Here is a 115343-nt window from a genome sequence, read left to right as displayed (position 1 = left end):
GGCGTTGGGTCAGTACGCAACGGCGGTGGGTTCGGCGGCATTCGCGGCGGCGCAGGGTGCGACAGCACTGGGTAGCGGTGCGATTGCGTTGGGCGTGAATGCCACGGCGACGGGTACCAACAGTGTTGCGGATGGCATCAACAGTTCGGCGTACGGTGCGAGCGCGCAGGCGCATGGCCCGGGCAGCGTCGCGGTCGGTAGCGTGGCGGTCGACGAGAACGGCAATCCGCTGATCACCAGTGGCGGCGTGCCGGTGGAAACCGGTGCGACGAGTGCGGGCGTTGGCGGTACGGCGGTCGGTGCGAGTGCGCAGGCGGAAGGTTTCGCGGCATCGTCGTTCGGTGTGGGTGCGAACGCAGCGGGTAGCCAGTCGTTGGCGCTCGGCGCGGTCGCCAACGCGACAGGCAGCCTGTCGACGGCGGTCGGCACGCAGAGTACCGCGGCTGGTGCGAGCAGCGTCGCGGTGGGCGAAAGTGCGCAGGCAACGGGCGCGGAAAGCATCGCGATCGGTGGGTCGTCCTTAGGGCTCTTCCCGGCCATGGCCAGCGGAGCCGGTGCGGTGGCACTGGGCGCGGGTTCGTGGGCTACGGGTGAGTACGCTTCGGCGGTCGGCTGGAACAGTACCGCTCGCGGCGCCTCCAGCGTGGCCTTCGGCGAAACGGCGTCGGCAAGCGATCTCGGTGCCAGTGCTATCGGCGCGCAGTCGAGCGCGGGCGGTGTGCAGTCGACGGCGGTCGGTGCGGGTGCGGCGACGGACGGCGATTTCGCGTCCGCCATCGGCAGCGGCAGTTATGCGGCTACCGCGAATGCAACCGCAGTCGGCGGCCTCGCCGTGGCATCGGGCGCGAACAGCACGTCCCTCGGATACCAGGCGGCGGCGAATGCAGCCAATTCGGTGGCGTTGGGTGCCAACTCGGTGACCACGCGAGCCAATACGGTGTCGGTCGGCGACGTCGGCAAGGAACGCCAGGTGACCAATGTCGCCGCCGGTACCACGGGTACCGACGCGGTCAACGTCGATCAGCTGAACAACCTTGCGGACCATGTCGGCGCCGCCAGCCGCTACGTTGCCGCTACCGGCGACGGTAACGACGATGCGGAGGTCAAGGGCAAGTATGCGACGGCGGTCGGCTCATCGGCCTTCGGTCTCGGGGATGGCACGACGGCCCTGGGTAGCGGTGCGACGGCGACGGCGAAGAATGCGACCGCCAGCGGTTTCAACGCGACGGCATTGGGAGCGAGTTCGACCGCTACCGGTGCGAAAGCGCAGGCGACGAAGGAATACGGTACGGCAAACGGTGCCGAAAGCCTGGCCAGCGGCGAGCAGTCGACCGCGGTCGGTGCGGTAAGCGTGGCGAGTGGCGATGGTGCGCTGGCGACGGGTGCATTGAGCGAAGCGTCGGGTGTCGAAGCGACGGCGAGCGGCTACTACGCCACTGCATCGGGAGAGGGCGCGACGGCTACCGGTGCGGAGAGCGTGGCCAGCGGAAAAGAATCGGTTGCCAACGGTCTTCTGGCTACCGCTTCCGCGAATCATGCCGTGGCGATCGGCGGCCTTTCAACGGCGTCGGCGGCAAACAGCACCGCGATCGGTTACGGCGCGACCGCGAATGCAGCCAACTCCGTCGCGATCGGCGCCAACTCGACCGTCAATCGCGCGAACACGGTCTCCGTGGGCAGCACCGGCAACGAGCGGCAGATTGCGAACGTGGCGGCCGGTACGCGTGCGACCGATGCCGTGAACGTGAAACAGCTGGGCGATGCGGTATCCGCCATGGATGCCGTTGCCGCCGGTGCGGCGAGCTATGGCGACGCGGTGGCCCAGGCTCTGGGCGGCGGCGCGACCATGGGAGCGACGGGTTTCATCGGACCGGTTTATCGGGCCCAGGGATCGTCGTATCACAGCATTGGCGACGCACTGGGTGCGCTGGACGGCGCGTTGACCAGCCTGAACGGTCGTGTGAATACGCTCGAGAACAGTCGCACTGGGGGTGGTGGAAGTGTCATTCCGCATGTGGAGCCGGCGGTCACTCCGCCTGTTGTAACGCCTGCAGCCGTGACGCCTGCGGCGATCGTCGAAGGCACCGGCAACGGCATCGCGATCGGTACCGGTAGCCATGCCAAGGATCCGGGCGATCTGGCTATCGGCAACAACGCCACGATCGGTGCGGATAACAGTACCGCCATAGGCACGAATGCGACCGTCACAGCTACTGCGACGAACGCGGTCGCTCTCGGTGCGGGCTCGGTCGCGGATCAGGCAAACACAGTGTCCGTGGGCACGTCCACGGCGCAGCGTCGTGTGGTCAATGTTGCGGCGGGCACGGCACCTACCGATGCCGCCAACGTGGGGCAGGTCGATCAGGCGCTGACGACGGCGAAGCAGTACGCGGACAACGGCGATGTGCAGACGCTCAATAGTGCCAAGGCGTATACCGATCAGAAGGTCGGCTCGATGGTCAGCGGTTCGTCGTTCGACCAGTTCAAGCGCGATACGGATAACCGGTTCACGCGTCTGGACGACAAGCTGAACAAGGTGGGGGCGATGGGTGCGGCGATGTCGCAGATGGCATTCAGTACCCAGGGCATTAATACGGATAACCGTATCGGCGTGGGCGTGGGCGGTTATCGGGGCCAGGCGGCGTTGTCCGTTGGGTACTCGCGTTCCCTCGCTCCCAACGCCAACGTCACCTTCGGTGCCGCCGTCAGTGGAAGTGAGAGTTCCGGTGGCGTGGGTGTAGGTATCGGCTGGTAAACGGGCCGGAATTCCCCTGGGGAATTTCGGGAAATCACGCAGGGCCGGCGCTGTGCGCCGGCCCTCGTTGTTTGAGTTGCGTCGCATTACCCGGAACAGTGGTCGCCGAGCGTGCCCGGTATGTGATAACAATGTGGGCCCGTACGTACAGGATTGTGCGGACGCAACCCCAACGATCGCACTGGATCTGGAGAACGCATGTCGGCGACGACCGCGCATAAGGACATGCTGACTGGCGAACCGGGCGAGGTCGAGATCTGCGCCTATCTGGTAGCGCGTGGGCGTCTTAAAGACAGCGACCTGACGCGTGCGCGCCGTCTGCACGAGGAAACGCCCGAAGGCACGTTGACCGCGCTGATGGCGCGGTTGGGTCTGGTGTCGGAGCGGGACCTGGCGGATGCCTGGTCCGAGCTGCTGGCGTTGCCGCTGCTGGCGGCGAAGGACGCGCCGGAGTTGCCGCCGGCGGACGTGGAGCTGTCGGTGCGGTTTCTGAAGCAGTACCACGTGGTCCCGGTGCGCGACGGCGAGGACGGGCTGGCCCTGCTGGTGGCCGATCCGGCCGACCCGTACCCGTTGCAGGCCGCGCGGCTGGCCTGGGGCCGCGAGGTGGGTCTGCGGGTGGGTCTGCGCTCGGAGATCGACGACCTGATCGAGCGCTATTACGGGCAGGGCCGGTCGGCGATGGGCAGCATCGTGGAGAGTCTGGACGGTAGCCAGGCGGTCGAGGACGATGTCGAGCACCTGCGCGACCTGGCCTCCGAGGCGCCGGTGATCCGGCTGGTCAACCTGATTTTGCAACGGGCGGTCGAGCAGCGCGCCTCGGACGTGCACATCGAGCCGTTCGAGAACCGGCTGAAGGTGCGCTACCGGATCGACGGGGTGCTGCACGAGGTGGAAGCGCCGCCGTCCAGTTCGACCGCGGCGGTGATTTCGCGGGTGAAGATCATGGCCCGGCTCAACATCGCCGAGCGGCGGCTGCCGCAGGACGGACGGATCCAGTTGCGGGTGCAGGGCAAGGAGCTGGACCTGCGCGTGTCGACGGTGCCGACCAGCTTCGGCGAGTCGGTGGTGATGCGTATCCTGGACCGCGAGTCGATCGTGTTCGACTTCGCCTCGCTGGGCTTTACCGAGCATTTCCAGTCGCGCTTCGTCGAGGTGCTGGACCGCCCGCACGGGATTCTGTTGGTGACCGGGCCGACCGGCTCGGGCAAGACGACGACGCTGTATACGGCGCTCTCGCAGATCAACACGCCGGACGTGAAGATCATCACGGTCGAGGACCCGGTGGAGTACCAGATCGAAGGGATCAACCAGATCCAGGTCAAGCCGCAGATCGGGCTGGACTTCGCCGGGGCGCTGCGCTCGATCGTGCGCCAGGACCCGGACGTGATCATGATCGGCGAGATGCGCGATCTGGAGACCTGCCGGATCGCGATCCAGTCGGCGCTGACCGGGCATCTGGTGCTCTCGACGTTGCATACGAACAGCGCCTCGGGCGGGATCACCCGGTTGCTGGACATGGGCGTGGAGGATTACCTCTTGGGCTCGACGGTGAACGGGATCCTGGCCCAGCGGCTGGTCCGCCGGCTGGACCCGGACACGGCGACGGCGTACGAGGCGTTGCCCGAGGTGATCGCGCAGTTCGAGCTGCACAAGTACACCGACGAGCGGCCGATCCGCTTGTGGAAGCCGGGGACCAGCGCGACCAACCCGAGCGGGTACCGCGGGCGGCGGGCGATCATGGAGTTTCTGGTGATGAGCGACCCTTTACGCCGGCTGGTGATGCAGCGGGCGGACGCGGGGGAGATCGAGCGTCAGGCGCGGGCCGAAGGGATGCGCACGATGTACGAGGACGGGCTGGCCAAGGCGGTCGCGGGGATCACCACGATCGAGGAGGTGCTGCGTGTTACGCAGGAGTCCTGACGGGAGGCCCTCGCCATGAGCCAGTTCCGCTACCGGGCGATCAGCGCGAGCGGCGAGGCGCTGAGCGGGCAGATGGACGCGCCCTCGCTGGCCGAGGTGATCGCGCGCTTGCAGGAGCAGGGGCATACGCCGCTCGACGCGGCGCCGGCCGAGGGCGACGGCAGCGCGAGCGGGCTGGCCGGGCTGTTCCGCAAGGGGCCGTTCACCGGCGACCAGCTGGCCCAGTTCACCCACCAGTTGGCGACCCTGCTCGGGGCCGGGCAGCCGCTGGACCGGGCGCTGGGGATCCTGCTCGACCTGCCCGAAGGCGAGCGGGCCAAACACCTGGTGGAGCGGATCCGCGACCGGGTCCGTGGCGGCACGACGCTGTCGCAGGCGCTGGACGAAGAGCACGGGGTGTTCCCGCGGCTGTACGTCAGCCTGGTCCGCGCCGGCGAAGCGGGCGGCTCGCTGGACGAGACCTTACGCCGGCTGGCCGAGTACCTGGAGCGTTCGCAGGCGCTGCGCGGGAGCATCGTCAACGCGCTGATCTACCCGGCCTTCCTGATGGTCGGGGTGCTCGGCTCGCTGGTGTTGCTGCTGGCCTACGTGGTCCCGCAGTTCGTGCCGATCTTCGCCGACATGCAGGTGCCGGTGCCGTGGATCACCTCGGCGGTGCTCGCCCTGGGCACGGCGATCTCGGACGGGTGGTGGGCGATGCTCGCGGCGATCGTCGGCACGGCGGTGTTCGTGCGCCTGCGCCTGCGCGACCCGGACGCGAAGCGGGCCTTCCACGCGCGGCTGCTGACGATGCGGGTGGCCGGACCGCTGCTGCTGAAGGTGGAGACCGCGCGGATCGCGCGGACCATCGGCACCCTATTGAAGAACGGCGTGCCGCTGCTCTCGGCGCTGACCATCGCCCGCCAGGTCACCGGCAACCGCGCGCTGGACGCGGCGCTGGCCCAGGCGGCCGAGCAGGTCAAGGGCGGGGCCGGGCTGGGCGTGGCCCTGGCCCAGGCCGAGCGCTTCCCGCGGCTGGCCCTGCAGATGGTCCAGGTCGGCGAGGAAGCCGGCGCGCTGGACAGCATGCTGCTGAAGGTGGCCGACACCTTCGACGTGGAGGCCAAGCGGGCGATCGACCGGCTGCTGGCCGCGCTGGTGCCGGCGCTGACCATCGTGATGACGGTGATGGTCGCGATCATCATGGCCGCGATCCTGCTGCCGTTGCTGAGCCTGACCAGCAACATCAATTAATCGCATCCTAAGGAGACCCCATGCGCGCGCAACCGACTTACCGTACCCGACTGGCCCGCGGCTTCACGCTGCTGGAAATGCTCGCCGTGATCGTGCTGATCGGGATCATCGGGGCGATCGTGGTGACCCAGGTGGGCAAGAACGTGGACAAGGGCAAGTACGGGGCGGGCAAGGCGCAGCTGACCACGCTGGGGCAGAAGATCGAGAACTACGCGCTGGACAACGGCACGCCGCCGGCGGCGCTGGACGACCTGATGGTCAAGCCGGCCGACGCGGGGAGCTGGCAGGGCCCGTACGCGAAGCCGTCGGACCTGAAGGACCCGTGGGGTCATCCGTTCGGGTACCGCTACCCGGGCGAGCACGGCAGCTTCGACCTGGTGTTTTACGGGCAGGACGGCAAGGCGGGCGGCGAGGGCTACTCGGCCGACGTCGGCAACTGGCAGTAACGGCACCGGCATGCGCGCGCGCGGCTTCACCCTGTTCGAGATGCTGGCGGTGATCCTGTTGATCGGGATCGCGGCGGCGGCGGTGTCGATCCCGGTGACCCAGGGGCTGGCCAGCGCGCGGGTGAGTGCGGCCAGCGGGGAGCTGGCCGCGGCGCTGCGCTGGACGCGGGCGCAGGCGATCGTGCGCGGGGAAAGTCTGGCGCTGGAAGTGGACACGGCCGGGGCGACCTACCGGGCCCCGGGCAAGCCGGCGGTGCGGCTGCCCAAGGGCATGACGCTGGCGTTGACCAGCGCGCAGGAAGACCGGGTGAATGCGACGACCGGACGGATCCGCTTCTTCCCCGACGGCAGCTCGACCGGCGGGCGGGTGACGCTGGGACGGGGCACCCGCGAATGGCACGTCAATGTCGGCTGGTTGACCGGGGCGGTGAGCGTGGTTGTCACGCAATGAATGTCCCGCGTTTCCGCGCAGCGCGCGGCTTCAGTCTGCTGGAAGTGATTGCCGCCATCGCGATTCTGGCGATTGCGTTCGCGGCATTGATGCAGGTCGCCGGGAGCTCGATGAGTCTCACGGCGCGCGCTGGCGAACGTACGCAGGCCGCGTTGCGCGCGCGTTCGATGCTCGACAGTGCCTTCGTGATGGAGCCCTTGCGGGAGGGCTCAAGCGAAGGACGTTTCGACGATACGTATCGGTGGCGTATGACGGTAACGCCCTGGCAGGCCGCTGCTTCCGGCAATGGCGTGCCGCAGGACGCGTCCCGTCGTTTGTATCGACTCGATCTCGATGTGCTCTGGGGTGGCGACAACAACGAGCGCAGTGCGCGCTTCAGCACGCTGCGCATGGGTGCGCCGCCGCCCGGAGGCCTGCCATGAAGCGTGTCCAGGGCTTTAGCCTGATGGAAGTGCTGGCGGCGCTCGCCTTGCTCACGATCGTACTGCTGGGCGTTTATTCCGGCGTGCGTACCGCGTCGCGCATCGTTCGCAGCGGCGATGCCGCGATCGAACGTATGGATGCGATCCGGTCGACGCAGGGATTCCTGCGCGCGGAACTGGCCCAGGCACTGAACGTCGGTTTCGATCGCAACGACGACGGCGACCCCATCGTTTTCAACGGCGATGCGAAGACACTTCGTTTCGTGGCGCCGCTGCCGGGCTATCTCGGCAAGCTGGGTCCGCAATTGCAGACCATCAGCCTCGTGGACGATGGCCATCGGACCCTTCGACTGGAAGCCAGTTTCGCGTTGTTGCCGCCCGATGGCGGCGAACCGAAAACGGTCGGCGAGCCCGAAGTCCTTCTGCGCGGCATTCGCCGTGGCGGGTTCGAGTATCGCGGTCTGGACGACCAGAACCAGCCGGGCGACTGGCAGGAAACATGGCCGGACGGTCGCCGGACGCCCTCGCTCGTACGGGTGTCCCTCGTACTCGACGGCGGTACGGCGTGGCCGACGATGGACGCCCCTTTGCGCATCGACCCTTCGGCGACCGGCGGTCCGAATTCATTGTCGCGCGGTCTGCGCGGTCAGGTGATCCGGTGATCCGCTCCTATCGCTCATCGCGCGGGGTCGCCTTGTTGATCGTGCTGTGGGGCTGCACGCTGCTTGCCATCATGCTCGGCGGATTCGCGATGCTGGCACGTACGGAAGGATTGCAGGCGCGTTACCAGTTTGCCCAGACGCAGGCGCACTACGCGGCGGAAGCGGGCATCGTGCGGGCAGTGCAGGCGCTGCAGGACCCGGACGCCAACGCACGCTGGATCGCCGACGGTCGCTCGTACACTTTTCCTTTCGACAACGCGACCGTGCACGTCAGCGTGACCGACGAGGACGGCAAGGTCGATCTGAATGCAGCGTCGGATCAGGTGCTGGTGGCGCTCTTCGTTGCCGCGGGCGTCGAAGAAGATCGCGCAAAGCGGTTGTCGGCCGCCGTGCAGGACTGGCGCAATCCGACCGAGGGATCGCTGCCCAATGGTGCGAAGAAGCCCCAGTACGAAGCGGCCGGATTGGACTACGGCCCGCGCAACGGTCCTTTCGCTACGGTAGAGGAAGTGCGGATGGTGCTTGGCATGGACCCGAAGACCTTCGCGACGATCGCCCCGGCGATCACGATCTGGTCGGGGCGCGAACGCCCCAATACCGCGCATGCTCCGCCACTCGCCCTGGCCGCCGTGCCGGGCCTCGGCCCCGATCAGGCCAGCGCGATCCTCGCGCAACGCAACGACACCACGGGCAGCGCGCTTGCCGGCGGCAACGGCGTCACCCATACGATTCGTGCGGAGGCCATTCTTACCGACCAGACGAGGTCTATCCTTACAGCGACGATCCGTCTGCGTGGGATAAGATCGGGAACTCAGCCCTACGCCGTATTGCGATGGCGCGAAGGAGACGGTGAATGACCGCAATGCAGGACGCCATCGGAGTTCCCCTGGAGCGATTGCGCCGCGTCTGGCGCACATCGCCTCTGCCGCCGTTTTTTGCATGGTGGGGCGGTGAACTGCACAAGCTCCTGCCTTCCCGCATACGGTCGTTGCTGGACGGAGGCGCCCACTGGTTCCTGCTGGAACGCGACGATCACGGCTGGTCGTTGCGGCGTGCCGGCGAAACGGATGCCCTGGTTCGTGTCGCCGACGACGATGCCGATGCGTTGCAGACGCGTGCGCTGATCGATGCGATGGCCGGTGTCGATCCCGCGGATCGGTATGTCGCACTGTGTCTGCCCGTCTCCGACGTGTTGCGTCGCCGTCTCGTGCTGCCATTGGCGGCGCGCGACAATCTGCGTCAGGTCGTCGGCTACGACGTCGACCGCCAGACGCCGTTCCGCTCCGACGACGTGCATTTCGGAGTTCGCGAACTTACCGGCCCGGCGCCCGAGGGGCGCTTCGTTGCGGAACTGGCCGCCGTGCCGCGCGCCCGGCTCGATCCGTTGCTGGACCGTCTTCAGGCACTGGGCATTCCGCTGGATCGTGTCGACGTCGTCGATGGCGCGGTGCGGGCGGGTGTCGATCTTCTTCCTCCGGGGCGGGCGACGCGGCGGCTCAATGCACGCGGACGAACGAATATCGCGTTGGCCGCCGCTTGTGTCCTGCTGGTCTTCGCATGCATGGCCGGGTGGCTGCACAACCGCGAATCGGCACTGGACGCCATGCGGGACCAGGTGGAATCCATGCGCGGCGACGCGCAGCGTGTCGCCGCCTTACGCCAGCGTCTTACCGACAGCGCCGGCGCATCGGGCTTTCTTACCCAGCGCAAGGCGGAAGTGCCCGCCGTGCTGCCGGTACTCAACGAACTTACCCATCGTCTGCCCGACGACACCTGGCTTGAACGCTTCACTCTCAACGCGAGCGGACAGATCGGTTTTCAGGGGCAGAGTCCGCAGGCCGCGCGACTCATCGATACCCTGAAGGGTGCCACCTATCTTGGCGAGCCGAGTTTCCAGGGCACGATTCAGACCGATCCGACGTCGGGCAAAGAGCGCTTCTATATGCAGGCACGCGCCCATGTGGTCAAGCCGGAGGTCGCCCGTGCGAATGAAGCCCGCTGAGTCGCGCGCCGCCGCCGTACTCCTGCTGATCGCCGTGATCGTCATCGCTTACTTCGTGCTGGTGCACTGGTGGTTTGTGTCGCCGCAACTGGCTATCGCCAACGAAATGGCCGACCTGCGCGACACGCAGCGCAGATATGCCACGGCGATCGCGGAACGTCCCGCGCTTCAGAAACGGCTTGCCGGACTTGCCCAGGGGCAGACCCAGAGCAGCGCTTTCCTGCCCGAGGACGATACCAACGCGGCGGCGGCTGGCCTGATGCAGCGCATCGTCGATGTCGCGGCCGCGCATCACGACGACGGCGCATGCGATGTCGTGCAGAAGCAGCCGGTGCCCAGTCAGGAAAAAGCGTCCGATCCCTACCGGAAGGTCACGGTCAATATCAGCCTGCGTTGCCACATGCAGCCGTTGGCGGCCGTGCTGCACGATATCGAGGAAGACTCGCCCTACCTGTTCATTGAAGACTTCAGCGTTTATCGCAATCCGGTGGCGGCGCGTTCCGGCGCGCCGGTGCCCATGGAAGTGCAGTTCACCGTATCGGGTTACATCCGTCAGGCGAACGCGCCCGCGCCGAAGGGGGCTTCGTGAACGCCGCCGCCCAACGTCGCCTGACGCCCGTACTGGCCCTGGTCGGTGCCGTTCTGGCCGTCGTTCTTGTCGTTTTTCTCGGCGGCCTGGGGCGCGGCGTGCACTGGGACGAGCCCCTGGCGGCATCCCCACCTCCGCCCGCACGCCCCGCGCCGATGCCGACGCCGGTTCCGCTGGCGACCTTCGCCGAAGTCTGGCAACGGCCGCTGTTCAATAACGATCGCAAGCCCGTACAGATTGCCGATGGCGACAGCGAGGCGAGCAACATCGGCGACCTCGAACTGACGGGCATCATCATGACGTCCGGTCTGCGAATGGCGCTGCTGCGCGATAAAGGCAAGGACGTTACGGTGCGCGTGCGCGAAGGTGGCGTACTGGAAGGGCACTGGACACTGGTGACGCTCGCGCCACGCAGCGCCACGTTCGATAACGGCGGCGAGCATCGCGAACTGACGTTGAAGGTGAGTGCGCCGGAGCCGCTGAAGGATGCGCCGCGCCGGGCCGATGCTCCTCCTGGCATTCCTCCGGGCATCCCGCCACCGCAACCGCCGGGTGGGACGCCTCCGCGCGTACAGCGTCCGGTTTCCAGTTCGTCGATGACGGGTCCGAACTTGCCCCGTCCGCGTCAGGACGATGCCGCGTTGCAGGATCAACGCGTCGAAGCATTGAAGGCCGCTGTGCAGAAGCGCAGGGCCGAGCAACAGCAACAGGCTGAATCCGCCAAGGAAGGAGTACGGTGAATCATGAATACGGGAATCCGGTTGGGAGGCGCGGCGCTTGCCGCGCTGTTGTCCGGCTGCGCGTCGCTGTCGTCAAGACATGACGACCTGGCCCTTCAGCGCGAGGCGCTGAAGGGCCTCGAAAAGCCTGTTCCGCAAGCGTTGGCGACGGCAATCGGAGCCGAGGTCGCGGCGATTCCGTCCAGCGATATAGCGAAAGGCAGCGGTCAGTTCATTCGTCCGATGGGGTTGGCGAAACCCAGGGTGCTTCCCGTCGGCAAGGACACCTTCACGTTCAATTTCGAAGATCAGCCCATCGAGGCGGTGGTCAAGGTCGTTCTCGGCGATATGCTCCACGAGAACTACAGCATCACGCCGGGAGTCGCCGGCAATATTTCGTTCTCGACGTCGAAGCCGGTCCGTCGGGATCAGGCGTTGCTCATTCTAGAAACGCTGCTTTCGTGGACACAGAATGCGCTGGTGCGCGATGGCGATCGCTATGTGGTGATGCCGTCGCGGGACGCGGTCGCAGGGAATATCGCACCGAGCCTCGGGGCATCGACGCCGCGGGATGGCCTGCAGGCACGCCTGTTTCCATTGCAATTCATCTCGGCTGTCGAGATGCAGAAGCTCATAAAACCTTTTGCACGTCAGGACTCGGTGCTGCTCGCCGATCCTGCGCGCAATGTGCTGGTGATGGCCGGTTCGTCGAGCGAACTGGATAACTACCAGCGAACGATCGACACGTTCGACGTCGACTGGCTTCGCGGCATGTCGGTAGGTGTATTCAATCTCGAACGCGCGAACGTCAAAGAATTGATGCCATCGCTCGACGGCCTGTTCGGTGCGAAGAGCGGCACGCCCGTTGCGGGTCTCATGCGTTTTATTCCGATCGAGCGGACGAATGCCCTGGTGGTGATCAGTCCGCAGGTCGCCTACCTCGATGAGGTGAAGACATGGATCAATCGTATCGACCGGGGCGGTGGCAACGAGCCTCGCTTGTTTGTGTACGATGTGCGCAATCTGCCGGCGGCTGATCTGGCTGAGTATCTGTCCGGCCTTTACGGTGGGCAAACCTCGCGGCGCAAAAACGATGCCGGTCGCGTATCGCCCGGGCTTACGTCCGGCACGCAGGGGTTTTCCGATACTGGCAATGGTGGGGCTACGTCGTTCGACAGCGACAGCGACAGCGACAGCGATGGCCGGAAGGCGTATGGCGACAGCAACTCCGATTTCTTTTCATCACCCAATGCTCCGTCGACACCGGGAGCCAGTGCGGCAACCGCCGCCAGCGATCAGGGTGTCCGGATTTCGGCGGTGGAGGCTAATAATCAGCTCGTCGTCCGTGCCCGTCCCGCGCAGTGGGCCGAAATGGAGGAAGTCATCAAGCGGCTCGACGCCATTCCGCTACAGGTCCAGATCGAAACGCGCATTCTCGAAGTCGAGCTGAGAAACGAATTCAGCTTTGGCGTGCAGTGGTATCTGGAAGGCCTGATCGGTGGCGGGCAGCCGGGCAACAAGCAGCAGTGGCAGCTGGGTCGCAACAGCAGCCGGCCTCGTGCGAACGACACGTTCTACTACTCGTTCATCAACAGCGAAGTTCAGGCGACGGTTCGCGCACTGGAGATGAATCGGAATACCAAAACGCTTTCGTCGCCATCTCTGGTCGTGGTGAACAACCAGAAGGCGCGTATCCAGGTGGGCGATCAGATCCCCATTGTGCAGACCTACGTCAACACCAATGCCAACACCAACAACCCCATCGGCCAGGTCGAGTACAAGGACACCGGGGTCATCCTGCAGGTGAGGCCGCGGGTCAATCCGGGTGGCCTCGTCTACCTGCAGATATCGCAGGAAGTCAGCGACGCACGGCAGCCCGACGGTAGCGGTAATGTCACCATCGGCAAACGCCAGCTGGAGACCCAGGTCGCGGTGCAAAGCGGTCAGACCGTTCTGCTTGGCGGCCTTATCCAGCAGAAGGACGAGCGGTCGAAGTCCGGCGTGCCTTATCTGAGCCGTATTCCGGTCCTGGGCAATCTTTTCGGCGGCACGTCCCGCAACAATGGCCGGACCGAACTCATCGTGCTGATCACGCCCAAGGTCATCGCCAATGGCGACGACGCAAAACGGGTTGCCGACGAGTTCCGGGAGCGATTCCGCTCGCTCGAACCGGCGAAAGCGGCGGATGGCGGAATCGAGACGGCGAACGAAGCCTGACGCGCCGCTCGCCCACGTGGACCGGCTTCCGTACCATAGCCGGTCCATGACCGTTTCCTATCCCATCACGCCGCTGCTTCCGGAGATCGCCGGTTCGTTGGCAAATCATCCGCGCCTGGTTCTCGAAGCGCCTCCCGGCGCGGGCAAGACGACGCAGGTGCCGCTGGCATTGCTGGACGCGTCGTGGCTGGGCGAGGGCAAGATCGTCGTGCTCGAACCACGCCGCATCGCCGCTCGCGCCGCCGCCGAATTCATGGCCCGGCAGCTTGGCGAGGAAGTCGGCCATACGGTCGGCTATCGCATCCGCTTCGAGTCCCGCATCGGGCCACGTACGCGTATCGAAGTCGTTACCGAAGGCATCCTCGGCCGGATGATTCAGGACGATCCGTCGCTGGAGGGCATCGGCGCGATCCTGTTCGACGAATTCCACGAACGCCATCTCGCGGGCGATCTCGGTGCGGCGCTCGCGCTGGACGTCCAGGCGAACCTCCGGCCCGATCTGCGGTTAGTCGTCATGTCGGCCACGCTCGACGGCGAACGTATCGCGCAATGGCTCGACGCGCCGCGGATAAGCAGCCCCGGTCGTAGCTATCCGGTACGCATCGACCATCCGCCGGCACGTACGCAGGAGACAATGGAGCAACATCTCGCGCGCACGGTGAATCAGGCGTTGCGCGAGACCGATGGCGACGTACTCGCGTTCCTTCCCGGTCGACGCGAAATCGAACGCACCCGTGCGATCGTCGAACGTCAACACGAAGGCGTGGAAGTCGTTGCGCTGCACGGCGAACTATCGCTGGCGGAACAACACCTCGCGCTGGCGCCGCCCGATCCGGGTGTGCGTCGCGTCGTGCTCGCGACCAATGTCGCCGAATCCAGCGTGACATTGCCGGGTATACGTGCCGTTATCGACAGCGGTCAGGCCCGCGAACCGAGATTCGATCCGCAGTCGGGTTTTACGCGGCTGGAAACCATCGCGATTTCCCAGGCATCCGCCGATCAGCGCGCCGGGCGTGCGGGGCGCGTCGCCGAGGGCGTCGCTTATCGCCTGTGGCCGCAGAGTCGGCGTCTCGACGCGCAGCGCACGGCGGAAATCGCGCAGGCCGAGCTTTCCGGACTTGTCCTCGAACTTGCCGCCTGGGGTAGCGAAGACATTCCGTGGCTCGATGCCCCACCCACGGGCGCCATAGGACAGGCGCGCGATCTGCTGCGCCGGCTGGGGGCACTGGATGACACATCGCGCATCACGGCGCTGGGCCGAAAGATGCTGGCACTGGGCGCCACGCCCCGGCTCGCTGCGGCGGCATTGCGCGCACCACCCGAACTTCACCCGTTGGTGGCGGATCTTCTCGCGTTGATGGAGGCGCGTTCGCCCTTGCGTGGCGAGCTGGGGCGCACCGACGACTTCCGTGCGCGCGTCGCTGCGCTGCACCTGTGGCGCGACGGCGGCGCACGTGGTGCGCGGGCAGGCTCGGCGGATATCGCTGCGCTGGCCGCTATCGAAAAGGCCGCCGCGGGGTGGCGTCGTCGACTGGGTGTGCGCACCGGCGCCAGCGGCGTGCCGCACGCGCACGCTGTCGGCGATCTGCTTGCCCATGCTTTTCCGGATCGCATAGCGCGTCGCGACGAAGGAAATGCCATGCGCTATCAGTTGGCGAATGGTCGTGGCGCGCGGCTGCACGAGAACAGCGCACTGCATGGCGAGCCATGGCTGGTCGTGCTGGATCTGAAGCTGGATGCGCGCGATAGCCCGATCTTCGCGGGGGCACCATTCGATCCTCGGATGCTGGAGATCGACTACCCCTCACGTTTCGTCACGGAGCGCGTGCTGCGTTGGGACGACGCACGCGACATCGCGGAGGCGTTCGAAGAGCGGCGTTTCGATGCCTTGGTACTCGAACGCAAAAGTGTTCCGATCACCGGCGCCGACGCGTTGCCGGCCCTGCTCGCGGCGATTCGTGCAGGCGGCATCGAGGCATTGCCCTGGAGCGAAACCGCGCGACGATTGCGCGCACGCATGGGTGCGCTGCGTATCTGGCGACCGGAGCTGGGGCTTCCCGATGTGTCGGACGACGCCCTGCTGGCGTCGCTCGATCGCTGGCTTGCACCTTATCTGGAAGGCAAGCGTCGGCTGAGCGCGTTGCAGGCGGCGGATCTGTCGCAGGCCATCGCGGCGTTGCTGGATTACGACCAGCGCCGCGCTCTGGACGCCGACGCGCCGGACGAACTACGCGTACCCAGCGGTATGACCCGGCGACTGGAATACGGAACACTGCCGGACGACCCGGGGGGCTCGCCGGTGTTGTCCGTGAAGCTGCAGGAACTGTTCGGGCTGGCGGATACGCCGCGAGTCGGTGCGGGACGCGTCCCCGTGACGTTGCATCTGTTGTCCCCGGCAGGTCGCCCCATCCAGGTGACGCAGGACCTGCACGGTTTCTGGGAACGTACGTACCCGGAAGTGAAGAAGGAGCTGAAAGGTCGCTACCCGAAACATCCCTGGCCCGACGATCCGTGGACGGCGACGGCCACACATCGGGCCAAACCCCGCGGTACCTGATCCGTTCGCTTTGCCGGGATTCATTGCAGGAGCGCGCTCCTGCAAGTGCTGAATCAGCCTAGCGGGCGTACGCGGAAGTTGCGGCCTTTGATCTTGCCCGCGCGCAGCCGTTCCAGAGCCTTGTTCGCCAGGTCGCGACTGATAGCGACATAAGCGCGCGTCGCAAAGACGTCGATTTTGCCGATGTCCTTCGCAGCGAGGCCCGCATCGCCTGTGAGTGCGCCGAGAATGTCGCCAGGGCGGAGCTTGTCCTTGCGGCCAGCGTCGATCACCACGGTTTTCATCGGCGCGAGATTCAGTACCTTGCGCGCGTCGACGACGGGTTTCGCCGGATAGCGCTTGATCCGGGCTCCAAGCCGTTCCTCGATGGCCGCGATCTTCGGCAGATCGCGCGATCCGGCGAGCGTAATCGCCAGTCCGCTGTTACCCGCACGGCCCGTGCGTCCGATGCGGTGCGTATGCGTATCCGCATCGTGCGCGACGTCGTAACTGACCACCAGCGGCAACGCCGCGATATCCAGGCCGCGCGCGGCGACGTCGGTGGCGATGAGGATCGAACAGCTACGATTGGCGAACCGCACGAGCACCTCGTCGCGATCGCGTTGTTCAAGGTCGCCGTGCAACGCCAGTGCGGAAAACCCACGCCGGTCCAGCTCGGCGGCAAGCGCCTCGGTGTCTTTGCGCATATTGCAGAACACCAGCGCGGCTTCGGGCCGTTCGTGCGTAATGATCTGCGACAGGGTAACGACTTTCTGCGAGGGTTCGACCTCGACGACGCGCTGTTCGATGGTCGCTTCGCTATGCGGCGTATCGACGGTCACCGTGACCGGGTCGCGCTGAACGCGACCGCTGACCGCGCGGATCTCGTCGGGATAGGTGGCCGAGAACAGCAGGGTCTGATGGTGTTTGGAGATCCGCGACACGATGTCGTCGATCGCTTCTTCGAAACCCATGTCGAGCATGCGGTCGGCTTCGTCGAGCACGAAGGTTTTCACGCCGCCCGCGTGAAGGCTGCCGCGCTTCAGGTGTTCCTGCACACGGCCGGGCGTGCCCACGACGATGTGCGGGTCGTGCTCCAGCGAGGCCAGCTGTGGACCCAGCGGCATGCCGCCGCACAGCGTCAGTAGCTTCACGTTCGGAATATTGGCCGCCAGCTTGCGAATGGCTTTGCTGACCTGATCGGCCAGTTCGCGGGTAGGGCAGAGCACCAGCGCCTGCAATCGAATGGTGTCCGCATTCAGATGCTGAAGCAGTCCGAGGGCGAACGCCGCGGTCTTGCCGCTGCCGGTCTGTGCCTGCGCTATGACGTCCTTGCCCTCCAGGATTGGCGGGAGGCTGGCCGCCTGAATGGGGGTCATACCCGGGTAGCCAAGGGCTTCCACGGCGGCGAGCAGGGCGGGTTTGAGGGCGAGCTGGCTGAAGTCGGTCATGCCCATATGATCGCATCTATGGTGGCCAGGCGCAGGATCGCGCGCCGTTCGTGGGTAGAGCTTGTGTGTGTACCCGGGAGACGTGAGTACAAAACTGATGCTTCCCAGGGTATCGCCCTGGGCGTGAGGGGGCGTTTCCCGACAGCCATCCATGGGCGGACTCGGCATTCTCTCGATCCGCACTTTTACCTGTGCGGATCGCTCTTCCTCTCCCTCCCCCGAAGAAGAAAACAAGCAATGAAAAGATTGGCGCGCTTTACCTGTGCGATGGCATGGATGCCCATATCCGCTCTCGCGCAGATTCCCCTTGTCGAAAGAGACTTTGCCGAGGTACTCATGGAAGAGACATCGGCTCTGGATGACGACGACGTCATTGAACTCAGCGACGACTATGCGGCGAAGCTGATGTTGAAAACCGATTCGATCTACAGTGACCTGCGCCCTGTTCCGGATACTCCGCCGAGCGCCGCCTGGGCGACAGCGTTAAATAAGGCAAGGCCATGGAATCCGCTTTCTCCCGAGCAGGGATGGATGGCATTCGCGTTACGCATGGGTCTGACAAAAGCCCGACCTTTGATCGAAGTACGGGTTGACCATGAGTATCTCGATCAGGACAGGCTGGTTGCTGCGAGCGCGACGAAGGCGGCAATAGATCGCGATATCTTCAATGCTGCCCTCGACATGTTCGACTACAGCAAGGCATCCATCGCGGCGAACTATGCCGTTGGCGCGCAGTTGCTTCGGGACAAGATGGCACGCGTCGATCCATCCGAGCATGCCGGGCAGAACATCCGGCCAGAAGTGCTTCAGCGGTTCATGAAGCACGCGCACTATTCGCAGATTTCCGAAGAAGATGGCGAATACCTTCTCAACGTACTCGATTCCGGGATTCGCGCGTTCGAGCCGGGTGTATCGCCTTCGATGCAGCAACCCTATATCCCCACTCATTTCCGCGTGGCCCGGCTCGCCGCGGCTTACTACATGAAATCCGGTTATCTGACGCCTGGCCAGTCGCCCTGCCTGCCTTCCGGCGACGAAAATCCGGGTCATGCGGGTCTTGGCGTGGACATCGATGGAAAGGAAATCTGCTTCTCTGCCGCTACCGATCGTGCGACGCACGCGTGGTTCGTTCGCCATCTTGCAGATCAGGAGCAGGGCATCAAACGATACTCGACAACACAAGACGATCCAGCAATTTTCGCGTTGCTTCGGCCGGTTTTCATCATTATGGAAGTTGTAGATATCGCGAATTTCACCAGATTCGCGGTCTCCTCGCGGATTTTTGCCAAGAAAACATCATGGGCGCGCCCGGACGTCAATCGTCTTCCCACGAAAATCAACAGGATGTGCAAGAAATGAAGAATCATATGAATTCGTGGCATCCGGCGCGCCGAATCGTTGCTGGCATAACCACCGGCGCGATGCTTCTGGTGGCCTCTGGTGGAGCTTTCGCTCAGTCCGTAGACCTGGTTGCCATCCATGAGATCAATGAAGATGCCATCGGCGCCCTGATGGATACTTATGGATATCATCTGCGCACCGCCGATCGATGGATCAAAGCCAATACGATGCCGGAACAGCGTATTCGAAGTACGTTCAACAAAGTCGAAACGAATTTCAAGTACGCGACGATCGCTCGTTTCGAGTACACGTACGTAGGCGCGGATGGAAATACGCATACCAAGGTGTATCACTCGAAGTCGGGTCCGGATGTGTCCAAGGCATTTTATGGCGATGGACCCTTGCCGCCGGGTGTCGAGAGCGTCGAAAAATTCTTCCCTCTCGCAGACGAATACAGCAGGGCCTCGCCCGGAAACGAATCGAAATCCAGGATCCCTTCGTCGCCCGATGGCGGCAAGGACCGCGCAACGGACGCCGAGCTGAAGGCCGTGCGTACTATCGAAGCCGATATCGTGGAAGGGCGCGTTCCCGGTCAGGGCAGCGTGAAAGGGGTTGTCAGCAAGGAACTTTGCAAATCCTGCGATAACGCGGTCCGTACTTTCGCCAAGGAATACAACATCGACGTGAAAATCGACTACTTCAAGGACGTAGGTTCGCCTGTCGAGGTCAAACTCACCAACCTACGCAAGGACGCCATGAATCAGGTGAGGAGTGTGCGGAATGCGCCCAACCCGATGTTCACTCTGGACGACGAGTACAAGGGGGCGGTCGGTTGTATCCGGGTCGGTGCGTGATGCACTCATGACATGGCGCCCGGGATGCCCGGGCGTGTGCGGTTCGAAGACTACCGGTATTGCAACAGTTCGCCTGCTGTACAGGTGACGACGGCCGATGTCGATCAGTCGGGTTTCTCGCTGCAATGCGTGTTCTGCCGTCACTTCCGGCGGCAGAACATCCTGCGGGAGAAAGAGAGCATATGAAGCCATGGCCGCGATTCGTGCTGTTTGCAGGCACTCTTCCTTTCACCGCCACGGCGGCGCCTCCGCCGCCTGGCGATTTTGTCATGGCTCTGCTCCAGGAGCGCATATCGGTCGAAGGCGCGCATCTGGCCGTGGCCCATTCCGACGAAGATTACATCCGCGCGTGGTTGATCGATCCGACGTCGCCGTACTCAGGCGTCAAGGAACACTCTCGCTATACGCCCGGCGCAGCGATACTGCGGGCGATCGCCTCCGTCTCGGTTCCCGGGCATGCCATGAGCGTCGAAGGCGCCATTGCCGCCGCGCTATGGGATTACGGCAGCACGAAGGGCCGCCTAAACGACGACATTCCTCTTTCGGCGATTCCTTCGCGCTTCACAAATGTTTTCTCCGGTGCCAGTGCGGTGAAAGCCGGTATAGAGCCGGATATTTTTTTCAAGGCGTTAGCCCTGGCGGGCGAAGAGAATCACATAGTCGCAGCGAACTACGCCGTTGCGGTGCAGATACTCCGTGAGATGCTGGATGTTGCTCCGGCGGACAGGCATGTCGCTATGGGATTGCGAAAGGACATCCTGACCCGATTTCTCGATGCGAACGGCCCGCAAAGTTTGCCGGACTATGACCTGTTCTATCTTATGCGGCTTCTGGACGGCGAAATGTCCCGCTGGAAGGCCGGTGGCCCGAGTGCGTACGGCATTCGCGAACTTCCCGTGGTACTGCGTGTGGCGCGTGCGGCGGCGGCATTCCGCGATCTGGCACCTTACGACAATGGTCAGCCCTGCAATGCGGACGGCACGTTCCGCAGCTACATCGCTGGTGAAGGTGGCGCCGATTTGCGGCCCTTGTGCCATGTGGATGCCACCGATCGCGCGGTCTACGCGTGGTATGTCCGCGAATATCGGGAGCGGATCGTTTCGCGGGGGCCGAAAGGCGATAGCTCGACGCTTTTTATCGACAGGATCATCGGACCGATGCTCAACATGCGTCAGGGTCGGCTCGGCAGTCTTTCGCCTCACACGTTGGGGTTCACGTCCCGGGTGGAGGTGCTCGAGGCGAAGATGGCGAAACAGCTGTTGGCCGAGGGAAATATAACGGCACTGGATGCGGAAGTGGTGTCCGACCGTGCATTGCGACTCACGTGCGGGAGGATCTGAGCATGTCGATTATCGGACCATGCAAGAAGGCCTTCATGGCCTTTCTGTTCGCATTTTTTCTCGGCGGCAGCCAGAGCATAGCGGGCTCCCTGCATAAGGAGGAGGTCAGCAGTACGACCAGTCCCATGGTCGTGCAGGCTCTGGCATCGAGCTTCGATTTCTACGCGGCCGCGCTGGATAGTTGGCTCTATGAAGCCAGCCATCCGGTTATCGCCCATGTGACGCACGGCGATGTGCGCCGTTATGAGCACATGGCCCTTAGTGGCACGATCGCCCAGTTCGAACTTACGGCGACACGCGATGGAGTCGTCGATACGCGCGTTTACAACGCCATGTCGGGCTGGGACTTCGATTCGAATGTCGTGGGACATTTTTCGAATGTCGTGGGAAATCTCGTGCCTCCACAGGGAGGAGTGGGGGCATTCTTTCACGAAGGTCCCGTTGTCACGCGTGCTGTGCTGGTTCCCGATGCCACCATTCATTTCCAGCCCGTGGAAGGCGAGCCGAAGCCTGATGCGCACCAGGCGGATGCGGAACTGAAAGCCGTTCAGACCATCGAGCGCGATATACGGGCCGACAGAGAGCGAGGCGTCGAATTTAGTGCTGGGTCCATACGGGCCGTAGTAAGTCAGCCCATGTGTCCTTCATGCGAGGCCGCGGTCCAGGCTCTGGCGGACAGGTACGACATAGATATCTACGTAATCTATCTCAACCGTACGAATACCGCGGAAACGGAAATACTGCGGCAAGCACGCAAGGAGTACATGAAAAGCCTGTGGGACGATCTGCGCTCGCGCCGCGCTGCGGCAGGCGCATCCACCGAAGATCAGAATCCGCCACCTGCCCGAGAGGTCGGAGACGATGAGGTCTTCGCCACCTGCCCCATACCCGCGATGCTCAGGGACCGCGCGATGCGTGTTACCAATGCGTCCGCTGTGGCAGCAGGCCTTTGAGTTCCGCCTCGGTCAGGTTGCGCCATTGACCGACTTTCAGGTGCCCCAGCTTCACATTGACGATGCGTACGCGGCGAAGCTGGGTGACGCGATAACCGAATTCGGCGGCCATCAGGCGGATCTGACGATTCAGGCCTTGCGTAAGCACGATGGAAAAGCCGTACTTCGCAATGCGGCGCGTGCGGCAGGGTTTCGTCATCTGTCCGTGAATGCGCACGCCCTTGGCCATGGCGGTCAGGAATTCGTCGGTGACGGCTTTGTTCACGGCCACGAGATATTCCTTCTCGTGGCCGTTCTCGGCGCGCAGAATTTCGTTGACGATGTCGCCGTTGCTGGTCAGCAGGATCAGTCCTTCGGAGTCTTTATCCAGGCGGCCGACGGGGAAAATGCGCTGTGCGTGATCGACGAAGTCGACGATATTGCCGTCGACGGTCTGGTCGGTGGTGCAGGTAATGCCGATGGGCTTGTTCAGCGCGATATAGATGGCACGATTTTTCGGCGAGGCTGGCGCCAGCGTACGCGCGACGACGACTTCTCCGTCGACGCGCACGACATCGCCGTCCAGTGCTTTGGCGCCCATACCGACGACGGCGTCATTGATCGTGACGCGGCCGGCGACCAGTAGTTCGTCGGCTTCGCGACGCGAGCAGATGCCTGCTTCACTGATGTATTTGTTGACGCGCATCGATCAGGAACGCAGGCCGACGCCGCGGCTGAGCAGGCGCAATGCGACCGCGGACAGACCAACGACGAAAGCGAGCATCACGATGAAGGCCGTACCGATCTGCACGTCGCTGACACCGAGTACGCCGAAGCGGAACGCGTTGACCATGTACAGGATGGGGTTGACCATCGAGATCGTGCGCCACGGCTCGCCAAGCAGATCGACCGAGTAGAAGACGCCGCCGAGGTAGGTAAGCGGTGTGAGCACGAAGGTCGGTACGAGCGCGATATCGTCGAACTTCTTCGCGAATACCGCATTGACGAAGCCGGCGAGCGAAAACACCGTTGCGCCGAGTATCACGGACAGGATGGTGACGATCGGATGCGCGACATGCAGGTCGGTGAAGAAGAGTGCGATCACAAGCACCAGCGCGCCGACGATCACGCCGCGAACCACCGCGCCAGTGACGTAACCGAGCAGGATGACCCAGTTCGGCATCGGCGAAACCAGCATCTCTTCCACGAATCGGCCGAACTTGGCGCCGAAGAACGAGCTGGAGATGTTGCCGTAGCTGTTGGTGATGATGCTCATCATCACGAGGCCCGGCACGATGTACTGCATGTAGGTAAAGCCATGCATGACGCCGATGCGGCTGCCGATCAGCTTGCCGAAGATGACGAAGTACAGCGTCATCGTGATCGCGGGCGGAATCAGCGTCTGCGTCCAGATGCGAGCGATGCGCGTGATCTCGCGACGGACGATGGTGCCGAGGGCGACCAGGTTGGTCGAGGTGCTCATGCGGCGGTCTCCCGGCCGTGTTCGACCAGTCGGACGAACAGCTCCTCGAGACGATTGGCTTTATTGCGCATGGACGTGACGGTCACGCCGTGCGACGAAAGGGCGGAGAACAGCGAGTTGAGATCGTGCGAGCGGGACATTTCGGCTTCGAGGGTATGGTCGTCGATCCTGCGCAGCACGACGCCGGGCAGTTCCGGCAGGGCAGCGGGTATCGTCACGGCGTCGAGCACGAAAGTCTCCACGTCCAGCGTCGACAACAGGCTCTTCATGGACGTGTTCTGTACGATCCGGCCGTGGTCGATGATCGCGATGTTGCGGCAGAGCTGCTCGGCTTCCTCGAGGTAATGCGTGGTGAGGATGACCGTGGTGCCCGCCGCGTTGATCCCGCTGACGAATTGCCACATGGAGCGGCGGATCTCGATGTCCACGCCTGCGGTGGGCTCGTCGAGGATCAGCAGCTTCGGCTCGTTCATCATGGCGCGGGCGATCATCAGGCGGCGCTTCATGCCGCCGGAGAGCATCCGGGCCTGATGGTGGGCCTTGTCCCACAGGCGCAGTTCCTTCAGGTACTTCTCGGCGCGCACGGCCGCTTCGGCACGACCGATGCCGTAGAAACCGGCCTGGTTCACGCAGATGTCGAAAGGCTTCTCGAACTGGTTGAAGTTGATTTCCTGGGGTACCAGGCCAATCAGCTGCATCGCCGCGCTGCGGTTCTTGTGGATCGAGACGCCGAAAACCTCGGCTTCGCCGCTGCTGGCGTTCACCAGGGACGAAAGAATGCCGATCAGGGTGGATTTACCCGCGCCGTTGGGGCCGAGCAGGGCAAAGAAATCGCCCGGCTGGACGGTCAGCGAGACGCCTTTGAGGGCCTCGACACCGTTGCCGTAGGTCTTGCGTAAATCCTTGACGTGTAAAGCGGGAGTGGTCATGGGCTGCGCCGGACTGACAAGCCGCCTATTATACCGGGCTTTCCCACGACGACCTTGTGTCGCTCGGTCAATAGAGAGTTGCCATGGCTGAACAATTCCAGCTCCGCCTCGCGGACAGCTTCATGCTCGCACCCAGCGTGCGACACCTGTCGTTCGAGCGGGTGGACGGCCAGCCTCTGGCCTTCGTTCCAGGCCAGTTCCTGCAGATTCACTTTGCTTACGACGACGGCAAGCCGACCAAACGCAGCTATTCGGTGGGCACGGTCGGCGACGGCTCGAGTCCGGTCGAACGCGTGGAAATCGCGGTCAGCTACGTCGACAACGGGGCGGCCACCAAGCTGCTGAGCGGTCTTGTCCACGACGGACTCATCGATGCCAGTGGGCCGTACGGCCGGTTTTGCCTCATGGAAGGCGACACCAACAAGCGCTACATCCTGATAGCCACGGGCACCGGCGTGACTCCTTACCGGGCCATGCTTCCCCAGATCGAGGCGCTTATCCGCGATCGGGGCTGCCGTTTCGTACTGCTTTACGGTGCCCGGAACGAGGGCGAACTGCTATATGGCGAGGAATTCGAGGCGTTCGCGCGCAAACACGAGGGTTTCGATTTCCACCCCTGCCTGAGCCGCGGTGCGCGCCCGGCCCCCCGGCCTCACGACCGCCTGGGCTACGTCCAGACGGTTCTGGCCGAGCTGGAGCCCAGGGCCGACGAGGACATCGCCTACCTGTGCGGCAATCCGAACATGGTCGATGCCTCGTTCGCCGCGCTGAAGGAGGCTGGCCTCGCCGTGCAGCATATCCGGCGCGAAAAATACATTTCGTCGCGCTGATCGCCAGCGCGGCGGCAAGCGGGATAGACTCGTCGCCACATGCACGCACCTTTCGTCGTCGCCCATCTGTCCCCCGACATGCAGCGTTTCGCGACGCTGGACCAGCGGTTGCTCGCCGCCGTGCGTCCGATCCGCATCCTGCCGACGGTGGCCTGGCCCGCGTCCGTGGAAGAGCGGCTCATCGCCGAATTCGGCGCGGGGCGCCTGTCGCTTCCCGATATCCGCTACAACCCGCCCGATCTGACCGCCGCGCGGCATGAGTTGGAAGCCATCGAAGCCGAGGCTTCCGGCGAGCATCCGATCGCCGATTATCTGAGGCGTACCGCCGAATCCTGGCGCATCGCGGCCGACCTGCTGGATGCCGTGGGGACCGATGGCGTCACGGCGTCGTCGATCGCGCTGTACGGGCGTCCGGGCGATGCGATTCCCGGCAGCAACCGCAGCAACCTGGACGCCGCGCGCTACTTCGTCGACCTGGCGGACGAGCTGGGTGCCGATCTGGAAACCGAGGACGCCACGGGCAACATCCAGGCCGAGGATCTTCGTCGCGACATGGCCGCTGCCCTCGATGCGTTCTTCTCGCCGGGCACCATCACTGTCGAGGTCGACCCCGAACTGACCGCCAAGGCGGCGGCCGGCGCCACGCGCATCCGCTTGCGTGGCGGTGCGCGATTCACGGAATACGATCGTCACCAGTTGCTGGCGCACGAAGCTTTCGTGCACTCCCTGACAGCGTTGAACGGGCGCGAACAGCCCGTGCTTGCCTCGTTGGCGCGTACGTCGCCGCGGGTGACGGCGACCCAGGAAGGCCTGGCGGTATTCGCGGAGCTGATGTCCGGCGCCATCGATATTTCGCGTCTGAAGCGTATCAGCCTGCGGATTCTGGCCATCGACATGGCGCTGAACGGCGCCGACTTCGTCGACGTCTTCCGCTTCTTCCGCGATTGCGGACAGAGCGTGCCGGACAGTTTTCATTCGGCACAGCGCGTCTTCCGCGGCGTGCCGCTCACCGGTGGCGCGGCATTCGCGAAGGACAACGTCTACCTTACCGGTCTGCTGGCGGTACACACGTTCTTTCGCTGGGCACTACGCCAGCGACGCCTCGACCTGCTGCGTTATCTCTTCGCGGGCAAGCTGGCGCTGCACGACGTGATGAGCCTGGAGCCGCATTTCCTGAATGGCGATATCGCGGGGCCGCGCTACCTGCCGCCGTGGATGCAGCACGTCCATGGGCTTGCCGGAAAACTGGCGTTCTCGCTGTTTGTGAATCACATCCACATGGCGGGCGTACAGGCCGAGGAAATTTCCCTCGGCCTGTAACGCTTCGCAATGCACGCGATTTAGCGGTGGATCGTGAAATCGGCGGGCGACAGCGCGAAGAACGGCTGGCTGGTGCAGGAGATCCTTAGTCTTGCCCGGGTCGTATCGGGTATGGACGCGGGTAAGGTGAACTTCGCCCTGCCATTGTTGGGTACCTCGCTAAGCAGAGGTTCTTCCAGGAACGTGTGGCCTCCGTCGACCGAGATATTCACATCGACCTTCTCGCATTCGATAGGTGGCTTGTTCGTATTCGCGACATTCCAGGTTGTCGCGTATTCCCTGGCGGACTTCAGCCGTGCGGAGGTTTTCGGTGTGCGCACTTCGAAGGCGGCACCTGTGTCATGCACGCGCACATAGCGGTCCGCGCCGGCGACGGTCGATCGATGATCGAGATTGTCGCGTACCGTTGCGCGGAAGTGCAGGATGCGATTTGTCGTCGGTAGTGCATCGCCCAGGCCAAGCTGTTCTTTACCGGGCACTCCTTTATTGATTAGTACGGCGAGCGCGGGGAATGTCCGGTGATTTTCTTCCGTCGGGGCACGCGACCGGAACAACGGGCCTATGCCGGTGTCGTATAGCGTCGTCCACGTTTGTACCGGACCTGGGTCCATTTGCTCCCAGGTGTAGGTAAGTTTTGCTGACGGGTCTGCAAAACTCGCGTCTTCGCCCAGCGCGAAGGGCGTTCGCGCCGGTATCACGATATTGTTGAATTGCGGTTGCAGATACGGCACGGGCGTCGGGTTATTTCGCGCGCTGGCACAGGTGCCGCCTGCGCTTGTAGTCCAGGCGGCAACGGCATCGATGCTGGCTGCGTGAAAGTACGGATCGCTGTTCGCCTGAAGGTTATGGGCGCCGCAGATGCCGGCGTATCCCATGATCGTGGAGCCCGAGCCAGGCTCAAGTCGACCTGCGGCCGCGCCACCCCCTCCGCATCCCGCAAATGTGTGTGGCGCGCCAAACTGATGCCCCAGCTCATGCGCTACGTAGTCGATGTGGAATGCGTCGCCGGTCGGATTGAAATGCCCGGTCATTCCCGCGGCCTTACTAAGTCCAGGGTCAGCCATACTGGGCGAGTAACGAATGCACGTATTCCCGATATTGCCCACCACGCCGGATTTGCGGTAACCGTCGAGTACATGGCCGACGTCGAAAGCATCCTGCGGAAGCTTGTCGTTTGTGAACTTCGCGTTGGCGAGCATGACGGCATCATCCTTGTCGCCATCGCCTTTATTGGCAGGATCGTTGTTCGCTTCCTCGAACGGATCGTTCGTCGGGTCGGTGAGAATCAGGCGGTCGTTGTTCTCCGCAAGTACCAGATGAATGCCGAAATCGTTCTCGAAGACCTGGTTGACCCGGTTGACCGTGCGCACGACACCCGCCATCCCATCGTCCACGCTGCCGCCAAGTTTCTTCGTGTACTCGCTGGTGGCCGTCATGGCAATGCGAAACGTACGCAAGGATTGCGCGCCACTGCGTGCGTTGGCAGGCGCATTGTGCACACCCGCGCGCGATGAAGATTCAAGGGTGGCTTTCATTCCGTCTTCGGAAAAGGACTGGTCGCTCTGCGCGGCGTCCTTTCGACGGAAGACCACATATTGACTGTCCGCTGGCGCTCCCCTGGCGTTTGTCGATGCCCCCGTCAACGTCGACATGGGTTGCACGAGCCAGCTCCCGGCATCGTCGCTGATCAGTGCCTGTACCCCGTTCGCGGTGGTGTCGAGTCGAATGCTCCGGCCCGAATCGTCACGTCCCTTCATGCTGCGCAGGTGCGGGAACCGGCTTGCCAGCCCGGCGGGAAGTACATCGGAAGGACTCAGTTCGAAGCGGGTGAATCCCCCCTCGGGCAGTGGCATATCGATCGACTGCATGGAGGATGACCTCGACGTCCCGGGATTCTTTACCGCAAGAGCGAGACGCGAGGTGTCGAGCGTCAGCGTCCGGTAATGGCGGGGCATCGAGGGGTTGGTTGCACCGCGCGACATCGCGGTGGGTGTGGCGGGCGCGTCGGTCCAGAGTCCGTCGCGGCTCGATTCCGCGAAGGATGTGGTGCAGGTGCCAAGCATCAGCGCGCCGACGCACACGGCCAGCCGGCGCCGGTGGGCGTGAGACAGATCATCCATGTATGAAGCTCCGATAGACTTTGTAAGGGCGCGCATCCCGTGTGGGATGCGCGCCCTGATAAGGCCACACGGATATTCCTACTGTCTGTAAGGCTCGGTCTGGGGTGCTTGTAGGTCTGGCGGAGAGAACGGATTTGCTCCGAAGTATCTCAGCCAGAAGGAATCCGGGTGCTTCATCGCTGGATCGTGAAGTCGCCTGGCGAAAGCGCAAAGAATGCACCGCCGACACAGCTGACCATGACGCGTGCCCGTGATGCCTGATTCAGGCCGGAGGGCAGCGACACTTTCGCCCGGCCGTTATTGGCCGTTGAGGTGGCCAGCGGCTTGGCGAGAAAATTGCGGCCACCATCCAGCGAAAGATCGATGCGGACATTAGCGCAGGAAATGGGTGCCTTGTCGGTATTGGCAACTTTCCAGCGAATGATTTGCGGCTTGTCCGCTTTCACTCTTGCCAGTTCCTTCGGCGCCAGTACTTCGAAGGCCGCGCCGGTATCGATCACCTGCACGCGTTGATCGGCACCCACGACGTGTGAGCGATGATCGAGGTTGTCGCGTACGGTCATGCGGAAATTCAGGTCGCGGTTGGTCAGCGGCAGCGTATCGCCCAGATTGATCGGTTCGTCACCCAGCAGGACGCTCATGGCAGGGAAGGTCCGTTCGCTGTCGGTCGTTGGCGCGCGCGAGCGGAACAGCGGTCCGGCGCCCGTATCCAGCAACGTGCCCCGTAGCTGATAGGGCCCCACGTCCATTTGTTCCCAGGTATACGTCAGCTGTGCCGATGGCTCGGCAAAGCTTGCCCAGCCTCGAAGCCGGAAAGGCGTGCCTGCGGGAACCACGGTAAGGGCCGGCATCGATTTGGGGTCGATCCATGGGGCGCGCCCCGGATTGATCCGGGACGTTGCACAGCTTCCGCCGATACCCGAGGTCCACGCGTTGATCTGATCGATGTTAGCTGCGTGGAAGTATGCGTCGCTGTGGCCCTGAAGGTTTTGTTGACCACAGAGGCCGGCGTAGCCCATGACCGTCGACCCGCTACCCGGTTCGAACGCGCGGTCGGTGCGTGTGGGACGGCCGCATCCATTGAACGTGTGCCACGCGCCGAACTGGTGGCCCAGTTCATGAGCCACGAAGTCGACATGGAAGGCATCGCCGATCGGGTTCTCGCTGCCGGTCATGCCAGCGGCTTTGCTTTTGCCCGGATCGGCCATGCCGGTCTCGAACGGAACGCAGGTGTTGCCAAGATCGCCGACAACACCGGCATTGCGCTGGCCGTCGAGAACGTGGCCGACATCGAATGCCATCTGGCCGATTTTTTTGTTCGTTACATGGGCATTCTCCAGCGCAATCTTCAGATCGTCGGAGATGCCTTCGAAAGGATCGCGGGACTGGCTGGTGAAGACGAGGCGGTCGTTGTTTTCCGCCAGGACCAGATGGATGCCCAGATCGTTTTCGAAGATCTGGTTGACGCGATTCACCGTACGGACGACACCGGCCATGCCGTCCTCGACGCTGCCACCGAGCCGGTTGGTGTAGGCGGACGTGGCCGTCATGGCGATGCGATAGGTGCGCAGGATCGGGGTGCCATTGCGCTCGGTGGCCGCGGAAGACCGTGCGCTGCGCAGACGCTCGGCATGGATGAGGTCCTCCATACCGTTTTCGGAGAACGCAGGGGTGCCAGCGGCATCCTTACGGCGGAAGACAAGATAATTGTCGTCTGTCCCGGCGATACGCGCATGGATGGAGGAAATATCCAGAGTCGATGCCGGCTGAACGAGCCAGCTTCCCTCGCTATCGCTGACCAGGGCTTGCAATCCAGTGGGGGTGGCATCCAGGCGGATGCGGCGCCCAGCCTTGTCGCCGCCCTTGAGGCTGACCAACTGCGGATAGCGGCTTGCAAGGCCGGCGGGAAGCACATCGGAGGACTCCAGGGTAAACCGGCTGAAGCCGCCGTCCGGGAGGGGAATGTCCATGCTTGCCGCCGTGGAACGAGAGCGCGCCATCAGTCCGGCCACGCGCGAGAGGTCGAGTGTCACTGCTCTGTAGCGAGCGGGCATGGCGACGGGATCGATGGCGGCTCCGCGTGATCGGGAAGCGTTGCCGTCGCTCCATATCCCGTCGGGACTGGTATCTGCAAGCGCGGAACCCGAGCCGGCTAAGAACAGCGAGCCGATGCAAATGACCAGTGCGTGCCGGCGGATACGGTGCATATCTTCCATGAATGAAGCTCCTGGGTTGTCGTTGGCCGAACGCATCGCGGCGATGCGGGCGTACCGGTAATGGAGCCCGTTTGCGTGATAATCGTCTGCCGGGACATGCCCATCGGCGAAGTAGGAATCGACAGGGAAATGGCGCAGTGCGGAGGGCGATCCATGCTGCCCCGGTGCTACCATTTCAGGTCTAAGCGCGTCCCCCATGCCGCGTCCCCTCATCCCCACCCAGATATCAGGATTCCGATGGCCATCTCAGAGGAACTCAGGCAGGCGGCGCTCGAATACCACCGCCTTCCGCGCCCCGGCAAAATCAAGGTCACTCCTACGACGTCGCTGCTGACCCAGCGCGACCTCTCGCTGGCCTATTCGCCGGGTGTGGCCGCTGCGTGCGAAGCCATCGTGACCGATCCCGGGACCGCGGCCGAGCTTACGGCGCGTTCCAATCTGGTAGCGGTCATTACCAACGGTACGGCCGTGCTGGGCCTGGGTAACATCGGTCCGCTGGCATCCAAGCCGGTGATGGAAGGCAAGGGTGTGCTGTTCCAGAAGTTCGCCGGCATCGACGTGTTCGACATCGAAATCGACGAGAACGACCCGGACAAGCTGGTCGACATCATCGCCAGCCTCGAGCCCACCTTCGGCGGGATCAACCTCGAAGATATCAAAGCGCCGGAATGCTTCATCGTGGAGCGCAAGCTGCGCGAACGGATGAAAATTCCCGTATTCCACGACGACCAGCACGGCACCGCGATCATCGTGGGCGCGGCGGTCATCAATGCGCTGCTCGTCACCGGCAAGAAGATCGAGGACGTGCGTCTGGCCACCACCGGCATGGGCGCGGCGGGCATTTCCTGCGTCGACATGCTCGTGGCGCTGGGCATGCGCAAGGAAAATATCCTGGCGTTCGATCGCGACGGCGTGCTGCACACGGGGCGCACCGATCTGGACCCGGACAAGCTGCGTTACGCACGCGATACCGATAAGCGCACGCTGGCGGAAATCGTCGTCGGCGCGGATATCTTCCTCGGCCTGTCGGCCGGCGGCATCCTGAAACCCGAGATGGTCGCCACCATGGCCGACCGTCCGATCATCTTCGCGCTGGCCAATCCCAATCCGGAAATCCTGCCCGAGGACGCCAAGGCGGTCCGCCCGGACTGCATCATGGCGACCGGGCGTTCGGACTATCCGAACCAGGTGAACAACGCCCTGTGCTTCCCGTATCTGTTCCGCGGCGCGCTGGATGTCGGCGCCACCGTGATCAACGAGCAGATGAAGGTCGCCTGTGTGCGCGCTATCGCCGAGCTGGCGCGCCGCGAAGCGTCCGACGTCAGCGCGCGCGCCTACGGCGGCAAGCCGCCGAGCTTCGGTCCCGACTATCTCATCCCGCAGCCGTTCGATCCGCGCCTGCTGATCCAGTTGCCGCCGGCCGTGGCGCAGGCCGCGATGGATTCCGGTGTCGCCGCGCGTCCCATCGAGGACTTCGGCGCGTATGTCGATCAGCTGACCAGCTTCGTGTTCCGCACGGGCCTGCTGATGAAGCCCGTCTTCGATCGCGCGAAGGCCGACCCGAAGCGCGTGGTCTACGCCGAGGGCGAAGAGGAAACCATCCTGCGCGCGGTGCAGACGGTGGTGGACGAAGGCCTGGCCAAGCCCATCCTGGTAGGCCGGCCCGACGTCATCGAGCGTCGTATCCAGCGTGCGGGCCTGCGCCTGCGCCCGGGTATCGATTTCGAAATGTGCAACATCCATTCCGATCCTCGCTTCGAGGACTACTGGCGCCTGTATCACAGCATCATGGAGCGTCGCGGCGTCACGCCGGCGTCCGCGAAAGCCGCTGTGCGCTCGCGTTCGACGGTGATCGCGGCGCTGATGGTCGAGCGCGGCGAAGCCGACGCGATGATCTGCGGCCTGGTCGGCACGTATCACAGCAAGCTCGAATACATCACCAGCATCATCGGCCTGGACGAGGGTGTGTCCGAAGCTTCCGCCATGGCGGCGGTTTCGACGGAGAAGGGAACGTTCTTCTTCCTCGACACGTACGTGCAGGACGATCCCAGTGCCGAGCAGATCGCCCAGTCGACGTTGCAGGCGTCTATTCGTCTGAAGCTCTTCGGCATTCAGCCGAAGGTGGCGCTGCTGTCGAATTCGAACTTCGGTGGCCGCGAGACGAAGAGCTCGCTGAAGATGCGCGAAGCGCTGAAGATCATCCGCGAGCGCGTTCCGAAGCTGGAAGTGGAAGGCGAGATGCAGGCCGATGTCGCCCTGACGCCGGAACTGCGCGAGCGCATCTTTCCGAATTCGCGGCTGGAAGGTAAGGCGAACATGTTCGTGTTCCCGAATCTGGACGCCGCGAACACGGCATACAACATGGTCCGCGTGCTGTGCGACGGTGTGGTCATTGGTCCGATCCTGATGGGCGTGGCCAAGCCGGCACACATCCTGACGCCGCAAGCGACGGTCCGACGCGTGGTGAACATGACCTCGGTGGCCTGCGTAGAGGCCCAGATCCGGACGACGAAGGGGCGCTGAGGGCTCCCATCGGAGCCGGTATATCGTGGCGTTTCCACGGATACCGGCTCCGCCGATACGGCCCCGTACGGTGTTGTCACGTGCGAAATGCCCCTCCCGGCGCTATCATGAAAAGGTTTTCCCGCTCCCCAGCGGGCCTTCCTTACCCCCATGAGCGCGCGTTCGCGCCGCGGAGTACTCCATGGACCAGATCGACGACATCCTCCATCAGGACCTCGACCCCACCGAAACCCGGGAATGGGTCGAATCGCTGAATGCGGTCATCACTCATGACGGCACCGAGCGAGCGCATTACCTGCTGGAGCGGATGGTCGACTCGACGCGTCGCGCGGGCGGCTACCTGCCGTTCGATCCGACCACCGAGTACGTCAACACGATTCCGCCGCACCTCGAAGCGCGCAGCCCCGGCGACGCCGCCATCGAGTGGCGCATCCGTTCGCTGATCCGCTGGAACGCGCTCGCGATGGTCGTGCGCACCAACCGCAAGCCCGGCGAACTCGGTGGCCACATCTCCAGCTTCGCCTCGTCGGCCACGCTGTACGACGTCGGCTTCAACCACTTCTGGCGCGCGCCCAGCGAAGACCATCCCGGCGACCTGATCTTCCATCAGGGCCATTCCAGCCCGGGCGTCTACGCGCGCTCGTTCCTCGAAGGTCGTTTCAACGAATCCGACATGGACCTCTTCCGCATGGAAGTGGCCGGCAAGGGCAAGGGTCTCTCGTCGTATCCGCATCCGTGGCTGATGCCGGATTACTGGCAGGTGCCGACGGTATCGATGGGTCTCGGTCCGATCCAGGCCATCTATCAGGCGCAGTTCTGGAAGTATCTGGAACACCGTGGCCTGATCCCGAAGACCGACCGCAAGATCTGGTGCTTCCTCGGCGACGGCGAGACGGACGAGCCGGAATCGCTCGGCGCCATTTCGCTCGCCGGCCGCGAAGGCCTCGACAACCTCATCTTCGTCGTCAATTGCAACCTGCAGCGCCTCGATGGCCCGGTGCGCGGCAACGGCAAGATCATCCAGGAACTCGAAGGCGTCTTCCGCGGCGCCGGCTGGAACGCACTCAAAGTGGTGTGGGGCAGCTACTGGGATCCCCTCCTGGCGCGCGACACCACCGGCAGGCTCCGTCAGTTGATGATGGAAACCGTCGATGGCGAATACCAGGCCTGCAAGGCCTTCGGTGGCGCGTATACCCGCGAACACTTCTTCAATAAGTATCCGGAAACGGCGGCGCTCGTCGCCAACATGTCCGACGACGACATCTGGCGCCTGAACCGTGGCGGCCACGATCCGCACAAGGTGTACGCGGCCTACCACGCGGCCGTGAACACCCAGGGCATGCCGACCGTGATTCTCGCCAAGACGGTGAAGGGTTATGGCATGGGTCGCGCGGGCGAGTCGCTGAACCCGGCGCATCAGCAGAAGAAGATGGACACCGATTCGATCCGCGCCTTCCGCGATCGCTTCAACATCCCGGTGCCCGACGACAAGCTGGAAGAAGTGCCGTTCTACCATCCGGGCAAGGACTCCGAGGAAGTGCAGTACCTGCTCGAACGTCGTCGCGCGCTGGGCGGTTTCCTCCCGCAGCGTCGTCGCAAGGCCGACAAGCAGTTCGTGGCGCCGGCGCTGGAAGCGTTCGAGCAGATCACCAAGGGCTCGGGCGATCGCGAAATCAGCACCACCATGGCGCTGGTCCGCGGCATGAACCTGATGCTGCGCGACAAGGAGCTCGGTCCCCGCGTTGTGCCCATCGTGGCCGACGAAGCCCGTACGTTCGGTATGGAAGGCATGTTCCGCCAGATCGGCATCTACGCGCCGTTCGGTCAGAAGTATCGTCCGCAGGATGCCGACCAGCTGCTGTACTACCGCGAAGACCAGAAGGGCCAGGTGCTCCAGCAGGGCATCAGCGAAGCCGGCGGCATGGGCGCGTGGATGGCCGCGGCTTCCAGCTATAGCGTCAGCAACGTCGCGATGCTGCCGTTCTTCATCTACTACTCGATGTTCGGCTTCCAGCGCATCGGCGATCTCTGCTGGGCGGCGGGCGACATGCGCGCGCGCGGCTTCCTGATCGGCGGTACCTCGGGTCGCACCACGCTGAATGGCGAAGGCCTGCAGCACGAAGACGGTCATTCGCATCTGTTCTCCGGCACGATCCCGAACGTGAAGTCGTACGACCCGACGTTCTCGTACGAAGTCGCGGTCATCCTGCAGGACGGCACGCGCCGGATGATGCAGGAACAGGAAGACGTTTATTACTACCTGACCGTGATGAACGAGAACTACGTCCACCCCGATCTGCCGAAGGGCAGCGAGGAGGGCATCATCAAGGGCATGTACCTGTTCAAGGACGCCGGCAAGGCGAAGAAGAACGAGCCGCGCGTGCAGTTGCTGGGTTCGGGCGCCATCCTTCGCGAAGTGATCGCCGCCGCCGAGCTGCTCGAAAAGGACTTCGGCGTCAGCGCCGATATCTGGTCCTGCCCGAGCTTCATCGAACTGCGTCGCGACGGTTTCGATGCCGAGCGCTGGAATCGTCTGCACCCGGAAGACGCACAGCGCGTGCCGTATGTGACGGGCCTGTTGCAGGATCGTCAGGGTCCGGCTATCGCCGCCACCGACTATGTACGCGAGTTCGCCGACCAGATCCGTGCGTTCATGCCGGACGGTATGCGTTACACGGTGCTGGGCACGGACGGCTACGGTCGCAGCGATACCCGCGAGAACCTGCGTGACTTCTTCGAGATCGATCGTTACTGGATCGCCCATGCCGCCCTCGCCGCGCTGGCGAAGGATGGCAAGGTCAACGCCAAGGACGTCAGCCGTGCGATCAAGCAGTACAAACTGGACGGCGACAAGCCCAACCCGGTCACGGTGTAACTAACCGTCACGGTCGCGTCATGCACGATAAAGGCCGGCCTGTCCGGCCTTTATCGTGTCTGCACGGACGAAGTGCTATTTCTTCATCGGGATCAACGAAGGCCCTTGCCATGCGAATGCTATTGCTAGCTCTTACCCTGACACTTGCGGGCTGCGCCACGATGAAATCCGACCATGGATCGCGCACGCGTCTGATCTACGTCGCCGCCAGCAAGGCGCCCTGCATCGCGGGTGTCATGAAGACCGAATGCCTGCGGATTCGCGAAGAGCCGTCGAAGCCCTGGGAGCTCTCGTATACGCCGATCGAGAACTTCAACTATGAACCGGGCAACGAGTACCTGCTGAAGATCACCGAGACGCATGTAGCGAATCCACCGGCGGATGCATCGTCGATACGCTGGCGCGTGGAGAAGATCGTGGAGCAGCATCCGGTGCATTGAACACGCCACGGCTGTTTGCGGGAGCGGGCGTGGGAGTTGTCGAATAAGGTTCTTTGCGCATTGTTGGGGGAGGGCTCGGCTTCGCCATCGCTTTTGCGTTCGGACGCTTCGAGGAGAGCCGTCGGCCACCGCCCTCGACGCTCCGGCTTCACCGTCGCTCGGGAAGGGATAGCCGCTGCGCGGCTGGTGTTCTATGGCTGCGCCCCGTCGCGCCCGCGCGGCGGGCGGGGGTTTTCGATTCGGCTCCTGCCTCAGCGAAAACGGCGGACCGTCCTGGTCCGCCCCCTTCGGGCCTTGTCCGCCCGCCGCGCTCGGTTGCGCAAGTCGCGTCGAGGGCGGTGGCCGACGGCTCTTCCGGGTGTTGCGGTGACGTGGGGGAAAGCAGCGCGTGACGCAGGACCGGTGGTGGCCGTATCCGGTTCGGTTCCGTCACGTGCTTGGCTCGCGCTCTGCCCACAACCAACCGCCGTCGACGGTGCCGTGGCCGGGTTGGTCCTTGGGGCCGCCTTAGCCGAGGGCCGCGATACCTTGTTGGAGCGAAAGCGGCGCTACGGCCCGCTCCCGCAGGGACGGCGCCGAAGGCCCCAAGGGCCAACCCGGTCGCGGCCTCGCAAACGCACAAGTGTAAGACGGCTGTCCTCGACCGAAGCTCGACAAGGCACGTCAAGCCGTCCCCGCTAATGCGCGAAGAGCCAAAAAAAGCCGGAAATCCCGGCTTTTTTCAGGGCTACTCCGGCGAACTCAATCGTCGTTGCTGCGAAGTGCGTGGCGAATCAGCAGGAACGTACCGAGCGCGGCCGCAACGATGCCGATCGTCGTTGCCGGATGCCGGCGCACCTGCTTGCGCAGGCGACGGTATTGGTAGGTGGCCTCGTCGGCGAAATCTTCAGCCAGATAACGTGCGCGCTGTCCGTTGCCGTTGGTTTTCTTCGCGAGCTTATTGCTGATGCGGCGGGTGCGTTCGTACAGATTGCTCGCGGTGCCGGTCGCTTCGTCCGCATAGTGACGGACGCGTCCGGATACGCCGTCGACGGCGCTCTCCACCTGCCGGGCAAATTCACGGTTTCTGCTCATTGGATGGCTCCCTCGTCTGGCGTTTCGAACAACGACTTTGCAAGCTCGCCCGTGAGTGCCGTGTAAACAGAAAGCCATCCAGTTGAACGCGTATTCAGCGTGGGCGCTTAGGCGCGAAATCGTAGTCTCCGCCACGCTCCAGCGCAGCCTGGTAGGCCGGACGCGCATGGATGCGGTCGAGGAACGCTGTCAGTTGCGGTCGCGAAGCGTCGAGTCCGCCACGGCTCGCGGCGGCTTCCAGCGGGAAGCTCATCTGGACATCGGCCGCTGTGAAGTCCTCGCCTGCGAACCAGGTGGATTTACCCAGTTCGCTTTCCAGGTAATCCAGATGCAGCTTCAGTTGCGGATCGACGAACGCCTTCTGCGCTCCCTTGGCCAGCATGCGCGCGACAGGTTTGGCGAAAAATGGCACCGGTGCCGTCTCCATCCGCACGAAGACCAGCTTCATCAGCAGGGGCGGCATGGCCGACCCTTCGGCGTAGTGAAGGAAGTATGTGTAGCGCAGGTGTTCGGGGGTGCCCTGGGGCGGCACGAAGCGGCCATTGCCATAGCGGCCAACGAGATATTCCACGATGGCGCCAGACTCGGCGAGCGTCGCATCGCCGTCGGTCATCACGGGCGACTTGCCCAGTGGGTGTATGGCGCGCAGTTCCTTCGGCGCAAGCATGGTCTTCGGATCGCGCTGGTAGCGCTTGATCTCGTAGGGCAAACCCAGTTCTTCGAGAAGCCACAGCACGCGCTGCGAGCGCGAATTGTTCAGATGATGAACGACGATCATGAGTCTGCATCCCGCATGGAATCCACGGAGATTAACAGCAGCGGCCCGTAGACATGGCGTCGACATGCTGCGAGTAGGGTCGGGAGTCGCCAGTTCGCATAGCGAGGTGAACACCATGGGACGCAGCGCGGAAAAGGTCTACACGGACCGGGGCGCGATAGCGCGGCTGGAAGGATGGATCGCCGATCTTGCCGACAATGCGAAGGTCGCCATCGTGGAAAATGACGGAACGAAAACGACAGGCATCGTGATGGTCTTGCCGACCATTCAGTCATTCCTCGATGGCGAGGGCAATGAGGGCATGAATGGCGTGGTGAAACTGTCCGATCCCGGTCGGCCCGACTGGGTGGCTACCATCTGGCTCGATCGTATCGCGCGGATCGAACACCTCGACTCAGTGGCTCGCGGCACGTCGCAGACCTGACGTGCCGCCGCCGAACCGATTGGCCGATCAGGACTGCAGGCTTTCCTTCAACTTCTTCGCCTGATCGGGGAACGCCTTGCCTTCGGCCGATATTGTCGCATCGACGAGCTTCTTCGCCTCGGCGTCGCGGTGCAGCGCACGTAGCGCTTTTACCTTCGCGCCGGCGACGGAGATGCGATTCGCACCATAGGCCTTCGATGCGGCGCGATCCAGCCAGGGAAGGGCTTCCTCGGGCTTGCCTGCGTCGATAAGGCTGCGTCCATAACGGTAGGCGTAGACATAATCGTTCGGGTAGGCCGCGATCAGGTCCTTCTGCAATGCGTCCAGTTCGGTCGTGTTCTTCGCGCGGACGTAGTAAACGCGCAGATTGTCCGCGAGGTTGCGGTCCCCGCCCAGATTGCTACCGATGCGCTCGCGCGTGAGTTTGATCGCTCGCTGGAGTACAGCCTGCTCGCCAGCCGTATCGCCGATGGCCGCATCGAGATCCGCTGTCGAAAGAACCGCACTGCGCTGGTCGGCGCATGCCGGCGATGCCGTGAAGACCTGCGTGTCGATGTAGCTGTCGAGCGGAGCCTTTTGCGGCGAGAGAAGTGTCGTGCGCTGGTCGGCGGGAAGCTTTTCCGTCGCACCGATCAGGTCGTCCAGGACATACGGGCGATCGCAGCCGATGTTGCCGGCGAGGACTTTCGTGGCGGCCTCGGCGATGGCCTTATCGTCTTTCGCTGCCTTGGCCTGCAACAGGATCAGGCGCTGCTTGGCCAATGCGACACGTTTGTCCTGATCGGATACGTTGCGCACCGTCGACGGAAGGGCGGCGAACCAGGCCATGCCCTCGTCGCCCTGATACCGCGATTGATAGGTGTCCAGTACCGAGGCCGTGGCTGCGAGAGAGCCCTTGGCCGCATCCGCCTTCAGCTTATCCAGTCGCGCATCGCCGGCGAGGATCGAAGCAATTTCGGGATAGAATTTGTCGCGCGGCCGTTCGGCCAGGATGCGGCCGAGCTCCTCGCCGTTCTCGCCGATGACGACATAGCTCGGAAGGAACTGGATTCTGAGCTTCTTCATCCATGCCTGGCCATCCGGCTTGTCGGCATCGGCCTCGACGAAGACGACCTTGTCGTTCAGCGCCTTCCACTCCGGGCCGGTCAGCACATGGCTGGCCATGTAGTAGCAGGAGTAACACCACACCGCCTGGAAATCGATGAGCACGGGTTTGTGCTCCTTCTTGCCCTGCGCTAGCGCCGCGTCGATGGTGGCGGCCCCCTCATGGGCGGCGAAGGCGGGCGAAGCTAGGGCGAGCAGGCTGGCTGCGACGAGGCGATACATGGTGTCCCCCTTGGCGGTATAGACGGCCAGACTAGCATGGTGTAGCCGGCGGCGCGCAAGTGTCGATCTTCCCTCTAGGAGCGCGGCCAGGCCGTGCCGCTGGCCCCTTCCGTGGGCTCCGGGTCCGACACCAGTCCCTGCCGGCGCCTGAGCGACGGGAACCACCACATCCACAGGCCGACAACGATCAGCGTGCCGATGCCGCCGATCAGCGTGGCGTTTACGGCGCCGAGGGCGGCGGCCAGGATGCCTGACTCGAATTCGCCGAGCTGGTTCGACGTATTGATGAAGATGGCGTTGACCGCGCTGACGCGGCCGCGCATATCGTCGGGCGTTTCCAGCTGCACGAGTGCACCGCGGATGACCATGCTCACCATGTCGAACGCGCCCAGCGCGAACAGGGACGCCATCGACAGCCACAACGACGTGGACAACGCGAACAGCAGTGTCGCGGCACCGAAGCCCGCGACCGACGCGAACATGATCGGGCCCACGCGGCGCGTGAGACTGTTGTGTGCGAGCCAGATCGACATGAGCAGGGCGCCCACTGCGGGCGACGCACGCAGCAGACCCAGTCCCCAGGGACCGGTGTGCAGGATATCCTTCGCGAAAATGGGCAACAGGGCAGTGGCACCTCCCAGGAGTACGGCGAACAGATCGAGCGAGATCACGCCGAATACCGCCGGACGACGTCGAATGAAATGCACGCCGGCGAACAGCGTCTTCAGCGTGGCCGGTTCGCGTCGTGGCGGAATGTGGTCGTAGCTCAGATGCGACATCAGGATCAGCGCGGCGAGATACAGCAGCGCGGATACGCCGTAGACCGCCGTGGGGCCGGCCACGTACAGCAACCCACCAAGCGCGGGCCCCATGATCATGGCCGCCTGGCCCGCCGAAGCGTTCGCGGCCATGGCGCGCGGTAGCAAGGGCGTCGGGACCAGCGCCGGCAACATGGCCTGCATGGCGGGAAACTCGAACGCTTTCGCCACGCCGACGACGAAGATCAGGGAAAGGATGCCTGTTTCGCTCAGCCAACCCATCGCGCTGGCGATGGCCAGCAGGGCGATGGCGATCCATTCGACGATCTGACAGCACACGACGATGCGGCGCCGGTCGAACTGGTCCGCGACGTGACCGGCGGGGAGAGCGAGCAGTACGGAGGGAACGAACTGTGCGAGACCGATCAGGCCGAGGTCGAGCGCACGATGCGTGAGTTCGTAGATCTGCCAGCCGACCGCGACCGACATCATCTGGAAACCGAAGCTGGACGCGTTCTTCGCGAACCAGAACCGCACGAACGCGTGATGGGCGAACAGCGAGGCGTCGCCCCGAGGGGTGGAAGGCATGGAATATCCTTGGATCAGCGCGCCATTGTAAGGCCGCGATGCTTACCGTATGGGGATGTGTTGCCAGCGCGCCCCCGCCCGGTCCAAGCTACCTCGGTCGCCACCGTTCTAAGGATGCCTTCATGTCATATGTCCGCCGTTCTTTCTTCACGATCGCCATCGGCGGCCTTGTGCTTGCGGCAGGGTGTTCGAAGCAACCCGATGCCCCCGTCGCGACGGATGCGCAGGCGCCTGCTGCCGACGAGTCGGCGAAGAAACTCGCGACCTACCAGCAACTGCTGAAAATCCACAACGACCAGCTGGCCGTGCAGCTTGGCAAGGAAATCGTCGACAAATACCCTGGTAGCGCGGCGGCAACCGAAGTAGGCAAAACGCTGCCGGCGCTGGAATCGTCATGGAAGGAGGCGAGCGAGAAAGCCAGGCTCACGAATCTGTGGCAGTACCAGGTAGCTCCGATGCAGGGCGGTACGCAGAGTACGGCGACGATCTACAGCAGCCAGCCCTCGGGTGACGACCGCGTGCGGCTGGTGCTGCGCCGGCATACCGACTGGGGGCAGACCGTGTTCCTTTATGGCAGCGGCAAGGGTTTTCAGTGTGCGGGCGACTGCTCTCTGCCGGCCACGTTCGACGGCAAGGCAAAGGGCCTGAAAGGTTTCTCGCCGCCAACTGGCGAGCCGGCGCTTATCCTGCGCAACGATGCGGCTTTCCTGGTTGCATTGCAGAAAACGAAGCGTCTGACGATCGACGTTACGACGAAGAGCCGTGGCAAGCAGACGCTGGTTTTCGAAGTGGGTGGTTACGATGCATCGAAATGGGTGCCGTTGCCGAAGAAAAAATGATCCCGCACAACGTCGCGTCAATGCAGGAATAGCTTCTCCGTGATGCGGGTCAGCGGCCATTCGAGCGTGGTGTTGATCTTTGGCGGAAGGTCCAACGGCTTCAGCAGCATCTTCACGGTCATCGCCGCGGGAAGATGACGCTTCAGCATGCCTGCCGCGCGACTCGTGACACGACGGAACTCGGCATCGTCCGCGGCCTTGTCCGGATAGCGGATATTGAAGACATGGCGAAATGCGATGTCGCTGTCTTCGTTCTTGATCTCCCGCAAGCGCTTCAGGAGCGTGCGGAATATCTGGAAGCGACTGAGCTTCTCGCGTTCGCGATAGGCGCGGAAGTACTGATAGAAGTGCTTGTAATGACGCACTTCGTCGCTCTTGATGTAGTTGGTTAGCTGGCGCAGCACGGGCTCGTCGGTCACATCGTTCAGGGCGCGATACAAGCTGGCCGTACCGGTTTCCACCACGCAACGCGCGGCGAGTTCGAGGCCGCGGCTTTCCTCGAGCTCATCGGCCGTGCATACGGCGCCGTACTCCTGGAAGAAATTGCGGAAGCCGGTATCCCAATCGAATTCGGGCCACACGTGACGCACGTAAGCGGCCAGTGCGCGTCCGTGCTGAAGTTCTTCGTGCTCCCAATGATCGCGAAGCCAGCCCTGGAGTTCGTCGTCGCCGGCGAAATGGTCGACGAGATTGTGCGTGTACAGGTCCGATCCGCTTTCAACGAACGACGAGCCGCAAAGCAGCATGAACAGGTCCTCATTCTGCCGGACGCGTTCGATCTCTATTTTGCCGAGGTCGAGACTCTCTAGCGTCCATGGCAACGATGCTGTGTAGCTCACGCTCTGCTTTCCTCGTCTTGCTCGGTGTCGGCCCAGGGGGCGGGGTGACCGAATTGTGACAAACGGGGCCTTCCGTGGCTACGTGCCGCTTGGGGCAGCCCGGTAAACCAAGGGGTTCGGTCATCGCAGGATATTGATGTGCAGCGACGCAGCCATAGCTGCCCTTACCCGGGGTAAGGCGGTGCCTTACCTGACCACCGTCACCGGTACGTGTGCCTTTGCCAGCACGTCGGTAGACACCGAACCGACCAGCCAGCGGGCGAGGGCGCCACGATCGGTGTGTCCGATCACGATGTGATCGATGCCGTTCTGGAGCACCTGGGTCAACAGCGCATCGCCCGGACTGCCGTACACCACTTCGAGGTCGACCAGCGACTCCGCATCCGGTTCCAGGGATTTCAGCTCGCCCAGCAGTTCCCGGACGCGCTTCGCGCTGGTGTCGCTCATCATCAGGGTCGTGACGTCCGGACCGCCTTCGGCGATCTGGATCACGGAGACCACCCGCACCCGGGCACCCGAGCAACGGGCAAGCTCCAGGGCGAAAAGGAAGGCGCGGCGCGCGGTTTCCGAACCGTCGTAGCCGACCAGAATGTTCTTGGGCATGGGTTTTGCTCCTTCTTTGCTGTCGACCCGATAGTAGGCGCAACCCACCCGTTATCGCGACGGGTTGGCCGGGGTGGACGTCACGGGCGGTACACGAAACCTTGCCAATGCTGAACGGGTTTTCCGCGGATGGGTTTTCTTCACATTGGTGAGTGGAGAATCCGATTCCGCAACTTCCTGCCACTTTCAACGGAGATAGCAAATGATCAAGCGCATGACGGGTTTGGCTGTACTGGCACTGGCAGCGGCAGGAATGTTCTCGGCCCAGCCGGCACGGGCGGACGACGCGAATCTCAAGTGCCACATGACGTTCAACCTCAAGGGTTGGTCGGCGATCTATAAGCATGCCGAAGGCGCGGGTACCGTCCGTTGCGAAAACGGCCAGACGGCAAAGGTCAAGATCGAAATCAATGGCGCTGGCCTGAGCGCCGGTAAGTGGCGTATCAACGATGGCAAGGGCGACATCACCCACGTTAAGACGATCAGCGATGTGTTCGGCGACTACGCAATGGCTAATGCCGACGCCGGTGTAGTGAAGAGCGCGGGCGCAAGCGTGTTGACGAAGGGTACGGTTTCCCTCGCACTGGCGGGCACCGGCGAAGGTATCAACCTCGGTGTCGACGTGGCGGGCTTCAAGATCACGCAGGTAAAGTAAGGCCGACAGCGGTTTCGTTGGGTATGGAAAGGGCGCTCCGGCGCCCTTTTCTTTTTCTTCACCGGGGGCGCGACACGCGCGTAAACTGCCTTCTTTCCCCAGACCGAGGTTCTCCCATGCGTCGCCTCACCGTTTTCCTCATGCTTTTCCTCGTCAGCGTTGCCGCGTGGGCCGCCGCGCCCGTCGTTGGCGATCAGGCCCCCGATTTCAGGCTTCAGGATCAGAAAGGCGACTGGCATACGCTGGAAACCCATAAGGGCCAGTGGCTGGTCGTGTATTTCTATCCGAAAGATTTCACGCCTGGCTGCACCACGGAGGTCTGCACCTTCCGCGACGACATCCTCAAGCTGCGCAAGGCTGGCGCCACGGTGCTCGGTGTAAGCCTGGACGACGTCAAGTCGCACGCCGAATTCGCCGAGAAGTACCACGTGCCGTTTCCTCTGCTGTCCGATGCCGACGGTGCGGTGGCGCAGAAGTACGACGTGCTCAATAGCAAGATGGGTATGAAGTACGCCCGTCGCGAAACCTTCCTGATCGACCCGGCCGGCAAGATCGTCAAGGTCTACAAGGACGTCGATCCGGAAAAGAACTCCAAGCAGGTGCTGGCTGATCTCGCCGCGCTGAAGGCGGCGAACGCCTGATGGTTTTCGCCGCACGTAAAGGGGTGAAGCGCGCCCGTCCGTTCGCGGCGTGGCGCATCGTCACCTGGCTGGTGATGCTGCTGGCGGCCGTGGGTTTCGTCATCAATGTCAGCGGCCTGATGCAGATCGTCGACGGCATGAAGACGGTAACGCCCGAGGCCGCGGCCGCCATGCCGGACGCCAGGGCGGCCATGGCGTGGGCGACGAGCTACATCGTGATCGCCTTCGTGGTGATCGTGATGGCGCTCGCCGCCCTGCGCTGGCGTAACTGGGGGCGTCACGGCATGCGTGTCGTGGCGCTGGTCCTGCTGGTCTGGGCTGCGATCACCGCATGGATTTCGTTCGGACAGTGGCAGCAGCTTGGCGTCGTACTCGCCCAGCCGGGATTTCCGCAAGAAGCCGTTGCGGTGGTTCTCAAAGTGCGCGGCACCATTCTGGCCAGCACGGTGCTTAAGGCCGTCTCGGTTCCCGTGATGGCATGGCTGGCGTGGCAGTTGGGGCGTCCGGCGGTCCGCGCGCAGTTCGCGGAGCCGGTAGCCTGACGATTCAGCGGGGGTTGGCGGTTGCACCGGTATCGAAGTGATTTACCCGGGATCATCCGATGACCGCACGCGTGGTACTTGCCTTGACCCTGGCGCTGGCGATCTTCGACGCCAGCGCTCAGGACCTGTCCAACATCTGCCACGCGGCCAGCAGCTATGACGTCACGGTCAACGACGGCAATGTCGTATTCGACCGCCCGCAGCCGGCGCCGCGACAGGTCGTCATGCACGATGGCACGCTGTCGACCGATGGCCGGACAGTTGTGCTGCGGCCCGACGAGGAAGATCGCGTGGCGTTGTTCGAGCGCAATCTGCGCGCGCTGGTACCGAAGGTGAAGGCGATAGCGTCCGATGGCATCGATCTCGCCGCCCGGGCGGTTCGCGACGAAGCCGCCACGGCGGCGCCCGACGCGGTGCGCAGCGGGGAGCTGGATCGCGTGCTGGCGCAGCGGGTGGCCGAGATCAAACGACGCATCGCCGCCAGCCGAAGCACCCGCGACTGGCAGGAGGAGGCCATGCGCGAATATGCGAACGAGATCGTCTCCGATGTCGCGCCCATCCTGACGAACGATGTGGGGACCCAGGCCATGAATCTGGCCATGAATGGCGATCTGGAAGGTGCCGCGGCATTGCGCGACCGCGTGAGTGCGCTTACCTCGGGCGGGCAGGACCGCATCGTGGGCCAACTGGAAGCCCGGCTGCGCCCCCGCGTCCAGGCGCTGTGTCCTTCGATTCGCCAGTTGGCCGAGCTACAGACCGGGCTGCATAACGCCTCGGGCCAGCCCCTCAATCTCGTCGACATCGAAGGCCGATGACCGCCGGCTGACCGACGCCCGCCGCGTTTAGCGGAGGCTAAGTCCGAAAGGTCTAACGTAAGCCCCCATGGAACGGTCTTCGGTTCGTGCATTCAATTCTTTGATTCGCCGCGTCATTGCGGACCGTGATCTGTACCGGCAGGCCGCGCGGGGTGTGCGTGAACCGGGCCTGCGCGTCATCCTGGACGAATCGGCCGATGCCCTTTCCACGATTGCCGCGGACCTTCAGGGCGAAGTGGATTCTGCGGGTGGGCGGGCGGCTAAGGGGGCTGGCGTTGGGGTGAGCGGCATGCGCCGGACCATGATGGAAGCCTCCGTCCGCCTGTCGAGCGATCCGGATATGTCGTACGTGCGTTCGCTGGAACATATGGAACGCCGTCTGCTGCACGCGTTTGTGAAACTGGAAGCCTCGTCGGCCGATCGGGCACTCGTGACGCGTCATATCGCACGGCTTCGCCTGCTGCATCTGGATATGACGAGCATGGGCCGCGCGGCGGGCCCCTGAGATTCAGGCCGCCGGGCGATAGCCGCGCAGCGTGCGGTCGAGATAGCCGTCCCCGACGACCCTGACCTGTCCGTTCGTGGACAGACTTTCCCAATCGGCGAAGAAGTTGGCGAATGCAACGGCTTCGTGCGGGCAGCGTCGCATCCCGATCTGCGATTCGCCCCGAAAAATACCCCAGACGCCTCCTATATCGGTGACGTGATAGTCGATGTCATTTGATGGCACGGCGATTCCCGGCTGGATCGCACGCCGGGTTGGCGCGCGCGATCAAGGAGGATCGGGGAGTGCCTTTCGCAAAAATATAAGATTAGTCTGAAAAATCGAACGGATTTATCGACAGCCGCACCTGGCTCTACGCTACAAATCCAGCGCGGACCGCGATAGCCCAGCCAGATAGAGCTCGAGCCGCGGACCGAACGCCTCCAGACGGGCCCATTCGGCCGTGCCGCCGCCAGCGTGGAACGCGTGTTCCAGGGCCTCGCCTTCCGCCGCCGTCGACGAGGGCCCGAAAACCCGCATGCCGCCCGTCACACGATGCAGCCACTCGATCGTTTCACCGCTGTCGCGGCGCGATACGAAACCGGGCAGGGCTTCGATATCGACCTTCGTAGCTGTCACGAACTGCGTTACCAGTGCACGAAGTACGCCCGGGTCCCCAAAGGTTTCCAGCAGCTCGTCGAGGTTCCAGTCCGCATGGGATCCAGCTACCGGAACTCCGTGCGCAATCAGTTTCGTCTGAAGCTCCGCACTGCGCAGGGGCTTTGCTACGTAAGCGTCCATGCCAGCTGCGCGACAGCGTGCTTCCGCGTCAGGCAATGCATTTGCCGTCATGGCGACAATGTGCAGATGGTTACCCGTTCCCGCCTCGCGCTCGCGTATGGCGCGGGCCAGGCCGTAGCCGTCGAGTTCGGGCATATGGCAATCGGTGACCAGGACATCGTAGACGCCGGTGCTCCATGCTTGCAGCGCCTCCGCCCCATTGGCCACGACGTGGCTCGTATGGCCGAGTTTCTGCAATTGCGCGGCGACCAGGGCCTGATTGATCGGATTGTCTTCCGCGACCAACACGTGCAAATGACCGCCGTGCGCCGTGCGCGTTGCCACCGGGGGGGCTACGTTGATCGCGGCCGCCACGGTTCCGATGGGGCAGATATCGACGGTCAATTCGACAACGACTCGTGTACCGCGTCCCGGCTCGCTGGTCATCCCGATCGCGCCACCCAGCAGATCGACCAGCCGGCGGCAGATGGCCAGGCCGAGCCCGCTGCCACCATACCGGCGCGTCGTGGAAGACTCCGCCTGGCTGAATGGTTCAAACAGCCGCGTGGCTTGTTCGGGCGTCACGCCGATACCCGTATCGGCAACGCAAAGCCGCAGTCGTTGTTTTTCGGCGGCCTCGGCAGTTGCCGCCAGCGACACCGTCACGCTGCCGCTGGCGGTGAACTTGAGCGCATTACTGACCAGGTTCAGCAGGATCTGTCGCACGCGTACGCTGTCGGTCAGCACCAACCCCGCCACGTTTTCCTCAACCTCGACGACGAAAGTGAGTCCTTTCTCATCCGCCTGATGGGTGAGCAGGTCGCGCACGCTGCGTACAAGAGCCCGCAGGTCGACGGGGGTACGTTCGATGGACAGCCGGCCTGCTTCGATGCGCGACACGTCAAGCACATCGTCGAGGATTTGCAGCAGGGCCGCTGCCGACGTCTCCACGGTGCCGAGCATTCTGCGTTGGCGCGCGTCCAGCGGGGTGTCTCCCAGCAGCTCCAGCATGCCAATGACGCCGTTCATCGGGGTGCGGATTTCGTGACTCATCGTGGCCAGGAACTCGCTCTTCGCACGGGTAGCGCTTTCGGCAAGATCGCGCGCGGCGGCGAGTTGCTCCGCCTGTTGGCGCTCATGCGAAATGTCCACCCAGTAGCCTGTGAAGTCGACAGCACCCTCCACCTCGCTGGGAATGGCATGCGAGGCCACCCAGCGCACGGGATCCGTATCCCGGATGCGCATGACGGCCTTGATGGGCGTAAGCGTGGTAGCCGCGCGCGCTACTTCCGCCATAAGTATGGGTTGGTCGTCCGGCTCGATGCGCGCGAAGGCAAGCCGTTCGTCCGCGATGAACGATGCCGCCGGAATGCCGAAGATCGGTTCGGGATTGCCACCTACGTAGAGGAAGTCCAGCCGGCCGTCCTCGTAGTACCGGCAGCGATAGACCACGGCCGGAATATGGAGGGTGACGTCGGCTAGCTGGGCCTCGCTGTCCATGCGCTTGCGCGTTTCCCGCCGCAATCGGAGATAGGCATAGGAAATCGTTGCGAGCAAGGCCAGGGCCAACAGCAATACCGGCAGCGTTTTGCGCGCGATAGCGCCCCAGGAACCGCCGTAGGTGTATTCGGACGACAGCCAGGTGTTGCGAATTTCGCGCGTCCGGCGATCCGGCATATGCCCGAGCACGCGATTGATCAGGGGTAGCAGGGGCGCGTACTCGCGACTGACACCGACAGCGTAAATCGCAAGCTGGCCTGTTGGCGCGGCAAACTTCAGTCGGCCGGGGTAGTCGCGCCGCATGATGAATTCACTGGTCGCGATATCGCCGATGAAAGCATCGGCGCGGCTTTCGGCGACCGCTGCGAGACCTTCGGCCGTGCTGTCGACCGGTTCGATGGTCGAATGCTGAAGCTGGTTTGCCACCGCGGCGACGGGTGGCTTCGTGATGTTCGCGGCGACCTTCAGGTTGGCGAGTTCCGTAAGACCCGACATTGTGGGCCTGTCCTCGCGGGTAACGATCATGATCGGGAATTCGAGATACGGCGTACTGAAGTCGAACGGTCGCTCCAGCGCGTCGCCAAACGGCGACACGGCAGGCAGAAGATCGATATCTCCATGCGCTACCCGCGCCCTCGTAGCGGCCCAGCCCGGCGTGGCGACAAAGGATGTTCGCAAGCCCAATGTGTGCGAAATCTCTGCGAGAAAGTCGGCGCCGATGCCTTCCGCGTGTCCGTCGCGATCGACCATGCTTATCGGCGCGGCCGTGGGATCGATACCGATTCGCAGCACGGGCAATCGCGCGAGCCAGGCGCGTTCCGCGTCGGAAAGCGGCACGCCCGACTGTGTGACGAAACGGCCCGGATCGCCACCTATCCACGGTGCGCGAAGTCGCGCGTGCTCCTCGGCGGTCAGCGATTCCAGCATATGATCGAGTGCGCTGAGCAAGGGCGCGCGGTCCATGTCTCGTGGCACGGCAAAGCCAAAAGTCGATATGGGCAGGGCAGCGACGGGGCCGATGCGAAGACGATCGCCGAGTTGCGCCTTGTCGATGGCGATACGGGCGGCATTGGGGTCGTCGATCGTGGCATCGGCGGTTCCGTCGGCCACCATACGCAACGCGCCCTCGGCCGATGGTGCTTCGACTACCTTCGCATCCGGCACATAGCGGCGGATGGTTTCGGCCTCGACGAAACTCTTCTGGGTGGCGACTGTCCGACCATTGAGGTCGCTGAAATTGGCAAGGCCCGCGTTGTCCCGGCGCGTTACCAGTACAGGCATCTGCTCGAAATAGGGCTGGCCGAACAAGAGGAAACGCGAGCGCTCCGGTGTCGGCGTTACGTTCATCAGAAGATCCACTTCGCCTGCGCGTGCCGCTGCGAGTGCGTCATCCCAGGTGGGATAAACCTTGAAGCGGGGTTCGACGCCGAGGCGTCGTGCGAGCTCTCTAAGATAATTCGGAGCAAGACCCTCGATGCGGCCATCGCGTTCCATCTCGAATGGCGCGAATCCATCGCTATAAGTAGCCACTTCGATGATGGGGTGGCGCACGAGCCAGGTCTTCTCGGCAGGCGTCGGATCGCCAGCGCCCGCACGCACGCCGCTCGTGGCAGCGAGAAGGAAAATGAGAACGAAGTATTTGAACGATGACATAGAGGCCCTTCGACCACGAGCGAAGGTTGCTGTAATCTCGACATTCATCGTACGACGAATTGCACTTACTCATGGAGAGTGGCGGCGACCCATCCGCTCGGGCGAGGGACAGAATGGCTCTGCGAGTAATTATTGCCGACGATCATCCGGTCGTACTCATGGGTACGCGTGCGGCTCTTGAGGCTGGTGGCGAGTTCGAGGTCGTTGGCGAGGCCGCGAACGGCGACCAGCTTATCGATATGCTGGCAAACCGCCCTTGCGACATCCTGGTCACCGATTTCTCGATGCCTGGCGGGCGCCATGGGGATGGCCTGTCATTGATCGACCTTGTACGCCGACGCTTTCCCAGGTTACCCATCGTCGTGCTGACCATGGTGAACAACATGGCCGTGCTCCAGGCGATGCGTCAGCGTGGCGCGCAGGGATTGTGCGACAAGCGTTCGCCCTTGAAAGAGGTTCCCGTGGCGGTAAGGCACGTCGCTCAGGGGCGCCTGTATCTCAGCGAGTCGATCCGCGCGCAGTTCGAGGAGCATGGACTCCATCATGCGTCCGACGACGAACTGCGTCTTTCCGCGCGCGAAATCGAAGTGGTGCGCATGTATGTCGGTGGCATGTCCATTTCGCAGATCGCGGATCGCCTGAATCGCAGCGTGAAAACCGTCAGTCGGCAGAAACGCGACGCGATGCGCAAACTGGGTGTCGATCACGACAGCCGTCTTTCCGAATACGCACGCGAACGAGGTATCGCATCGTGACTACTGTCCATGCCAGCGAGCGGGTCGGAACGCTCTTCTCCGTCGAAGCCATGCTTGCCGCACGCGAAGGAAGCTGGCGCGTGTTACACGATATCGCGGCGGCCATCCGGCCCGGCATGACCGAAGACGACGCCAGGCGCATAGCGGCGGAGACCATCGGCGCTTCCGGTGCGCAGCGGATCTGGCATCCGAGCATCGTGCGGTTCGGACCGAACACGCTCAAGACGTTCCGCCAGCGCTCGGCGCCCGACACCGTGCTTGGCGAAGACGACATTTTCTTCGTTGACCTGGGTCTTGTGTTCGAGGGCCACGAGGGTGACGTGGGCGATACCTTCGCGGTGGGTAACGACCCGGTCGCCAACGCCTGTACGGTGGCGGCGCGAACGATCTTCGACGCCGTCGCGAGCGAATGGCGCGAAAACCGCACCACGGGCAGGGCGCTTTACGATTTCGCAGCGCGGCAGGCCGACGCCGCGGGTTGGATTCTGAACCACGAAACCAAGGGGCACCGGGTAGGCGATTATCCCCATGCCATCTGGAAAGCCGGCGACCTGGGGGACTTCGAGGGCGAGCCCGCTGCCGGACTGTGGATTCTCGAAATCCAGATACGGCATCCGGATCTGCCGGTAGGGGCGTTTTACGAAGATTTGCTGGTGCGCGGTATGGACCCTGCCGGAAGTCACGCATGACTTGACGCTCATGCGGCGCGCCCCTTGTAGGCTTAAACCTATTGCATGCCGGATGCATCCCATCCGACGACATCACTGGGGAGTTGCGCCATGCGCCGTACGCTGATCGCCTGCACTATCGCCGCCGTCATGGCCGCCGCCGCGCCGCTTTCCGCGCGTACCGTCAATATCGGCATGAGCAAATGCACCCACGACTACAGCACGCCGTACGACGTCGATGTGGAGCGCGACGGCATTTCGTTCCATCGAACCGACGGCACTCCCGCCAAGGTATTCCTCCATAACGGTGCGTTGCGCGTCGATGGGCGCGACGTCAGCGTCTCGTCCGACGATGCCGAGGCGCTACGCCGCTACGAAGCCGGCGTGCGTCAGGTGATGCCCGAGGTTGCCGTTATCGCACGCGACGCCATCGATGTCGGGTTCTCCGCCATGACGACGGTAACCGCCAGCTTCGCCGATCCGGGCAGTCGTTCGCGCATTCTGGAAAAACTGAATCGCAAGCACGCCGACGCGCTGCGCGAAGTCGACGCCACGCTGGGGCAGGGCCATTGGCAGGCAAAGCGCGCGCAGAATCTTCTTGAAGACTCCATCGGCGACACCGTCGGAGAATTGGTCGGTACCGTCACGGGCGAAGCGGTATCGGCGGCACTCAGCGGCGACAGCTCCAAAGTCGCGGCGCTACAGGCGCGTGCCGAGTCGCTCGACAAATCCATGAACAAGGAAATGGACGCGCGCTCGAAGCGGCTCGAGGAACGCACTGACGCTATCTGCCCGCGTCTGAACGATCTGGCGGACATCCAGAAAGGCTGGCACGTCAAGCTCGCCGACGGCTCGCTGTTGCAGTTGATGACCATCAAGCCGAAGACCGATCACGACCATGATCACGATGGCGGTAGCGTAGCGTCCGATTGATTTGGCGATGGCGCATGGACCAATGCGATTCAGTCAATTTGGAATTTCACGGCCATTTGTTGGTTGGTAGTTCAGTTATCCATGCTGACTGTGCTTGGATCACCGGGGTTTTGCGCACGGTGATCCAATGTGGTCACTAGTAACAGAGCCTGCCGTTGGGGATCAGATCTCCGACAGTGACCGTTCCGCCGCCACCCCCTGGGCCGCTGCCTACGCCGCCGCCTACCTGGCGGGGTATTGAGCCAGGTGTGCAACCAGGTCCTGAAGTCGTTCGTTGCTGCCGGTTGCCATCGACAAATTCGCCTCTCGCTGCACGCACATATGTGGCGCAATCGACGACATTGCATAACTGAACGGTGTCGCCGGAATCAAGATTGACGAAGTATCGTCTCGTCCAGTCATCGATGGTGGATTTTGTCTTCGCATCGGGTGAAGGGGTTTCGAGGACGCAGTCATAACAGGTTTTCGGGACGTGGTACCGCTCCGCGTGAGCAGAGCATGCTGTCGCAACGCAAAACAAAGGTAGCGCAATCCTGTGCATGGTGACTCTCCCTCAACGACAGTAACGTTCGACAAAGGCATCGGCTTGCGCACGCAATAAAAAAATGTCGCGAGCGTCGATTTCTTTTTCTGCAGTACGAAACTGCTCTTGGGTCACGCGCGTGAGCGATAAAATCTGCATTACATTAAGGAATTTGTATGCTTCGTGAGGATTCTCTTTGAGTGCATAGCCGCCTTCACTGGTCTCGCCATATATCCTCGCGATCGCATCAGTGTTGCATTCTTGCGAAAGTTCTTTCAGGTAGCGTGCGGCGGACGTCTTGTAGTGTTCTACTTCGGTCGCTCGCCCCGATGTATGTGCCAAGTCCATTTCGTGCAGTCCCGCACTGACGTATACGTACCTTGCATCGGCATCGCCTAGCTTCGCAGCCATCTCGAGATAGGAGCCTGCGGTTGAGATCTGATCAGGTGTTGTAGTTGCGCAGTAGCCACTCGCTTCCTCAGGTGACCCGTTGGAGCGAAGTGCGCGGCATCGGACCAACCCCGCGTATATCTGGGCAGCAGCTTTCGCGTCCCCAGCCGTTGATCGGGCAACTAATTCAGGTAGCGCCGTCTGCAATGGACCAGCAGGCGCGTCTATCCCGTGGTATCTCGTTACACGAGTAAATTCTTGTGGCTGAGGGTGCGGATCGGCAGCGTGTGCGCACATAGCGCTGCTGGCGAGAGTCAGAAGCATTGGTAATTTGCGTTTCATAGTCATTTCCCTTGACGTGTTTGTTGCTTGGATCGAAGTTGTCTCACGACTTGGAAAGCATTGCGAGGAATCGCGAAGTCCGAAGTCGGTACGCTGCTATCGAAGCGATGGGTGATGTACGCAATAGATGGGTTGCCGAGATGGTTTCATTGTCAGTGAATGCGCTGGTGACCTGTCATCGCGGAATTCCGCTGCGATGGTGTTTCTTTCTCTCCGATCAGTCGACAAGATCGAGTACGGCAAGGCCGTGCTCCGCGCAGTAACTGCGATAGGCCTCCAGTTGTGTGCTCGCCGACGCGCGTGCTCTGACGACGTCGCCCGGGCCGACGAATTCCACCGTGCCCATGACGATGACGAGTGCCGTCATCGGCTCGTCGCCAACGACCTTCCACCAGTCCCGGTTGCCGTTCGGCTCGTAGACGTAGTCGCCCGGGCCGATGATCTCGCCCGTGCACAGTTGCCGTTGGCCGGCCAGATTGAAGGCGTGGATTTCGCCCGTGTGGCGATGCAGGGGCATGACCGCGCCGGGTTCCATGCGGAGCAGTTCGACGAAACCCCGGTCGTCGGCGAAGAAGCGCAGCGGCTTCCACGACTTCTGGGCGGACATCGGAATCCATGGGATGCCCGCCGTGCCCGCGATACGGGCGGGGAGGTAGTCGGCGAGGCTGGGGGCGGGATGGTTCATGGCGTGGTTCCCTTCGGATGGCTTGGTAGCCGGTGAGGAATACCGTACGCTTGGACTGGTCCCTGAAAAGCGCCATTACGAATGACTTCAATGGAACCAGTTTTTGCGTTCCCGTTGGACCTCGACGGTGAGGGTGGCCGCAGGCGGACGCTGCACGAGGCCTTGCGAGGCGCCATCCTGGATCGTCGTCTTCTGCCCGGCGCGGAGCTGCCGTCCACCCGGAAAGTGGCTGCGGGCTATGGCATCGCACGCAACACCGTCATCGCCGCTTACGACCTCCTCATGGCTGAGGGCTATTTGCTGACGCGGGCAGGTGCCCGCGCCGTCGTGGCGGACGTCGCCATGGGAAAGGGGAGTGGGGTTCGCGTTGCCCATCCGATGGAGGACATGCGTCTCGCTTCCGCATGGCGCGCGCCTGTCTGGCCAACCACCCGCGATGCCAGCGACGGGCAACCGGGCTTCTATCTCGGCATGCCGGACTGCCGGCAATTTCCTTTCGACGTATGGCGCCGGTTGCTTATGCGGGCGTCGGGCCCTGCATCGCCGGCCTCGCTGGGCTATCAGGCGCCGGAGGGACACCCGCAACTGCGTGCGGGTATTGCCCGGCATGTGTCGTTCGCACGCGCGGTGGCCTGTCACGCCGACGATGTCGTCGTGACCAGCGGTGCCCAGCAGGCTTTCGATCTTCTGGCGCGCGTTCTTGTGACGCCGGGAGAAACCCGCGTCGCCGTAGAGGACCCCGGCTATCCGCCATTGCGTAGTGCGATGGCGGCGGCTGGCGCGCAGCTGGTTCCCATGCCGGTTGACGACGAGGGACTGTGCGTGGACCGTCTTGCCGATGATGTACGCGTCGTCTGCGTCACGCCATCCCATCAGTTTCCGACCGGTGTCGCGATGTCGATGGATCGCCGCAAAGCGTTGCTCGACTTCGCGCGCCAGCGTGGCGCCGTCGTAATCGAAGACGACTACGACGGCGAGTTCCGCTACGGCGCCCGTCCACTGGACGCATTGCGGACACTCGATCGCGATGCCAGCGTTCTTTACGTGGGTACCTTTTCCAAGAGCCTGTTTCCCGCGTTGCGCGTCGGCTACATCGTGGCACCTCCATGGGCGCGGGATGCGTTGGCCTCCGCGAAACAATGCATCGACGGCCATGGGAATGTACAGGTGCAGGATGCGCTTGCGCACTTCATCGCCGAAGGTCACCTGTTGCGTCACGTGCGACGCATGCGCAAGGTGTATGCCGAACGTCGCACGGCGATGCTCGACGTGTTCGCCGCCGAGCTGAGTCCGTGGTTCGAACCCATTGCATCGGAAGCAGGCATCCATTTGTCGGTTCGCTATCGCGATGCCGACGATGCGGTCTGGATGCTTCCGCATATCCGTCGTCATGCGCCAGGCGCGCAATCGATGGGCGATTTCGGCAAAACGACGCCGACCGCGAGCGGTGTTTCTTTCGGGTTTGGCTGTATCGACGTCGATGGGGCCGTGGTCGCACTTCGAAGTCTGGCGACCGCGCTCGCGACACGTCGCTGATGCGGCATCCGTGTAAACGGTAAAGCTACCGGAGACGTCGAGCGACATTTTTTGCTAGCCTGCTCCCGCGTCCGCGGACCTTTCCGCTTCAGCGCCGACATAGCAGTCCCTACATGGACGTAGCGCACGGAAGTTTTTCGTACCTTCCCTACGTATCCGAGGAGAGCTGTCATGAGTATGGGCAAGCGTCTGGGCGCCGAGTTCTTCGGCACCTTCTGGTTGGTCTTCGGTGGTTGCGGCAGCGCGGTCCTGGCCGCGAAGTTTCCCGATACGGGCATCGGTTTCGCTGGTGTCGCTCTGGCGTTCGGTCTGACCGTCGTGACCATGGCGTACGCCGTGGGTCATATTTCAGGCGGACATTTCAATCCCGCGGTCACCCTGGGGCTCTGTGCGGGTGGTCGCTTTCCGGCCAGGGACGTCGTTCCCTACATCGTCGTCCAGGTCGTCGGTGGCATTGCCGCCGGTGCGGTGCTTTATACGATCGCGAGCGGCGGACCCAATTTCGACGCCAGCCTCGGTTTTGCGTCCAACGGCTACGGTGCCCATTCGCCCGGTAGTTATTCCCTGCACGCATGCATGGTGGCGGAGTTGGTGCTGACCGCGTTCTTCCTGATCGTTATCCATGGTTCGACCGACAAGCGCGCACCGGCGGGCTTCGGTCCGCTGGCGATCGGTCTGTCCCTGACCTTGATTCATCTGATCAGCATTCCCGTCACCAATACCTCGGTGAATCCCGCGCGCAGCACGGGCGTGGCGCTATTCCAGGGGAGCTGGGCGATCCAGCAGCTGTGGATGTTCTGGCTGGTGCCACTGGTCGGCGGCATCGTGGGTGGTTTGATCTATCGCTACCTGCTTGAGAGCAAGGACTGATCCTGCCGGCACGACGGCGACGTTGCCGTCGTGCCGCTGGGATGCCTACTTAGCTGTCGGATCGAGTTTCTTCAGATGGTCGACGGCGTGTTGATTGCCGACGTTGAGTTCCAGTGAGCGGCGGTAGTTCGCGATGGCCTCCTTCGTATCGCCCAGTCCTTCGTAGCCTTCGGCCAGACTGTCGAAGGCGTTCCAGCTTTTGGGCCATTGCTGCGTGTTGTACTGGAACAGGCCAATCGCCTGCTGCGGGCGCTTTTCGGCAAGCAAGCGGTAGGCCCACTGATTGACGAAGGATTCCGTCAGGCGCAATTCGGGGTGGTCGCGCTGGATCGTGGCGACGGTGGCGCCGACGTTCACGTACTTTCCTTTTTCCAATGCACTTTCGAGTGCGCTCAACACGGCCGGCTTGCCGAAAATATCTTCCAGCGCCTTATCCGCCAGTTGCTGGAGCTGGCCCTGTGTCTCGCCTGGCCTATTCGCGAACAGCACGATGCCGTATCCGAGGTCCGGATACATTTCGATATAGCTGGAATATCCGAAGGCGCCTCCGGACGTGCGCAGCCGGAGTTTGCTGTCGATCGTCCGGCTAAGCGTCCAGTTGTAGCCGATCGCCATGTCGTCGGTATCGCCCCATGTCGGTTTCTGGGTGAGCCGGATCGCTGCGTCCGGCGCGGCCAGTTCGGCAACCAGAAACCGGGCCATGTCCGACGTGCTGTAACGCAGTCCGCCGGCAGCCAGGATCGACGGTCCGTTCAGCGAAGGCATGACGACGTGTTTCTTGTCGTAGCCCGTCGCGAGCAGCGCCGAACGCGCGTTGCCGGTGCCGCTGGCCATGCCGAAGGGTTTCTCCACATAGCGCGCCAGCAACGTTTCGTAACGTTCGCCGTAGACCTTCTCGAGAATGATGGCTAGCAGTTCCGTCGCGAGATTCGAATGGCGCGACTGGGTACCCGGCTTACCGACGAGCGCGGCCGACTTCAGATCGACGAGTAGCTGTGCGTCGGTGTATTGCTGCAAGGCGGCGCTGATGAGAAAGGGCGCTTCGTCGGGTCCGGCTTTTTCGACGATCTTCGGGAAGTCTGGCAGGTTGTCGGGAAGGGCGGAGGTCGTGTTCGCGAGATCGATCAGCCGGACGGGTGTTCCTTCGAACTCCAGGTTCGGATAGTCGCCCGGTAAATACCGGCGAATATCGTCCTGAGGGTTGACCTTACCTTCAGCGACGGCGTGCGCGAGGATTAGCGACGTGAATACCTTGGTGATCGAGGCGATCTCGTAGATGGTGTTTTCCGTCGGTACCTGCGGCTTCTCCCGCGACACCGAGCCGAAGTTGTAGAACAGGGTCTTGCCGTCTTTCACTACAGCGATCGATAAGGCATCGGTCATATTCGCTTTCACGGCGTCCGAGCCCAGCTTGTTGAGGACCTCGTCCATCTTCGCGGGGGTGGCCGTACGGGTGTCGCGGGCGGCGGCAGGAGGCGAGATAGCGGCCAGGCCAAGCAAAAGTGCGGACACGATAACGGTGGGGCGGTTCATTGGAACTCCGATGAATGGGAAGGCGCATACTTCTGATGCGTCGCGACGGCGTTTGGTTACGCCCGATGCCCTGTTTTCAATGAAGGGACGCTATCCAACGTTCCAGTGCGGGCGTGTCCGCCACTGCGCCGGGGAAAATGTGGGCGGGAACGATGGGCACGTTCGCGCCTCGCTTGCGGCCGCGGTACACCTTCATCGGGACGACTACGCGTCCGATGCCGCTCGGGAGGTCGTCCTTGCGGATGTCCATGTAGAGCGTATCCGCGCTCGTTTCCTCGCCGACGTGGACAACACCCAGGGCAAGCCAGAGATCGGCGGCGTCGAGGCAGGCGGATCCGCAGCCGGCGTCCGTCACCATGAAGATGCGGGCGCGTGGCGGCGCGACCGGAGCTTGTGCGGCAGATTTTGCTTCGGCTTCTTTCGGCGCTTGCCAGAGCGCCTGTCCGTTCTTCTTCGCCGCCGTCATGCCGGCGACGGTGCTGTCCACCCAGGCAAGGACTTCATGCGACCCATCGGGGCTCGCGCGAAGTTTGTCCGCGAGTTCGCTCATGGTCGCGATGTTGGCCACGGAGGCGCGCCATTCGACGGTGGTCGAGTCGACGTTCGCCGCATCGACGCGTGCCGCGCCCCAAAGCACGCGCGCGATCTGCAGGCTCCAGTCGGACGAGCCGCCGTTGTTGCCGCGCAGGTCCAGCACGATGGCTGGCGCGGCGACGATCGCGTCGCGCTGTTTCGCCAGATCGGCGATCAAAGGGACGAGTGCCTTCGCAGCGGCCCCATTGGGATCGCCATCGAAGTCGCTCAGTGTCAGCCAGACCGTGCCGTCGGGAAGCTTGCGCATGCCGATGGGGTCGTGGGCACGACGGGAAGTGGCAGCGAGCCGTTCCTTCAGTGCCGCCTGGTCGATGGGAATCCATGTCAGCGTTACCGAGCGTTGCACGCCCGCGACATCGAACGTGCATATGGATGGCCGCGCGATCCATGGGTTGCCGTTGTCGAGAAAGAGCCGGCCGCCGGCCCATGCGCGCTGTGCCTTGAGGTTCCAGCGACCGGTGAACGCGCCCACGTTTTCCGCCGCCAGCCGGTCGGCGGGCCGACCATCGCAGGCCAGCAGAGTGGCGCCCAACGGGAGGGGCGCCCGGTCGTCGCGCGTTACGACGCGCTGCTTTCCCTTGTTGTCGAAGGCGGTCAGGAAACCCGGCCAGCGCGATGCCATCACCGGAACTTTCGTGCCTTTAGCCTCGGAGAAATTGAGATGCCCGTCGTCGAACCCGGCGGCGTACGCACGCATGGCATACCAGTAGCCGGCGAAGTCCTTCGTACGCTTCGCCCGGTCCAGTGCCATGGCGAGGCCCGCATCGTTCGCGGCGGCGAAGCGCGGGTTCAGCGGATCGACTGGCCCCGGGTGATTGGCCGCGACATCGTCGTGCAGGGCCCTGGCGTCCTGGCGAAGCGCCTGCGCCCAGTCGCGATCCGCGGTCTGGGCGGCGGCGAGGGCAGGGGCGAGCAAGAAGAAGGCGGCTACCCGTCGGAGCATCGGAAGTCCTTGAGATGACAGGATGGTGCGTCGACAGAGGGTGCCAGATGCGCCGGTAGGGCTACAATCGCCGATCGTTCCTGCCTGTGCCGTGCCTGCCCATGCTCCTGATGATCGACAACTACGACAGCTTCACCTTCAACCTCGTCCAGTACCTGGGCGAGCTGGGGCAGGAAGTGAAAGTCATGCGGAACGACGCGCTGACCGTCGCGGACATCCGCGCGTTGGCGCCTTCACGCATCATGATTTCGCCGGGGCCGGGCACGCCCGACGATGCTGGCGTATCGCTCGATATTCTTCGTGAGCTGGCCAGCGAGATCCCCATCTTCGGCGTCTGCCTGGGGCATCAGGCGATCGGCCAGGTATTCGGCGGCAAGGTCATCCGGGCCCGCGAGATCATGCACGGCAAGACCTCGCCGGTTCGCCATCGCGGACAGGGGGTGTTTGCCGGCTTGCCCGATCCGTTCGAGGCCACGCGTTATCACTCGCTGGTGGTGGAAAAGACCTCGGTGCCCGATTGCCTCGAAGTCACGGCATGGACCGAGCGCGACGATGGCTCGATCGACGAGATCATGGGCCTGCGTCACCGCACGTTGCCGATCGAGGGCGTGCAGTTCCACCCCGAGTCGATCCTCACCCAGCACGGTCACGACCTGCTGCGCAATTTCCTGGGCCTGCCTCTTCCGCTGGCGGCCTGATTCCGAGTGTCCCGCATGCCGATCACCCCCTCCGAGGCGCTCCAGCGCACCATCGAACATCGCGAGATCTTCCACGACGAGATGATCGAGCTGATGCGTCAGATCATGCGCGGCGACGTCAGCCCGCTGATGACGGCGGCCATCATGACCGGCCTGCGCGTGAAGAAGGAAACCGTCGGCGAGATCACCGGCGCCGCGCGTGTGATGCGCGAGCTGGCTGCCACGGTCGATACGGCGCCGCATCCGCATTTCGTCGATATCGTCGGCACGGGCGGCGACGGGGCGTCCACGTTCAACATCTCCACCGCGTCGATGTTCGTCGCGGCCGCGGCGGGCGCGCGCGTCGCCAAGCACGGTGGACGCAGCGTGTCGTCGAAGTCGGGCAGCGCCGATGTGCTGGAGGCGCTGGGAGCGCGTATCGACCTTTCACCCACCCAGGTCGCCACCTGCATGGAAGAAACCGATATCGGCTTCATGTTCGCGCCCAACCACCATCCGGCGATGAAGGTCGTCGGGCCGGTGCGGCGCGAGATGGGCGTGCGTACGCTGTTCAACATCCTTGGGCCGCTGACCAATCCCGCGGGCGCTCCGAATATCCTCATGGGTGTGTTCCATCCCGACCTCGTCGGCATCCAGGTGCGTGTACTCCAGGCCCTGGGGACGAAGCACGCGCTGGTCGTGTGGGGGCGTGACGGCATGGACGAGATTTCCCTGGGCGCTGCTACGCTTGTAGGTGAGCTTCGCAACGGAGAAGTGAGGGAATACGAGGTCGAACCGGAAGATTTCGGGCTTGCCATGGCCTCCAGCCGCAACCTTCGCGTGGAGAACGCAGAGGAGTCGAAGGCCATGCTTCTGGAAGCCATCTCTGGCGTTCCGGGGGTCGCTCATGACATCGTCTGTCTCAACGCTGGCGCGGCCCTGTACACGGCCGATGTCAGCACATCGATCGCCGAGGGCATCGAATTGGCACGCGTCACCATTGCCAGTGGCGCGGCTCGTGTAAAAATGGACGCGTTCGTGGCCGCAACCCAGCGGCTCGGCGCCTGATGTCGTAGACGGGAACGGACGCCTCCTTTCGTTCCCGCATACCCCAAGGAAGCTTTCCCGATGTCCGATATTCTCGACCGCATCCTCACTCGCAAGCGAGAGGAAATCACCGAGCGCAGCGCCCGGAGGCCTCTTGCCGAGCTAGCTGCAGAAGCCAAGAAGCTTCCCGGCACCCGCGGGTTCGCCGCGGCGATCGAAGCGAAGCTGCATGCTGGCCAGTCGGCGGTCATCGCCGAAATCAAGAAGGCCAGCCCCAGCAAAGGGCTCATTCGACCGGACTTCGATCCCGTCGCCATTGCGCGCAGCTACGAAGCGGGCGGCGCGGCATGCCTGTCCGTGCTGACCGACGCCGACTTTTTCCAGGGCTGCGAGGACTACCTGCATAACGCCCGGGAAGCCTGCAAGCTGCCCGTGCTGCGCAAGGATTTCATCATCGACGAGTACCAGGTGTACGAAGCGCGGGTTATCGGCGCGGACTGCATCCTGCTCATCGCGGCCGCGCTCGACGACAGCGCGCTCATGAATCTCACGATGCTGGCGGCCGAACTCGAACTCGACGTCCTCGTCGAGGTGCACAACCTGGAAGAGCTGCAACGCGCTCTCGAGGTGCCGGCACCCCTGTTCGGCGTAAACAACCGCAATCTGCGCACGTTCGAGACCGAGTTAGGTACGTCGGAAAAGCTGAAGGAATACGTCGGTAACGATGTCGTCCTGATCGCCGAGTCCGGCATCAGTACCCATGAAGACGTTCGCCGGCTGCGTAAGGCGGGCATCGATTCGTTCCTGGTCGGCGAAGCCTTCATGCGTGCCGCCGACCCGGGTGCGGAGCTGCAAAAGCTCTTCGGCCCGCGCTGACGACATGGACCAGGGGATGCTCGAAGCGGCCGCTCCCGAAGCGGTCGCCGACGCGCAGCGCGTCGTATTGTTCGATTTCGACGGCGTCATCGTGCGTCACCAGACGCTCGAGCTCTTTATTCGCGAGCGCATCGCGCGAGGCCGTTGGCGCCTGCTTACGGTATTGCCGCTGATTCCGTTCGTGCCGTTGCTGTTGCCGTCTCCGGCGGGCAACCGGTTCCTGGCGCGGGTCTTCCTGCGCGTGGCGACTTTCGGTCGCAGCGAAGCCGTCTACCGTCGCCGCGCCGCGGAATTCGGTCGCGCCTACGCACGTCGCCCGGGCGTCTTCCTGCGCGATGCGGTTGCCACGATGCGCCGCCATGTCGATGCGGGCGATCGCGTTGTCATCGTGACGGGTAACGACCCGATCCTGATCGAGGCGATCCTCGACGAGGTCAGGCTTTCGGGCGTCGAGTTACTGACGTCGCGGACCCGCGGTGGCCTGTTCGGCATGCGGATGACCTTCCATAACGTGGGCAAGGCCAAGGTCGCGGCGCTGAAATCGGCCGGCGTGCCATTGCCCGCGGCTATCGCCTATAGCGATTCGCTGTCCGATGTGCCGTTGCTGCGTGTTGCGGAAACGGCGTTCATCGTGAATCCGACGCCCAAGCTGGCGAGGAAGGCGGCGAAAGCGGTAGGCAAGACGCTGGAAGTGGTGCACTGGTTCTGAGCCCCAAGCCCGTTCCTACAAGAGCAATTTCAGGGCGTGCGCGGATAGCTGGTACAGGCTGATACCGATAATCAGCACGCCTACCGCCCCCATCACGCCACGTGGCGGCAGGTGCTTGACCAGCCACGCGGCGACGGGTGCCGCGATCACGCCGCCGGTCAGCAGGCCCGCCACGATGGGCCAGTGTGGGATGCCGATGTGGAAGATCAACGTCGCCGAAATGGCGACGGTCACCACGAATTCCGCGGCGTTGACCGAGCCAATGGTGGTCCGCACCGCGCCACCGCGGGCTAGCAGTGTCGACGTGGCGATCGGTCCCCAGCCGCCACCGCCTATGGCATCCAGCAGTCCTGCGAAGAAGCCGAGCCACCCTTTGTGGCGTACCCGGTGGTGCGAGACCGCGCGGCCGAAGGCGCGCAGCAGAACGACGATGCCAAGGATCAGAAGGTAGGCGTAGACGAAGGGTTTGAGGGCCTCGCCCGGCACGCTGGCCAGGAACCAGGCGCCGGCGATGCCGCCGATCACGCCGGGAATGGCAAGGCGCCGGAAGATTTTCCAGTCGACATTGCCGAAAAACGCGTGGGAGCCGCAGGAAACGCCCGTGGTGAAAACCTCGGCCGTGTGCACGGTCGCGCTCGCTACGGCCGGTGGAAGGCCGATCGAAAGCAATACGGCATTGGACACCAGCCCATAAGCCATGCCCAGCGCACCGTCGACCAACTGGGCGAGCAGGCCGACGCCAACGAAGATGAGAAATTGGGTCCAGTCCATAAGTGTCGCAACGATAGTGAGAGCGCGGCACCAACATAAACGAGAACGATGCGTACACGGGATGAAGGATGGCGCTTGCGTATAGCGAAGGCCCGCAGCTAGCTTAGACCGACCACAGGGAACGATCGGGCATACATGTATCTCCCCACATTGCGTGAACTCGCGCTAGGAAGTCGTCTCAAGGCATTAAGCGACCACTTCTACCAGGCCGTCGACGAGGTTTACCGCGCGTGCGATGCCCGCATCGAATCGCGCTGGTTTCCCGTCCTGCGCCTGCTGCGCGACGCCGGTCCCAGCACGGTGACCGATGTGGCCTCCGCTATCGGTCAGACGCATTCGGCCGTCAGCCAGCTTGCCGACCGCCTGGTCGAGGCCGGCATGGTCACGCGTCAGCGCGATCCCCAGGACGGGCGGCGCAGTGTGCTGGCTCTCACCGACGAGGCCGACCGCGCATTGGCGGCACTGGGTCCGGTCTGGCTGGCTATTCGTCGCGGGATCGTCGGTTCGCTGGGGCCGCAGGCGGCGGCTTTGCTCGAAGCGATCGAGGGCTGCGAGCAGACGCTGGCCAAGCGGCCATTGGTTTCATCCATCCTCGCCCACCGGCAGGCGCTGGCCGAACTGGAGATCGAGGTCGTGCCGTTCGATCCGGCGTTGCGCGATCATTTCCGCCGCCTCAACCAGCAATGGCTGGAACGGCATTTCGCCGTCGAGGACGTGGATCGCGCCATGTTCGCCGACCCCGAAAATACCGTGCTGGCGCCGGGGGGTGCCATCTTCTTCGCGCTGTTCGCCGGCGAGGTGGTCGGTACCTGCGCGCTGCTGTGCGAATCCGAAGGCGTCTACGAGCTTTCGAAGATGGGCGTGGACGAGAACTACCGGGGCCTGGGTGCCGGCCGGAAGCTGCTCGATGCGGCGATCGCCGAGTTCCGGCGTCTCGACGGACAGACATTATTCCTGGAGTCCAACAGCGTGCTGCAACGCGCGCTGGGCATGTACGAACGCGCGGGCTTCGAGCGCCAGGCGCAGGTACGCGCCGGCTCGCATTACGCGCGAGCCGACGTCTACATGATCTGGAAGGGCTGACCGGAAGCGCTTAGCGGGTGCCGCGAACGACGATTGTCTTACCGGCGACGTCGATCATCCGCTCTTCTTCCAATTGCTTCAGGACGCGGCCGACCATTTCGCGGGAACAACCCACGATGCGGCTGACTTCCTGACGGGAGATGCGGATCTGCGTACCGTCCGGATGCGACATGGCGTCCGGCTCGGTGCACAGATCGAGCAGGGTGCGGGACACCCGGTTCGTGACGTCCATGAACGCCATGCGGCTGACCTGACGCGAGGTGCGCAGCAGACGCTGGGTCAGCTGTGAACCGATGGCGAACAGCAGTTTCGGACATTCGGCCGCCAACGAGCCTTCCAGTAGCTGGAAAAGGCGCTCGTAGCTGATTTCCGCCATCTCGACGGCGGTTCGCGTACGCACCAGCGACTCGCGTTGCGCCTGCTCCACGAACAAGCCCATCTCCCCGATGAACTGCCCGCGGTTGATGTAGGCAAGGATCAGCTCACGGCCTTCCTCGTCCTCCGTGCACACGGCGAGAGAGCCCTCGACGACGTAGTAAAGGGTATTCGCCGGGTCGCCGGGTCGGATGATTGCGGTCTTTCCGGGATAGCGCCGACGATGACAAGCCTCGAGAAAACGCTCCATCGATGCGGGATCGGGAGCGAAGCCCAGGGGTGCCTGTGATCGTTCGAACGCCTGTTGCAGCAGATATTTAAGTTGAGCCACAGCTGATTCCGTCATCCGAATGGGGGGTGGCGGCCCCTTCGATGGGCCGGTCGAGTGACCGGTAGCATCCATCCGCCACGTCCATCGAGGATTATTGCAGAGTTAGGGCGATCAATGATGTCTGTACCTGCTTGTTCAAATTTCGAGCATCTTGCCCCATAATTTCCCCCCTTCGGACGGCGGCCCCTCGGGTCGCGAACCGGTAACACGAGTCGCGGACACTTAAAGCGTTCGACGCCTCTATCCATCTTGCGGGGACCCATGTAGCTAACCCGCGTCTACTGCTGGCCGCCACGCGGCCTCGGAGAGCCGCTGTGGTTAAACCGCTTCCTCGCCTTCGCCTGCAGGGTTTCAACAACCTGACCAAGGCCCTGAGCTTCAACATCTACGACATCTGCTATGCCGTCTCGGAACAGCAGCGTCAGAATTACATCGAATACATCGACGAGCAGTATGACGCCGATCGCCTGACCCAGATACTGACGGACGTCGCCGAGATCATCGGCGCGAACATCCTCAATATCGCACGTCAGGACTACGATCCGCAGGGTGCGTCGGTCACCATCCTCATTTCCGAGGAGCCGGTGGTCGAAAAACTCGGCCGCGATACCATCTCGGGCGCCGTCGTGGCGCACATGGACAAGAGCCACATCACCGTCCATACCTACCCGGAAACGCACCCGCACAACGGTATCGCCACCTTCCGCGCGGACATCGACGTAGCCACCTGTGGCGTCATTTCGCCGCTGAAGGCACTGAACTACCTGATCGACAGCTTCGAGTCGGACATCGTCATCGCCGACTACCGGGTTCGCGGGTTCACGCGCGACGTGAAGGGCAAGAAGCACTTCATCGATCACAAGATCAATTCGGTGCAGGACTACCTGGCCAAGCACATCCGTCAGAAGTACGAGATGTTCGACGTGAACGTCTACCAGGAAAACATCTTCCACACGAAGATGCACATCAAGGACTTCGACCTCGACACCTACCTGTTCGAGGCTCAGGCCGACGATCTCTCGTTCAAGGAGCGTCAGCGCATCGAATCGCTGTTGCGCCGGGAAATCGAAGAACTGTTCCACGGCCGCAACCTGATGTAATCGCCTGGAAAGCCCCGCCGAAAGCGGGGCTTTCGCGTTATGGGGCCACTGCGGGGCTTCCTGATGGAACGGGCTCGGTGGGAGCGCGCTTGCGCGCGAAAAGCCAACGGAGCGGTGAGGTCGGAAACTGCCTAAGACTAGCCGCGCAGCGGCGGCCGAGGGTCTCCTCTCGTCATAACGAAGCGCTCTTAATAGCACCCGATGTGTCGAGATCAGATCCGGTAAGCGACGGCCTTCATCACGGCCGAAGCAGCGTGCATCACGCCGGGAATCGGCCAGGGCAGGTCGACGCCACCGCGTGCCTGGGCGCTTTCGGCGTGACGAATCTCGTCGGTTTGCATCTGTCGCAGGATCGCACGCGAGCGTTCGTCTTCGGCGGGAAGGCGTTCCAGATGCTCGGCCAGATGCGCCTCCACCTGGCGTTCCGTCTCCACGACGAAGCCCAGGCTGATCGGGTCGCCGACGGCCGCCGCCGCCACGCCGATGGCATAGCTGCCGGCATACCAGAGCGGGTTCAGCAAGCTGGGGCGGCTGTCGAGCTGCTTCAGCCGCTCGGCGCACCAGGCCAGATGATCGGTTTCCTCGGCCGCCGCATGCATCAGGTGCTCGCGGGTCTCCGGCGTGCGCGCCAGGGCGGCCTGGCCGACATAGAGGGCCTGCGCACAGACCTCGCCCACATGGTTGATTCGCATCAATCCCGCGGCATGCCGGCGATCCGCGTCGTCCATATCGACATCCGCCACCGCGTCGCCGGGCGAGCGGCGCCCCGCCTCAGGGGAGCCCGCCACGGCTTCCATCGCACGTTCGATGCCGGAAAGCAGTCGGTCGAGGGGGCTCAGAGTGCGGACGGTCATGGGGACTCCAGTTGTTCGGCGAGCAGGGTAAGCGGATGCAGATCGGGTATGGCGGTTTCCGGGGCCATGCCCGCCGCCAGATGCAGGCGACAGCCCACATTTGACGACAGCAACCGTGAGGTCGCCAACGCGGTCACTTGTCGCAGCTTCATGTCGCGCAATGTCGCGGCGCGTTCGGGGAATTCGAGCATATGCGTGCCGGCCGCGCCGCAACAGGTCGGCTGGGCGGGCATGGTGGCCACGTCCAGGCCGGAAATGCGGGCAAGAAGACGACGCAGGTCGGCATCGCTGCGGGCGATGTTGGTCTGGGTGCAGGGGATGTGCAGCGCCACGCGCTCGGTCAGCGGGCGGAACGTCAGATCGTCGGCGTGCCGGGCAAGCAGCGACATGACGTCCTGGGCGACCCCGCCCGGGAGGGCCCGGCGAAGCGTCGAAAGACATCCGGGCGTCGCCGTGACGAGCGTGGTGGCGCCGGATGCGACATAAGCACGCCGCACTGCCTCCGCCGAGGTCTCGGCGCCAGCGGCGACTCCGCCATGCGCATCCATTGCCCCACAACAGAACGCGGGCAACGCGGAAACCGTGAACCCGGCCGCGACCAGAAGCCGCTGGGCGGCCGCCTGAGCGGCCGCATCCTCGACACTGGCGACACACCCGGGAAACAACGCCACATGCCCACGGACAGGGGCCTGCCCCTGTAGGGGTGCTCCAGAGCGCGATCCTTGCGAAGCGAAAGGCCCGGGACTCCCCTTCACCATGTTCCCGCGAGGAAGCATCCCCAGAGCGACCCGCCAGGGCGACCGGGCTGAAAGCCACCCGCCCATCCGCGTCAGCAGCCGACGAACCGCCCCGATAAGTGCGACGGCACGCAACCCGCGATACAATACCGGGCGCTTCAGTACACCGATAAGCGTATCCGGACGTTCCGGCGAGGGCCCCAGCAGCGCGCGCGTCTCCACGAGCAGTTCGCCGTATTCGACCTTCGCGGGGCAGACTTTCTCGCAACTCATGCAGCCGAGACAGTGGTCCAGATGCAGGCGCAGCGCCGGTGTGGCGCTTACCGTACCCTTCGCGAGCGCGGCGGCCATGGCTATCCGGCCCCGGGGCGACTCGGCTTCCTGCGCATCCAGCAGGTAGGTGGGGCACTGGGGCAGGCACAGTCCGCACATGACGCACTGGTCCGCGAGAGCAAGAATGTTTCCGCGGTTGTCGACAGGCATAAAAGTCATGTTATCATCGTCGGCCCAAAGCTCACCGATCGGTGGGCTTGCGTGATGAGGGAAAGTTCAGCTATTCTCTCGCGCCTTTGATTCACCGATTTCGTGTTCCGCCCCACGGCGGCAGACTAGGTATTCCGAAATGAAAACGTTCAGCGCCAAGCCTGAAAGCGTCAAGCGCGATTGGTTCGTGGTAGATGCCACGAATAAGACCCTCGGCCGTCTGTCGACCGAGATCGCGCGTCGCCTTCGCGGCAAGCATAAGCCGGAGTTCACCCCGCACGTCGATACCGGCGATTACATCGTCGTGGTCAACGCCGAGAAGGTGGCCGTCACCGGCGCCAAGCTGGACGACAAGAAGTACCACCGCTTCACCGGCTACGTCGGCAACCTGAAGACCACGAGTCTCAAGGACCTGCTGGCGACGCACCCGGAGCGCGTGATTGAAATCGCCGTTAAGGGCATGCTTCCGAAGAACCCGCTGGGCCGTGCGATGTATCGCAAGCTCAAGGTGTACGGCGGCTCCGAGCATCCGCATACCGCACAGCAGCCGCAGGCGCTGGAACTCTAAGGAATCATGATGGCGACTCAGCAGAATTACGGCACCGGCCGTCGCAAGACCTCCGCCGCCCGCGTGTTCCTCCGCAAGGGCACCGGTGGCATCGTGGTCAACGGCAAGCCTCTCGACCAGTTCTTTGGCCGCGAGACCTCGCGCATGATCGTGCGCCAGCCGCTCGAACTGACCGAGAACACCGAGAAGTTTGACATCATGGTGACGGTCGCCGGTGGCGGCATCACGGGTCAGGCCGGCGCCATTCGCCTCGGCATCTCCCGCGCGCTCGTCGAATACGACGAATCGCTGAAGTCGCCGCTGCGCAAGGCTGGTTTCATGACCCGCGACGCCCGCGAAGTCGAGCGTAAGAAGGTCGGTCTCCACAAAGCCCGCCGCGCGACGCAGTTCTCGAAGCGTTAATCTCTGCTTTAGAGTCAGCGCTTCAAGGTTCGGCGCTCCAAGGTCAGAGCGCGCCGATTCCCGGTTTATTGGGAGATCGTCTAACGGTAGGACAACAGACTCTGACTCTGTTTATCTAGGTTCGAATCCTAGTCTCCCAGCCAAACGCAAAAAACCCGCCCTTGTGGCGGGTTTTTTGTTTCTGGCGATCCATTGGGGCGATATGTCGATAAATGGGCATTTTATCGACATACTCCGGCGAGATGTCGATGTCATCGACATCTCGCCGGAGTATGTCGATTATTTCGTTGATTTTCGACATATAGAGGCTTAATGTCGACGCGAACGACATATCGATGCCGACATGTCGATGCAGAAGCGATCCCTGACCATGGCTTTTGATCCCAGCAAACCGTTCAACGACCTGCCGACATTGCCGCCAAAGGCCGATATCGAGAGTAAGTCGATACTCAAAGCGTGCATCGCGGCGCGAGCGGCATTGGCGGAGCTGAAGAGCGCCGGAGACCTGATCCCTAATCAGTCCGTGCTGATCAATACCATCCCGTTGCTTGAAGCCCAGGCTAGTAGCGAAATCGAAAACATCGTTACGACCAGCGATGAGCTCTTTCGTTTCGCCCAGCTCGAAAGTCAGGCCACCGATCCTGCGACCAAAGAGGCTCTGCGATATCGCGGTGCCCTGTACGACGGATTCCATTCATTGTCGGATCGTCCGCTTGGAACGAACACGGCGGTTCTGGTTTGCTCCCGCATCAAGCACAAGGACATGTGGATACGCCGGGTGCCTGGCGTCGCGCTAGCAAACGCAGCCAGCGGCGATGTCATCTATACGCCGCCAGAAGGCGAGGCGTTACTCATGGACAAGCTGTCGAACTGGGAGCGCTTCATCCACGAGGCCGAGGACATCGATCCGGTCATCCGTATGGCCGTGGCGCACTACCAGTTCGAGGCCATCCATCCTTTCGCGGATGGAAATGGACGCACAGGTCGCGTGCTCAATCTATTGATTCTGATCGAGCAGGGCCTTCTCGACCTTCCCGTCCTCTACTTGTCGCGGTACATCCTTCGGCATCGCGCAGAGTATTACCGAAGGCTTCTGGCCGTAACCGCCGAGGGAGCCTGGGAAGAGTGGATTGTCTTCATGCTGGCCGCTATCACCGAAACCGCTCGTTGGACAACGGTAAAGATCCAGGCTATCCAGCAACTACAGGCGTCGGCGGTGACCTTCGTCAAAGCGCGCGCTAACAAGCTTTACTCTCGTGAACTGGTCGACATGCTGTTCGTACAGCCCTATGCGCGTATCCAGAACCTCACCGAGGCGGGAATCGCCAAGCGCCAGACCGCATCGGTCTATCTCAAGCAGCTCACCGGGATCGGGATGCTGAGCGAGACCAGGGTCGGGCGGGAAAAGGTATTCACCCATCCGAACTTCATTCGCCTGCTCACCAGCGACGATCATCCCGTGCTGCCTTATGGAAATACGACACCGCCCGTGGTGACGCGATCACGCAACTAAAAGCACGGTGAATGCAACCCGGTGTGCGTGTGAGGTCTTGGGCATCAGGGGCTCGATCGCGTTGTGCCGGCTCGGGATGTCACGTTCTCGGAGCGGATTCGCGACTCCCGGTTCCAGGCAGGCAAAGCTTACGCCGGCAGGTGTAAGGACGCCCTCAGGCGCAGTCCGTGCGACAGGATGCAAGTAATGTTGTGATCGCCGTCACCTTCCTGAGATAGGGTGCGGCGGCAACCTTCATCCTGCTAGGGGACTAACATGCGCAGCTCAATCCAGCTTTTGCTCGCCGGCCTGCTCTCACTGCCGATCATCGTCCTTCCCGCCATGGCGGATGGGGCGCCTCCGTCCACCGGTCTCGGACAAGCGTGGCCCAATGCGGCCGATGTCAGCGCCAGTCCCCATTACCACGTCTATGTCTTCGAGCGTCTGGGCGTGCGCTATGTGCAGGTCAATGACCTCAACGGCACCGTGCATGGCGCTTTTGCTTATTCGGGCAGCGACATTATGGGGTTGCCCATTGGCGTCGACGCGGCGCGTCTGGCCACGCCCACCGAACCTCTGCCCGCGTCGCCAGCGGCTGCCACCACCGCCGCCGAAACCGTCTATCAGGACGCCAGCGTGACGATTACGGTGCAGCCGCAGGCCGATGGGACTGCCTTGATGCAAGCCGTCAGCAACGACTGCAAGAACCCGGCGGAGTGCAGTGTCCACTTCCAGTGACGGGGTATCCATGACGAACCGGAAGCCGTCCGTTCGTCAGTGGTGACTTGCGTCGGTCATGCCCGCACCCGCCGCGCGCGCTCTGGCGCGACGGGTGATGGGTACGCCCACCATCAAAGCACCAGAGATCGCAAATGCGAGCACGACCTGGGCGTGAATCATGGCCGGGTCCAGAAGGACGGTCGAGGTCGATGCCATGGCAATGCTGGCGAGCATGCCGGCGACGGCACCGCCGTGCCAGCCGTGCCGTAGGGTGAGGACGAGGACCGGCAGGACCATAGCCATGCGACAAATCTGGAGCATGATCCCGTCCGAAGTCGATGCGAGCGCAGCCATGGCCAGCAGGGCAGGCGTGACGCCAAACACCACCTCGATGGCGAGCGGGCTCGTGCGGACCAGCGACCACGTCACGCGTTCGTACCGCGCGGCGCGCTCGCGTAGCGCGAGTACCGTCGGGGTCAACGTCAGCGCCCCGAGGTAGGCTCCCAGCAGGTAGGCAAAGAAATAAGGGACCACGGCGATTTCCGGCCAGGCCCCTGGCGGCGCCGTAGCGAGGGCAACCATCAGCGCGGCACAGGTAAGGACAGCGGTAAGCAGCGCGCAGACCACGGTGGCGGCCAGGATCATCGCTATATTGAGGTCGCCATTGTCCCGGTACAGGTCCGCCTGTTGCCTGATCTTCGCGACGATAGGCATGCACACCACAATCAGCGGGATCGAGGCAACAAACGCCCAGGGCACGCCGAAGTCCGGTATGTGAAGTGCGGCGCTTTCGACGACGGGAAGCGTCTCGCCGATGGCCAGCGCGGGCCAGAACCGTCTGGGGACGAGGAACAGACAGGCCAGCCGCAGGCCGGCCGGAAGAATCCAGTGCGAGAACGAGAAGTATCGGGCCAGTTCATAGCAGGCGGCATAAGCGGCTGCCACGGCTGCCATGCGCGCCCAGGAAACGTGATTGCTGTTGGCTCCTTCCACACTCACCTCCTGGGTTCTGCGAAAAGCACGCTGTCTGGGGATCCGGATCCGGGTTTGTTTATGGCGTAATGGAGCTGCTCGAGCCGCCCTTGCAGCCCTGCATCCTTGCCAGGCTAGCCTTGACGACCGCCACGACGTCGCCAACTCCTAAGCAGTTTTTACAACTTTGCCGATTCAGTGCCCAGCAATATAGCTATAGTCGGTAATGGCGGTCGGGATCGGCCGCTGGCTTCCAGCGTCAATTCGAGGGTAACGACCCACGGCAGGAACCAAACTGTAGCACCACCCAATAAGGCAGGGCAGTGCAGGGGGCCAAGCCCCCCCTCTCGCCCCCGGGATCGCGGGCCTCCAAATCCCGTCCGCCCCCGATTTTGTGTAGGAGCGCTCTCGAGCGCAATCCGAAGCGAAGCGACACTCGGAAGATTCCAGAGGCCTCCCGCCTCGACTCACCTGCGTCGGCATTAGCCAGTTTCGCTCCGCTTAATAACACCAGCCTCTGTGCGAGAGTGTCTTGCGCCGATCAGTGTTCGTGATTCTCTTTTTGCGGTTTGAACCAGCCAACGTGGTCAATGTAAAACAGCCCGCCGGGGGTGGCCGCCGTGGGGGCGGACAATATGCCAGTTGCTTCGACGTCGAACTTGCGAAGCGACAAGTCCATGACGTCACCAGTCAACGCACGGTCGAACTTCGATGCATTGGATTGATGTGGCAAATGCTCTTTGAATCGAAAGCTTATGGATGCTTCGGGGCAATTTGGATCCAATAGCATTGCTCCGTGTCGGGGAGCCATCCATGCAGTTGCCTTGACGCGCACTCTGCCATTCGGCGGGGACATGCGCGCGGCGTAGAGTTCGCAAACCGTCGTGTCGCTTACTGTATTGGTAGCGAGGACCGATTGAGCTGGGTCGAATGCGGTAAAAGCCAGTAGCAGGATTAGAAACAAATACGGTCTCAGCATCCGTTTTCCTTGCACCAATAGTTCGTCGATGTATCTGCTGCTTCATTCACCCGCGCGTTAACGTCTTTTGGAAGGGCGCCTGGCGCATACAGGTCGTTGGATATCCCAAGCCCCTTCGCAACACCCAGCTCAGTGCTGTAGGCGTTCATTTCCGTCGCGCGCTCGGAAACACGATCCGTTGGGTAACCCCCGGTCAGGTAATCGAGTTGATGCTGGCCCTCATGTGCGATCGCGCTAGCGCCAAAAGCATTGGCCAGATTTGTAGAACTCATTCCTGGGTTGTACTGTCGAAAGGGCGCCGACAGTGTTGATGCCTGCTTCACGTCGATAGTCATCATCGTCGCACTATTCGCCACGGCGATTACATTCTTACCCAATTCCCCTGCATTCAACGTCACACCGTTGTTGTCGCCGGGAGTGCCTACATGAGTAGATACGGCGGCCAGTCTGTTTCTGGCATCCGAGCCCTTTGGGAGGCGACCAATCGCGCTATTCATCGTGCTGACAAACTTGTTGATTTGTCCACAAGTTGCTTTGTCTGAACTGCCGCATGCGTAGCGTCCGTCCGGATCGACGTAGCGCAAGGGGTTACTTTGTGTGTAGGCGTACCGATCGGCGTTGTAGACATCTCCTGGTTTGAGGTTGGATGGATCCACACTAAGAAATCGCCCGATTTCTGGGCTGTAGTACCGCGCCTGCATGTAGACGAGGCCGGTATCTTGGTCGTTTACGTGCCCGGTATAGCCGGGGCCATCGAGCTGCGGGTTCATGGCTGAACTTCCATAGGGTTTGTAGTCATGTGTGGTGACGACGTTACCTTGTGTGTCTGCTTCCGCCAGCACATTGCCCTGTGGGTCGGTGTAGAAGTAGGTCACTTTCTCCTGCTGCGCATGGACTATGCCGCACAGTAAGACCAGAATCGTTCCGAATAGCTTCTTTCCCATGATTGACCTCCGTGGGCGTAGTGGCAAGACGTTGTCAGGCAAAGTGCCGATTCGCGGCCCCAACGGTTTGAACTATGCAGACTGCTGCCACGCTGGGTCAGTAGCGGTGGTGGCAAGAGGCTCTATAGGGTGGGTTTAACCCGCGCTTGCGGGCATCATGAGTGCCCTTACCTTGTCGCTGCGACTCCCTCCCATGTCCTCACGCGCCACCGTTGCCCCGGTCCTGCTAGCGGTTAGCGTGTTGTTGATCAGCATGGTGTCGTATCAGTGTGGGGCGGCTCTGGCCAAGCAATTGTTTCCGCTGGTTGGCGCACAGGGGGCCACCGCGTTCCGGCTGGGTCTGGGGGCGTTGATCCTGTTGCTGCTGCGGCGGCCATGGCGATCGTCGCGGAAGGGGAGCGACTGGCGCGCGCTATGGGGTTACGGCCTCTCGATGGGGGCGATGAACCTGGTGTTCTATATGTCGCTGCGCACGATCCCACTGGGTATCGCGGTAGCGCTGGAATTCACCGGGCCGCTGGTGCTCGCGCTCTTCGGTTCGCGCCGGTTGCTGGATTTCGTCTGGATCGCGCTGGTGGTGGCGGGGCTTGCCTTGCTGTTGCCGCTGCGCGGACAGGTGCAGACGCTCGACCCGGTGGGGGTGATGTATGCGCTGGCCGCCGGGGTGGGTTGGGCGCTGTATATCGTGTTCGGGCAGAAGGCCGGAGCGATCTATGGCGCGGACGCGGTGGCGCTGGGTACCTCGATCGCGGCGCTGGTGGCCATTCCGTTCGGGGTGGCGCATGCCGGCACCGCCTTGTTCTCGCCAGCGTTGTTACCCCTGGCGCTGGGTGTGGCCGTTCTCAGTTCCGCGTTGCCCTATTCGTTGGAAATGATCGCATTGACCCGGCTGCCGGCTCGCACGTTCGGCACCTTGTTGAGTATCGAGCCAGCCGTCGCCGCGGTGGCTGGCGTGGTTTTCCTGGGCGAGCATCTGAGCGTGCTGCAATGGCTGGCGATTGTGGCGATCATCGTGGCGGCAGCGGGCACAGCCCTGAGCGTACGCCGGGCGCTGGTGTCCGAGCCGTTGGCGAATTGAACGGACGACCCGGACCTTTTACTTCCTGTCCAGCGTCTATGGGCGCTATCGCGCCGCGTCGGGTGTACTGCCGCTGGCTTCATGAGTGTGGTCTTGCCCGTCAAGACAAGACCGATCAGAAGCGACACTCGTCCGAGCCAGAACAGCACGACCTCTATGAGGATGGTTCGTAGCAGGAACGTGATCGGTCCCCTGAGAATATCCAGTACTTCAGCATGCATATTTCATCCTGGATTCAATACGGACTGCCTGTGCGACGGCCCAACATCCGGCCCGTCGCACCGGGGACGCTCAAATTTCCCTGGATAGCGGCCACGTCTCTGGCCAATGCGAACCCTCATCGTGGGGTCTCATGAGCAGACTGCGATTGTCCGGTGACAGTCTCAGTGCGCGGTCATCGGCTACGTGCATCCAATCCGGTCGCTGATTCAACCGCTCGGCCAGGGGGTGCCCATTGGCGCGCGTTTCGCGTAACCAGAGCATGGTGGCGCCAAGGCGAAGACTGGCCGCGGCGTCTTGTTGTCGATTCAGATAGTTACTAAAGGTTGCCCCCGATATGTTCACGAGCACGCTGCCGAACGAATTGGATATCCAATCAAAAATATCGGTTTTGGGGAGCATTGAATCGTTGGGGAGTCGCTGATCGGCCAATAGCTGCTTGCGAGCGGCATCTGTGCAGGACACGCCGTAAGCCTGCGCAGCTAAACGTTGCATGCCCGTGTTCGATATTTTCCAGCGCTCGTACCAGGGGGCATCAATATCCAGTAAGCCGGATCCAAACATTGTCTTGAACTCCGACTGCATACTGGCGCACATATCCAGATCGTCGGCGGTAACCGCCGCAAAGGCCACGGCGCAACTTTCCGGTATGGCTTGCTCGGGTGATGCCTCGCTCAGCATTTGCAGGAAGAGCTGGGTGGCACCTCGCAAGCGGCCCGCCATGACCATTGAACCAATCAGGGTATTGCTATGTGCGTGGAGTCGGCGCGCCGTGAGTGCATTGGTACATATGCGATCCAATGCACGCGGGACGTTACCATCGACGAAATCCAGCGCGGCGGCGCTCGTCCATAACCCCATCGAAGCGCCGTATGGGGGAATGGTCATCAGCGGATTCGGTGGCAAATCGCTCCACGTGTAGTCATAGCGGCTGAGCGCTTCATCGCGCTCGAGCCGTACGAGATGTTTGACCAGCACGGCACGCACCATGTCGCGATTTGCACGGACCTTGTCCAGGCAATTGCCTTCGCGCGTGGCGCAGAGCACGTCTCTGTCTTTGCCTATCGGTTCTAACATCGGAAAAGGCGGTTGAGCTGTCGGTGCTGGGACTGACGAGATGCCGCCCTTGGGCAGGTTGCCTATCCAGGCATTCGTGCGCTCCAGATCTTTTGCATAAAGAGAGTCGAGCTGATCGTAAGGCACGTCAAAGTCAGCGAACCATTGCAGGGGAAAGGCGTTCGTGCCCTGCTTCGGTTTTAAGTCAGCCTTCAACGTGGACAGTGCTTGCGCCTGCTCTGCCGTCGAAGGGCGAAGACGCCCCCACGCAAAAGCGGCGATGAGCAAAAAAAACAAACTCGCCACCAGACACGCCAATCCTGCCAGCATTCGTTTCATTGCTGCCCCTTCCCCTTATCCCTGGGCTGATTCTAGCGACTTTGTCCGAGACCGACGTGTCGGGATGTTCGACTGGAAGTGGACATGGCATTTGATACTGGTTGAGGGTCGCGTCACGTAAATGGCGCGACCCTCTTGTTGCCGGTCAGGCAATCAACCTATGCCGTAGTTGTAAACGACCTTATAGTCATTTCTATAAATCCCATCATTGATGACCACGATCCGGTAGGTCCCCGGGCCAACAGATGGAAGATAGGTATTCGTTCCGGTGTTTTTACTGTAAGCGACAGTCGTCCATCCCCCGTTTGTAGCAAGCTGAAGTTTGAAGTTCATGGCGCTGGCGGTAATCCGCACGTTTACGAACCCGGTACAACTTGTCGTCCATCGAAATGCTTCGCGCTCTTCACTTACACCAAGATTTCCAATGGCCTCCCCGTTATTTATACGAAGTGGGCATGCGCGATCCGCATAAGAGGAACGCTCCTCGGCCAGAGAAGTTGTTGCTAGCTCGGCGGTTCCTGCCGACTGTGCCATCGCAGATGAGATCGCCGATGCAGCGATCAAGCCGGTCGCTACCAATCCTGAAATCTTCATGATTCCTCCTTCGCTTCGCGCGTCGTTGCGCCGGATGAACATATCGCTCACGTTGCGGAAATTTAGATGGGCTGGCAGTGGGCGATGGCGTGGACTACGTAAAGAAAAGAAAGACAGGAAAGAGTTTCTCGGCACCTGACATTAGGGGTGGCTTCCACCGACATGTGGAAGCGCCGGACTGTGGATCGCGCTCAGCAGGAAATCCACGCAAGCTTCATTCAGTTAATCAGGCCCGAGGTGAAAATGAACGTCCCTCCGTCACATACTCCGGTCTATGGGTCGAACGGATTCAAATTTATGCAGGTCGAGAAAAGCGTCGAAGGCTATGTCGACAATCCCGTAGAATTTTCGTCGTCTACGCAAGCCATTTCCTCGATGTCGGAATCTACTAAAGAATATTTGAAGAGCGTGAATCTGCACGACATACGTCCTAAGGACTTGGCGAAGGTCATGTGGAGGCTCGATATCGAAGGTCATATCTCAGACAGGGCAGCCGGTATTTTTTATGTACTTCCTGCTGATGGAAACGATCCCATCGATGCCATAACGTTCATGGTTTCCGAAGCGGCAAAGTGGCGCGTCAGTTCCGCGGAATATGCGGGCGAAACGGCCCGAGAGTATGCGTGCGCAGCTCAGGCGGTAACGCGATTGCAGAGCGTTATCGAGGCTTTGCGATCAGGTATGCGGATCGACGTCATGGCGTAACGTGCGGGCGTTCCATTGGCGACCGCCAATGGAACGCCCGTGGCCGGATGTCTCGTATCGAACCGCCATGCGCCTGTACTCGTGGCTTACTGAAGTTGCATTCCCGTATCGCGCGTGACACTCAAGCTCATCGCCCGATAAAGCTCTGTCACCTCGTCGATAAGATTCCGCAGCAAGCGCGCCGTCTGTGCGACCGAGCCTTCTTCCGCATCGATCATCGGCACATCGATCAACAGATCGGTGGCGCCGCGCATGCCGGAAAGGTGTTCGGTGATTCTCTCGTGGATATCGCCAAGACGCACTTTGCGATCGCCTTTGCAGAGCGGACAGGCGACGGGGATGTCGTGGGCGGTGATGGTGGTGGAACTGTGCTTACTCATGGCGGCATCCTCTTCCGTGGGATGACCGCCACCCGCAGGACGCGGGTGGCGGGCGTGCCGAGATAGCATTACGGGTGCAACTGGAACCCGGCCGGACCGAAGTCCGCCCGACACGCCCGCCTCAAAGGATGCGAGCTTAGACGACGCGAAAAAGCAGCGTTTGAGACGATACTTTTTCGCGCCAGTTGCAAAACACAGGATGCTATTCCCGATCGCCGATGTGCGGCGACGCGGAGAGAATCGCGGCAAGAGCGCGGAGGGTCAACCCGTTGAGGATTTATCCCGCGAATTTTCAGATTAGTCTGAGTGGTGGCTCAGTCCTTGAACAACCGCTCGCACACGAAATCCACGAACACACGAATCTTCGGCGACAGTTGCCGGCTGGAAGGCCATAGCACCCAGAAGCGGCCTTCATCGGCGGGAAGATCCAGCGGTACGTGTTTCAGTGTGCCGTCCGCGATCGCGCTGCGGGCAAGGAAGTCCGGCATGTAGCCAAGGCCCAGGCCTTCGACGGTGACCGCGCGTATCGCTTCCATGTTGCTGCATGTCAGTGGGCTGTTTGCCTGCGTGCCGGGGCTGGCGTCGGCGAAGGGCCAGCCGCGGATTTTGCCGCTGGTGGGAAAGCGGAATTGCAGGCACGCGTGGTTGGCGAGGTCGGCGATGGTTTTCGGCATGCCGTGTATGGCGAGATACGCCGGCGCGGCGCACAGAACGAAGCGGAACGGTCCCAGCAATCGGGACATCAATCGCGAGTCGGGCAAGTCGCCGCTGCGAATGACGGCGTCGAAGCCGTCTTCGATGATGTCGACGAGGCGGTCGCTGAAGTCCAGGTCGAGTTCGACATCCGGATACAGGCGATGGAATTCCGCGATGTGCGGAACGAGGAAGCGGTAGCCGATGGTGGGCAGGCTGACGCGCAGACGTCCGCGCGGCGTCTGCGCCGCTTCGGACACCATGGCTTCGGCATCGTGCAGGTCGTCCAGCACTTTCCGGCAGCGTTCGTAGAAGAGGCGACCCTCGTCGGTGAGGCGAACCGTTCGGGTACTGCGCTGAAACAGGCGGACGCCGAGTGTCTTCTCCAGTTTTGCCACGGTCTTGCCGACGGCCGATGCCGAGACCCCCAGATGGCGCGCGGCACCGACGAAGCTGAGCGACTCCGCTGTCTGGACGAAGGTGACGATGCGGGCCAGGTTTTCGGCGGACGGATTCAAGCGTCATATTCCGGTATGCGTGGAATTCGGGGCTGATTATCTTCGATTGCGGCATCCGTAGCATGGGCGCAACCCTGGGCGGTCCACAAGACCGGCCCCGCCGATGCTCTCTACGCGACCGGATTCCCATGACTGACTCAACCGCACCAGCCGCCACGCGCGGCTTACCCGTATTGGCTGCCGTTTGCCTTGCCGCCCTGATTCTTCCGCTGAATTTTTCGGCTGGTGCCGTCGCGACGCTCGCAATCGGTCGTCAGCTGGGCGGCAGCGCGGCGAATCTCGCCTGGATTACCAACGCCTTCATGCTGACCTTCGGCAGTTCGCTGATGGCGGCGGGCGCTCTCGCCGATCAGTTCGGACGCAAGCGATTGTTCGTCGGTGGCGTCGGCGCGCTTACGTTGTTGTCGCTCGCGTTGTGTTTCGCATCGAGCGTGCTGGTGGTCGACGTGCTGCGCGGCCTGCAAGGTTTCGCTGCGGCGGCCGCACTTTCCGGTGGCTCGGCGGCATTGGCCCAGGTTTTCCACGGCAGGTCTTTGACGCGTGCATTCAGTGCGCTGGGTACCAGTTTTGGCGTCGGTCTCGCTTTCGGCCCGTTACTTGCCGGTGTGTTGATCGGTCGCTTCGGCTGGCGATCGATCTTTCTGTGCATCGCGGCGGTCGGTGTCGTGGCACTCGCGTTCGGTGCGCGACGGATGCACGAGTCCCGCGACCCGAATGCCTCCGGTCTCGACTGGCCCGGCGCGCTTACGTTTACCGCGGCGCTGGCGTGTTTTACGTATGCGGTGGTGCAGGGGCCCGCCAGCGGTTGGAGCAGTGTGCTCGTCGTCGGTTTGCTGTGCATGTCGTGTGTGTTTGCGGCGGTTTTCGTCCAGACAGAACTGCGGGTCGCCCGCCCCATGCTAGACCTCAGCCTTTTCCGCTATGCCCGTTTCGTTGGCGTGCAAATCCTGCCGATCGGGACGTGCTACTGCTACATCGTCTTGCTGGTGCTGTTGCCGCTTCGGTTCATCGGGATCAACGGCATGCGCGAAATCGACGCGGGTCTGCTGATGCTCTCGCTCAGTGCGCCGATGCTCGTCGTGCCTGCGCTTGCGGCGTGGCTTACCCGATGGATCGCACCGGGCATGCTTGCAGGTTTTGGATTGCTTGCGGCGACCTTCGGTCTCTATCTGCTTAGCCGCGTGCCCATGACCGAAACGGGACAGGCGCTGATGCTTCCGATGCTGGTTATCGGCTGCGGTACGGGCTTTCCGTGGGGTCTTATGGATGGTCTGTCGATGACCGTGGTTCCGAAAGACAGGGCGGGCATGGCCACCGGCATTTTCAGTACGACGCGGGTAGCGGGCGAGGGCATCGCACTGGCGATTGTCACCGCCGTACTTGCGACGCTGACGCAGGGGAAGTTGATGGCGACCGCGGGAGGTGTCAGCGACGACACGATGGCACGAGCGGGTGAGGCGGGCATTCAACTGGCCGCAGGCGACCTTGCCGGCGCACAGCGGATATTCCCGGAACTGAGCAGCGGATCGATGATCGCCGAATTTGCATACGCTTTCCAAACGCTGCTTCTGATCCTCGCGGTCGTTACTTTCGTCGCCGCACTGGTGACGTTCGTCTGTCTGGTGCCGCGACCGGGAACGCGGACATCGGCTCTGGCTGCGGCGTCCGACGGATAGAGGCTCTTGCGAGCCGATCGTCAGGTACCGCGGTGCACGTTCTTTCGCATCGCGAATCGTGTGTTTCACAACGATTTACGTCGATGTGATGGTGCCGGTTCTGTGTATCGGTGCAATCGATAGCAGTCGTACGCTGCCAGTCGAAATACCGAGACATATTTCAAACCATCTTAAGGGGTTCGCCCGAGGTGTCCGCTCAGTCGTCTTCCATGACGACGGGAGGCGTATGCGTTTTTCTCGAAGGACTGTCGGGTTGCTTCGCCACGTAGATGGAATTGCACGCATTGAACCGGAGGGCTGTCATGCATCAGCATCGTCTTGATCGTGTTCGTCGTACGTCGTTGGTCAGAGGAATCTTTCTGGCCCTTGCGCCGATCATGGCTATGCCTTTACTTACGGGTACGGCCTATGCGACCTGCACGACGGCTGGAACCACGATCACCTGTCCTACCGGCTCCACTACGAATACGGTTGTCGATGCCACCAATGGTGTGACGGTGAATGTACAAACCGGTGCGGTTGTCAGCGTTCCTCCTCTTCTCGGCGGTACCGCGCTGACACTCAGCGGCAATGGCATCACGCTGAACAACCAGGGCTCGATCGATCCGACGATCACCGGTGGATTCAGCCTGGCGGCGTCGGGCACCATCCTTGGCAATAGCGGTGCCAATACGATCAATGTGGACAACCTGGCCGGCGGCAAGATGAATGGCCTGGTCAATATCGGTTCGCTGCTCGGTTTCGGCGGTCAGGCGCTGGTAGTGCAAAACGGTACCAACGGCCTCACCACGATCAAGAACAGTGGCACCGTGGGGATGTCGATTCTCGGCGTCGCTCTGTTCACGGCGGCGGATGCGCCGGCCATCGTGTCTTATGGCGGTGGCCAGACGAGTTTTACCAACGACAGTGGCTCCAGCATCACTGGACGTATCGGCTTTAACGCGCCGGGTACGGCCAGTCTCGGCAATACCTTTCTTAATGCGGGCACCATCAACGGCAGCGTGTATCTGGGCGACAGCACCGCGGGCAATACCTTCACGGCGGTGTCCGGGTCCAGCGTAAACAACAACGGCAACTCTCCAGCGGGTTCCCTTTCTGTTATCAACGTGAAGCTTGCCGCTGCCGGCAAGGTGGACGGGGGCACCGGCACCGCCAATAAGTTGATCCTGCAGAACTCGGCGACAGGCGTGGGTTCGGGCACCGGTGGCACCGTGACCAACATTGGCGCGGGCACCTATGTGAATTTCCAGCACCTGACGGTGAACAGCGGCACCTGGAATTTGCAGGGCGCCGTCGCCGGTCTCGACACCACGCTCAACGATGGCCTGGTGACTTTCGACAATGCCGGTGCGTTCGGCGGTGGCCTGTTCAACGTCAACGGCGGCGCTATCGCCGCCGCGACGGCCGGTCTGTCGCTGGCCAATAGTTTTTCGCTCAATGCGGGCAACCTGACCCTTGGCGGCAGCAATGCTTTCTCGTTGTCCGGTGTACTGTCGGGTGCGGGTGGACTGACGATCGCAAACACCGGCGTCGTGACGCTGGGTGGCGCCAATCTTTTTACTGGCGGCGTCGCTCTCAATGCGGGCGGCCTGCTGCTTGGCAATGCCGGTGCGCTGGGTCTCGGCAACCTGTCGATAGGTGGTTCGGCTACTCTCGATACCCTCCCCGGAGTGGCCGGCTTCAACAACAATATCGTCGTCAATCTCGGCGGTTCGTTGAACCTGATCGGCAACACCGCGCTCAACTTGACCGGCTCGCTGTCGGGCCTCGGCAACGTGATCAAGAGTGGTAGCGGCGTGCTTACGCTTGGCGGCGCAAACAGTCTCAGCGGCAGTTTCTCCATCACCGGAGGCGGATTGGCCTTGGGCGCCGGTGCCAGTCTGTCCCCCACGGGGGCCATGAATCTTTCCGCGGGTACCAACCTCGACCTTTCGGCGGCGGCGAATCAAACCATTGGTTCGCTGGGTGGGCTCGGTGGAAACGTTAACCTTGGCGTGCACACTCTTACCCTGGCCGGTGTTGGCGATAACAGTTTCGGCGGTGTCATCGCCGGTACCGGTGGCCTGATCAAAATCGGAACGGGCGTGCAGACGCTGGGCGGCCTCAACCTGTTCGGCGGCGGCGTGGCGCTGAATGCGGGTGGCCTATTGCTGGGCAATGCCGGTGCGCTCGGTACCGGTGCTCTGAGTGTGGGTGGTGCCGTTACGCTGGATGGAACCCTTCCCCTCGCACTCGCCAATAACGTCACGCTCGGTGCAGGCGGTTCGCTTAATCTGCTCGGCGGTCAACCGCTGACGTTCAACGGCGTGCTGTCGGGGGCCGGCAACCTGATCAAGAGCGGCGCATCGCTGCTTACCTTGAATGGCGCGAATACATTCGGTGGCGGTCTTTCGCTCAACGGTGGCGGTCTGTTGTTGGGCAATAGCGGTGCGCTGGGTACCGGTGCGTTGACGGTGGGCGGTGCGGCCACGCTGGATGGCGCTGCGGCATTGTCGCTGACCAACAACGTCACGCTCGGCGCAGGTGGTTCGCTCAATTTGCTTGGCAGCCAGCCGCTGACGTTCAACGGTGTGCTGTCGGGTGCCGGCAGTCTGATCAAAGGTGGTGGGTCGACGCTTACCTTGAATGGCGTCAACACATTCAGCGGCGGTTTGACGGTCAATGGCGGCGGCCTGCTGCTTGGCAATAACGTGGCGCTGGGAACGGGCACGTTGACGATTGGAGGTGGTGCCGCGATCAACCTGGATGGCACCGCCGCACTGACGCTGGACAACAACGTCGCACTCGGTGCCGGTGGTTCGCTCAATCTTCTGGGCCAACCGCTGACGTTCAACGGTGTGTTGTCGGGTGCCGGAAGCCTGATCAAGGGTGGCGCGTCGACGCTTTCCTTGAATGGCGCCAATACATTCAACGGTGGCTTGACGGTCAATAGCGGCGGCCTGTTGCTTGGCAATAACGCGGCGCTGGGAACGGGCACGTTGACGATTGGCGGTGGCGCCGCGATCAATCTGGATGGCACCGCTGCACTGACGCTGGGTAACAACGTTGCGCTCGGCGCCGGTGGTTCGCTGAATCTGCTCGGCGGTCAACCGCTGACGTTCAATGGTGTGCTGTCGGGCGCCGGCAGCCTGATCAAGAACGGTGCAGGCACCGTGACTCTGAACGGCGCGAATAATTTCTCGGGTGGGCTGCAAATTGCGGGTGGCACGGTGGCGCTTGGCGCGGGCGGCAGCCTTGCGGCAACCGGTGCCGTGGATCTGAGCGGTATCGGTGCGGCGTTCGATCTCTCGGCCGCCGGCAACCAGACCATCGGCAACCTGACAGGCGTGGCAGGCACGAACCTGTTGCTGGGTGGAAATACGCTGAGCTTCGGCGGCGTGGGCAACGCAGCGTTCGGCGGCGCGATCGGCGGAACCGGCGGGTTGGTCAAACTGGGTACCGGTACCCAGACACTGACCGGCAGCAATACATTCACTGGCGGCCTCAACATCTCGGCGGGCACGCTGGCACTCGGTGCTGGCGGCAGTCTGGCGGCGGGCGGCGCGGTAACCCTCGGAGGTGCCGGTGCCGGATTCGACATTGCGGCGGGTGGTAACCAGACCATCGGTGCGTTGAACGGCATCGCCGGTGGCAACGTCACGCTGGGCGGCAATACGCTGACTCTCAATGCCGCCGGAAATGCCAGCTTCAATGGCGCGATCGGCGGTGCTGGCGGACTGATCAAGTCAGGCGCCGGTACGCAGACCTTGATCGGCGCCAGTACCTTTGGTGGCGGCGTTGCATTGAACAGCGGCGGCCTGATCGTCGGTAATAACAATGCACTCGGCACCGGTGCGCTGACCGTGGGAGGTGCGGCAACGCTTGCCTCCAACAGCGCAATCAATCTGGGCAATGCCATCAACTTGTCGGCGGGCGCCGGTCTGACGGTGCAGGGCGCTAACGCACTGACACTAGGCGGCCCCATTTCCGGTGCCGGCAACCTCACGCTCAACGGCACGTCCACACTGACGCTGACCGGTGCGAATACCTATGGCGGCGGCACCAACATCCAGTCGGGCACGTTGGCGATAGGAGCAGGCGGCAGTTTGCTGTCGACCGGTGCGGTATCGCTGAGCGGTACGGGTACCTTCGATATTTCCGCTGGCGGCAACCAGGCCATCGGTTCGCTCAGTGGCGCGTCCGGCAACGTGAACCTGGGCGGCAACAGGCTGACCTTGAACGGTGCGGGCAGTACCGCGTTCGGTGGCGTGATCGGCGGTGCCGGTGGCTTGACCATCGCCGGTGGCGTACAGGGGCTTAGCGGTGCGAATACATTCGGTGGCGGTGTCTCCCTCAATACCGGCGCTGGCCTGATTCTCGGCAACAACAGCGCACTGGGTACCGGTGTGCTGAACGTCGGTGCCGGCGCGAACGCCACGCTGGATGCGAGCAGCGCGCTTACCGTCAATAACAACATCGTGCTCAACGGCGGACTGACGTTCCAGGGCAGCAATGCATTGTCCTTGAACGGCGTGCTGTCGGGCGGCGGTGGCCTGACCAAGGATGGACTGGCGACGCTTACCTTGAACGGTGCCAACACCTATACCGGTGGCACCAATATCAACAGCGGCACGCTGGCGCTGGGCGCGGGTGCCAGCCTGGCGGGTGCCGGTACGGTGAATCTGGCGACGGGCGCTACATTCGATCTCTCCGCGGGTAACGGCACGCAGACGTTCGGTACGTTGATCGGTGGCGGTACAGTCAATATAGGTGCCAACAACCTCACGCTGGGCAGCGCGACGAACGGGATATTCAGCGGGTCGATCGCAGGCACCGGTGCTCTCACCAAGGTGGGCAGCGGCATCGAAACGTTGACCGGCGCCAATAGCTTCACCGGTGGTACGACGATCGGCGCGGGCACGCTGGCTCTCGGCGCGGGCGGCAGTTTGTCGGCCGTGGGTGCCGTGAATCTGACCGCGGGCGGCGCGGGCTTCGATATCGCCGGTGGTGGCAACCAGACCATCGGCGCATTGAACGGTGTGTTGGCCAGCAACGTCACGCTAGGCGGCAACACGCTGACGCTTGGTGGCGTTGGCAGCGCCAGTTTCAATGGCGTTATCGGCGGTGCGGGCGGCCTGATCAAGACCGGCGCCGGCGTGCAGACGCTCGGCGGCGCGAACACCTTCGGTGGTGGCGTGGCATTGAATGCGGGTGGACTGATCGTCGGCAACAACAGCGCGCTGGGTACCGGCGCACTGACAGTCGGCGGTACGGCGACGCTGGATTCGAATGCGGCGGTTACTCTCGGCAACAACGTGAACCTGACCGGCAACGCGGGCCTGAATGTACTGGGCGGCAACGCACTTACCCTGGGTGGCGCGATCACTGGTACCGGCAGCCTGAGCAAGAGTGGCGGTTCGACCTTGACGCTTACGGGCGCGAATACCTTCAACGGCGGCACCAGCATCAGCGACGGCACGCTGGCCGTCGGTGCGGGTGGCAGTCTGTTGTCGACGGGCCTGGTCAACGTGAGCGGCACCGGCGCGCTGGATATTTCAGCTGGCGGCAATCAGGCCATCGGCGCGATCGATGGTGTTTCCGGCAGCGTGAACCTTGGCGGCAACACGCTCACGCTCGGTGGCGTGGGCAATACCAGCTTTGACGGCAGCATCGCTGGCGGTGGTGGCCTCATCAAAACCGGTGCCGGCGTGCAGACGCTGGGTGGCGCGAATACATTCGGTGGCGGCGTGGCATTGAATGCCGGTGGATTGGTGGTCGGCAACAACGCTGCACTCGGCACTGGTGCATTGACGGTCGGCGGTCCGGTGTCGCTGGATGCGAACGGGCCGGTCGCTCTCGCCAACAACGTCACCCTTAATGCAGGCGCGAACCTGGACGTGGCCGGTGTCGGCGGTGCACTCACGTTGGGTGGCGCGATTTCCGGTGCGGGCGGCTTGACCAAGGACGGCACCTCGACGTTGACACTGACCGGTGCGAATACATTCGGCGGCGGCACTGCGATCAATGCGGGCACGCTGGCACTCGGCGCCGGCGGCAGCTTGTCGAACACCGGTGCGGTGACGGTCGGCACGGCGGGAACACTGGATCTGTCGCCGGGTGGCAATCAGGCCATCGGTTCACTCGCTGGTGCGGGCGCGGTGAATCTCGGCGCGAATACGCTGGGCTTCGGCGATGCGGGCAATCTGACTTTCGGCGGCGTCATCAGCGGTAGCGGCGGCCTGACCAAGAACGGCACCGGTGTGCAGACGCTGACTGGCGCGAATACTTTCGGCGGTGGCGTCACCCTGGCGGGCGGCGGACTCGTGCTTGGCAACGACGCCGCGCTGGGCACCGGTACGCTGACGGTAGCGAATGCGGGGACGCTGGATGCGAGCGTGGCGGTGAATCTCGCCAATAACATCGCACTCGGTGCGGCACTGACCGATACCGGCAGTCAGGCGCTGACTCTGAACGGTCAACTCTCCGGTAGCGGCAGCCTGATCAAGGATGGTCCGGCCACGTTGACGTTGAACGGTGCCAATAACTACAGCGGCGGCACCACGGTCAATGGCGGCGGTGGTCTGATCCTGGGCAATGCGTCGGCACTCGGCAGCGGTGCATTGACTGTCGACGGCGGCAGTCTGCAAACGAGCGCGGCGTTGACGGTCGGCAATAACGTCACCGTCGGTGCGGGTGGCCTCACCGTGGAAGGCACGCAGAATCTGGATCTGAGCGGCAGCCTTGGCGGCACCGGCATCGTCAATAAACTGGGCAGCGGCACGCTGACCCTGGACGGCGCACTCGCAGGCTTCAACGGTTCGCTCGCGGTCAACGGCGGCGTGTTGAATGCCAGCAATCCGTATAACGGTGGCATCGCGGTCGGCGTCGGCGCAACGGCCAATCTCAACGGAAGCGGTGGCGCAGCCACTGCGGACGGTCCGATCGCCGGCACGCTGAATCTTGGTGCCGGTACCAGTCTGAATGTCGATTACGGCAACCTGGCCGGTATCACCGGCGCGGTGAATGGCACAGGCAGCGGTACCACGCTGAACATCACCGGCAGCGGCGAAGCCACGCTGCCGGGCGCGTCCATTACCCATGTTTCGAACCTCAATGTCGGTGCCGGTACGCTGGTGGTCGGCACCGGTACGAGCGCCACGTTCTCTAACGGCACGACGGCGGGCGGCAACCTGGTGGTCAATGGCAGTCTCGGTGGGCCGGTTGCCATCGGCAGCGGCGGTGCGTTGGTGGGCGGCGGCAGCATTTCGGGTCCCGTCACCGTGAGCGGCACGTTGTCGCCGAGCGGAACGGGCGGCAGCGGAGCGGCAGCCGGCACGGGTGCGCCGGGTACGACGCTTACCGTCGGCGACCTCACGACGACGGCAGGCTCGACCACGCAGGTGCGCGCCAACGGCGGTGGGACCAGCGACCATATTCAGGTCAACGGTACCGCTTCGTTGGGTGGCCAACTGGTCGCCTTACCCTCGGCGGGTTCGTATGCGGCAGTTACCAACTACACGATTCTCAACGCCAGCGGCGGCATCGCCGGGGCTTATGCCGGCGTGACACAGAACGTGCTGCCCTTCCTCAATGCCAGCGTGACGAACCAGGGCAATCAATTGGTGCTGACGCTTACGCAAGCGGGCACCGGTGGCAATCCGGGCGGCGATCCCACCGGCGGTACGCCGTTCGACAAGTTCCCCGGTCTCAACGGCAATCAGGTCGCCATGGCCGCCGCGCTGCAGAACATCGCCACCCATTCGACGCGCATGCCTACGCTGCTCGGCTATGCGCGCGGTCTTACCTCGGATCAGGTGATCGGATCGTTCGATTCGCTTACCGGCGAGACCTACGCCTCGGCGTCGCAAGCGGAGTTGTACGGCCAGAGCCAGTATCAGGACACCGTGCTCTATCGGATGAAACTGGCGCGCGACACCGGCGAGCAGGGGACGGCCGTCTGGGCCGAACCGTTCACCGCCACGACCAGTTTCGACGGCACGAACAACGTCGCCCAGACCGATTACCGTATCCGTGGCCTGATCGTTGGTGCCGATGCGCAGGTTGTGCAGGATCTGCGCCTGGGTGCCCATGCCAGCTTCGCCAATTCGCGTACATCGGTAAACCAGCGCGACGACCGGGTCGACGTCGATCAATACGCGGTCGGCCTGCATGCGCTTTATTTCAATCCGCAGCAATGGTGGGCGGAAGGCATCGTGTCCTATGGCCACCAGCGTGCCGAAAGCGATCGCCGGATACAGGTGGGCTCGCTGTTCGACGCGAATGCCAACGCTCGCTATAGCGGCTCATCGGTCAATGCGGCACTGGAGGGCGGTTATCGCTTCCAGTTCAACCAGTGGCATCTGGAGCCGTTCGTCGGAGCCTACTACGCCAAAGTGAAGTACGACGGCTTCACCGAACAGGGCGCCGGCGATGCCGCGCTTTCCGTCGGCCGCACCAGCGCAACCAGTCTCGAGTACGGCGTGGGTGCGCGACTGGTCGGCGATTTCGCGAGGAATCCCGATGGCACCCAGCTGCATCCGATCCTTCAGGTGCGTTATCTGCACAATACGAAGGACCAGGCGGTCACGGCCAACAATGCGTTCGTCAATGGCGGCAGCATCGGCAGCTTCACCGCCGATGGCCTGCAGCCGGTAAAGAACCACTGGCAAGCCGCGCTTGGTTTCAGTTTCGACATCACGCCGGCAGCCAGTGCATTCGTTTACTACAACGCGGACATCGCCAGTCACGGCACAGGCAATGCGGTGAACCTCGGCGTGCGCTGGACCTTCGGTGCGCCGGCCGCCGGCCTGAGCTTCAGGCCGAACCGGCAAACGGCACCCGCCATTGTCGAATCCACCGCGGTACCGGCCAATGCCGTTGCTACGCATTACAGTCCACCGGTCGCGAACCCGCCGCAGACGGCGATTGCCGTGGGTGCGGCGTCAGCGGTGGTCGCCAGTGCGGCGACGGCTTCCCCGGTTGCCGCCGCTCCTGTGCCGCGCGCGGCCGCTCCGGGCGGTCAATGCAAGATCAGGCATGCGAAGACGGCCACAGTGGCGAGCGCAGGGAATAAAAAGCCAGCGGCGGCGCATCGCCGTCCGCTTGTCAGAACCGGTGTTGTCGCCACCAGTACCGCAGCAGCGCGGCACACAGTACGTACCGTTAAAGCGGCGCCGGCAGCGGAACCGGCTTGCGAGGGCTGAGATAACGGAAAGGGCCGGTGCATGACCGCACCGGCTCCTTGTCGCACGACGCGTTCAGGCGCTCTCCGTCGCCAGCAGTTCAGCAAGTTCTTTTCGAAGCGCTTCGTTCTCGGCCGTCAGTTCCGCGACACGCAGTTTCAGCTCGTGGATTTCCTCGTGCTCTTCGATGGTCTCCTCTTTGGGAACCTTCTCGCGCGGCTTGCGCTTGGCATCGCGCACACGCTTGGCCGCCTGCTTGAGCTCATCGCCGCCGGCGATGGCGGCGGCGCGCTGTTCTTCTTCCGGCAGGGTCGCCACGGCCGCCGCCGCATTGATAGAGATCGTGCCGGATTTCACGGCCGCCACGACTTCCGGTGTTGCTTCCTTCTGGATTTTTTCGATCAGGCCGACCTGATTGCTGCTGAGGCGGGCCACACGAGCGAGATCTTCGCGGCTGGGCAGCGGCGCGGGCTTCGTTGCCTTGGCAGTGGCGGCGGGTTCCGCGCTGGCGGCCCCGCCTTCGCGATCGGCGGACGTCTCCCCCGGAGCTTCGGCTTCCGCAGCGCGAACGCGTCGTTCGGTGAGGATTTCGCGCTTGCGCAGCGCGAGCACGCCGCGCTGGAAGTCCGACACACTGCGTCGGCCCAGGTGCTGGTCGATCATCCACAGGTGGACGTCGTCCATGGACTGGAAGTGGGTGTTCTGCGCTGTCTGGAACGGAATGTCGTGCTTCTTGCAGATGCCGTAACGGTTGTGGCCGTCGACGAGGACGTCGCCCCATAGCACCAGCGCATCGCGGCAGCCTTCGGCGAGGATGCTGGCTTCGAGCGATGCGTGTTCGTCCGGCGTCAGTGGATCGATATAGGCCTTGAGTTCTTCATTGATGACGATGTCCATGGCGCGGGGTCCGGAAAGCGGCGAGGGGGCGCATTGTAAAGACCTTGCGTCGCATGTGCTGAGTCTGTCCGGACAGGACAGCGGCCTGGTTTTGGGGTAAAACCTTATGAGCGCCGTTCCGGTGCGCTTCTTTCTCCAGCCATCGCCAAGAGGAAGCTATCGATGTCCTTATCCCCTCAATCTCCGCAGGGCGGGTCTGACCTCGCCAATCCGGGTCGTCGCCGCGTTCTTGTTTCCGCTGGCATGATCGCCGCCGCCGGGGCCTTGTTGCCCTGGGCAAAGATGGCTTATGCCCAGGCGCCAGCCCAGGCGAGTGCTGCCGAACTCGCCGGCTTCCTGGCCCTTTCGAAGCGTCTGACGTCGCGTACTAACCTCGACGCCGGTGTATCGGAACGTATCTACGTCGCGCTGAGTGCCGGCGATCGGGCGTTTGGTCCCAGAGTCGCCGCGCTTACCAAAGCGATGGATGACGCGAACGTCTCCGATATGCGCAAGTTCAACGAGTCCGTTGTCGCCAGCGATGCTTCGATGAAGGCGCTGGCCATCGAAATCGTACACGCGTGGTATCTCGGCTACACGGGTACGCCCGGTAGCGGCATCACCGACGATGCGACGTTCATCACGTACACCGGCGCGCTCATGTACGAGTCGACGCAGGATGTCACCGTGATACCTACCTATGCCCGTGCCGGTACCAACTATTGGACCGAGTCGCCCGCCAGCATCGCTACCGACTAAGGGTCGCCACGAGCAACGGATCGCACGTGGCGACGGGCTTTAGCCCCGGCGCCAGCCGTGCCATGCCTCTCTATCTATCCACAGACCGAAGGTTCCCATGGATACTCAATACGACGCCGACGTTATCGTCATTGGCTCCGGTGCACTCGGTAGTAACGCCGCATACGAGCTGGCGAAGAAAGGCCGTTCGGTCATCATCCTGGAAGCGGGCTCGCGCATCCCACGCTGGAAGATCGTCGAGAACTACCGTACGTCGCCGCGTAAGCACAACTTCAACGATCCGTATCCGAACCAGCCATGGGCGCATACGACTGAAGAGCCCGACTACATCGAGAACACCGGCTCGTTCAAGTTTTTGCCGGGGATGCTGAAACTGGTGGGCGGTACGACCTGGCACTGGGCCGCTGCATGCTGGCGCTACCTGCCGAACGATATGAAGCTGAAGACGCTGTATGGCGTGGGGCGCGACTGGCCCATCGATTACGACACACTGGAGCCGTATTACCAGCGTGCCGAAGAAGCGCTGGGCGTCTCGGGCAACGATCAGGAAGACCAGAGCGGGCAGGGCGGCAAGGCATGGCCGCCGCGGTCGAAACCCTATCCGCTGCCCCCCGAGGGCACGACATTCATGACCCAGCGCATCAACGAACGTCTGGCGCCGGCGGGATACCATTATATCCACGAGCCCAATGGGCGTGCGTCGAAGCCGTACGAGGGCCGGCCGGCGTGTTGCGGCAATAACAACTGCATGCCGGTTTGTCCCATCGGTGCCATGTATAGCGGCGATGTGCATGCGACGCATGCCGAGCGTGCCGGCGCGAAGCTGATCGTCGAAGCCACCGCGTACAAGCTCGAAAAAGGTCCGAAGGGCAAAATCGTCGCCGTGCACTACAAGAAACCCACGGGCGAGGATGTCCGCATCACCGCGCGTTATTTCGTGGTCGCGGCGCACGGACTGGAAACGCCCAAGCTGCTGCTGATTTCCGAGGTGGCCAATTCGTCCGATCAGGTCGGGCGCAATCTCATGGATCACACGGGCATCGGTCTCACGATGATCGCGAAGGACCCGGTGTGGCCCGGTCGCGGCGCCGTGCAGCAGGGCGGCATTTTCAACTGGCGCGACGGCGACTTCCGCAAGAATCACTCGGCGGTGAAGCATGCCATGACCAATATGGTGCCGAACCCGGCCGTGACCGAGCGCCTGTTGAAGCAAGGTGTGATTGGCCCGGAACTGGATGAGCGCATTCGCCACGATGCGTCGCGCTGGGTCGATGTGTCGACGGTCTTCGAAATGCTTCCACACGCGAACAACCGCATAACGCCAGGCGACAAGAAGGACGCGCTCGGCGTTCCGATGCTTCGCGTGAACTACGATGTCGACGACTACGCGGCAGCCGGCAAGGTGATTGCGAAACAGGACTTCGCGAAATTCGCGAAGCTTCTGGATGCGGAGATCGTGGAGGACGAAACCGGCTGGCAGAACCGCGACCACATCATGGGCACGGTCATCATGGGGTCCGATCCGAAGGATTCCGTCGTCGACGGCGATTGCCGCACACACGATCACGACAACCTGTTCCTCGCGACCACGGGCGTGATTCCGGCATCCGGCGTCATCAACCCGACGCTGACCGGGGTGGCGCTGTCCATCCGGATCGCCGACACGATCAACAAAGAAATCTAAGGGCCCGCCATGACGATGATTTCGATTGTGCACACCCGTGGATGGATATTGAAGGGCCTGATGCTGGCCACCGTGGGCTTCGTGTCGATGGTTCACGCACAGGCTGCAACCGACGACGCACTCGTGGCGCACGGCAAGGCCGTCGCCATTGCCGGCGACTGCGCGGCCTGCCACACGGACAATAAAGCCACGCCTTTCGCGGGCGGCCGGCCCATCGGTTCGCCCCTGGGCAATATCTACGCCTCCAACATCACGCCTTCGAAGACGAACGGCATCGGCAACTACACCGCGGAGCAGTTCGCTGCCGCGTTGCGTCGCGGCGTCGACGCCAGAGGTCGTCATCTCTATCCGGCGATGCCCTATACGGCATATGCGGGAATCAGCGATGAAGACATGCACGCGATGTATGTCTACTTCATGCAGGCGGTGCCGCCGGTCGACAACGCCGTTCCGCCAACGAAGCTGTCGTTTCCGTACAGCATGCGCTGGACGATGGCCGTCTGGAACGCGTTATACCTGAAGAAGGGTACGGTCGAAGGATCGTCTCCGGACAGCAAGGAGATCGATCGCGGCCGCTACCTCGTCGATACGCTCGGACACTGCGGTTCGTGCCACACACCACGCAACCTGCTGATGGCGGAGCGGTCCGGCAAGTATCTCGGTGGGGCGAACGTCGACGGCTGGATCGCTCCTAACATTACATCCGATCCCGTGAGCGGCATCGGCGGCTGGTCGGCTGAAGAGATCGCGGCGTATCTGAAAAATGGTCACGTCAATGGCAAAGGGCAGGCGGGTGGCGGCATGGCCGAGGCGGTCGAGCAAAGCCTGCGCTATATGCCCGACAGCGATCTTCATGCGATAGGCGCGTATCTGAAATCGGTGCCGGCCATTCGCTTAGCCTCCGATGAAAAACCGGCATACGAATACGCGGGCGGTACGCCGTTACCGCCGATAACAAAGCTGGAACCGCAGCGCCCCGATGTCACCCGCGATCCGAACTTCGCAAAAGATGCCAGCTCTACCGACGGCTCCGTGCTTTACAGCGGCGCCTGCGCCAGTTGCCATCAGCCCAGCGGCAAGGGCACCGGTGATCAGTACTTTCCGTCGCTCAGCCACAACCGCGCGGTGGGTATGTCGACGTCCGACAATCTCGTGATGGCCATCCTGCATGGCATCGATCGCGAGGGTGCCGACATGCATGTTCTCATGCCCGCTTTCGATCGCGATCTGAACGACGCGCAGGTCGCGGCGGTCGCGAACTACGTCAGTCAGCACTTCGGAAATCCGGGCGTCGTCACTACGACGGCGCAAGTGGCACTGATCCGTGCCGGCGGCCCGACACCGTTGCTGCTGCGTCTGACGCCGTATCTTCTCGCCGCAGCAGCGATCGTCGTTCTGCTGATCGTCTGGCTGATTTTCCGCCGGAAAAAGCCGTCGCCGGGTAAGCGCGAGCGATGATGCTTTAGGCGTGCGCAGGAGGGTGCGAAGGTTGAACTGACGTTGGCCGATGGTGCGAGGCGGACTCTGGCGCTGCGCAACATAGCCCGCGCTAGTGGCACGTATTCCAGCGACGGCGGCAGTCTTGCCCCCCTGTTGTCGACCTGATGTCAGTCAGCGCAGCAAGGCTGTAACATGGATAAACCGTACGGCCGCTTTGGACCGGGAATCATGCGAAAACTCGAAAAGATAACGATCAAGAACTACAAGTCGATTCGGGATCAAACGCTGGAGTTGGCGTCGCTGAACTTGTTTATTGGCGGGAATGGTGTGGGAAAGTCGAACCTGATATCGGCCTTCCGTTTTCTCAAGGAAATCGTCACGCAGAACCTCGGTGCCTATACATCGATAAAGGGTGGTGCGGACTCGCTTCTCTACTTCGGTCGTCGGGTGTCTCCGACAATGTCGTTCAAACTGGAGTTTGCCGCGGGCGATATAGCCAATGCGTACGAGGTTCAGTTGCTTCCGACAGACGACGATTTGCTGGCTATCCGGTCAGAAACAGCCTTCTACCATGATCGGAAGAGGTACGCCGACAAGCCTTATGACCTCCATGTTGCTTCGGTCAGCAAGGAATCGAAGCTTAAGGACCATGCGCATTTATGCGCGAAACAGGCATTGGCTGATCTTGAGAGCTATCGCGTATATCACTTTCATGACACAAGTGATGTGGCCGAAGTGAAACAATTGTGCGACGTCGAGGACAATAGGTTCCTCCGTCCGCAAGCTGAGAATCTAGCTGCGTTTCTGTACTGGATGCGCAAAAAGCACGTTGGTGTATACGACAACATTGTCGCGACAATTCGACAGGTCGCGCCTTTTTTTGACGATTTTCAGCTCGAACCATCTCGTCTGAACGAGTCAAAAATTCGTCTGGAGTGGCGTGAAAAGGGCAGTGATGCGTACTTCAATGCCCATAGTCTCTCCGATGGAACTCTTCGATTCATCTGTCTTACTACGCTATTGATGCAACCCACGATGCCGAGAATGATTCTTCTGGATGAGCCGGAGCTTGGACTTCATCCTGCCGCGATCACACTTCTGGCAGAGCTTCTCTCTGCGGCATCGACCCGGACGCAGGTGATCGCGGCCACGCAGTCGGTGACGCTAGTCAACCAGTTCGGACCGGAAGTGCTTTGGGCTGTGGACAGGCACGAAAGACAAACAGTATTCAGGCATCTGGCCGGTGTTGAAATGGATGCGTGGCTTGAAGACTATTCGATGGGTGAACTCTGGGAAAAGAATTTGCTTGGAGCACGTCCCTAATGGCTCGTATGCTCATTCTCGTCGAGGGCCAGACAGAGGAGCGCTTCGTCAAGGATGTTCTGGTTCCCGAATATTCTCCGCGTGGTTTGGACATTACTCCTGTCATTCTCACTACGAAGAAGGTCAAAGACGGACCGAATTTCAAGGGCGGAGTTTCCAGCTTTGCGAAGTTCAACAAGGATTTGTTGCCGCTTCTTAATAGCGGAGGTGCTTGGGTGACGACATTGCTTGATTACTACGCTCTTCCGGATGATTTTCCGGGAATGGCTACGCGTCCGGCAGGTGCCTCTCCGCGTGATCGTGTTCTTCATGTCGAAATGGAAATGCGGCGGCATTTCGCGCTGCCGAAGAAATTTTTTCCATTTCTTGCGCTGCATGAGTTTGAGGCGTGGTTATTCTCCGATTCAGAAGCGCTGCCCAACACGATGAGTGCGCCGGAATGCGTACAGAAGATGACGTCGATCATCGACGAGTTCGAGTCGCCAGAGCATATAAACGACAGGCCAGAGCTCGCGCCGTCGAAACGCGTGTTGTCGATGTTTCCGGGCTACCGGAAAAGGCTACATGGACCGACTGTTGTTCAGAGAATAGGGTTGGTAGCCGTTCGAAGGGCATGCCCTCATTTCTCGGCATGGTTGGATCGCCTTGACGGTATTGCCGTTGCAGGTGTTTAGGCGCTTTCGATCTGACGATGCAGGCGCAAAGTACGGGGCGTCCTGAGATAGGGCGACTTTGTGTGCCGATTGGTACATCCAGGCAGGACCATCACACGGCTTGCCGCATCCTGCCACCGTACCGCCTCATATCGCCTGCCGTGCGACATACCCCTGCGTAGAATCCGTTGGATTATCGGGGGGCACGATGAGTCGACTACCGGGGCTGGACCTGCTGCGCGCGATCGCGATCGTATGGGTGATGTTGTTTCATGCCTGGCTCGTGGGCGGTCTCGGTGCACAGTTCGAGGGCGTGCAGAACTACGGCTGGATGGGTGTCGACCTATTCTTCGTGCTCAGCGGTTACCTGATCGGAGCGCAGCTTCTGCGACCGCTCGCCGCCGGCGCGCCGCTGGATTTCGGCGGTTTCTATCTGCGCCGGACATTTCGCGTGTTGCCCGCTTATCTCGTGGTGCTGACGCTGTATTTCTGCGTGCCCGGGTTTCGTGAAAGGGAGGGTATCCAGCCGCTATGGCAATTCCTGACCTATACCGTCAATTTCCTGATCGACTACGAACACAACCAGGCGTTCTCGCATGTCTGGTCGTTGTGTGTGGAAGAGCATTTCTATCTGGTCTTTCCGTGGCTGGCCTGGTTCCTCGTGCGACGGCGTTCCGCCACCGCCGTCGTCGCCACGTGCGTCGTCATCGTACTTTGCGGCATGCTGCTTCGTGGCCTGCTCTGGAAAGGCAACGACCACTTCGTCGAACTGATTTATTTTCCGACCTATAACCGGCTCGACGGTTTGCTCGCGGGCGTGCTGCTGGCGACATTGGAACTATTCCGGCCACGTATCTGGGTGTGGATGCAGGCATGCGCCAATACGGTGCTCTTGCCTGCGGGCATCGCTGTGTTCGTGGCGTCGTGCATCGTGTTCTCGAACCGCGCGGGCTTGTTCGCCACCGTGGTCGGTTACCCGCTGCTGTCGCTGGGTATGGCGTTACTGGTTGCCTCGGCGACGGCGCCGCAAAGTTTTGTCGCGCGTATCCGGATTCCCGGTGCGAGCTGGCTCGCGCTGACGTCGTACAGCCTGTACCTCGTCCATAAGGCCGTGTTCGGCATGGTTGCCGCGTCGATGCCCGAATGGCTGGCGCATCGTGGTTTCGTCACATTTCTGGCCTATGCGATTCCCTCGCTGTTCGCGGGCGCGGTCCTGCATTACGCCGTCGAAAAGCCGTTCCTCCGGTTGCGCGACTGGCTTCTCCCCTCGCGTAGCAAAGAATTTGAGGTTGCCTCTCGTAATAATTCTTCATTTTACGATGCCCGTTCGGACGCCTAAGGTAGGAGATCCATCTCTCCCTCCCCAAGGTGACAACCATGCAGTACAGGCTACTCGGCCGCTCGGGCCTGAAAGTTTCCACGCTGACCATGGGAACGATGACGTTCGGCGGCCAGGGCAAGTTTGCATCCGTCGGTAGTTCGGGTGTCGACGAAGCGCGTCGTCTGATCGATATGTGCCTCGATGCCGGCGTGAACCTGATCGATACCGCGAACGTGTACTCCGATGGCGCGTCGGAAGAAATCATCGGCGAAGTGCTGGGCGGCAAGCGCCCCGGTGACGTGCTGATTGCAACGAAGGCGCGCTTTCCGATGGGCAGCGGCCCGAACGACGGCGGCCTGTCGCGTTATCACCTCATTCGCGAGTGCGAGGCGAGCCTGAAACGCCTGCGCACCGATGTGATCGATCTGTACCAGGTCCACCAGTGGGACGGCCAGACGCCGCTGGAAGAGACGCTGGAAGCACTCGATACGCTGGTGCGTCAGGGCAAGGTGCGTTATCTCGGCTGCTCGAATTATTCCGGGTGGCATCTTATGAAGGCACTCGGCATCAGCGAGCGCGAACATCGTCAGCGCTTTGTCAGCCAGCAGATTCATTACACGCTGGAGGCGCGCGAAGCCGAATACGAACTGCTGCCGATTTCCGTCGACCAGGGCCTGGGCGTACTGGTATGGAGCCCGCTGGCCGGTGGCCTGCTTTCCGGTAAGCATCGTCGCGATGCCAAAGCACCCGAGGGCTCACGTCAGCTTTCCGGCTGGACCGAGCCGCCGATTCGCGACGAGGAGCGTCTGTGGCGCATCGTCGACACGCTGGTTTCGGTAGCCGCCGCGCACGGCGTTTCCGCGGCGCAGGTCGCTTTGGCCTGGTTGCTGGAACGTCCCGCCGTCACGTCGCTGGTTATCGGCGGCCGGACCGAGGCCCAGTTCCGGGACAACCTCGCCGCTGCCGACCTGAAACTCACGGCGGAGGAACGCCAGCGCCTCGACGACGTCAGCGCCCCGCCGATCCTCTATCCGTACTGGCATCAGCTGCTGACGGCCAGCGATCGGCTGGGCTCGGCGGATAAGGCGCTGTTCGGTTCGTTGATGGACTGAGCGGGGCGCAATCGACGGGCCGATGAGACGAAACGGGACTGGGCGTAGCGAATAAGAACCATTATCATTCGTTACTTCGCTGCCTTCGGGCGGCTCAGGGGCAGGGATAGCCACCGTTTCGTCTCATCAGGTCGCATCCATGCCCGTATCGCTTACAAAGCGCGCGCTCCTTGTCGCGCTCACGCTTGCATTCGCCCAGACCGCCGCAGCGGCGGACGAGCCGTCCCAGCAGAAGAAGGACGACAGCAAGGCCGCCGTCCCGCTGGACGCCGTCAACGTGGTCTATTCCAGCACCAAGACCGTCACCGCCGCCGTGGCTATTCCGCAGTCGGTCAGCGCCGTGACGCCCGATCGCATGCATGCCTATGGCGTACAGGGCCTGGACGAATCGGTGCGCTATCTGGCCGGGGTGGTCAGCGGCGGCTACGGCACGGACCCGCGCAGCGACTGGATTCTGGTGCGTGGCTACGATCCGGCGCGTTACCTCGATGGTCTGCCGATGCCCAGCGGTAGCTGGACGTCCGACTCGCGCGTCGAACCATACGGTCTCGAACGCGTCGAAGTGAACAAAGGCCCGTCGTCGGCCATGTATGGCCAGCTGCCGCCTGGCGGCATGATCGATATGACCAGCAAGCGTCCGAGTCTGGAAGCGCCGCGCGAAGTGGAAGCCACGGTCGGCAGTTTCGACCAGCGCCAGCTCGCCGCCGACGTGGGCGGTCAGCTGGATTCCGAAGGTAAGGTTCTCTATCGCCTCGTCGGACTGGGGCGCGAAGGCGACGCTGCGCTCGATCATTCGAAAGACAATCGCTACTACTTCGCGCCCAGTCTTTCGTGGAAGCCGGACGACGACACGTCGCTGACGCTGCTTGCGCGCTGGCACCAGACCTACTCCGATGGCGTGGGCGGGTTCCTGCCGTCTGTCGGCACGCTTTATCCGAACCCGAATGGCCAGATTCCACGCAACGTGAATCCCGGCGAGCCGGATTACGACTCGTATCGTAAGAAGGACAAATCGATCGGCTGGGAATTCACCCACCGCATCGACGATGTCTGGTCGTTGCGGCAGGACCTTCGCGTGCAGAGCGCCAGCGTCGATCACAGGTCGATCGGCAGCCTCGGCTTCGAGCCCGGCAGCCTGACCACGATCTCGCGTTACAACTTCCCGCTGGTCGACCAGACGCATCTGTTCGCCGTCGATAACCAGGCCGAAGCGAAATTCGCCACGGGCAGCGTCGCGCATACGGTGCTGATGGGCGTGGATTATCAGCGCAACCACGACAATTACCGCTCGGGTTTCGGCAGCGCGCCGTCCCTGAATATCTACGATCCCGTCTACGGTGTGCCTATCCCCGATGCGCCGGTGTCGACACATACCGATACGACGCTGAAGCAGTTGGGTGCGTATGTGCAGGATCAGATCGAGGTCGGCAAGTGGGGCATCGTTGCCAGTGGCCGCAAGGACTGGGTGACCAACGATATCAAGGACGTGCTGGCCGATACGTCGCGCACGCAGAAGGACAATGCGCTCTCGGGCCGTCTTGGCGTCAATTACAAAACCGACATCGGCATCGTTCCTTACCTGGCCTATTCGCATTCGTTCAGAACGACCGTAGGCCAGACCTTCGACGGCAAGGCGTTCGAGCCGACGACGGGCGACCAGTACGAAGCGGGTGTGAAATATCAGACGCCGAACGGCCGCACGCTGATCAGCGCGGCGGTGTACCAGCTGACCCAGCGCAACGCGCTGACGGTCGATCCGGATCACCTGTTCTTCTCGTTGCAGCAGGGCAAGACGCGTACGCGTGGCGGCGAGATCGAAGCCAATGTCGCCGTGACGGACAACTTCTCGATGACCGCGGCGTATGCCTATACGGATGCGAAGGTCGTGGAAGCGAACGATGCGTCACGTGGCAAACAGGTGGCCTTGGTGCCGAAGCGGCAGGCGTCGGTATCGGCCGATTATTCGCTGCATGGTGGCGTGCTGGACGGGTTTGGCTTCGGTGGCGGGATTCGCTATATCGGCGAGCACTACGGCGATGCGCCCAATGACTGGCGTACCGGGGGTTATGTGCTGTTCGATGCGAACGCGCACTACACGAAGGAGCGCTGGACGTTCCAGGTGACGGCGGCGAATCTGTTCGGCCGGAATTATGTCACGGCGTGTAACAGCGGAATCTGGTGCTATTACGGGTATCCGCGCACGATGACGGCTTCGGCACGGTATCGGTGGTGAGCGGCGATAACCGGTCGCCTCGCACTGGGTTCCTGCCTGCGCAGGAACGACGCCGAGGGTTACTGACGCGTTTCTGTATACCTCGCAAGCAGGGGCCCAGAGCGACCACGCAGGGCAGGCGATTAACTCCCGACCGCTCTTACCCGTGCGCAGCAACCACCGCGGCAAGCTCGTTCCCGTTCGGATCGAGAAAATGAAACCGCCGACCACCCGGAAACGCAAAGATCGGCCGGACGATGGTCGCGCCAGCGGCGATGACCGTGGCGAGCGTCGCTTCCAGATCGTCGACTTCGATCACCGGCAGCGGCGCACGCGTCGCTTCGGCGGCATCGCCCTGAAGTCCGACATCCACATCGCCGGTCGTGGTGGCGGCGTAGCTCAGCCCGAACGATGTCATGTCCCACCCGAACACATCCGTATAGAACCGTTGGGCGGCCCCGATATCGGCGGCGGGCAATTCGATGTAGTTCGGACGGGCCATGATCAGATTTCCCGGTTGCCTACCAGCACGACGTCGGCGGGACGCCTGGCGAACAGACCCACGGCGACGACGCCGGTGATCTGGTTGATATCGGCTTCCAGCGCTACCGGATCGGTGATGCGCCAGCCGTGCACGTCGATGATCCAGTTGCCGTTGTCGGTGAGCGTGCCGTCGCGCCAGACCGGCTGACCGCCGCGACGCGCGATCTCGCGCGCCACATGGCTGCGTGCCATCGGAATGACTTCGATCGGTAGCGGAAACGTGCCGAGCACGTCCACCAGCTTGGTCGAATCGATGATGCAGACGAAGCGCTCGGACGCGGCGGCGACGATCTTCTCGCGCGTCAGCGCGGCACCGCCACCCTTGATCAGGCGCTTGTGCGGATCGCATTCGTCGGCACCGTCGACGTAAAGCGCCAGCGGGCCGGCGGCATTGAGGTCCAGCACCGGAATGCCGTACTTCTTCAGGCGTTCGGTGGATTGCTCCGAGCTGGAAACCGCGCCTTCGATGCGGTCGCGTACATCGGCCAGCGCGTCGATGAAGTAGTTGACCGTGGAGCCGGTGCCGACGCCGATGACGCCTTTTTCGACAAAGCGGATCGCGGCTTCGCCGGCCAGTCGCTTCTCGTTCGCCTGGTTCATTTCTTTTCCAGTGACAGGATGAAATCCCAGTCGCCCTTGGCGACGGGCATGACGGACAGACGGTTGCCCTTGCGCACCAGGGCCATATCGGCGAGTTCGTCGCGACCCTTGAGTTCGTCGAGCGAGATGGTGCGCGCGAGCTTGCGTTCGAACTTCACGTCCACATGCACCCAGCGCGGTTCTTCGCGCGTGGCTTTTTCGTCGTAATACTTGCTCTTCGCATTGAACTGGCTTTCGTCCGGATAAGCCGGCGAAGCCACCGTCGCGATGCCGACGATGCCGGGGATGTCGCAGTTCGAATGGTAGAAGAAGATCTTGTCGCCGACCTTCATACCGTCGCGCATGAAGTTGCGCGCCTGGTAATTGCGGACGCCGTCCCAGGGTTCGCTGCCTTTGCGTTTGAGGTCGTCGATGGAGAACGCATCCGGTTCGGACTTCATCAACCAGTATTTCATTCGGCGGTACCGGTGCAGTCGATCAGTTCTTTATCGGTGGCGATGTAGTCGAGTTTGACGTCCCATTCGGCCGTGACGATGTCGTCCAGCTCCTGGAACGAATAGCCGATACCGACCAGCAGCGGCTGCGTCGGGCGCGTCTGCCCGCGCAGGAAGGCGAAGCTGCGGTCGTAATAGCCGCCGCCGAAGCCAAGGCGATTGCCGCGACGGTCGAAACCGAGCAGCGGGACGAGCACGAGGTCGAGCTTCTCCGGTCCCACGCCTTTGTCGCTGGGCGTCGGCTCGGGAATGCCCAGGCGGCTGGGCTTGATGTCGTCGCCGGTTGCCCAGGGTTCGAACGTCAGGCGCTTATCGGTGCCTACCACCGGCAGGTAGAACTGCTGGCCGCGACTGGCGAGCGGCGCGATGGCCATGTTCAGCGGCAGCTCGCCGCCCGTCGCCCAGTAGCCGGCGACGTGGACATCGGTGAGGAATTCGGGGAGCTGTTCCAGCGAATGGCGCAGACCCTGTGCGGCCGCGACGCGTTCGGCGGGCTTGAGCTGACGACGGCGCTGGACGAGATTGCCGCGGATTTCGCCTCTCTCGGACTGCTTTGGCATGGGTCGGTTACCCGGGGTGAGAGGTGGGGTTGCCGTCTAGCCGCTGCATCCAGAGGACGGATGAAGCGCTGACCGGCCACGTGGGTGGCCGGTCGGCCTTGAAAGGAGAGGCGTTCTCCGCGATGCCGCTGCGCACCAAACGACCTTGATCCAAAGGATCAGGTGGGAGGACCACATGACTTCGAGGCTTTCCGCACGTGGCGGACATGCACAACCGTCATGAAAAGCCGACCCGGGGTCGTATGTAGGAACAAGGCAAATGTAAAGTGCGCTGGCGAACACCGCAGGGAACGCCCGGAATCTATTTTACAGACGCGTCGAGCATGCCATCAAGTTTTCTGCGCAAAGAAGCCAGGCCGTCAGTCAGCACCTGTTCCTGGGAGTCGTGCTCCTTTCGGAGCACGAGCAGGTCGTGGGCGATACTGACGGCGGCCAGAACGGCCACGCGGTCGAAGCCGGGAACCTTGGCGTTGGACTTCACTTCACGCATCTTGCCGTCGAGGAACTGGGCGGCGGCGATCAGGCCCGGGCGCTCTTCGGGAGCGCAGGCTATGTGAAATTCGCGGTCGAGGAGGCGCAGGGCGACCGGCTCGCTGGTACTCGTCGTAGTGCTCATGAGGTCTCTCAGCCGGTGTTTTCGAGCGCCTTGAGGCGCTGGATCATTGCTTCGACGCGACTGCGAGCCTGCTCGTTGCGCGCCATCAGGCCGGCACGTTCATGCGCCAGTTGTTCCTGACTGTGTCGCAGGCTTCGGTTTTCTTCGGTCAGGCGCCGAACGGTTTCCACGAGCCGGTCGAGCGTGGAGCTCAGGGCCTCGATTTCTGCTTTGACCGTGTCCGGTGTCGTCATGCGCCGAACTATAACAGGACGTATGGGCTTGTCAGCAGGTAGCGAAGGCACCACATCCGGGGGTGGATTAAACTCTCCCTTTCGCCCTTACCGGAGCCGTGCCATGCCGGCCAATCCGTCCGTCGAACCCGACGACATCTTCGACCTCGTGAATCGCCTGAAGCTCGCCACCACGGTAAGCGAACTGCATGGCTCGCTCGCGGGATTCATCAGCGGCGGCGGCCGTTTCCATACCGGTGGCGTACTCGAAGCCCTTCATCTTGAAGCCGGCACGACAGCGACGGAAGACGACCTGAAGCTACTGAGTCGTTTTCGTGGCGAAACGGAAAAGGACCTGGACAATTCCGACCTCATCTTCCAGCCCTGGCTGCCCGACGACGATTCGTCGTTGACCGAGCGCGCCGAAGCGCTGGTGGAGTGGACGCGCGGCTTCCTGGGCGGTCTCGGTCTGGGCGGCGCGGCACGAGCCAAGGGAAAGCTCAGCGAGGAGGCGCAGGAAGTCCTGAAGGACATGGCCACCATCGCCAGCACCGAATTCGATTTCGCCGAGGACTCCGAGGAAGACGAGGACTCGCTGATCGAAATCACCGAGTTCGTCCGCGTCGGGGCGCTTCTCCTGCATGCGGAACTGAGCAACGTGGAACGGCCGGCCAGCGACACGCTGCATTGATCGCTCCCGCCGAATACGTCCGGCGGCGCCGGGAACTGATGCGCATGGCGGGAGAGGACGCCGTCCTCCTCGTGGCCGCCGCGCCCGAGCGCATGCGCAATGCCGACGCACCCTGGCCGTACCGGCAGGATTCCGATTTCCACTATCTGACCGGTTTTCCGGAGCCCGAGGCCGTGCTGGCGCTGATGCCGGGCCGTGCGCATGGGGAAGTGGTGCTGTTTTGCCGGGAACGCGACGCGGAACGCGAGCGCTGGGACGGCGAGCGCATCGGCACGGACCGCGCCGTGCGCGAGTTCAGGGTCGACGACGCGTTCCCCATCGACGATATCGACGACATCCTGCCCGGCATGATCGAGGGCAGGGCGCGCGTGTACTGTCATTTTGGCCGCGAGCCCGATTTCGACGCGCGGTTGCTGGCGTGGATGCGCCGCTTGCGCACCGCGCGTGGCGGCGGGGTGGTGCCGAAGGATCTGGTCGCGCTGGGACATCTTCTCCACGACATGCGGCTGTTCAAGTCGCGCGACGAAATGGCTTTGATGCGGCGTTCCGCCGAAGTTGCCTCGGCGGCGCATCTGGCGGCAATGGACGTCGCGCGTCCTGGCGTCGCGGAATACGAAGTCGAGGGCGAAATGTTGCGCGTCATGCGCGGTCGCGGTGCGGTCCCGGCGTTTCCGCCGACGATCGCGGGCGGCGCGAATGCGTGCGTCATGCACTATCAGGCCAACCGGGCCACGCTGCGTTCGGGCGACCTTTTGCTGATCGATGCGGGTGCCGAAGTCGAGTGCTATGCCTCGGATATCACCCGCACCTTTCCGGTCAACGGACATTTCTCGGCCGAACAGCGTGCGCTGTACGACATTGTGCTGGACGCGCAGCTTGCCGCTATCGATGAGGTGCGTCCCGGACGTTCCTTCGGAGCCGCGCACGATGCGGCCGTTCGTGTCATCGCCCGGGGCCTGTGCTCGCTGGGTCTGATCAAGGGAAGCGTGGACAGTGCGATCGCGGACGGTTCGTACCGTGAGTACTTCCCCAGCAAGACCGGCCACTGGCTCGGCCTGGACGTTCACGACGTCGGCGATTACCGCATCGACGGAGAACCGCGCGTGCTGGAAGAAGGCATGGTCGTCACGGTCGAGCCGGGCATCTACGTGCCGCCCGGCGACCGCAAGGTGGACGAGCGCTGGCGCGGCATCGGCATCCGCATCGAAGACGATGTGGCGGTGACGAAGTCCGCGCCCGAAGTACTGACGGCGGCGGTACCGAAGCTTCCGGAAGAGCTGGAAGGTCTGCTAAGCCGCTGAAGCGCACTCCTGCACGCAGAGCAGCTAGCGGCGATCCTTCGCCGCGTGTGCCTCGTCGTCCGCGTTTACCTCGAACCAGATCGCATTCAGGATGCCGAATGCGCAGGCGAGTCCGAGTCCGAGAATCCAGGCGAAATACCACATGGCATCGTGCTCCTTTCAGTACATGCCGTGCGATTTGCGCACGTGCTCAAGCGTAACCCGGCCGCGCATCACCCGATACACCCAGCTGGTGTAAAGAATGATGATCGGCATGAAGATGGCGGCGAGGACAAGCATCGTCAGCAAGGTGCCCCGGCTCGACGACGCGTCCCAGATCGTCAGGCTGGATACGGGGTCCAGCGTCGACGGCATCAGGAAGGGGAATAGCGCGAAACCCGCCGACGCAATCGTGCCGCCCACGGCCAGGGTGCTCGACGCGAACCCCGCGAAACCACGGCGACCGACGAAGAGCTGCACGCCGATAGCGCCGAGAATGCCGGCGACGGGGGCGAGCCAGAACCAGGGATGCGTGAGATAGCCCGCAAACCACGTACCGCCCATCGCCACCTGCTTCGCCAGGGGATTGGAGACGCCGTCGGTAACGACGGGACCCGAGATCGCGAAGCCCGGAATGCCATAGGCCAACCAGATGCCTGCGGCGACATACAGCACGACATAGGCAAGCGATGCGATACGGGCCACATGCGCGGCACGCGCGGCGATCGTGTGATCGGCCTTCATCGCCGCCCACGTGGCGCCATGCGCGGTAAGCATCGACAGGCTGACCAGTCCGGTCAGTAGCGCGAACGGTTTGAACAGCGCGAAGAAACCGCCGTCCCATGCCATGCGCAGGTCGGCATCGAAACGGAACGGCAGGCCGAGGAACAGGTTGCCGAACGCGACGCCGCATACCAGCATCACGATCACCCCCGACGCGATAAGCGCGCTGTCCCATACCAGCTTCCAGCGGGGATTCTCCACTTTTTCGCGGAAGTTGAAGCCGACGGGTCGCACGATGAACGCGAGCAGCAACACGAACATCGCGACATACAGTCCGGAGAACGATGCGGCGTACAGCAGCGGCCATGCGGCGAATACCGCGCCGCCGCCCAGAATGAACCACACCTGGTTGCCTTCCCATGTCGGTTCGATGGTTTCCAGCAATACGATGCGTTCGTCCTCGGTGCGGCCGAGCACGCGCAGCAGTGCCGCGACACCGAAATCGAAGCCATCCATGATGGCGAAGCCGGTCAGCAGCACACCGATCAGCGCCCACCAGATCACGCGTAGCACTTCATAGTCGAACATGATGTTCTCCTTCAGGTCGTGGCTGCGGTGACGGGAATGGCATCCGGACGTGACGGCCAGAGGCCCAGCCCATCCGGTCCTTTACGTGCGAACTTCAGCATCAGGTAGCCGTCGATAATCGCCAGCGCCGTATAGAACAGCACGAACCCACTCAGCGATATCCATACCTGCCCGGCTGTCAGCGACGAGGCGCCGAGTGCCGTCGGCAGCACACCTTCGATGGCCCAGGGCTGGCGACCGTATTCGGCGACGATCCAGCCGAGTTCGGCGGCCACCCAGGGCAACGGAAGACTCCAGAAGGCGATGGTCAGGAAGCCGCGACCGTCGAGGCGTCGTTTGCTGGCACGCCAGAAGGCGTAGCCAAAAAGCAGGATGAAATACATGCCGCACGCGACCATGATGCGGAACGACCAGAACAGCACGGGCACATTCGGAACGGTGCTGTCGGCAGCCTTCTGGATATCTTCGGGTGTGGCCTTGCGCGGATCGTCCATGAAGCGCTTCAGCAGTAGCGCATACCCCATGTCCTTGTCGTGCAGCGCGAGAATGGCGCGTGCCTGTGCGTCGTTTTTGTTTTCCCGCAGGACGAGCATGGCGTCGTATGCGCGGATACCGTTGCCGATGCGGATCTTCGCGTCGTCGACCAGGTTGCGGATGCCGGGAATCGGTGTGTCGATGGAGCGCGTACCGATCAGACCCATCAACCAGGGCACGCGGATGGCCAGATGCGTTTCGTGCGTTTTCACGTCGGGCAGGCCGAATAGCGTGAACGAAGCGGGCGCCGGCTCGGTTTCCCACATGGCCTCGATGGCGGCCATCTTCATTTTCTGGTTTTCGGAAACCGAATAGCCCGATTCGTCGCCGAGTACGACGACCGACAGCGCGGCGGCCAGCCCGAAGCTGGCGGCGACGGTCATCGAGCGCTTCGCGAAATCGATATTTCGCCCGCGCAGCAGGTACCAGGCGCTGATCGAGAGTACGAACATCGCACCCATCGTGTAGCCGGCGCTTACCGTGTGCACGAACTTCGCCTGTGCCACCGGATTCAGGATCACATCCTTGAACGAGGTGACCTCCATGCGCATTGTTTCGGGATTGAAGGCGGCACCGACGGGATTCTGCATCCAGGCGTTCGCGATCAGGATCCACAGCGCGGAAAGGCTGGTCGCCAGCGCCAGGAACCACGTTACTAGCAGGTGTTTCACGCGGGAAATGCGATCCCAGCCGAAGAAGAACAGGCCGACCAGCGTGCCTTCGAGGAAGAACGCCATCATGCCTTCGATGGCCAGCGGCGCGCCGAAAATATCGCCGACGTAGTGCGAGTAATACGCCCAGTTCGTACCGAACTGGAATTCCATCGTGACGCCGGTGGCGACGCCCATGGCGAAGTTGATGCCGAACAGCACGCCCCAGAACTGCGTCATTTTCTTCCAGACCTCGCGGCCGGTCATGACGTAGACGCTCTCCATGATGGCGAGCATGAAGGCCAGGCCCAGGGTCAGCGGCACGAAAAGGAAGTGATAAAGCGCGGTCAACGCGAACTGCAGCCGCGACAACCCGACGACATCGGGATCGACGATCATGGTTGGTGTTCCTTGGCTTGGATGGCGGTAGCGGAAGAGGCGGGAGCCAGCACCTTGCCCATGGCGTCGGGCGATGTGTCGGCGCGCGGCAGTGGCCGGATGGCGACGTACCAGATCAGCATGAGAGCGGCGAGCTTGATGACGACGATGACGGCCAGCTCGAGAGCAAGCCTCGGAAGAGGACGCCTATCGCGCCAGCGTCGCGTACGTCGTTGAACCCATGCGTCCATCGAACGGCTCCGGTTGTCTCCCCTTGGCCGACATCCTAACGCCGGCAGGTGAAATTCGCGGTATGGCCGATTGTCGCAAGCGACCGTCCGCGAGCTAACCTATCTCATTCCATGACCCGAAGATTGTCTGTCCATGATCGATCGTGCTGTGCGCTACGCCTCAGTCGACGCCCTGCGCGGTCTTACCGTGGCAGCCATGTTGCTGGTGAACGACCCGGGCGACTGGGGTCACGTTTATCGGCTGCTGGAACATTCGGAGTGGAACGGCTGCACGCCGACCGATCTGATTTTTCCGATCTTCCTCTTCATCGTCGGCGTATCGATCACACTGGCGATCGTGCCGAAGCTGGAAGCGGGTGCCGATCGCGCACCCATCCGCCGTGCCGCGCTCTGGCGTGCTTCGCGCATCGTCGGGTTAGGGCTTTTACTCAATGTCGCCGCGTGGATCGCGATACCCGACGGCCATCTGCGTTTGCCCGGCGTGCTCCAGCGGATCGGGCTGTGTTTCGCGGCAGCGGCCATGCTCGCCATCTATACCCGGCCGCGTACGCAGTGGTTGCTGGCTGCGGTGCTGCTGCTGGGCTATGCGTTGTTGCTGTGGGCGGGCGGCTCGCTCGAGCCCTGGTCGAACATCGTCAGCCGGTTCGATAGTGCGGTGCTGGGTCACTTCGTCTATGTGACCGATCCGGCGAGCGGCCGTGGGCACGATCCCGAAGGATGGCTGAGCACCATTCCCTCGCTGGCGACGACCCTGCTCGGACTTCGTGCCGGCGACTGGCTGCGTCGCGGCAATTTGCGTGCGTTGCTGGCTGGGGCGGTCGTTGCGCTGATCGCGGGTTGGTGTGCCTCGTTCTGGCTGCCGATCAACAAGAATCTGTGGACGTCGTCGTACGTCCTGTGGACCGGCGGGTGGGCGATGCTGGCGCTCGCGGCGGCGCACGTACTGATCGACCGTCGCGGCTGGCCCGCGGTCGGCAGGGCGTTCGGCGTCAATGCCATTGCGGCGTACGCGGGTTCGGGCCTGATGGTTTATCTGCTGATCGGGCTGGGCATCGACGGCCCGCTGTACCAGCACGTTTTCGCCGGCTGGATGACGCCGCGCTTCGGACCGTACGTGCCGTCGGTGGCGTATGGGCTGGCATTTGTCGCCGTGTGGTGGATCGTGGTGCGGGGGATGGATGCGCGGAAGATCTATCTGAAAGTGTGACGCGCGCCGATTTGCAGGAGCCCGCAAGCGGGCTTGTGCCAAGCAAAATATCTAATGACGGTGCGAAAGCCAACAGGGCGAGGAGGGCGGATGCTCACCTTCGCGAGCCCGGTCTACGGGCTGCGGATGTCACACATGGCATCTACGCTACGTTGGCTTTCGCCCGCAAGCGGGCTCCTACAAGAAACGTGGGTTACAGCTGCGCGAATGCATCCCGCGTCATGTTTTCCGGCTCGCCGTCCGTGCACACCACATCGTCTTCGATGCGGATGCCGCCGTACTGGCGGAACGAGTCGACCTTCGCCCAGTCGATGTCGCCGGCGAACGGCTTGTTCTTCAGTTCGGCCAGCAGCATGTCGATGAAATAGATACCCGGCTCGATCGTGACGACCATGCCCGCTTCCAGGCGACGCGTCAGGCGCAGGAAGGGGTGGCCTTCGGGCCTGGCGATCGTGCCGCCCGTTTCCGATGCCTGGAACCCTCCGACGTCGTGCACCTGCATACCGATGCCATGACCCAGGCCGTGCGGCAGGAATGCGGACGTAACGCCCGACTCCACGGCGCTTTCGGCGCTCATGCGGATAAAGCCATGCTCGCGCAGCACGCCAGCGAGCACGTGGTGGGCATGGACGTGCAGTTCGGGATAGCTCTGTCCTGCACGCACGCGCGCGACGAAACCACGCTGGGCGACATCGACGGAGTCGATCAGGGCCTGGAATTCGCCGGCATCCGCGCTGGCATAGGTGCGCGTGATGTCGCTGGCGTAACCGCTGGCGCTGGCGCCCGCATCGATCAGGAACGAACGGCCGCGCGCGGGTGCCGAGCGATCGAAGTTCGTGTAATGCAGCACGGCGCCATGCTCATTGAGACTGACGATGCTGGCATAAGGCAGTTCGGCGTCGGTCTGGACCACGGCCTTCAGATACGCCATATGGATGCCGAACTCGCTTTCGCCGGCGCGGAACGCCTGCTCGGCGGCGCGATGGCCGCGCGTGCCGCGACGGCTGGCCTCGCGCATCAGTTCCAGTTCGTACGGGGTCTTATAGGCGCGGTGATAGTGCAGATGATCGATCACGGCCTGCGGGTTGTTCGGACGGACGTCCTGCAGGGCGCAGTGATCGTCGCCGATGATCGCGCTCCGGGCCGTGCCCGAGGGCAGCTCGGCGATGGCATCGGCCGGCTTGCGTACGATGACGATGTCGAAGTCATCGACCCAGTAGCCGGTCGGCGCTTCGGGCACTACGTGCCAGTAGTCGCGCGGCTGCAGGAAAATCAGTTTCGGCTTTTCGCCCGGTGTATAGACCAGCCAGCTGCCCGGCGCATCGGTCAGCGGGAGCCAGTGCTTGAAATGCGGGTTGACGATGAACGGGTAGTCCAGGTCGTCGAGGAATTTGGTGATCGGCCGGCCCGCGGGCACCACTAAGTGGTCGAAGCCACCGCGCGCCAGGGCGGTGTCGGTGCGCTCGCGCAGCGTGGCAAGGTGCTGGGGATATAGCGCGGCAAGCGTATCGATCATGGCTGACTCCGGGGGAAGTGGGCGAAAGGCAAAGAGCTAATGGTGCGCCTCCCGGCCGCCGGAGCCAAGCGTCCGGGGCTAGCCCCGGCTGAAAATCACGGTGTATTCGCCGGCCAGATCGCCCAGTTGGTGGCGCAGAGCGAAGCTGGCATGGGTACCTCCGGAATGGATCAGTTCGCGCAGTTGCCGCCCATGCAACGAGATGCCGAAGTGCCCCACGGCGAAATCGTGCCGGGGCGAACGCCATGTCGTGAGCGGCGTCCAGGTGGCGCAGGCGGGGCAGGCCACATAGGCGGAATCGGGCGTGTCGCACCAGACGGCAAGCGCTTCTTCCAGCGCTTCGCTGCCTTCGTCGCCCAGCGAGAGATCGTAATGGCAGTCGGGACATTGCACGACGAAGCCGCCATCGTAGCGACAGAAAATCCCGTTTTCCCGACCGCCGTCGACCAGCCGGGCGCCACCCCGGTCGTCGGCGACCCATCGATGGCCATTCGCGTGGATGGTCACGGCATGGATGCCGGTCCCGGTTCCCGCGAGCCGGTCGTCCAGCGTCCTGAATCTCGGCGACACCTCGTCGCTCGGCTGCGCGCCAAGCGTGCCGTCGCCTACCAGCCGGCGATAGAGGTCCATCGCGGCGGCGGCAGCGTCTTCGCGTTCGAGCTGGGTGTCCACGAGGATCGTGGTGTCGTCGGTCATGGCGCTATACGTAACATCAGGCGCGCCATGGTGCGCGCGCGAGTGCGCCCGGTCTAGTCCGTCGCCGGGCCGATCCACTCGTCGATGGCGCGGATATCGTCTTCGCTGGCCGCCACGATGCGGAAGCCCGACCAGAACTGGCCTTGCGTGGCGGCGGGTTCGTTCCATTGTTCCTGTATGCCGATCTCGACCCGGTGCTCGCGAT

At 62.7% G+C, this 115343-nt stretch carries 102 protein-coding genes, 1 tRNA gene and 1 other RNA gene (2 of these 104 cut by a window edge); 60 read left to right on the top strand and 44 right to left on the bottom strand.

Annotated features, from left to right (window positions below; genetic code table 11):
- From AC3IR3_RS18620 to hrpB, 13 genes are all read left to right on the top strand, one after another.
- Positions 1–2755 carry the final stretch of an ESPR-type extended signal peptide-containing protein gene (locus tag AC3IR3_RS18620; RefSeq protein WP_489194325.1) on the top strand. 4559 nt of this gene lie to the left of the window's left edge, so 2755 of the gene's 7314 nt are visible here — the last part of the coding sequence; its start codon lies beyond the left edge, outside the window; its stop codon occupies positions 2753–2755.
- A gap of 198 nt (positions 2756–2953) precedes the next feature.
- Entirely contained in the window at positions 2954–4678 is a 1725-nt protein-coding gene (gene gspE / locus AC3IR3_RS18615; RefSeq protein ID WP_489194323.1) for a type II secretion system ATPase GspE, read from the top strand.
- A gap of 15 nt (positions 4679–4693) precedes the next feature.
- A complete protein-coding gene (gene gspF / locus AC3IR3_RS18610) occupies positions 4694–5911 on the top strand; it encodes a type II secretion system inner membrane protein GspF (protein ID WP_489194321.1) in 1218 nt (405 codons plus the stop codon).
- Between the two features lie 77 nt (positions 5912–5988).
- Positions 5989–6357 (top strand): type II secretion system protein GspG, encoded by a 369-nt coding sequence (locus AC3IR3_RS18605; RefSeq protein ID WP_489196968.1) that lies wholly within the window; start codon positions 5989–5991, stop codon positions 6355–6357.
- Between the two features lie 10 nt (positions 6358–6367).
- Positions 6368–6808 (top strand): GspH/FimT family pseudopilin, encoded by a 441-nt coding sequence (locus AC3IR3_RS18600; protein ID WP_489194320.1) that lies wholly within the window; start codon positions 6368–6370, stop codon positions 6806–6808.
- Positions 6805–7230, top strand: a complete 426-nt coding sequence (locus AC3IR3_RS18595) for a prepilin-type N-terminal cleavage/methylation domain-containing protein (RefSeq protein WP_132146060.1) — start codon at positions 6805–6807, stop codon at positions 7228–7230. Before AC3IR3_RS18600 ends, AC3IR3_RS18595 begins: the two co-directional genes overlap by 4 nt.
- Entirely contained in the window at positions 7227–7892 is a 666-nt protein-coding gene (locus tag AC3IR3_RS18590) for a type II secretion system protein GspJ (protein ID WP_489194318.1), read from the top strand. The genes AC3IR3_RS18595 and AC3IR3_RS18590 overlap by 4 nt, the downstream gene beginning before the upstream one ends.
- Positions 7889–8749 carry a type II secretion system minor pseudopilin gene (locus tag AC3IR3_RS18585; protein ID WP_489194317.1) on the top strand — a complete coding sequence of 287 codons (861 nt, stop codon included), beginning with the start codon at positions 7889–7891 and terminating at the stop codon, positions 8747–8749. The genes AC3IR3_RS18590 and AC3IR3_RS18585 overlap by 4 nt, the downstream gene beginning before the upstream one ends.
- A complete protein-coding gene (locus AC3IR3_RS18580) occupies positions 8746–9894 on the top strand; it encodes a type II secretion system protein GspL (protein WP_489194315.1) in 1149 nt (382 codons plus the stop codon). The genes AC3IR3_RS18585 and AC3IR3_RS18580 overlap by 4 nt, the downstream gene beginning before the upstream one ends.
- Positions 9881–10483 carry a type II secretion system protein GspM gene (gene gspM / locus AC3IR3_RS18575; RefSeq protein WP_489196967.1) on the top strand — a complete coding sequence of 201 codons (603 nt, stop codon included), beginning with the start codon at positions 9881–9883 and terminating at the stop codon, positions 10481–10483. Before AC3IR3_RS18580 ends, gspM begins: the two co-directional genes overlap by 14 nt.
- Positions 10480–11223, top strand: a complete 744-nt coding sequence (locus AC3IR3_RS18570) for a hypothetical protein (protein WP_489194313.1) — start codon at positions 10480–10482, stop codon at positions 11221–11223. The genes gspM and AC3IR3_RS18570 overlap by 4 nt, the downstream gene beginning before the upstream one ends.
- A 3-nt stretch (positions 11224–11226) precedes the next feature.
- A complete protein-coding gene (gene gspD / locus AC3IR3_RS18565) occupies positions 11227–13419 on the top strand; it encodes a type II secretion system secretin GspD (RefSeq protein ID WP_489194312.1) in 2193 nt (730 codons plus the stop codon).
- 46 nt (positions 13420–13465) lie between these two features.
- Positions 13466–15976 carry an ATP-dependent helicase HrpB gene (hrpB, locus tag AC3IR3_RS18560; RefSeq protein ID WP_489194310.1) on the top strand — a complete coding sequence of 837 codons (2511 nt, stop codon included), beginning with the start codon at positions 13466–13468 and terminating at the stop codon, positions 15974–15976.
- A gap of 53 nt (positions 15977–16029) precedes the next feature.
- Here hrpB and dbpA read toward each other — a convergent pair whose 3' ends face one another.
- Complete coding sequence (gene dbpA, locus AC3IR3_RS18555; protein WP_489194309.1) at positions 16030–17406, bottom strand: ATP-dependent RNA helicase DbpA; 1377 nt, start codon at positions 17404–17406, stop codon at positions 16030–16032.
- Between the two features lie 237 nt (positions 17407–17643).
- Here dbpA and AC3IR3_RS18550 point away from each other — a divergent pair, with 237 nt between their 5' ends.
- From AC3IR3_RS18550 to AC3IR3_RS18535, 4 genes are all read left to right on the top strand, one after another.
- Positions 17644–18765, top strand: coding sequence for a hypothetical protein (locus AC3IR3_RS18550; protein ID WP_489225030.1), 1122 nt, complete (start codon positions 17644–17646; stop codon positions 18763–18765).
- A complete protein-coding gene (locus tag AC3IR3_RS18545; protein ID WP_489194306.1) occupies positions 18705–19601 on the top strand; it encodes a hypothetical protein in 897 nt (298 codons plus the stop codon). Before AC3IR3_RS18550 ends, AC3IR3_RS18545 begins: the two co-directional genes overlap by 61 nt.
- A gap of 269 nt (positions 19602–19870) precedes the next feature.
- On the top strand, positions 19871–20941 hold the full coding sequence (locus AC3IR3_RS18540) for a hypothetical protein (protein ID WP_489194305.1): 1071 nt from the start codon (positions 19871–19873) through the stop codon (positions 20939–20941).
- 2 nt (positions 20942–20943) lie between these two features.
- Positions 20944–21894: a hypothetical protein gene (locus tag AC3IR3_RS18535; RefSeq protein WP_489194303.1), complete on the top strand. Its 951-nt coding sequence runs from the start codon at positions 20944–20946 to the stop codon at positions 21892–21894.
- On the opposite strand, the gene AC3IR3_RS18530 is transcribed toward AC3IR3_RS18535, so the two are convergent.
- The 3 genes from AC3IR3_RS18530 to AC3IR3_RS18520 are packed head-to-tail and all read right to left on the bottom strand — an operon-like array spanning position 21860 to position 24285.
- A complete protein-coding gene (locus AC3IR3_RS18530) occupies positions 21860–22579 on the bottom strand; it encodes a pseudouridine synthase (protein WP_489194301.1) in 720 nt (239 codons plus the stop codon). The genes AC3IR3_RS18535 and AC3IR3_RS18530 overlap by 35 nt on opposite strands.
- 3 nt (positions 22580–22582) lie before the next feature.
- Positions 22583–23356 (bottom strand): ABC transporter permease, encoded by a 774-nt coding sequence (locus tag AC3IR3_RS18525; RefSeq protein WP_489194299.1) that lies wholly within the window; start codon positions 23354–23356, stop codon positions 22583–22585.
- Positions 23353–24285 (bottom strand): ABC transporter ATP-binding protein, encoded by a 933-nt coding sequence (locus AC3IR3_RS18520; RefSeq protein WP_489194297.1) that lies wholly within the window; start codon positions 24283–24285, stop codon positions 23353–23355. Before AC3IR3_RS18520 ends, AC3IR3_RS18525 begins: the two co-directional genes overlap by 4 nt.
- A gap of 83 nt (positions 24286–24368) precedes the next feature.
- On the opposite strand from AC3IR3_RS18520, the gene AC3IR3_RS18515 reads away from it, so the two are divergent.
- Positions 24369–25115: an FAD-binding oxidoreductase gene (locus AC3IR3_RS18515; RefSeq protein WP_489194295.1), complete on the top strand. Its 747-nt coding sequence runs from the start codon at positions 24369–24371 to the stop codon at positions 25113–25115.
- 39 nt (positions 25116–25154) lie between these two features.
- Entirely contained in the window at positions 25155–26435 is a 1281-nt protein-coding gene (locus tag AC3IR3_RS18510) for a peptidase MATCAP family protein (RefSeq protein WP_489194293.1), read from the top strand.
- Positions 26436–26455: 20 nt separating this feature from the next.
- Here the strand turns inward: AC3IR3_RS18510 and AC3IR3_RS18505 are convergent, their stop codons facing one another.
- Both AC3IR3_RS18505 and AC3IR3_RS18500 read right to left on the bottom strand, forming a co-directional pair.
- Entirely contained in the window at positions 26456–28555 is a 2100-nt protein-coding gene (locus AC3IR3_RS18505; RefSeq protein ID WP_489194291.1) for a reprolysin-like metallopeptidase, read from the bottom strand.
- 173 nt (positions 28556–28728) lie between these two features.
- Positions 28729–30771, bottom strand: a complete 2043-nt coding sequence (locus AC3IR3_RS18500) for a reprolysin-like metallopeptidase (RefSeq protein ID WP_489194290.1) — start codon at positions 30769–30771, stop codon at positions 28729–28731.
- A 237-nt stretch (positions 30772–31008) separates the two neighbouring features.
- Here AC3IR3_RS18500 and AC3IR3_RS18495 point away from each other — a divergent pair, with 237 nt between their 5' ends.
- From AC3IR3_RS18495 to AC3IR3_RS18485, 3 genes are all read left to right on the top strand, one after another.
- Entirely contained in the window at positions 31009–33294 is a 2286-nt protein-coding gene (locus tag AC3IR3_RS18495; protein WP_132146127.1) for an NADP-dependent malic enzyme, read from the top strand.
- 181 nt (positions 33295–33475) lie between these two features.
- Complete coding sequence (aceE, locus tag AC3IR3_RS18490; RefSeq protein ID WP_489194287.1) at positions 33476–36169, top strand: pyruvate dehydrogenase (acetyl-transferring), homodimeric type; 2694 nt, start codon at positions 33476–33478, stop codon at positions 36167–36169.
- 161 nt (positions 36170–36330) lie between these two features.
- Positions 36331–36609, top strand: a complete 279-nt coding sequence (locus AC3IR3_RS18485; protein ID WP_489194286.1) for a DUF4377 domain-containing protein — start codon at positions 36331–36333, stop codon at positions 36607–36609.
- A gap of 741 nt (positions 36610–37350) precedes the next feature.
- Here AC3IR3_RS18485 and AC3IR3_RS18480 read toward each other — a convergent pair.
- A complete protein-coding gene (locus AC3IR3_RS18480) occupies positions 37351–37683 on the bottom strand; it encodes a hypothetical protein (protein ID WP_132146136.1) in 333 nt (110 codons plus the stop codon).
- Between the two features lie 94 nt (positions 37684–37777).
- The gene (locus AC3IR3_RS18475) at positions 37778–38461 is read right to left on the bottom strand and encodes a glutathione S-transferase (protein ID WP_489194283.1); all 684 of its coding nucleotides are present in this window, start codon (positions 38459–38461) and stop codon (positions 37778–37780) included.
- 115 nt (positions 38462–38576) lie between these two features.
- On the opposite strand from AC3IR3_RS18475, the gene AC3IR3_RS18470 reads away from it, so the two are divergent.
- On the top strand, positions 38577–38885 hold the full coding sequence (locus tag AC3IR3_RS18470) for a DUF3247 family protein (RefSeq protein ID WP_489194282.1): 309 nt from the start codon (positions 38577–38579) through the stop codon (positions 38883–38885).
- Between the two features lie 27 nt (positions 38886–38912).
- Here the strand turns inward: AC3IR3_RS18470 and AC3IR3_RS18465 are convergent, their stop codons facing one another.
- Together AC3IR3_RS18465 and AC3IR3_RS18460 are read right to left on the bottom strand one after the other, a co-directional pair.
- Entirely contained in the window at positions 38913–40211 is a 1299-nt protein-coding gene (locus AC3IR3_RS18465; protein ID WP_489194280.1) for a thioredoxin family protein, read from the bottom strand.
- 74 nt (positions 40212–40285) lie between these two features.
- Positions 40286–41557 carry an MFS transporter gene (locus AC3IR3_RS18460; RefSeq protein ID WP_489194278.1) on the bottom strand — a complete coding sequence of 424 codons (1272 nt, stop codon included), beginning with the start codon at positions 41555–41557 and terminating at the stop codon, positions 40286–40288.
- 122 nt (positions 41558–41679) lie between these two features.
- On the opposite strand from AC3IR3_RS18460, the gene AC3IR3_RS18455 reads away from it, so the two are divergent.
- Positions 41680–42396 carry a hypothetical protein gene (locus tag AC3IR3_RS18455; RefSeq protein WP_489194276.1) on the top strand — a complete coding sequence of 239 codons (717 nt, stop codon included), beginning with the start codon at positions 41680–41682 and terminating at the stop codon, positions 42394–42396.
- Between the two features lie 17 nt (positions 42397–42413).
- Here the strand turns inward: AC3IR3_RS18455 and AC3IR3_RS18450 are convergent, their stop codons facing one another.
- Both AC3IR3_RS18450 and AC3IR3_RS18445 read right to left on the bottom strand, forming a co-directional pair.
- Entirely contained in the window at positions 42414–43235 is an 822-nt protein-coding gene (locus AC3IR3_RS18450; protein WP_489194274.1) for a ferritin-like domain-containing protein, read from the bottom strand.
- Between the two features lie 186 nt (positions 43236–43421).
- Positions 43422–43838: a universal stress protein gene (locus AC3IR3_RS18445; protein ID WP_132146157.1), complete on the bottom strand. Its 417-nt coding sequence runs from the start codon at positions 43836–43838 to the stop codon at positions 43422–43424.
- A gap of 202 nt (positions 43839–44040) precedes the next feature.
- On the opposite strand from AC3IR3_RS18445, the gene AC3IR3_RS18440 reads away from it, so the two are divergent.
- The 5 genes from AC3IR3_RS18440 (at position 44041) to AC3IR3_RS18420 (ending at position 46996) form a co-directional block, all read left to right on the top strand.
- On the top strand, positions 44041–44493 hold the full coding sequence (locus AC3IR3_RS18440; RefSeq protein WP_489194272.1) for a hypothetical protein: 453 nt from the start codon (positions 44041–44043) through the stop codon (positions 44491–44493).
- 116 nt (positions 44494–44609) lie between these two features.
- Entirely contained in the window at positions 44610–45134 is a 525-nt protein-coding gene (locus AC3IR3_RS18435) for a peroxiredoxin (RefSeq protein ID WP_489194271.1), read from the top strand.
- Positions 45134–45676: a hypothetical protein gene (locus AC3IR3_RS18430; RefSeq protein WP_489194269.1), complete on the top strand. Its 543-nt coding sequence runs from the start codon at positions 45134–45136 to the stop codon at positions 45674–45676. Before AC3IR3_RS18435 ends, AC3IR3_RS18430 begins: the two co-directional genes overlap by 1 nt.
- A gap of 59 nt (positions 45677–45735) precedes the next feature.
- Complete coding sequence (locus tag AC3IR3_RS18425) at positions 45736–46491, top strand: DUF2884 family protein (protein WP_489194267.1); 756 nt, start codon at positions 45736–45738, stop codon at positions 46489–46491.
- A 67-nt stretch (positions 46492–46558) separates the two neighbouring features.
- The gene (locus tag AC3IR3_RS18420; protein ID WP_489194265.1) at positions 46559–46996 is read left to right on the top strand and encodes a PA2169 family four-helix-bundle protein; all 438 of its coding nucleotides are present in this window, start codon (positions 46559–46561) and stop codon (positions 46994–46996) included.
- Positions 46997–46999: 3 nt separating this feature from the next.
- Here AC3IR3_RS18420 and AC3IR3_RS18415 read toward each other — a convergent pair whose 3' ends face one another.
- The gene (locus AC3IR3_RS18415) at positions 47000–47221 is read right to left on the bottom strand and encodes a hypothetical protein (protein ID WP_489194264.1); all 222 of its coding nucleotides are present in this window, start codon (positions 47219–47221) and stop codon (positions 47000–47002) included.
- A gap of 132 nt (positions 47222–47353) precedes the next feature.
- The gene (locus tag AC3IR3_RS18410; RefSeq protein WP_489194262.1) at positions 47354–50908 is read right to left on the bottom strand and encodes a transporter substrate-binding domain-containing protein; all 3555 of its coding nucleotides are present in this window, start codon (positions 50906–50908) and stop codon (positions 47354–47356) included.
- 113 nt (positions 50909–51021) lie between these two features.
- Here AC3IR3_RS18410 and AC3IR3_RS18405 point away from each other — a divergent pair, with 113 nt between their 5' ends.
- The 3 genes from AC3IR3_RS18405 (at position 51022) to AC3IR3_RS18395 (ending at position 53264) form a co-directional block, all read left to right on the top strand.
- Positions 51022–51663: a response regulator gene (locus tag AC3IR3_RS18405; RefSeq protein WP_489194261.1), complete on the top strand. Its 642-nt coding sequence runs from the start codon at positions 51022–51024 to the stop codon at positions 51661–51663.
- A complete protein-coding gene (locus AC3IR3_RS18400; RefSeq protein ID WP_489194259.1) occupies positions 51660–52352 on the top strand; it encodes a M24 family metallopeptidase in 693 nt (230 codons plus the stop codon). Before AC3IR3_RS18405 ends, AC3IR3_RS18400 begins: the two co-directional genes overlap by 4 nt.
- Positions 52353–52442: 90 nt before the next feature.
- A complete protein-coding gene (locus AC3IR3_RS18395; protein ID WP_489194257.1) occupies positions 52443–53264 on the top strand; it encodes a DUF2884 family protein in 822 nt (273 codons plus the stop codon).
- Positions 53265–53817: 553 nt separating this feature from the next.
- Here AC3IR3_RS18395 and AC3IR3_RS18390 read toward each other — a convergent pair.
- Entirely contained in the window at positions 53818–54519 is a 702-nt protein-coding gene (locus tag AC3IR3_RS18390) for a hypothetical protein (protein WP_489194256.1), read from the bottom strand.
- A gap of 217 nt (positions 54520–54736) precedes the next feature.
- Positions 54737–55204 (bottom strand): cupin domain-containing protein, encoded by a 468-nt coding sequence (locus AC3IR3_RS18385; protein WP_489194254.1) that lies wholly within the window; start codon positions 55202–55204, stop codon positions 54737–54739.
- Between the two features lie 90 nt (positions 55205–55294).
- On the opposite strand from AC3IR3_RS18385, the gene pdxR reads away from it, so the two are divergent.
- Both pdxR and aqpZ read left to right on the top strand, forming a co-directional pair.
- Positions 55295–56740 carry a MocR-like pyridoxine biosynthesis transcription factor PdxR gene (pdxR, locus tag AC3IR3_RS18380; RefSeq protein ID WP_489194252.1) on the top strand — a complete coding sequence of 482 codons (1446 nt, stop codon included), beginning with the start codon at positions 55295–55297 and terminating at the stop codon, positions 56738–56740.
- 171 nt (positions 56741–56911) lie between these two features.
- Entirely contained in the window at positions 56912–57610 is a 699-nt protein-coding gene (gene aqpZ / locus AC3IR3_RS18375) for an aquaporin Z (RefSeq protein ID WP_489194250.1), read from the top strand.
- Positions 57611–57655: 45 nt separating this feature from the next.
- Here the strand turns inward: aqpZ and AC3IR3_RS18370 are convergent, their stop codons facing one another.
- Both AC3IR3_RS18370 and AC3IR3_RS18365 read right to left on the bottom strand, forming a co-directional pair.
- Positions 57656–59143 carry a serine hydrolase gene (locus AC3IR3_RS18370; RefSeq protein WP_489194248.1) on the bottom strand — a complete coding sequence of 496 codons (1488 nt, stop codon included), beginning with the start codon at positions 59141–59143 and terminating at the stop codon, positions 57656–57658.
- A 76-nt stretch (positions 59144–59219) separates the two neighbouring features.
- Positions 59220–60680, bottom strand: coding sequence for a S41 family peptidase (locus tag AC3IR3_RS18365; RefSeq protein ID WP_489194246.1), 1461 nt, complete (start codon positions 60678–60680; stop codon positions 59220–59222).
- A 101-nt stretch (positions 60681–60781) separates the two neighbouring features.
- Between AC3IR3_RS18365 and AC3IR3_RS18360 the strand changes: the two genes are divergently transcribed.
- Genes AC3IR3_RS18360 through AC3IR3_RS18345 form a run of 4 tightly spaced genes read left to right on the top strand, consistent with a single transcriptional unit; the run spans position 60782 to position 63989 of the window.
- Positions 60782–61378, top strand: a complete 597-nt coding sequence (locus AC3IR3_RS18360) for an anthranilate synthase component II (protein WP_489194245.1) — start codon at positions 60782–60784, stop codon at positions 61376–61378.
- A gap of 15 nt (positions 61379–61393) precedes the next feature.
- The gene (gene trpD / locus AC3IR3_RS18355) at positions 61394–62425 is read left to right on the top strand and encodes an anthranilate phosphoribosyltransferase (RefSeq protein ID WP_489194243.1); all 1032 of its coding nucleotides are present in this window, start codon (positions 61394–61396) and stop codon (positions 62423–62425) included.
- 60 nt (positions 62426–62485) lie between these two features.
- Complete coding sequence (gene trpC, locus AC3IR3_RS18350; RefSeq protein WP_489194241.1) at positions 62486–63280, top strand: indole-3-glycerol phosphate synthase TrpC; 795 nt, start codon at positions 62486–62488, stop codon at positions 63278–63280.
- A gap of 16 nt (positions 63281–63296) precedes the next feature.
- The gene (locus AC3IR3_RS18345; RefSeq protein WP_489194240.1) at positions 63297–63989 is read left to right on the top strand and encodes a haloacid dehalogenase-like hydrolase; all 693 of its coding nucleotides are present in this window, start codon (positions 63297–63299) and stop codon (positions 63987–63989) included.
- Positions 63990–64004: 15 nt separating this feature from the next.
- Here AC3IR3_RS18345 and AC3IR3_RS18340 read toward each other — a convergent pair whose 3' ends face one another.
- On the bottom strand, positions 64005–64760 hold the full coding sequence (locus tag AC3IR3_RS18340; RefSeq protein WP_489194239.1) for a sulfite exporter TauE/SafE family protein: 756 nt from the start codon (positions 64758–64760) through the stop codon (positions 64005–64007).
- Positions 64761–64895: 135 nt separating this feature from the next.
- Between AC3IR3_RS18340 and AC3IR3_RS18335 the strand changes: the two genes are divergently transcribed.
- Entirely contained in the window at positions 64896–65843 is a 948-nt protein-coding gene (locus tag AC3IR3_RS18335; protein WP_489194237.1) for a bifunctional helix-turn-helix transcriptional regulator/GNAT family N-acetyltransferase, read from the top strand.
- Between the two features lie 10 nt (positions 65844–65853).
- On the opposite strand, the gene crp is transcribed toward AC3IR3_RS18335, so the two are convergent.
- A complete protein-coding gene (gene crp / locus AC3IR3_RS18330) occupies positions 65854–66549 on the bottom strand; it encodes a cAMP-activated global transcriptional regulator CRP (protein ID WP_132146217.1) in 696 nt (231 codons plus the stop codon).
- Positions 66550–66863: 314 nt separating this feature from the next.
- Between crp and speD the strand changes: the two genes are divergently transcribed.
- A complete protein-coding gene (gene speD / locus AC3IR3_RS18325) occupies positions 66864–67649 on the top strand; it encodes an adenosylmethionine decarboxylase (RefSeq protein ID WP_036109987.1) in 786 nt (261 codons plus the stop codon).
- 212 nt (positions 67650–67861) lie between these two features.
- Here the strand turns inward: speD and coq7 are convergent, their stop codons facing one another.
- Both coq7 and AC3IR3_RS18315 read right to left on the bottom strand, forming a co-directional pair.
- The gene (coq7, locus tag AC3IR3_RS18320) at positions 67862–68503 is read right to left on the bottom strand and encodes a 2-polyprenyl-3-methyl-6-methoxy-1,4-benzoquinone monooxygenase (RefSeq protein ID WP_489194234.1); all 642 of its coding nucleotides are present in this window, start codon (positions 68501–68503) and stop codon (positions 67862–67864) included.
- Complete coding sequence (locus AC3IR3_RS18315) at positions 68500–69732, bottom strand: (Fe-S)-binding protein (protein WP_489194232.1); 1233 nt, start codon at positions 69730–69732, stop codon at positions 68500–68502. The genes coq7 and AC3IR3_RS18315 overlap by 4 nt, the downstream gene beginning before the upstream one ends.
- A gap of 130 nt (positions 69733–69862) precedes the next feature.
- Here AC3IR3_RS18315 and rplM point away from each other — a divergent pair, with 130 nt between their 5' ends.
- The 5 genes from rplM (at position 69863) to AC3IR3_RS18290 (ending at position 72923) form a co-directional block, all read left to right on the top strand.
- A complete protein-coding gene (rplM, locus tag AC3IR3_RS18310) occupies positions 69863–70291 on the top strand; it encodes a 50S ribosomal protein L13 (RefSeq protein WP_132146226.1) in 429 nt (142 codons plus the stop codon).
- Positions 70292–70300: 9 nt separating this feature from the next.
- Complete coding sequence (rpsI, locus tag AC3IR3_RS18305) at positions 70301–70693, top strand: 30S ribosomal protein S9 (protein WP_132146229.1); 393 nt, start codon at positions 70301–70303, stop codon at positions 70691–70693.
- 69 nt (positions 70694–70762) lie between these two features.
- Positions 70763–70836: transfer RNA gene (locus AC3IR3_RS18300), tRNA-Gln, on the top strand.
- Between the two features lie 227 nt (positions 70837–71063).
- Entirely contained in the window at positions 71064–72206 is a 1143-nt protein-coding gene (gene fic / locus AC3IR3_RS18295; RefSeq protein WP_489196966.1) for a protein adenylyltransferase Fic, read from the top strand.
- Positions 72207–72461: 255 nt separating this feature from the next.
- On the top strand, positions 72462–72923 hold the full coding sequence (locus AC3IR3_RS18290) for a hypothetical protein (RefSeq protein ID WP_489194230.1): 462 nt from the start codon (positions 72462–72464) through the stop codon (positions 72921–72923).
- Positions 72924–72959: 36 nt separating this feature from the next.
- Here the strand turns inward: AC3IR3_RS18290 and AC3IR3_RS18285 are convergent, their stop codons facing one another.
- The 3 genes from AC3IR3_RS18285 to AC3IR3_RS18275 form a co-directional block, all read right to left on the bottom strand.
- Positions 72960–73898 carry an MASE1 domain-containing protein gene (locus AC3IR3_RS18285; protein WP_489194229.1) on the bottom strand — a complete coding sequence of 313 codons (939 nt, stop codon included), beginning with the start codon at positions 73896–73898 and terminating at the stop codon, positions 72960–72962.
- 520 nt (positions 73899–74418) lie between these two features.
- Positions 74419–74856, bottom strand: a complete 438-nt coding sequence (locus AC3IR3_RS18280; RefSeq protein WP_489194228.1) for a hypothetical protein — start codon at positions 74854–74856, stop codon at positions 74419–74421.
- Positions 74850–75800, bottom strand: coding sequence for an RHS repeat-associated core domain-containing protein (locus AC3IR3_RS18275; RefSeq protein WP_489194227.1), 951 nt, complete (start codon positions 75798–75800; stop codon positions 74850–74852). Before AC3IR3_RS18275 ends, AC3IR3_RS18280 begins: the two co-directional genes overlap by 7 nt.
- 193 nt (positions 75801–75993) lie before the next feature.
- On the opposite strand from AC3IR3_RS18275, the gene rhtA reads away from it, so the two are divergent.
- The gene (gene rhtA, locus AC3IR3_RS18270) at positions 75994–76878 is read left to right on the top strand and encodes a threonine/homoserine exporter RhtA (protein WP_489194226.1); all 885 of its coding nucleotides are present in this window, start codon (positions 75994–75996) and stop codon (positions 76876–76878) included.
- 291 nt (positions 76879–77169) lie between these two features.
- On the opposite strand, the gene AC3IR3_RS18265 is transcribed toward rhtA, so the two are convergent.
- Both AC3IR3_RS18265 and AC3IR3_RS18260 read right to left on the bottom strand, forming a co-directional pair.
- Complete coding sequence (locus AC3IR3_RS18265; RefSeq protein WP_489194225.1) at positions 77170–78492, bottom strand: hypothetical protein; 1323 nt, start codon at positions 78490–78492, stop codon at positions 77170–77172.
- Positions 78493–78645: 153 nt separating this feature from the next.
- Positions 78646–79086: a hypothetical protein gene (locus AC3IR3_RS18260; RefSeq protein WP_489194223.1), complete on the bottom strand. Its 441-nt coding sequence runs from the start codon at positions 79084–79086 to the stop codon at positions 78646–78648.
- A 297-nt stretch (positions 79087–79383) separates the two neighbouring features.
- On the opposite strand from AC3IR3_RS18260, the gene AC3IR3_RS18255 reads away from it, so the two are divergent.
- Positions 79384–79791, top strand: a complete 408-nt coding sequence (locus tag AC3IR3_RS18255) for a hypothetical protein (RefSeq protein ID WP_489194222.1) — start codon at positions 79384–79386, stop codon at positions 79789–79791.
- 86 nt (positions 79792–79877) lie between these two features.
- Here the strand turns inward: AC3IR3_RS18255 and AC3IR3_RS18250 are convergent, their stop codons facing one another.
- Positions 79878–80171, bottom strand: coding sequence for a hypothetical protein (locus tag AC3IR3_RS18250; protein WP_489194220.1), 294 nt, complete (start codon positions 80169–80171; stop codon positions 79878–79880).
- A 314-nt stretch (positions 80172–80485) separates the two neighbouring features.
- Entirely contained in the window at positions 80486–81382 is an 897-nt protein-coding gene (locus AC3IR3_RS18245; protein WP_489194219.1) for a LysR family transcriptional regulator, read from the bottom strand.
- A 128-nt stretch (positions 81383–81510) separates the two neighbouring features.
- On the opposite strand from AC3IR3_RS18245, the gene AC3IR3_RS18240 reads away from it, so the two are divergent.
- Together AC3IR3_RS18240 and AC3IR3_RS18235 are read left to right on the top strand one after the other, a co-directional pair.
- Positions 81511–83058: an MFS transporter gene (locus AC3IR3_RS18240; protein WP_489194217.1), complete on the top strand. Its 1548-nt coding sequence runs from the start codon at positions 81511–81513 to the stop codon at positions 83056–83058.
- 383 nt (positions 83059–83441) lie between these two features.
- Positions 83442–92240: an autotransporter-associated beta strand repeat-containing protein gene (locus tag AC3IR3_RS18235; RefSeq protein ID WP_489194216.1), complete on the top strand. Its 8799-nt coding sequence runs from the start codon at positions 83442–83444 to the stop codon at positions 92238–92240.
- 54 nt (positions 92241–92294) lie between these two features.
- On the opposite strand, the gene AC3IR3_RS18230 is transcribed toward AC3IR3_RS18235, so the two are convergent.
- A complete protein-coding gene (locus AC3IR3_RS18230; RefSeq protein ID WP_489194215.1) occupies positions 92295–93116 on the bottom strand; it encodes a ParB N-terminal domain-containing protein in 822 nt (273 codons plus the stop codon).
- A gap of 162 nt (positions 93117–93278) precedes the next feature.
- Here AC3IR3_RS18230 and AC3IR3_RS18225 point away from each other — a divergent pair, with 162 nt between their 5' ends.
- The 8 genes from AC3IR3_RS18225 (at position 93279) to AC3IR3_RS18190 (ending at position 103620) form a co-directional block, all read left to right on the top strand.
- Positions 93279–93854 (top strand): sugar dehydrogenase complex small subunit, encoded by a 576-nt coding sequence (locus AC3IR3_RS18225; protein ID WP_489194214.1) that lies wholly within the window; start codon positions 93279–93281, stop codon positions 93852–93854.
- A gap of 97 nt (positions 93855–93951) precedes the next feature.
- Complete coding sequence (locus AC3IR3_RS18220; protein WP_489194213.1) at positions 93952–95538, top strand: GMC family oxidoreductase; 1587 nt, start codon at positions 93952–93954, stop codon at positions 95536–95538.
- Between the two features lie 9 nt (positions 95539–95547).
- On the top strand, positions 95548–96996 hold the full coding sequence (locus tag AC3IR3_RS18215) for a c-type cytochrome (RefSeq protein ID WP_489194211.1): 1449 nt from the start codon (positions 95548–95550) through the stop codon (positions 96994–96996).
- 174 nt (positions 96997–97170) lie between these two features.
- Positions 97171–98301 (top strand): AAA family ATPase, encoded by a 1131-nt coding sequence (locus AC3IR3_RS18210; protein WP_489194210.1) that lies wholly within the window; start codon positions 97171–97173, stop codon positions 98299–98301.
- Positions 98301–98975 (top strand): DUF4276 family protein, encoded by a 675-nt coding sequence (locus AC3IR3_RS18205; RefSeq protein ID WP_489194209.1) that lies wholly within the window; start codon positions 98301–98303, stop codon positions 98973–98975. Before AC3IR3_RS18210 ends, AC3IR3_RS18205 begins: the two co-directional genes overlap by 1 nt.
- A gap of 187 nt (positions 98976–99162) precedes the next feature.
- Positions 99163–100293: an acyltransferase family protein gene (locus AC3IR3_RS18200; RefSeq protein ID WP_489194208.1), complete on the top strand. Its 1131-nt coding sequence runs from the start codon at positions 99163–99165 to the stop codon at positions 100291–100293.
- Positions 100294–100331: 38 nt separating this feature from the next.
- Entirely contained in the window at positions 100332–101387 is a 1056-nt protein-coding gene (locus tag AC3IR3_RS18195) for an aldo/keto reductase (RefSeq protein WP_489194207.1), read from the top strand.
- A 139-nt stretch (positions 101388–101526) separates the two neighbouring features.
- The gene (locus AC3IR3_RS18190) at positions 101527–103620 is read left to right on the top strand and encodes a TonB-dependent siderophore receptor (RefSeq protein ID WP_489194205.1); all 2094 of its coding nucleotides are present in this window, start codon (positions 101527–101529) and stop codon (positions 103618–103620) included.
- 139 nt (positions 103621–103759) lie between these two features.
- Here AC3IR3_RS18190 and AC3IR3_RS18185 read toward each other — a convergent pair whose 3' ends face one another.
- The 7 genes from AC3IR3_RS18185 to AC3IR3_RS18155 form a co-directional block, all read right to left on the bottom strand.
- Complete coding sequence (locus tag AC3IR3_RS18185; RefSeq protein ID WP_489194204.1) at positions 103760–104101, bottom strand: VOC family protein; 342 nt, start codon at positions 104099–104101, stop codon at positions 103760–103762.
- 2 nt (positions 104102–104103) lie between these two features.
- Entirely contained in the window at positions 104104–104742 is a 639-nt protein-coding gene (gene rpiA / locus AC3IR3_RS18180; RefSeq protein WP_489194203.1) for a ribose-5-phosphate isomerase RpiA, read from the bottom strand.
- Positions 104739–105197, bottom strand: coding sequence for an EVE domain-containing protein (locus tag AC3IR3_RS18175; protein ID WP_489194202.1), 459 nt, complete (start codon positions 105195–105197; stop codon positions 104739–104741). Before AC3IR3_RS18175 ends, rpiA begins: the two co-directional genes overlap by 4 nt.
- Entirely contained in the window at positions 105194–105796 is a 603-nt protein-coding gene (locus AC3IR3_RS18170; RefSeq protein WP_489194200.1) for a 5-formyltetrahydrofolate cyclo-ligase, read from the bottom strand. The genes AC3IR3_RS18175 and AC3IR3_RS18170 overlap by 4 nt, the downstream gene beginning before the upstream one ends.
- Before the next feature lie 110 nt (positions 105797–105906).
- Positions 105907–106089: non-coding RNA, 6S RNA (gene ssrS, locus AC3IR3_RS18165), on the bottom strand.
- Between the two features lie 8 nt (positions 106090–106097).
- Positions 106098–106412, bottom strand: a complete 315-nt coding sequence (locus AC3IR3_RS18160) for a cell division protein ZapA (protein ID WP_132146313.1) — start codon at positions 106410–106412, stop codon at positions 106098–106100.
- Positions 106413–106420: 8 nt separating this feature from the next.
- On the bottom strand, positions 106421–106645 hold the full coding sequence (locus AC3IR3_RS18155; RefSeq protein WP_132146316.1) for a TIGR02449 family protein: 225 nt from the start codon (positions 106643–106645) through the stop codon (positions 106421–106423).
- Between the two features lie 103 nt (positions 106646–106748).
- Between AC3IR3_RS18155 and AC3IR3_RS18150 the strand changes: the two genes are divergently transcribed.
- Together AC3IR3_RS18150 and AC3IR3_RS18145 are read left to right on the top strand one after the other, a co-directional pair.
- Positions 106749–107315: a UPF0149 family protein gene (locus tag AC3IR3_RS18150; protein ID WP_489194198.1), complete on the top strand. Its 567-nt coding sequence runs from the start codon at positions 106749–106751 to the stop codon at positions 107313–107315.
- A gap of 44 nt (positions 107316–107359) precedes the next feature.
- The gene (locus AC3IR3_RS18145; protein ID WP_489225029.1) at positions 107360–108616 is read left to right on the top strand and encodes an aminopeptidase P N-terminal domain-containing protein; all 1257 of its coding nucleotides are present in this window, start codon (positions 107360–107362) and stop codon (positions 108614–108616) included.
- 24 nt (positions 108617–108640) lie between these two features.
- Here the strand turns inward: AC3IR3_RS18145 and cydX are convergent, their stop codons facing one another.
- Genes cydX through cydP form a run of 4 tightly spaced genes read right to left on the bottom strand, consistent with a single transcriptional unit; the run spans position 108641 to position 111719 of the window.
- On the bottom strand, positions 108641–108760 hold the full coding sequence (gene cydX / locus AC3IR3_RS18140; protein WP_132146322.1) for a cytochrome bd-I oxidase subunit CydX: 120 nt from the start codon (positions 108758–108760) through the stop codon (positions 108641–108643).
- Between the two features lie 15 nt (positions 108761–108775).
- On the bottom strand, positions 108776–109906 hold the full coding sequence (gene cydB / locus AC3IR3_RS18135) for a cytochrome d ubiquinol oxidase subunit II (RefSeq protein ID WP_489194196.1): 1131 nt from the start codon (positions 109904–109906) through the stop codon (positions 108776–108778).
- A gap of 11 nt (positions 109907–109917) precedes the next feature.
- Positions 109918–111486: a cytochrome ubiquinol oxidase subunit I gene (locus AC3IR3_RS18130; protein WP_489196964.1), complete on the bottom strand. Its 1569-nt coding sequence runs from the start codon at positions 111484–111486 to the stop codon at positions 109918–109920.
- Positions 111486–111719, bottom strand: a complete 234-nt coding sequence (gene cydP, locus AC3IR3_RS18125) for a cytochrome oxidase putative small subunit CydP (protein WP_489194194.1) — start codon at positions 111717–111719, stop codon at positions 111486–111488. The genes AC3IR3_RS18130 and cydP overlap by 1 nt, the downstream gene beginning before the upstream one ends.
- A gap of 133 nt (positions 111720–111852) precedes the next feature.
- On the opposite strand from cydP, the gene AC3IR3_RS18120 reads away from it, so the two are divergent.
- On the top strand, positions 111853–112926 hold the full coding sequence (locus tag AC3IR3_RS18120) for an acyltransferase family protein (RefSeq protein ID WP_489194192.1): 1074 nt from the start codon (positions 111853–111855) through the stop codon (positions 112924–112926).
- Positions 112927–113119: 193 nt separating this feature from the next.
- On the opposite strand, the gene pepQ is transcribed toward AC3IR3_RS18120, so the two are convergent.
- The 3 genes from pepQ to AC3IR3_RS18105 form a co-directional block, all read right to left on the bottom strand.
- A complete protein-coding gene (gene pepQ / locus AC3IR3_RS18115; protein WP_489194191.1) occupies positions 113120–114442 on the bottom strand; it encodes a Xaa-Pro dipeptidase in 1323 nt (440 codons plus the stop codon).
- A gap of 78 nt (positions 114443–114520) precedes the next feature.
- Positions 114521–115138 (bottom strand): hypothetical protein, encoded by a 618-nt coding sequence (locus AC3IR3_RS18110; protein WP_132146340.1) that lies wholly within the window; start codon positions 115136–115138, stop codon positions 114521–114523.
- Positions 115139–115191: 53 nt separating this feature from the next.
- Positions 115192–115343, bottom strand: partial view of a PilZ domain-containing protein gene (locus AC3IR3_RS18105; RefSeq protein ID WP_489194189.1) — the 3' end only. It continues 193 nt past the right edge of the window; only the last 152 of its 345 coding nucleotides appear in the window; its start codon lies beyond the right edge, outside the window; it ends in the stop codon at positions 115192–115194.

The sequence above is a fragment of the Luteibacter sp. GL_149 genome, from assembly GCF_057834065.1.
This window is presented reverse-complemented; position numbering and strand designations above follow the sequence as displayed.

Bases quoted from the DNA above. Each gene is read 5' to 3' on its own strand.
- AC3IR3_RS18315 (WP_489194232.1), bottom strand. From the start codon at position 69,732: ATGACTTTTATGCCTGTCGACAACCGCGGAAACATTCTTGCTCTCGCG.
- coq7 (WP_489194234.1), bottom strand. From the start codon at position 68,503: ATGACCGTCCGCACTCTGAGCCCCCTCGACCGACTGCTTTCCGGCATC.
- AC3IR3_RS18475 (WP_489194283.1), bottom strand. From the start codon at position 38,461: ATGATCGTCGTTCATCATCTGAACAATTCGCGCTCGCAGCGCGTGCTG.
- pepQ (WP_489194191.1), bottom strand. From the start codon at position 114,442: ATGATCGATACGCTTGCCGCGCTATATCCCCAGCACCTTGCCACGCTG.
- AC3IR3_RS18505 (WP_489194291.1), bottom strand. From the start codon at position 28,555: ATGGATGATCTGTCTCACGCCCACCGGCGCCGGCTGGCCGTGTGCGTC.
- rpsI (WP_132146229.1), top strand. From the start codon at position 70,301: ATGGCGACTCAGCAGAATTACGGCACCGGCCGTCGCAAGACCTCCGCC.
- fic (WP_489196966.1), top strand. From the start codon at position 71,064: ATGGCTTTTGATCCCAGCAAACCGTTCAACGACCTGCCGACATTGCCG.
- AC3IR3_RS18440 (WP_489194272.1), top strand. From the start codon at position 44,041: ATGATCAAGCGCATGACGGGTTTGGCTGTACTGGCACTGGCAGCGGCA.
- AC3IR3_RS18155 (WP_132146316.1), bottom strand. From the start codon at position 106,645: ATGACGACACCGGACACGGTCAAAGCAGAAATCGAGGCCCTGAGCTCC.
- gspD (WP_489194312.1), top strand. From the start codon at position 11,227: ATGAATACGGGAATCCGGTTGGGAGGCGCGGCGCTTGCCGCGCTGTTG.
- AC3IR3_RS18260 (WP_489194223.1), bottom strand. From the start codon at position 79,086: ATGAAGATTTCAGGATTGGTAGCGACCGGCTTGATCGCTGCATCGGCG.
- cydB (WP_489194196.1), bottom strand. From the start codon at position 109,906: ATGTTCGACTATGAAGTGCTACGCGTGATCTGGTGGGCGCTGATCGGT.
- AC3IR3_RS18395 (WP_489194257.1), top strand. From the start codon at position 52,443: ATGCGCCGTACGCTGATCGCCTGCACTATCGCCGCCGTCATGGCCGCC.
- aqpZ (WP_489194250.1), top strand. From the start codon at position 56,912: ATGAGTATGGGCAAGCGTCTGGGCGCCGAGTTCTTCGGCACCTTCTGG.
- AC3IR3_RS18580 (WP_489194315.1), top strand. From the start codon at position 8,746: ATGACCGCAATGCAGGACGCCATCGGAGTTCCCCTGGAGCGATTGCGC.
- AC3IR3_RS18495 (WP_132146127.1), top strand. From the start codon at position 31,009: ATGGCCATCTCAGAGGAACTCAGGCAGGCGGCGCTCGAATACCACCGC.
- AC3IR3_RS18235 (WP_489194216.1), top strand. From the start codon at position 83,442: ATGCCTTTACTTACGGGTACGGCCTATGCGACCTGCACGACGGCTGGA.
- AC3IR3_RS18595 (WP_132146060.1), top strand. From the start codon at position 6,805: ATGAATGTCCCGCGTTTCCGCGCAGCGCGCGGCTTCAGTCTGCTGGAA.
- AC3IR3_RS18175 (WP_489194202.1), bottom strand. From the start codon at position 105,197: ATGAAATACTGGTTGATGAAGTCCGAACCGGATGCGTTCTCCATCGAC.
- AC3IR3_RS18530 (WP_489194301.1), bottom strand. From the start codon at position 22,579: ATGCGCGTCAACAAATACATCAGTGAAGCAGGCATCTGCTCGCGTCGC.
- aceE (WP_489194287.1), top strand. From the start codon at position 33,476: ATGGACCAGATCGACGACATCCTCCATCAGGACCTCGACCCCACCGAA.
- gspF (WP_489194321.1), top strand. From the start codon at position 4,694: ATGAGCCAGTTCCGCTACCGGGCGATCAGCGCGAGCGGCGAGGCGCTG.
- AC3IR3_RS18465 (WP_489194280.1), bottom strand. From the start codon at position 40,211: ATGTATCGCCTCGTCGCAGCCAGCCTGCTCGCCCTAGCTTCGCCCGCC.
- AC3IR3_RS18170 (WP_489194200.1), bottom strand. From the start codon at position 105,796: ATGCCAAAGCAGTCCGAGAGAGGCGAAATCCGCGGCAATCTCGTCCAG.
- AC3IR3_RS18280 (WP_489194228.1), bottom strand. From the start codon at position 74,856: ATGCTGAGACCGTATTTGTTTCTAATCCTGCTACTGGCTTTTACCGCA.
- AC3IR3_RS18435 (WP_489194271.1), top strand. From the start codon at position 44,610: ATGCGTCGCCTCACCGTTTTCCTCATGCTTTTCCTCGTCAGCGTTGCC.
- AC3IR3_RS18525 (WP_489194299.1), bottom strand. From the start codon at position 23,356: ATGAGCACCTCGACCAACCTGGTCGCCCTCGGCACCATCGTCCGTCGC.
- AC3IR3_RS18190 (WP_489194205.1), top strand. From the start codon at position 101,527: ATGCCCGTATCGCTTACAAAGCGCGCGCTCCTTGTCGCGCTCACGCTT.
- rpiA (WP_489194203.1), bottom strand. From the start codon at position 104,742: ATGAACCAGGCGAACGAGAAGCGACTGGCCGGCGAAGCCGCGATCCGC.
- AC3IR3_RS18455 (WP_489194276.1), top strand. From the start codon at position 41,680: ATGTCATATGTCCGCCGTTCTTTCTTCACGATCGCCATCGGCGGCCTT.
- AC3IR3_RS18230 (WP_489194215.1), bottom strand. From the start codon at position 93,116: ATGGACATCGTCATCAATGAAGAACTCAAGGCCTATATCGATCCACTG.
- AC3IR3_RS18480 (WP_132146136.1), bottom strand. From the start codon at position 37,683: ATGAGCAGAAACCGTGAATTTGCCCGGCAGGTGGAGAGCGCCGTCGAC.
- rhtA (WP_489194226.1), top strand. From the start codon at position 75,994: ATGTCCTCACGCGCCACCGTTGCCCCGGTCCTGCTAGCGGTTAGCGTG.
- AC3IR3_RS18420 (WP_489194265.1), top strand. From the start codon at position 46,559: ATGGAACGGTCTTCGGTTCGTGCATTCAATTCTTTGATTCGCCGCGTC.
- AC3IR3_RS18600 (WP_489194320.1), top strand. From the start codon at position 6,368: ATGCGCGCGCGCGGCTTCACCCTGTTCGAGATGCTGGCGGTGATCCTG.
- AC3IR3_RS18200 (WP_489194208.1), top strand. From the start codon at position 99,163: ATGAGTCGACTACCGGGGCTGGACCTGCTGCGCGCGATCGCGATCGTA.
- AC3IR3_RS18210 (WP_489194210.1), top strand. From the start codon at position 97,171: ATGGATAAACCGTACGGCCGCTTTGGACCGGGAATCATGCGAAAACTC.
- AC3IR3_RS18605 (WP_489196968.1), top strand. From the start codon at position 5,989: ATGCTCGCCGTGATCGTGCTGATCGGGATCATCGGGGCGATCGTGGTG.
- AC3IR3_RS18145 (WP_489225029.1), top strand. From the start codon at position 107,360: ATGGCGGGAGAGGACGCCGTCCTCCTCGTGGCCGCCGCGCCCGAGCGC.
- AC3IR3_RS18540 (WP_489194305.1), top strand. From the start codon at position 19,871: ATGGCTCTGCTCCAGGAGCGCATATCGGTCGAAGGCGCGCATCTGGCC.
- AC3IR3_RS18335 (WP_489194237.1), top strand. From the start codon at position 64,896: ATGTATCTCCCCACATTGCGTGAACTCGCGCTAGGAAGTCGTCTCAAG.
- AC3IR3_RS18255 (WP_489194222.1), top strand. From the start codon at position 79,384: ATGCAGGTCGAGAAAAGCGTCGAAGGCTATGTCGACAATCCCGTAGAA.
- AC3IR3_RS18345 (WP_489194240.1), top strand. From the start codon at position 63,297: ATGCTCGAAGCGGCCGCTCCCGAAGCGGTCGCCGACGCGCAGCGCGTC.
- AC3IR3_RS18250 (WP_489194220.1), bottom strand. From the start codon at position 80,171: ATGAGTAAGCACAGTTCCACCACCATCACCGCCCACGACATCCCCGTC.
- gspM (WP_489196967.1), top strand. From the start codon at position 9,881: ATGAAGCCCGCTGAGTCGCGCGCCGCCGCCGTACTCCTGCTGATCGCC.
- pdxR (WP_489194252.1), top strand. From the start codon at position 55,295: ATGGAACCAGTTTTTGCGTTCCCGTTGGACCTCGACGGTGAGGGTGGC.
- AC3IR3_RS18205 (WP_489194209.1), top strand. From the start codon at position 98,301: ATGGCTCGTATGCTCATTCTCGTCGAGGGCCAGACAGAGGAGCGCTTC.
- AC3IR3_RS18275 (WP_489194227.1), bottom strand. From the start codon at position 75,800: ATGGGAAAGAAGCTATTCGGAACGATTCTGGTCTTACTGTGCGGCATA.
- AC3IR3_RS18535 (WP_489194303.1), top strand. From the start codon at position 20,944: ATGTCGATTATCGGACCATGCAAGAAGGCCTTCATGGCCTTTCTGTTC.
- cydP (WP_489194194.1), bottom strand. From the start codon at position 111,719: ATGGACGCATGGGTTCAACGACGTACGCGACGCTGGCGCGATAGGCGT.
- AC3IR3_RS18290 (WP_489194230.1), top strand. From the start codon at position 72,462: ATGCGCAGCTCAATCCAGCTTTTGCTCGCCGGCCTGCTCTCACTGCCG.
- dbpA (WP_489194309.1), bottom strand. From the start codon at position 17,406: ATGACCGACTTCAGCCAGCTCGCCCTCAAACCCGCCCTGCTCGCCGCC.
- hrpB (WP_489194310.1), top strand. From the start codon at position 13,466: ATGACCGTTTCCTATCCCATCACGCCGCTGCTTCCGGAGATCGCCGGT.
- AC3IR3_RS18485 (WP_489194286.1), top strand. From the start codon at position 36,331: ATGAAATCCGACCATGGATCGCGCACGCGTCTGATCTACGTCGCCGCC.
- AC3IR3_RS18265 (WP_489194225.1), bottom strand. From the start codon at position 78,492: ATGAAACGAATGCTGGCAGGATTGGCGTGTCTGGTGGCGAGTTTGTTT.
- AC3IR3_RS18220 (WP_489194213.1), top strand. From the start codon at position 93,952: ATGGATACTCAATACGACGCCGACGTTATCGTCATTGGCTCCGGTGCA.
- AC3IR3_RS18520 (WP_489194297.1), bottom strand. From the start codon at position 24,285: ATGACCACTCCCGCTTTACACGTCAAGGATTTACGCAAGACCTACGGC.
- AC3IR3_RS18445 (WP_132146157.1), bottom strand. From the start codon at position 43,838: ATGCCCAAGAACATTCTGGTCGGCTACGACGGTTCGGAAACCGCGCGC.
- rplM (WP_132146226.1), top strand. From the start codon at position 69,863: ATGAAAACGTTCAGCGCCAAGCCTGAAAGCGTCAAGCGCGATTGGTTC.
- AC3IR3_RS18510 (WP_489194293.1), top strand. From the start codon at position 25,155: ATGCACGCACCTTTCGTCGTCGCCCATCTGTCCCCCGACATGCAGCGT.
- AC3IR3_RS18550 (WP_489225030.1), top strand. From the start codon at position 17,644: ATGAAAAGATTGGCGCGCTTTACCTGTGCGATGGCATGGATGCCCATA.
- AC3IR3_RS18110 (WP_132146340.1), bottom strand. From the start codon at position 115,138: ATGACCGACGACACCACGATCCTCGTGGACACCCAGCTCGAACGCGAA.
- AC3IR3_RS18360 (WP_489194245.1), top strand. From the start codon at position 60,782: ATGCTCCTGATGATCGACAACTACGACAGCTTCACCTTCAACCTCGTC.
- AC3IR3_RS18365 (WP_489194246.1), bottom strand. From the start codon at position 60,680: ATGCTCCGACGGGTAGCCGCCTTCTTCTTGCTCGCCCCTGCCCTCGCC.
- AC3IR3_RS18515 (WP_489194295.1), top strand. From the start codon at position 24,369: ATGGCTGAACAATTCCAGCTCCGCCTCGCGGACAGCTTCATGCTCGCA.
- AC3IR3_RS18405 (WP_489194261.1), top strand. From the start codon at position 51,022: ATGGCTCTGCGAGTAATTATTGCCGACGATCATCCGGTCGTACTCATG.
- AC3IR3_RS18425 (WP_489194267.1), top strand. From the start codon at position 45,736: ATGACCGCACGCGTGGTACTTGCCTTGACCCTGGCGCTGGCGATCTTC.
- AC3IR3_RS18470 (WP_489194282.1), top strand. From the start codon at position 38,577: ATGGGACGCAGCGCGGAAAAGGTCTACACGGACCGGGGCGCGATAGCG.
- AC3IR3_RS18590 (WP_489194318.1), top strand. From the start codon at position 7,227: ATGAAGCGTGTCCAGGGCTTTAGCCTGATGGAAGTGCTGGCGGCGCTC.
- trpD (WP_489194243.1), top strand. From the start codon at position 61,394: ATGCCGATCACCCCCTCCGAGGCGCTCCAGCGCACCATCGAACATCGC.
- AC3IR3_RS18120 (WP_489194192.1), top strand. From the start codon at position 111,853: ATGATCGATCGTGCTGTGCGCTACGCCTCAGTCGACGCCCTGCGCGGT.
- AC3IR3_RS18150 (WP_489194198.1), top strand. From the start codon at position 106,749: ATGCCGGCCAATCCGTCCGTCGAACCCGACGACATCTTCGACCTCGTG.
- AC3IR3_RS18460 (WP_489194278.1), bottom strand. From the start codon at position 41,557: ATGCCTTCCACCCCTCGGGGCGACGCCTCGCTGTTCGCCCATCACGCG.
- cydX (WP_132146322.1), bottom strand. From the start codon at position 108,760: ATGTGGTATTTCGCCTGGATTCTCGGACTCGGACTCGCCTGCGCATTC.
- AC3IR3_RS18385 (WP_489194254.1), bottom strand. From the start codon at position 55,204: ATGAACCATCCCGCCCCCAGCCTCGCCGACTACCTCCCCGCCCGTATC.
- AC3IR3_RS18160 (WP_132146313.1), bottom strand. From the start codon at position 106,412: ATGAGCACTACGACGAGTACCAGCGAGCCGGTCGCCCTGCGCCTCCTC.
- AC3IR3_RS18390 (WP_489194256.1), bottom strand. From the start codon at position 54,519: ATGAAACGCAAATTACCAATGCTTCTGACTCTCGCCAGCAGCGCTATG.
- AC3IR3_RS18370 (WP_489194248.1), bottom strand. From the start codon at position 59,143: ATGAACCGCCCCACCGTTATCGTGTCCGCACTTTTGCTTGGCCTGGCC.
- AC3IR3_RS18195 (WP_489194207.1), top strand. From the start codon at position 100,332: ATGCAGTACAGGCTACTCGGCCGCTCGGGCCTGAAAGTTTCCACGCTG.
- AC3IR3_RS18215 (WP_489194211.1), top strand. From the start codon at position 95,548: ATGACGATGATTTCGATTGTGCACACCCGTGGATGGATATTGAAGGGC.
- AC3IR3_RS18185 (WP_489194204.1), bottom strand. From the start codon at position 104,101: ATGGCCCGTCCGAACTACATCGAATTGCCCGCCGCCGATATCGGGGCC.
- AC3IR3_RS18340 (WP_489194239.1), bottom strand. From the start codon at position 64,760: ATGGACTGGACCCAATTTCTCATCTTCGTTGGCGTCGGCCTGCTCGCC.
- gspE (WP_489194323.1), top strand. From the start codon at position 2,954: ATGTCGGCGACGACCGCGCATAAGGACATGCTGACTGGCGAACCGGGC.
- AC3IR3_RS18225 (WP_489194214.1), top strand. From the start codon at position 93,279: ATGTCCTTATCCCCTCAATCTCCGCAGGGCGGGTCTGACCTCGCCAAT.
- AC3IR3_RS18430 (WP_489194269.1), top strand. From the start codon at position 45,134: ATGGTTTTCGCCGCACGTAAAGGGGTGAAGCGCGCCCGTCCGTTCGCG.
- AC3IR3_RS18545 (WP_489194306.1), top strand. From the start codon at position 18,705: ATGGGCGCGCCCGGACGTCAATCGTCTTCCCACGAAAATCAACAGGAT.
- trpC (WP_489194241.1), top strand. From the start codon at position 62,486: ATGTCCGATATTCTCGACCGCATCCTCACTCGCAAGCGAGAGGAAATC.
- AC3IR3_RS18500 (WP_489194290.1), bottom strand. From the start codon at position 30,771: ATGGAAGATATGCACCGTATCCGCCGGCACGCACTGGTCATTTGCATC.
- AC3IR3_RS18410 (WP_489194262.1), bottom strand. From the start codon at position 50,908: ATGTCATCGTTCAAATACTTCGTTCTCATTTTCCTTCTCGCTGCCACG.
- AC3IR3_RS18240 (WP_489194217.1), top strand. From the start codon at position 81,511: ATGACTGACTCAACCGCACCAGCCGCCACGCGCGGCTTACCCGTATTG.